112 protein-coding genes, 1 tRNA gene and 1 riboswitch (2 of these 114 running past the window's edge) are annotated in these 111,069 nt (G+C 57.6%); of the genes, 61 read left to right on the forward strand and 52 right to left on the reverse strand.

The window, feature by feature from the left end:
- Both SHIM_RS08520 and SHIM_RS08525 read right to left on the reverse strand, forming a co-directional pair.
- Positions 1-539, reverse strand: partial view of an acyl-CoA dehydrogenase C-terminal domain-containing protein gene (locus SHIM_RS08520; protein ID WP_054002232.1) — the 5' portion only. 1,237 nt of this gene lie to the left of the window's left edge; 539 of the gene's 1,776 nt are visible here — the first part of the coding sequence; it begins with the start codon at positions 537-539; its stop codon lies off the left edge, out of view.
- Positions 540-556: 17 nt separating this feature from the next.
- Entirely contained in the window at positions 557-958 is a 402-nt protein-coding gene (locus SHIM_RS08525) for a MerR family transcriptional regulator (RefSeq protein WP_054002233.1), read from the reverse strand.
- A 359-nt stretch (positions 959-1,317) separates the two neighbouring features.
- On the opposite strand from SHIM_RS08525, the gene SHIM_RS08530 reads away from it, so the two are divergent.
- Together SHIM_RS08530 and SHIM_RS08535 are read left to right on the forward strand one after the other, a co-directional pair.
- Positions 1,318-2,388: a GSCFA domain-containing protein gene (locus SHIM_RS08530; protein WP_054002234.1), complete on the forward strand. Its 1,071-nt coding sequence runs from the start codon at positions 1,318-1,320 to the stop codon at positions 2,386-2,388.
- On the forward strand, positions 2,385-3,146 hold the full coding sequence (locus tag SHIM_RS08535) for a hypothetical protein (protein WP_054002235.1): 762 nt from the start codon (positions 2,385-2,387) through the stop codon (positions 3,144-3,146). The genes SHIM_RS08530 and SHIM_RS08535 overlap by 4 nt, the downstream gene beginning before the upstream one ends.
- A gap of 24 nt (positions 3,147-3,170) precedes the next feature.
- On the opposite strand, the gene SHIM_RS08540 is transcribed toward SHIM_RS08535, so the two are convergent.
- Positions 3,171-3,545 (reverse strand): MerR family transcriptional regulator, encoded by a 375-nt coding sequence (locus SHIM_RS08540; protein ID WP_054002236.1) that lies wholly within the window; start codon positions 3,543-3,545, stop codon positions 3,171-3,173.
- Positions 3,546-3,662: 117 nt separating this feature from the next.
- Here SHIM_RS08540 and SHIM_RS08545 point away from each other — a divergent pair, with 117 nt between their 5' ends.
- Genes SHIM_RS08545 through SHIM_RS08555 form a run of 3 tightly spaced genes read left to right on the forward strand, consistent with a single transcriptional unit; the run spans position 3,663 to position 5,923 of the window.
- Positions 3,663-4,085: a PaaI family thioesterase gene (locus tag SHIM_RS08545; RefSeq protein ID WP_054002237.1), complete on the forward strand. Its 423-nt coding sequence runs from the start codon at positions 3,663-3,665 to the stop codon at positions 4,083-4,085.
- 1 nt (position 4,086) lies between these two features.
- Positions 4,087-4,596, forward strand: coding sequence for a PaaI family thioesterase (locus SHIM_RS08550; RefSeq protein ID WP_054002238.1), 510 nt, complete (start codon positions 4,087-4,089; stop codon positions 4,594-4,596).
- Positions 4,589-5,923 carry an MATE family efflux transporter gene (locus SHIM_RS08555; protein ID WP_054002239.1) on the forward strand — a complete coding sequence of 445 codons (1,335 nt, stop codon included), beginning with the start codon at positions 4,589-4,591 and terminating at the stop codon, positions 5,921-5,923. Before SHIM_RS08550 ends, SHIM_RS08555 begins: the two co-directional genes overlap by 8 nt.
- Here the strand turns inward: SHIM_RS08555 and SHIM_RS08560 are convergent.
- Positions 5,913-6,713, reverse strand: a complete 801-nt coding sequence (locus SHIM_RS08560) for an ABC transporter permease (protein ID WP_054002240.1) — start codon at positions 6,711-6,713, stop codon at positions 5,913-5,915. The genes SHIM_RS08555 and SHIM_RS08560 overlap by 11 nt on opposite strands.
- Before the next feature lie 136 nt (positions 6,714-6,849).
- Here SHIM_RS08560 and SHIM_RS08565 point away from each other — a divergent pair, with 136 nt between their 5' ends.
- Both SHIM_RS08565 and SHIM_RS08570 read left to right on the forward strand, forming a co-directional pair.
- Entirely contained in the window at positions 6,850-7,443 is a 594-nt protein-coding gene (locus tag SHIM_RS08565; RefSeq protein WP_054002241.1) for a GcrA family cell cycle regulator, read from the forward strand.
- Positions 7,444-7,485: 42 nt separating this feature from the next.
- Positions 7,486-8,268, forward strand: coding sequence for a hypothetical protein (locus SHIM_RS08570; RefSeq protein ID WP_152926496.1), 783 nt, complete (start codon positions 7,486-7,488; stop codon positions 8,266-8,268).
- A gap of 8 nt (positions 8,269-8,276) precedes the next feature.
- Here SHIM_RS08570 and SHIM_RS08575 read toward each other — a convergent pair whose 3' ends face one another.
- The 5 genes from SHIM_RS08575 to gap form a co-directional block, all read right to left on the reverse strand.
- Entirely contained in the window at positions 8,277-9,038 is a 762-nt protein-coding gene (locus tag SHIM_RS08575) for a prephenate dehydrogenase (RefSeq protein WP_054002243.1), read from the reverse strand.
- Positions 9,039-9,234: 196 nt separating this feature from the next.
- Complete coding sequence (locus SHIM_RS08580; protein WP_054002244.1) at positions 9,235-10,434, reverse strand: multidrug effflux MFS transporter; 1,200 nt, start codon at positions 10,432-10,434, stop codon at positions 9,235-9,237.
- 9 nt (positions 10,435-10,443) lie between these two features.
- Positions 10,444-12,351, reverse strand: a complete 1,908-nt coding sequence (locus SHIM_RS08585; RefSeq protein WP_054002245.1) for an AsmA family protein — start codon at positions 12,349-12,351, stop codon at positions 10,444-10,446.
- Positions 12,352-12,451: 100 nt separating this feature from the next.
- Positions 12,452-12,595, reverse strand: coding sequence for a hypothetical protein (locus tag SHIM_RS08590; RefSeq protein WP_054002246.1), 144 nt, complete (start codon positions 12,593-12,595; stop codon positions 12,452-12,454).
- 88 nt (positions 12,596-12,683) lie between these two features.
- A complete protein-coding gene (gene gap / locus SHIM_RS08595) occupies positions 12,684-13,682 on the reverse strand; it encodes a type I glyceraldehyde-3-phosphate dehydrogenase (RefSeq protein WP_054002247.1) in 999 nt (332 codons plus the stop codon).
- Between the two features lie 594 nt (positions 13,683-14,276).
- Here gap and SHIM_RS08600 point away from each other — a divergent pair.
- The 3 genes from SHIM_RS08600 (at position 14,277) to SHIM_RS08610 (ending at position 17,783) form a co-directional block, all read left to right on the forward strand.
- Positions 14,277-14,585 carry a hypothetical protein gene (locus tag SHIM_RS08600; protein ID WP_152926497.1) on the forward strand — a complete coding sequence of 103 codons (309 nt, stop codon included), beginning with the start codon at positions 14,277-14,279 and terminating at the stop codon, positions 14,583-14,585.
- A 495-nt stretch (positions 14,586-15,080) separates the two neighbouring features.
- On the forward strand, positions 15,081-15,539 hold the full coding sequence (locus SHIM_RS08605; RefSeq protein WP_054002249.1) for a (2Fe-2S)-binding protein: 459 nt from the start codon (positions 15,081-15,083) through the stop codon (positions 15,537-15,539).
- A 3-nt stretch (positions 15,540-15,542) separates the two neighbouring features.
- Positions 15,543-17,783, forward strand: a complete 2,241-nt coding sequence (locus SHIM_RS08610; protein ID WP_054002250.1) for a xanthine dehydrogenase family protein molybdopterin-binding subunit — start codon at positions 15,543-15,545, stop codon at positions 17,781-17,783.
- 59 nt (positions 17,784-17,842) lie between these two features.
- On the opposite strand, the gene SHIM_RS08615 is transcribed toward SHIM_RS08610, so the two are convergent.
- On the reverse strand, positions 17,843-18,607 hold the full coding sequence (locus SHIM_RS08615) for an enoyl-CoA hydratase/isomerase family protein (RefSeq protein ID WP_054002251.1): 765 nt from the start codon (positions 18,605-18,607) through the stop codon (positions 17,843-17,845).
- A gap of 202 nt (positions 18,608-18,809) precedes the next feature.
- Here SHIM_RS08615 and SHIM_RS08620 point away from each other — a divergent pair, with 202 nt between their 5' ends.
- Positions 18,810-19,196 carry a response regulator gene (locus SHIM_RS08620; protein WP_054002252.1) on the forward strand — a complete coding sequence of 129 codons (387 nt, stop codon included), beginning with the start codon at positions 18,810-18,812 and terminating at the stop codon, positions 19,194-19,196.
- Positions 19,197-19,201: 5 nt separating this feature from the next.
- Here the strand turns inward: SHIM_RS08620 and SHIM_RS08625 are convergent, their stop codons facing one another.
- The 3 genes from SHIM_RS08625 to SHIM_RS08635 form a co-directional block, all read right to left on the reverse strand.
- Complete coding sequence (locus SHIM_RS08625; RefSeq protein WP_054002253.1) at positions 19,202-19,540, reverse strand: Hpt domain-containing protein; 339 nt, start codon at positions 19,538-19,540, stop codon at positions 19,202-19,204.
- 18 nt (positions 19,541-19,558) lie between these two features.
- Positions 19,559-20,995 (reverse strand): sensor histidine kinase, encoded by a 1,437-nt coding sequence (locus SHIM_RS08630; protein WP_152926498.1) that lies wholly within the window; start codon positions 20,993-20,995, stop codon positions 19,559-19,561.
- A gap of 107 nt (positions 20,996-21,102) precedes the next feature.
- Positions 21,103-21,486, reverse strand: coding sequence for a hypothetical protein (locus SHIM_RS08635; RefSeq protein ID WP_054002255.1), 384 nt, complete (start codon positions 21,484-21,486; stop codon positions 21,103-21,105).
- A 616-nt stretch (positions 21,487-22,102) separates the two neighbouring features.
- On the opposite strand from SHIM_RS08635, the gene SHIM_RS08640 reads away from it, so the two are divergent.
- The gene (locus SHIM_RS08640; protein WP_342585511.1) at positions 22,103-22,639 is read left to right on the forward strand and encodes an acyl-homoserine-lactone synthase; all 537 of its coding nucleotides are present in this window, start codon (positions 22,103-22,105) and stop codon (positions 22,637-22,639) included.
- 67 nt (positions 22,640-22,706) lie between these two features.
- Here the strand turns inward: SHIM_RS08640 and SHIM_RS08645 are convergent, their stop codons facing one another.
- The 7 genes from SHIM_RS08645 to SHIM_RS08675 form a co-directional block, all read right to left on the reverse strand.
- Positions 22,707-23,786 (reverse strand): response regulator, encoded by a 1,080-nt coding sequence (locus SHIM_RS08645; protein ID WP_054002257.1) that lies wholly within the window; start codon positions 23,784-23,786, stop codon positions 22,707-22,709.
- Positions 23,787-24,119: 333 nt separating this feature from the next.
- Positions 24,120-24,878 (reverse strand): precorrin-6A synthase (deacetylating), encoded by a 759-nt coding sequence (cobF, locus tag SHIM_RS08650; protein WP_054002258.1) that lies wholly within the window; start codon positions 24,876-24,878, stop codon positions 24,120-24,122.
- Complete coding sequence (gene cobA, locus SHIM_RS08655; RefSeq protein WP_054002259.1) at positions 24,875-25,597, reverse strand: uroporphyrinogen-III C-methyltransferase; 723 nt, start codon at positions 25,595-25,597, stop codon at positions 24,875-24,877. Before cobA ends, cobF begins: the two co-directional genes overlap by 4 nt.
- Positions 25,594-26,907: a cobyrinate a,c-diamide synthase gene (locus tag SHIM_RS08660; RefSeq protein ID WP_054002260.1), complete on the reverse strand. Its 1,314-nt coding sequence runs from the start codon at positions 26,905-26,907 to the stop codon at positions 25,594-25,596. Before SHIM_RS08660 ends, cobA begins: the two co-directional genes overlap by 4 nt.
- 1 nt (position 26,908) lies before the next feature.
- The gene (gene cobM / locus SHIM_RS08665) at positions 26,909-27,703 is read right to left on the reverse strand and encodes a precorrin-4 C(11)-methyltransferase (RefSeq protein ID WP_054002261.1); all 795 of its coding nucleotides are present in this window, start codon (positions 27,701-27,703) and stop codon (positions 26,909-26,911) included.
- On the reverse strand, positions 27,700-28,065 hold the full coding sequence (locus tag SHIM_RS08670; protein ID WP_054002262.1) for a cobalamin biosynthesis protein: 366 nt from the start codon (positions 28,063-28,065) through the stop codon (positions 27,700-27,702). The genes cobM and SHIM_RS08670 overlap by 4 nt, the downstream gene beginning before the upstream one ends.
- On the reverse strand, positions 28,062-29,276 hold the full coding sequence (locus SHIM_RS08675; protein ID WP_054002263.1) for a bifunctional cobalt-precorrin-7 (C(5))-methyltransferase/cobalt-precorrin-6B (C(15))-methyltransferase: 1,215 nt from the start codon (positions 29,274-29,276) through the stop codon (positions 28,062-28,064). The genes SHIM_RS08670 and SHIM_RS08675 overlap by 4 nt, the downstream gene beginning before the upstream one ends.
- Here SHIM_RS08675 and SHIM_RS08680 point away from each other — a divergent pair.
- On the forward strand, positions 29,275-30,009 hold the full coding sequence (locus tag SHIM_RS08680) for a cobalt-precorrin-6A reductase (protein WP_342585512.1): 735 nt from the start codon (positions 29,275-29,277) through the stop codon (positions 30,007-30,009). The two genes, SHIM_RS08675 and SHIM_RS08680, sit on opposite strands and share 2 nt — an antisense overlap.
- Positions 30,010-30,032: 23 nt before the next feature.
- On the opposite strand, the gene cobJ is transcribed toward SHIM_RS08680, so the two are convergent.
- Genes cobJ through SHIM_RS08715 form a run of 7 tightly spaced genes read right to left on the reverse strand, consistent with a single transcriptional unit; the run spans position 30,033 to position 37,980 of the window.
- Positions 30,033-30,785 carry a precorrin-3B C(17)-methyltransferase gene (gene cobJ / locus SHIM_RS08685; protein ID WP_054002264.1) on the reverse strand — a complete coding sequence of 251 codons (753 nt, stop codon included), beginning with the start codon at positions 30,783-30,785 and terminating at the stop codon, positions 30,033-30,035.
- On the reverse strand, positions 30,782-31,513 hold the full coding sequence (cobI, locus tag SHIM_RS08690) for a precorrin-2 C(20)-methyltransferase (protein WP_054002265.1): 732 nt from the start codon (positions 31,511-31,513) through the stop codon (positions 30,782-30,784). Before cobI ends, cobJ begins: the two co-directional genes overlap by 4 nt.
- On the reverse strand, positions 31,510-32,139 hold the full coding sequence (locus SHIM_RS08695) for a precorrin-8X methylmutase (protein WP_054002266.1): 630 nt from the start codon (positions 32,137-32,139) through the stop codon (positions 31,510-31,512). Before SHIM_RS08695 ends, cobI begins: the two co-directional genes overlap by 4 nt.
- Positions 32,139-33,272, reverse strand: a complete 1,134-nt coding sequence (locus SHIM_RS08700) for a cobalamin biosynthesis protein CobG (protein ID WP_082358336.1) — start codon at positions 33,270-33,272, stop codon at positions 32,139-32,141. The genes SHIM_RS08695 and SHIM_RS08700 overlap by 1 nt, the downstream gene beginning before the upstream one ends.
- On the reverse strand, positions 33,269-36,556 hold the full coding sequence (gene cobN / locus SHIM_RS08705) for a cobaltochelatase subunit CobN (RefSeq protein WP_054002268.1): 3,288 nt from the start codon (positions 36,554-36,556) through the stop codon (positions 33,269-33,271). The genes SHIM_RS08700 and cobN overlap by 4 nt, the downstream gene beginning before the upstream one ends.
- A 6-nt stretch (positions 36,557-36,562) precedes the next feature.
- Complete coding sequence (gene cobW, locus SHIM_RS08710; RefSeq protein ID WP_054002269.1) at positions 36,563-37,600, reverse strand: cobalamin biosynthesis protein CobW; 1,038 nt, start codon at positions 37,598-37,600, stop codon at positions 36,563-36,565.
- Positions 37,597-37,980, reverse strand: a complete 384-nt coding sequence (locus SHIM_RS08715; protein WP_054002270.1) for a DUF1636 family protein — start codon at positions 37,978-37,980, stop codon at positions 37,597-37,599. The genes cobW and SHIM_RS08715 overlap by 4 nt, the downstream gene beginning before the upstream one ends.
- A 77-nt stretch (positions 37,981-38,057) precedes the next feature.
- A riboswitch (cobalamin riboswitch) is annotated at positions 38,058-38,273 on the reverse strand.
- 41 nt (positions 38,274-38,314) lie between these two features.
- On the opposite strand from SHIM_RS08715, the gene cobO reads away from it, so the two are divergent.
- The 5 genes from cobO to SHIM_RS08740 all read left to right on the forward strand — a co-directional run bounded on the left by cobO (position 38,315) and on the right by SHIM_RS08740 (position 41,879).
- On the forward strand, positions 38,315-38,932 hold the full coding sequence (gene cobO / locus SHIM_RS08720; RefSeq protein WP_054002271.1) for a cob(I)yrinic acid a,c-diamide adenosyltransferase: 618 nt from the start codon (positions 38,315-38,317) through the stop codon (positions 38,930-38,932).
- The gene (locus SHIM_RS08725; RefSeq protein ID WP_054002272.1) at positions 38,932-39,282 is read left to right on the forward strand and encodes a Lin0512 family protein; all 351 of its coding nucleotides are present in this window, start codon (positions 38,932-38,934) and stop codon (positions 39,280-39,282) included. The genes cobO and SHIM_RS08725 overlap by 1 nt, the downstream gene beginning before the upstream one ends.
- Entirely contained in the window at positions 39,279-39,623 is a 345-nt protein-coding gene (locus tag SHIM_RS08730) for a Lin0512 family protein (protein ID WP_054002273.1), read from the forward strand. Before SHIM_RS08725 ends, SHIM_RS08730 begins: the two co-directional genes overlap by 4 nt.
- A gap of 85 nt (positions 39,624-39,708) precedes the next feature.
- Positions 39,709-40,434, forward strand: coding sequence for a metallophosphoesterase (locus tag SHIM_RS08735; protein ID WP_206541360.1), 726 nt, complete (start codon positions 39,709-39,711; stop codon positions 40,432-40,434).
- The gene (locus SHIM_RS08740) at positions 40,431-41,879 is read left to right on the forward strand and encodes a cobyric acid synthase (RefSeq protein WP_054002275.1); all 1,449 of its coding nucleotides are present in this window, start codon (positions 40,431-40,433) and stop codon (positions 41,877-41,879) included. Before SHIM_RS08735 ends, SHIM_RS08740 begins: the two co-directional genes overlap by 4 nt.
- A 42-nt stretch (positions 41,880-41,921) precedes the next feature.
- On the opposite strand, the gene SHIM_RS08745 is transcribed toward SHIM_RS08740, so the two are convergent.
- A complete protein-coding gene (locus SHIM_RS08745) occupies positions 41,922-42,896 on the reverse strand; it encodes a GlxA family transcriptional regulator (protein ID WP_054002276.1) in 975 nt (324 codons plus the stop codon).
- 75 nt (positions 42,897-42,971) lie between these two features.
- On the opposite strand from SHIM_RS08745, the gene SHIM_RS08750 reads away from it, so the two are divergent.
- The 3 genes from SHIM_RS08750 to SHIM_RS08765 all read left to right on the forward strand — a co-directional run bounded on the left by SHIM_RS08750 (position 42,972) and on the right by SHIM_RS08765 (position 46,602).
- Positions 42,972-43,886 (forward strand): 3-keto-5-aminohexanoate cleavage protein, encoded by a 915-nt coding sequence (locus tag SHIM_RS08750; protein WP_054002277.1) that lies wholly within the window; start codon positions 42,972-42,974, stop codon positions 43,884-43,886.
- A 482-nt stretch (positions 43,887-44,368) separates the two neighbouring features.
- Positions 44,369-45,844 carry a carnitine 3-dehydrogenase gene (locus SHIM_RS08760; RefSeq protein WP_054002279.1) on the forward strand — a complete coding sequence of 492 codons (1,476 nt, stop codon included), beginning with the start codon at positions 44,369-44,371 and terminating at the stop codon, positions 45,842-45,844.
- On the forward strand, positions 45,841-46,602 hold the full coding sequence (locus SHIM_RS08765) for an SDR family oxidoreductase (RefSeq protein ID WP_054002280.1): 762 nt from the start codon (positions 45,841-45,843) through the stop codon (positions 46,600-46,602). The genes SHIM_RS08760 and SHIM_RS08765 overlap by 4 nt, the downstream gene beginning before the upstream one ends.
- A 14-nt stretch (positions 46,603-46,616) precedes the next feature.
- Here SHIM_RS08765 and SHIM_RS08770 read toward each other — a convergent pair whose 3' ends face one another.
- On the reverse strand, positions 46,617-47,474 hold the full coding sequence (locus SHIM_RS08770; RefSeq protein WP_054002281.1) for a helix-turn-helix domain-containing protein: 858 nt from the start codon (positions 47,472-47,474) through the stop codon (positions 46,617-46,619).
- Between the two features lie 113 nt (positions 47,475-47,587).
- On the opposite strand from SHIM_RS08770, the gene SHIM_RS08775 reads away from it, so the two are divergent.
- The 3 genes from SHIM_RS08775 (at position 47,588) to SHIM_RS08785 (ending at position 49,661) form a co-directional block, all read left to right on the forward strand.
- Complete coding sequence (locus tag SHIM_RS08775; RefSeq protein ID WP_054002282.1) at positions 47,588-47,794, forward strand: DUF2061 domain-containing protein; 207 nt, start codon at positions 47,588-47,590, stop codon at positions 47,792-47,794.
- On the forward strand, positions 47,787-48,692 hold the full coding sequence (locus tag SHIM_RS08780; RefSeq protein ID WP_054002283.1) for a fatty acid desaturase: 906 nt from the start codon (positions 47,787-47,789) through the stop codon (positions 48,690-48,692). Before SHIM_RS08775 ends, SHIM_RS08780 begins: the two co-directional genes overlap by 8 nt.
- A 66-nt stretch (positions 48,693-48,758) precedes the next feature.
- Entirely contained in the window at positions 48,759-49,661 is a 903-nt protein-coding gene (locus SHIM_RS08785; RefSeq protein WP_054002284.1) for a DMT family transporter, read from the forward strand.
- On the opposite strand, the gene SHIM_RS08790 is transcribed toward SHIM_RS08785, so the two are convergent.
- Positions 49,658-50,374, reverse strand: a complete 717-nt coding sequence (locus SHIM_RS08790) for an NUDIX hydrolase (protein ID WP_054002285.1) — start codon at positions 50,372-50,374, stop codon at positions 49,658-49,660. The genes SHIM_RS08785 and SHIM_RS08790 overlap by 4 nt on opposite strands.
- A 39-nt stretch (positions 50,375-50,413) precedes the next feature.
- Positions 50,414-50,812 (reverse strand): DUF983 domain-containing protein, encoded by a 399-nt coding sequence (locus SHIM_RS08795; protein WP_054002286.1) that lies wholly within the window; start codon positions 50,810-50,812, stop codon positions 50,414-50,416.
- 293 nt (positions 50,813-51,105) lie between these two features.
- Here SHIM_RS08795 and SHIM_RS08805 point away from each other — a divergent pair, with 293 nt between their 5' ends.
- The 4 genes from SHIM_RS08805 (at position 51,106) to SHIM_RS08820 (ending at position 53,313) form a co-directional block, all read left to right on the forward strand.
- Positions 51,106-51,720, forward strand: a complete 615-nt coding sequence (locus SHIM_RS08805) for an EF-hand domain-containing protein (RefSeq protein WP_054002288.1) — start codon at positions 51,106-51,108, stop codon at positions 51,718-51,720.
- An 84-nt stretch (positions 51,721-51,804) separates the two neighbouring features.
- Complete coding sequence (locus SHIM_RS08810; RefSeq protein WP_054002289.1) at positions 51,805-52,389, forward strand: RNA polymerase sigma factor; 585 nt, start codon at positions 51,805-51,807, stop codon at positions 52,387-52,389.
- Entirely contained in the window at positions 52,382-52,777 is a 396-nt protein-coding gene (locus SHIM_RS08815; RefSeq protein ID WP_054002290.1) for a hypothetical protein, read from the forward strand. The genes SHIM_RS08810 and SHIM_RS08815 overlap by 8 nt, the downstream gene beginning before the upstream one ends.
- Positions 52,778-52,812: 35 nt before the next feature.
- Positions 52,813-53,313 carry a periplasmic heavy metal sensor gene (locus tag SHIM_RS08820; RefSeq protein WP_054002291.1) on the forward strand — a complete coding sequence of 167 codons (501 nt, stop codon included), beginning with the start codon at positions 52,813-52,815 and terminating at the stop codon, positions 53,311-53,313.
- A 23-nt stretch (positions 53,314-53,336) separates the two neighbouring features.
- Here the strand turns inward: SHIM_RS08820 and SHIM_RS08825 are convergent, their stop codons facing one another.
- Positions 53,337-54,752, reverse strand: coding sequence for a diguanylate cyclase (locus SHIM_RS08825; protein ID WP_054002292.1), 1,416 nt, complete (start codon positions 54,750-54,752; stop codon positions 53,337-53,339).
- Between the two features lie 81 nt (positions 54,753-54,833).
- Between SHIM_RS08825 and SHIM_RS08830 the strand changes: the two genes are divergently transcribed.
- The 6 genes from SHIM_RS08830 (at position 54,834) to SHIM_RS08855 (ending at position 61,127) form a co-directional block, all read left to right on the forward strand.
- Positions 54,834-55,118, forward strand: a complete 285-nt coding sequence (locus SHIM_RS08830; RefSeq protein ID WP_054002293.1) for a DUF3572 domain-containing protein — start codon at positions 54,834-54,836, stop codon at positions 55,116-55,118.
- Between the two features lie 90 nt (positions 55,119-55,208).
- Positions 55,209-55,898, forward strand: coding sequence for an HAD family hydrolase (locus SHIM_RS08835; RefSeq protein ID WP_193749895.1), 690 nt, complete (start codon positions 55,209-55,211; stop codon positions 55,896-55,898).
- A gap of 192 nt (positions 55,899-56,090) precedes the next feature.
- Positions 56,091-57,677, forward strand: a complete 1,587-nt coding sequence (locus tag SHIM_RS08840) for a trimethylamine methyltransferase family protein (protein ID WP_054002295.1) — start codon at positions 56,091-56,093, stop codon at positions 57,675-57,677.
- 68 nt (positions 57,678-57,745) lie between these two features.
- Positions 57,746-59,461 carry a DUF4153 domain-containing protein gene (locus tag SHIM_RS08845; RefSeq protein WP_054002296.1) on the forward strand — a complete coding sequence of 572 codons (1,716 nt, stop codon included), beginning with the start codon at positions 57,746-57,748 and terminating at the stop codon, positions 59,459-59,461.
- 64 nt (positions 59,462-59,525) lie between these two features.
- Positions 59,526-60,113 carry a heme NO-binding domain-containing protein gene (locus tag SHIM_RS08850; RefSeq protein WP_054002297.1) on the forward strand — a complete coding sequence of 196 codons (588 nt, stop codon included), beginning with the start codon at positions 59,526-59,528 and terminating at the stop codon, positions 60,111-60,113.
- A gap of 9 nt (positions 60,114-60,122) precedes the next feature.
- The gene (locus SHIM_RS08855; protein WP_054002298.1) at positions 60,123-61,127 is read left to right on the forward strand and encodes a diguanylate cyclase; all 1,005 of its coding nucleotides are present in this window, start codon (positions 60,123-60,125) and stop codon (positions 61,125-61,127) included.
- Here SHIM_RS08855 and SHIM_RS08860 read toward each other — a convergent pair.
- Positions 61,124-62,026 (reverse strand): LysR family transcriptional regulator, encoded by a 903-nt coding sequence (locus SHIM_RS08860; protein WP_054002299.1) that lies wholly within the window; start codon positions 62,024-62,026, stop codon positions 61,124-61,126. The two genes, SHIM_RS08855 and SHIM_RS08860, sit on opposite strands and share 4 nt — an antisense overlap.
- Before the next feature lie 201 nt (positions 62,027-62,227).
- On the opposite strand from SHIM_RS08860, the gene xdhA reads away from it, so the two are divergent.
- The 3 genes from xdhA to xdhC are packed head-to-tail and all read left to right on the forward strand — an operon-like array spanning position 62,228 to position 66,824.
- A complete protein-coding gene (gene xdhA, locus SHIM_RS08865) occupies positions 62,228-63,697 on the forward strand; it encodes a xanthine dehydrogenase small subunit (protein ID WP_054002300.1) in 1,470 nt (489 codons plus the stop codon).
- The gene (gene xdhB / locus SHIM_RS08870) at positions 63,697-66,009 is read left to right on the forward strand and encodes a xanthine dehydrogenase molybdopterin binding subunit (protein WP_054002301.1); all 2,313 of its coding nucleotides are present in this window, start codon (positions 63,697-63,699) and stop codon (positions 66,007-66,009) included. Before xdhA ends, xdhB begins: the two co-directional genes overlap by 1 nt.
- Complete coding sequence (gene xdhC, locus SHIM_RS08875; protein WP_054002302.1) at positions 66,006-66,824, forward strand: xanthine dehydrogenase accessory protein XdhC; 819 nt, start codon at positions 66,006-66,008, stop codon at positions 66,822-66,824. The genes xdhB and xdhC overlap by 4 nt, the downstream gene beginning before the upstream one ends.
- 72 nt (positions 66,825-66,896) lie before the next feature.
- Here the strand turns inward: xdhC and SHIM_RS08880 are convergent, their stop codons facing one another.
- Both SHIM_RS08880 and SHIM_RS08885 read right to left on the reverse strand, forming a co-directional pair.
- On the reverse strand, positions 66,897-67,301 hold the full coding sequence (locus tag SHIM_RS08880; RefSeq protein WP_054002303.1) for a DUF1801 domain-containing protein: 405 nt from the start codon (positions 67,299-67,301) through the stop codon (positions 66,897-66,899).
- On the reverse strand, positions 67,298-68,380 hold the full coding sequence (locus SHIM_RS08885; protein ID WP_054002304.1) for an alcohol dehydrogenase family protein: 1,083 nt from the start codon (positions 68,378-68,380) through the stop codon (positions 67,298-67,300). Before SHIM_RS08885 ends, SHIM_RS08880 begins: the two co-directional genes overlap by 4 nt.
- 175 nt (positions 68,381-68,555) lie before the next feature.
- Between SHIM_RS08885 and selD the strand changes: the two genes are divergently transcribed.
- Entirely contained in the window at positions 68,556-70,736 is a 2,181-nt protein-coding gene (gene selD, locus SHIM_RS08890; protein WP_054002305.1) for a selenide, water dikinase SelD, read from the forward strand.
- Here selD and mnmH read toward each other — a convergent pair.
- The gene (gene mnmH / locus SHIM_RS08895; RefSeq protein WP_054002306.1) at positions 70,720-71,760 is read right to left on the reverse strand and encodes a tRNA 2-selenouridine(34) synthase MnmH; all 1,041 of its coding nucleotides are present in this window, start codon (positions 71,758-71,760) and stop codon (positions 70,720-70,722) included. The genes selD and mnmH overlap by 17 nt on opposite strands.
- A gap of 120 nt (positions 71,761-71,880) precedes the next feature.
- Positions 71,881-73,911, reverse strand: coding sequence for a phenylacetic acid degradation bifunctional protein PaaZ (gene paaZ, locus SHIM_RS08900; RefSeq protein WP_054002307.1), 2,031 nt, complete (start codon positions 73,909-73,911; stop codon positions 71,881-71,883).
- A 104-nt stretch (positions 73,912-74,015) separates the two neighbouring features.
- On the opposite strand from paaZ, the gene paaI reads away from it, so the two are divergent.
- The 4 genes from paaI (at position 74,016) to SHIM_RS08920 (ending at position 76,968) form a co-directional block, all read left to right on the forward strand.
- Positions 74,016-74,441: a hydroxyphenylacetyl-CoA thioesterase PaaI gene (paaI, locus tag SHIM_RS08905; protein WP_054002457.1), complete on the forward strand. Its 426-nt coding sequence runs from the start codon at positions 74,016-74,018 to the stop codon at positions 74,439-74,441.
- 27 nt (positions 74,442-74,468) lie between these two features.
- Positions 74,469-75,779 (forward strand): phenylacetate--CoA ligase PaaK, encoded by a 1,311-nt coding sequence (gene paaK, locus SHIM_RS08910; protein ID WP_054002308.1) that lies wholly within the window; start codon positions 74,469-74,471, stop codon positions 75,777-75,779.
- Between the two features lie 3 nt (positions 75,780-75,782).
- Positions 75,783-76,379, forward strand: a complete 597-nt coding sequence (locus SHIM_RS08915; RefSeq protein WP_054002309.1) for a TetR/AcrR family transcriptional regulator — start codon at positions 75,783-75,785, stop codon at positions 76,377-76,379.
- A 205-nt stretch (positions 76,380-76,584) separates the two neighbouring features.
- Positions 76,585-76,968: a hypothetical protein gene (locus tag SHIM_RS08920; protein ID WP_152926499.1), complete on the forward strand. Its 384-nt coding sequence runs from the start codon at positions 76,585-76,587 to the stop codon at positions 76,966-76,968.
- Between the two features lie 8 nt (positions 76,969-76,976).
- Here SHIM_RS08920 and SHIM_RS08925 read toward each other — a convergent pair whose 3' ends face one another.
- From SHIM_RS08925 to pcaF, 6 genes are all read right to left on the reverse strand, one after another.
- The gene (locus SHIM_RS08925) at positions 76,977-78,047 is read right to left on the reverse strand and encodes a 2Fe-2S iron-sulfur cluster-binding protein (protein WP_054002311.1); all 1,071 of its coding nucleotides are present in this window, start codon (positions 78,045-78,047) and stop codon (positions 76,977-76,979) included.
- 11 nt (positions 78,048-78,058) lie between these two features.
- A complete protein-coding gene (gene paaD / locus SHIM_RS08930; RefSeq protein ID WP_241488828.1) occupies positions 78,059-78,535 on the reverse strand; it encodes a 1,2-phenylacetyl-CoA epoxidase subunit PaaD in 477 nt (158 codons plus the stop codon).
- A gap of 71 nt (positions 78,536-78,606) precedes the next feature.
- Positions 78,607-79,374 carry a 1,2-phenylacetyl-CoA epoxidase subunit PaaC gene (gene paaC, locus SHIM_RS08935; RefSeq protein WP_082358340.1) on the reverse strand — a complete coding sequence of 256 codons (768 nt, stop codon included), beginning with the start codon at positions 79,372-79,374 and terminating at the stop codon, positions 78,607-78,609.
- The gene (gene paaB / locus SHIM_RS08940) at positions 79,374-79,658 is read right to left on the reverse strand and encodes a 1,2-phenylacetyl-CoA epoxidase subunit PaaB (RefSeq protein WP_054002312.1); all 285 of its coding nucleotides are present in this window, start codon (positions 79,656-79,658) and stop codon (positions 79,374-79,376) included. Before paaB ends, paaC begins: the two co-directional genes overlap by 1 nt.
- 11 nt (positions 79,659-79,669) lie before the next feature.
- Positions 79,670-80,647 (reverse strand): 1,2-phenylacetyl-CoA epoxidase subunit PaaA, encoded by a 978-nt coding sequence (gene paaA, locus SHIM_RS08945; protein ID WP_054002313.1) that lies wholly within the window; start codon positions 80,645-80,647, stop codon positions 79,670-79,672.
- 27 nt (positions 80,648-80,674) lie between these two features.
- Positions 80,675-81,880, reverse strand: a complete 1,206-nt coding sequence (gene pcaF / locus SHIM_RS08950) for a 3-oxoadipyl-CoA thiolase (RefSeq protein WP_054002314.1) — start codon at positions 81,878-81,880, stop codon at positions 80,675-80,677.
- A 371-nt stretch (positions 81,881-82,251) separates the two neighbouring features.
- Between pcaF and napF the strand changes: the two genes are divergently transcribed.
- The 10 genes from napF to kynU all read left to right on the forward strand — a co-directional run bounded on the left by napF (position 82,252) and on the right by kynU (position 91,330).
- On the forward strand, positions 82,252-82,932 hold the full coding sequence (gene napF / locus SHIM_RS19965) for a ferredoxin-type protein NapF (protein ID WP_082358341.1): 681 nt from the start codon (positions 82,252-82,254) through the stop codon (positions 82,930-82,932).
- Between the two features lie 13 nt (positions 82,933-82,945).
- A complete protein-coding gene (locus tag SHIM_RS08960; RefSeq protein ID WP_241488823.1) occupies positions 82,946-83,152 on the forward strand; it encodes a chaperone NapD in 207 nt (68 codons plus the stop codon).
- A 12-nt stretch (positions 83,153-83,164) separates the two neighbouring features.
- Positions 83,165-85,654: a nitrate reductase catalytic subunit NapA gene (gene napA, locus SHIM_RS08965; protein WP_054002316.1), complete on the forward strand. Its 2,490-nt coding sequence runs from the start codon at positions 83,165-83,167 to the stop codon at positions 85,652-85,654.
- 39 nt (positions 85,655-85,693) lie between these two features.
- Positions 85,694-86,533 (forward strand): ferredoxin-type protein NapG, encoded by an 840-nt coding sequence (gene napG / locus SHIM_RS08970; protein WP_054002317.1) that lies wholly within the window; start codon positions 85,694-85,696, stop codon positions 86,531-86,533.
- Entirely contained in the window at positions 86,530-87,450 is a 921-nt protein-coding gene (gene napH, locus SHIM_RS08975; RefSeq protein WP_054002318.1) for a quinol dehydrogenase ferredoxin subunit NapH, read from the forward strand. Before napG ends, napH begins: the two co-directional genes overlap by 4 nt.
- A 19-nt stretch (positions 87,451-87,469) precedes the next feature.
- Positions 87,470-87,907: a nitrate reductase cytochrome c-type subunit gene (locus SHIM_RS08980; RefSeq protein ID WP_054002319.1), complete on the forward strand. Its 438-nt coding sequence runs from the start codon at positions 87,470-87,472 to the stop codon at positions 87,905-87,907.
- A 23-nt stretch (positions 87,908-87,930) separates the two neighbouring features.
- Positions 87,931-88,644, forward strand: a complete 714-nt coding sequence (locus tag SHIM_RS08985) for a NapC/NirT family cytochrome c (protein ID WP_054002320.1) — start codon at positions 87,931-87,933, stop codon at positions 88,642-88,644.
- Between the two features lie 141 nt (positions 88,645-88,785).
- Positions 88,786-89,298: a MarR family winged helix-turn-helix transcriptional regulator gene (locus SHIM_RS08990; protein WP_054002321.1), complete on the forward strand. Its 513-nt coding sequence runs from the start codon at positions 88,786-88,788 to the stop codon at positions 89,296-89,298.
- A complete protein-coding gene (locus tag SHIM_RS08995; RefSeq protein ID WP_054002322.1) occupies positions 89,299-90,135 on the forward strand; it encodes a tryptophan 2,3-dioxygenase in 837 nt (278 codons plus the stop codon).
- A 1-nt stretch (position 90,136) separates the two neighbouring features.
- Positions 90,137-91,330: a kynureninase gene (gene kynU / locus SHIM_RS09000; RefSeq protein ID WP_054002323.1), complete on the forward strand. Its 1,194-nt coding sequence runs from the start codon at positions 90,137-90,139 to the stop codon at positions 91,328-91,330.
- 6 nt (positions 91,331-91,336) lie between these two features.
- Here kynU and SHIM_RS09005 read toward each other — a convergent pair whose 3' ends face one another.
- Positions 91,337-92,218 carry a GNAT family N-acetyltransferase gene (locus SHIM_RS09005; protein WP_054002324.1) on the reverse strand — a complete coding sequence of 294 codons (882 nt, stop codon included), beginning with the start codon at positions 92,216-92,218 and terminating at the stop codon, positions 91,337-91,339.
- Between the two features lie 291 nt (positions 92,219-92,509).
- On the opposite strand from SHIM_RS09005, the gene SHIM_RS09010 reads away from it, so the two are divergent.
- The 5 genes from SHIM_RS09010 (at position 92,510) to SHIM_RS09030 (ending at position 98,784) form a co-directional block, all read left to right on the forward strand.
- A tRNA-Gly gene (locus SHIM_RS09010) sits at positions 92,510-92,583 on the forward strand.
- 147 nt (positions 92,584-92,730) lie between these two features.
- The gene (locus SHIM_RS09015; RefSeq protein WP_054002325.1) at positions 92,731-94,524 is read left to right on the forward strand and encodes an ABC transporter transmembrane domain-containing protein; all 1,794 of its coding nucleotides are present in this window, start codon (positions 92,731-92,733) and stop codon (positions 94,522-94,524) included.
- Between the two features lie 190 nt (positions 94,525-94,714).
- A complete protein-coding gene (locus tag SHIM_RS09020) occupies positions 94,715-96,619 on the forward strand; it encodes an acyl-CoA synthetase (RefSeq protein ID WP_054002326.1) in 1,905 nt (634 codons plus the stop codon).
- Between the two features lie 131 nt (positions 96,620-96,750).
- Entirely contained in the window at positions 96,751-98,241 is a 1,491-nt protein-coding gene (gene glpK / locus SHIM_RS09025; protein WP_054002327.1) for a glycerol kinase GlpK, read from the forward strand.
- A gap of 27 nt (positions 98,242-98,268) precedes the next feature.
- Positions 98,269-98,784, forward strand: coding sequence for an alkylphosphonate utilization protein (locus SHIM_RS09030; protein ID WP_054002328.1), 516 nt, complete (start codon positions 98,269-98,271; stop codon positions 98,782-98,784).
- Between the two features lie 21 nt (positions 98,785-98,805).
- Here the strand turns inward: SHIM_RS09030 and dtd are convergent, their stop codons facing one another.
- Together dtd and cobT are read right to left on the reverse strand one after the other, a co-directional pair.
- Positions 98,806-99,243: a D-aminoacyl-tRNA deacylase gene (gene dtd, locus SHIM_RS09035; protein WP_054002329.1), complete on the reverse strand. Its 438-nt coding sequence runs from the start codon at positions 99,241-99,243 to the stop codon at positions 98,806-98,808.
- Positions 99,243-101,117, reverse strand: coding sequence for a cobaltochelatase subunit CobT (cobT, locus tag SHIM_RS09040; protein ID WP_054002330.1), 1,875 nt, complete (start codon positions 101,115-101,117; stop codon positions 99,243-99,245). Before cobT ends, dtd begins: the two co-directional genes overlap by 1 nt.
- Before the next feature lie 385 nt (positions 101,118-101,502).
- Here cobT and SHIM_RS09045 point away from each other — a divergent pair, with 385 nt between their 5' ends.
- The gene (locus SHIM_RS09045; RefSeq protein WP_054002460.1) at positions 101,503-101,781 is read left to right on the forward strand and encodes a DUF3302 domain-containing protein; all 279 of its coding nucleotides are present in this window, start codon (positions 101,503-101,505) and stop codon (positions 101,779-101,781) included.
- The gene (locus SHIM_RS09050) at positions 101,778-102,905 is read left to right on the forward strand and encodes an HlyD family secretion protein (RefSeq protein ID WP_054002331.1); all 1,128 of its coding nucleotides are present in this window, start codon (positions 101,778-101,780) and stop codon (positions 102,903-102,905) included. The genes SHIM_RS09045 and SHIM_RS09050 overlap by 4 nt, the downstream gene beginning before the upstream one ends.
- A 74-nt stretch (positions 102,906-102,979) precedes the next feature.
- Here the strand turns inward: SHIM_RS09050 and cobS are convergent, their stop codons facing one another.
- Positions 102,980-103,966 (reverse strand): cobaltochelatase subunit CobS, encoded by a 987-nt coding sequence (gene cobS / locus SHIM_RS09055; RefSeq protein ID WP_054002332.1) that lies wholly within the window; start codon positions 103,964-103,966, stop codon positions 102,980-102,982.
- Between the two features lie 254 nt (positions 103,967-104,220).
- Here cobS and SHIM_RS09060 point away from each other — a divergent pair, with 254 nt between their 5' ends.
- Positions 104,221-105,285: an MBL fold metallo-hydrolase gene (locus SHIM_RS09060; protein WP_152926500.1), complete on the forward strand. Its 1,065-nt coding sequence runs from the start codon at positions 104,221-104,223 to the stop codon at positions 105,283-105,285.
- Positions 105,286-105,394: 109 nt separating this feature from the next.
- Positions 105,395-105,862: a peptide-methionine (R)-S-oxide reductase MsrB gene (msrB, locus tag SHIM_RS09065; protein ID WP_054002334.1), complete on the forward strand. Its 468-nt coding sequence runs from the start codon at positions 105,395-105,397 to the stop codon at positions 105,860-105,862.
- 36 nt (positions 105,863-105,898) lie between these two features.
- Here msrB and SHIM_RS09070 read toward each other — a convergent pair whose 3' ends face one another.
- The 5 genes from SHIM_RS09070 to SHIM_RS09095 form a co-directional block, all read right to left on the reverse strand.
- Positions 105,899-106,606, reverse strand: a complete 708-nt coding sequence (locus tag SHIM_RS09070) for a response regulator transcription factor (RefSeq protein WP_054002335.1) — start codon at positions 106,604-106,606, stop codon at positions 105,899-105,901.
- Positions 106,607-107,011: 405 nt separating this feature from the next.
- Positions 107,012-108,025: an AraC family transcriptional regulator gene (locus SHIM_RS09080; protein WP_193749896.1), complete on the reverse strand. Its 1,014-nt coding sequence runs from the start codon at positions 108,023-108,025 to the stop codon at positions 107,012-107,014.
- 111 nt (positions 108,026-108,136) lie between these two features.
- Complete coding sequence (locus SHIM_RS09085) at positions 108,137-109,687, reverse strand: adenylate/guanylate cyclase domain-containing protein (RefSeq protein WP_054002338.1); 1,551 nt, start codon at positions 109,685-109,687, stop codon at positions 108,137-108,139.
- 68 nt (positions 109,688-109,755) lie between these two features.
- Positions 109,756-110,379, reverse strand: coding sequence for a J domain-containing protein (locus tag SHIM_RS09090; protein WP_054002339.1), 624 nt, complete (start codon positions 110,377-110,379; stop codon positions 109,756-109,758).
- Positions 110,380-110,587: 208 nt separating this feature from the next.
- Positions 110,588-111,069, reverse strand: partial view of a DUF4177 domain-containing protein gene (locus tag SHIM_RS09095; protein WP_054002340.1) — the 3' portion only. 10 nt of this gene lie beyond the right edge of the window; only the last 482 of its 492 coding nucleotides appear in the window; the start codon falls outside the window, past its right edge — the gene reads right to left on this strand; it ends in the stop codon at positions 110,588-110,590.

Genomic DNA, 111,069 nt, shown 5'->3' on the forward strand with positions numbered 1-111,069 from the left:
TCCGCCTTGGTGCGCATCAGGCCCAGATCGGTGCCGCAGTGCGGTTCGGTCAGGTTCATGGTGCCGGTCCACTCGCAAGAGACCATGTTGGGCAGCCATTTGGTTTTCTGCTCGTCCGTGCCGTGGGCAAGGATTGCGGCAGCTGCACCGTGGGTCAGGCCCTGGTACATGGTGAAAGCTTGGTTGGAGGACGAGAACATCTCGCCGACAGCGGTCGACAGCACATAAGGTAGGTTCTGACCGCCGTATTCTTCGGGCATATCCAGACCGGTCCAGCCGCCTTCTTTGACTGTTTCAAAAGCTGCTTTGAAGCCGGTCGGCGTGTAAACGATGCCGTTTTCCAGACGGCAGCCTTCTTGGTCGCCAACGGCGTTCAGCGGTGCAAGCAAGTCACCCGTCAGCTTGCCAGCTTCTTCGAGCACGGCGTTGGTGAAGTCGGCTTCCATGTCTGCGTAGCCGGGCGTGTCGGAATTGGAGACGTTCAGGACATCGTGCAGGACGAACTGAAGGTCTTTCACAGGGGCTGTATACGTTGGCATAGTCTCTTCCCTTGGACTTATTGTGCTGCTTTTAGATCGTTTTCGAAGTCGGCGATGATTTGCTCGCCCCACTTCAATTGTTCACGCAAATCGTCGATGGCTTCATTCAGCTCATCACGCTGCTCTTCCATGTCTTGCAGGCGTTGGCGGGCCACATCGTAGGTGCGCTGCAACTGTGTCGCCTGTTGATCACCCATGTCATAGAGATCGAGAAGCTGACGGATTTCTTCGAGTGAAAACCCGAACCGTTTGCCCCGCAAGATTAGCTTCAACCGGGCGCGATCCCGTTTTGTGAACAGGCGCTTCTGGCCTTCGCGGATGGGGAACAACAGTTCCTTGGATTCATAGAAACGCAGGGTGCGTGGCGTGACGTCATAGGCGTCACACATCTCGCGGATCGTCATTTGTTCTTCGCTCATCGGTCCTCCTTGGCTCTCTTCTCTTGTGAGCAGATGGGGTGACTGTCGAAGGGATACAGCACTGCTTTACGTTAACGTAAGAGAGACGTCGCGTCACAAAATTCGTGACGTGGGATCCTTTGACCTTAGGTCTTTTTCCTAAAATTGGCATGACGGACGATTTACCTAAGGAATTGTTTGGGTATTGCCGGACAGGTCGTGCATTGGAAAACGCGGGGTTTGAGGAAATGGTTGACGACCGACGCAAGTATTTGCGATTCTGGTGCAAACCGCGGCACAAAGACCGCAAAAAGGACCTTTAGGCTTGGCGATCCGCCCTAGCGGGGCGCGCGCCAAAGTGGCAAGTGAGAGTGCAGGCGATGGGCGAATTCAAAAAAACGTCACCGTATGAAGACGTTCCTTCGCGGGGTTATTGGCGTTCTGGTGTGGCTGAACAAGATCCACTGGCGATGGAAGGACTCTATCGCCGCAAGTTCAAAATTACCCGACACGATGCGATTGCAACCGCCGGAAGTTGTTTTGCACAACATATTGCACGGCACCTAAAGGCTCGAAAATTCAATGTTTCGCAATACGAGCCCGCGCCCCGCGGAATGAGCGTTGAACTGGCCAAGAAATACGGGTTCGGTATTTATACCTGCCGCTATGGCAATATCTACACGACCGCGCAAATGTTGCAGCTGGCACGAGAGGCTTTTGGGGTGGCGGAACCCGCTGACAGGGTATGGGAGCGCGAAGGGCGGTTTTTTGATGCGCAGCGCCCGAACGTTGAGCCGAATGGGTTTGAGACCCCTGAACAAGTCTTGCGTGCCCGCGCCGGGCATTTGGCTGCAGTGAAGCAAATGCTTCTGGAAATGGATGTTTTCGTTTTTACCTTTGGCCTGACGGAAACCTGGGCACATAAAGACAGTGGGACTGTGTTTCCAACAGCGCCCGGCACAATTGCTGGTAGTTTTGATGCTAAAGTCTATGAGTTTCAAAATCATCGCCACGGTCGTGTATTGGGCGATTTTGTAAAACTAAAAAGGCTGTTGCGACGCGAACGTGACAAGCCGTTGAAAACGATCGTCACAGTTTCACCTGTTCCGCTTACGGCGACGGCCTCAGGACAGCATGCGTTGGCTGCGTCAACTTACTCTAAATCTGTGCTGAGAGGAGTCGCTGGTGAGCTTTTTGAAACCTATCGAGACGTCGATTATTTCCCATCTTATGAATTGATCACTGCACCTGCGACCCGAGGGATGTTTTTTGAACCCAATTTGCGGAGCGTCACCGAAACCGGTGTGAACACGGCAATGGGAGCGTTTTTGGCGCAGCATGATCCGAAAGGTGGCAAGGCGAACGTAATCCGCAAGACCGCCAACGTGCCTCAGAGTGACAAAAACGACGTGGTATGCGAAGAGGTTTTGTTAGAGGCGTTTCAGGCATGAGCCGGAAAATTTGTGTGATGGGAAATTCCCATGTTGCTGCGCTGAAAAGCGGCTGGGAAGACGGCGATGTAGCCGGAAAAGGTTTTGTGCCGACGTTTTTCGGAGCACTTTCAGATGGCATGGCTACGTTAGATGTCGTGGACGGAGAGGTGATCCCACGCGACACCAAAGCTGCGGATTTTTTCTGCAAAATATCTGGCGAAAATACTGGTGTTAAGCCTGAAATCTACGATGCGTTTCTGCTTGCGGGTATGGGCATGTTTCCAACACCAGTTTTCAACAACTACCGAGCCTTTTCCACGCCAAGTACGCATCACGACGCGCCGCACTTTGTAAGCGACGCAGTGATAGCTGATACCCTTTGGGAAGGCATCGACGGATCAATGATGATGCATTGCGCCCGCACAGTGCGTCGTGTCACCGACAAACCAATTTTTCTCGCTTGGCAGGCTTTCTGTTCTGAAAGCCTATTTGACATCGAATGGCGCGCGACACAGATGCAACCTATTTTGGACAATAGCGATCAGCCTTTTGTGCGGCTCATGATGGACACCGTTGAGGCGCGGCTAAAGGAGGAGGGGTTTGAGGTGCTGAACCAACCCGACGAAACCCTGCGCGACGGTGTCATGACCAAAGCAGAGTTTTCCCGAGGCTCAGTGCTGTTTCGCGCGGACAATCCAAAGGCGCATCGGGAAAACGATGTGTTTCATATGAACGGTATATATGGGCGCACCTGTTGGAACAGCTGGGAAATTTGAGGCGCAACCCCAATTCGGCTGGATTCAGGCCTTGGACAGAAAACCGGCGGTTTCGTCGCGCAGTTCTTTAAGTTCGTTCATCGCCTCATCCAGTTGAGCGCGCTGTTCAAGAAGTTCCGCGTATTGACGATCTGCCATATCGACAAAGGCTTGCATCTGCGCGGACGTGCCTTCGTGTTCGTAAATCAACAACCACTGTCGGATGTCCTCGAGTTTGATGCCAAATCGACGACCACGCATAATCAAAGTCATTCGGGCGATTTCACGAGGTCCAAAGTAGCGACTACGCCCAGATCGCTCTGGGTGAAGAAGCTCGATGTACTCGTAGTAACGCAACGTCCGAGGGGTGACGTCGAATCGGGTGCACATTTCCTTGAAAGACAGGCGATTTTCAGTCATTTGGCAGATCTCCTTGGCGCGGAACTTAGTTATCTTGCCCGCCTAGGGCAACCACCCCCCCTTGCTCCTTTGCCAAAATGTCGATCTTAATTGGCGCAAACAACCCCGAGGGTGGAAATGCAGGGCGACAAGTCAAAATTTGCTGAACAGTTCATAAATCTAATCCCGCATTGTCAGGCGCTTGGCATGAAGTTGACCGGGATTGGAGAAGGCGTTGCAGAAATGGAGCTGCCTTACAGCGAACAGATCGTTGGTGATCCCGAAACAGGCGTCGTGCATGGCGGGGCTGTGTCGGCATTGATGGACACTTGTTGTGGCGCGGCAGCCATGAGCCACCCGTCCTCGCCGTCGGGCACAGCAACTATTGATCTGCGGATAGACTATATGCGGGCCGCCACACCGGGGCAGGCGATCCGGACGCGGGCCGAGTGTTATCACATCACACGCTCTGTAGCCTTTGTTCGCGCGACGGCGTTGGACGATGATCCAAATCAACCAGTTGCCACTGCGACCGGTGCCTTTACTGTGGAGAGAAGATAAAATGCCGCGCTCACGACCCGACCCCGTTCAAGTCGTCAAGCAACGGCGCGATGCGGCTTTGTCAGCGCTAGTGCATGGTGTGCCGTATATTCAGTTTTTGGGGATAGAGTTCGATCGTCGTGGTGACGAGCTGACCGCGATACTGCCTTACGACGACAAACTGATCGGGAACCCGATGATACCGGCGATCCACGGAGGAGTAACCGCGGGTTTCCTTGAGACCACCGCGGTGATCGGTTTGGCTTGGGCGAGCCTTTGGGATGATATCGAAGCGGGTCGATTTGATATGGAAGAGCTGACTCGCGGTCATTTGCCACGCTTACCGAAAACCATTGATTTTACGGTGGACTACCTTCGGTCTGGCTTACCGCGTGATGCCTACGCGCGAGCTAGAGTAACGCGGTCTGGGAGGCGATATGCATCTGTGCAAGTCGAGGCTTGGCAAGATCAGCGCGACCAGCCCTTTGCGCAAGCCACTGGGCACTTCGTGATGCCGGCTCGCGATGAGTGAGGCCGCAGGCGGCGTTGGAGAAATCACCCATCGCCGGATTTTGCGAACTGCGCTGCCAATTGTTTTGGCCAATGCCACTGTGCCCATTCTGGGAGCTGTGGACACAGGTGTTGTCGGTCAGTTGGGGCAGGCAACTCCGATCGGGGCTGTCGGCATAGGCGCGATTATTCTGAGCGCGATCTATTGGGTTTTTGGCTTTCTTAGGATGGGCACGACGGGGCTGACTGCCAAAGCGCAGGGCGCCGGGAGGCAGGGCGAGGTCGCGGCAATGCTCACGCGGGCTGTGATGCTCGGTCTGTGCGGCGGAGTGCTAGTGATCGCTTTGCAGGTCTGGCTATTTCGAGGCGCGTTCCTATTGTCGCCAGCTTCGCCCGAGGTTGAAACGCTGGCACGCGACTATCTTTCAATCCGCATATGGTCTGCACCAGCCGCAATAACGATCTACGGGTTGACGGGCTGGTTGATTGCGCTCGAGCGCGGAAAAGCTGTTCTGATTATCCAAGTTTGGATGAACGGGCTGAACATCCTATTGGATATTTGGTTCGTGTTGGGATTGGGCTGGGGCGTTGGCGGGGTCGCCGCCGCCACCGTAATCGCGGAAGTCACCGGGTGCGCCCTGGCTTTGTGGATGTGCCGCGACGCCTTCTTAAGGCCGGCGTCGCGCAATTGGTCTCGCGTTTTTGATCGATCGGCTTTGTTGGAAATGGCGGCGGTCAATCGTGACATTCTGCTGCGCTCGCTGATGCTGCAGTCGATCTTCGTCAGCTTTCTGTTCCTGGGTGCTGATTTCGGGGATGTGACACTCGCCGCAAATCAAGTGCTTTTGCAGTTTCTGTCGATCACCGCCTATGCGTTGGACGGATTTGCGTTTTCAGTGGAAGCCCTTGTCGGGCAAGCTTTCGGCGCGCGTGACAGGGCTGGGGTGCGGCGCGCGTCGATCCTTACGAGTCTTTGGGGCGTGATCTGTGTGGTTGGTTTAGCGTTCGTGTTCGCTGTGTTCGGTGGGTCGGTCATCGATTTGATGACGACAGCCAGTGATGTGCGTATGGAAGCGCGCGCCTATCTGGTTTGGATGGTTCTGGCGCCGCTTCTTGGTGTGGGGGCTTGGATGTTGGACGGAATTTTTGTTGGTGCCACATTGGGTCGTGAAATGCGCAACATGATGTTTGTTTCGGCGCTGATTTATTTGGGTGCCGTGCTTGTTTTGGTGCCACAATTTGGCAATCACGGACTTTGGGGCGCGCTGTTGATTAGTTTTGTAGCCCGCGGTGTGACGTTGGGGCTACGGTATCCCCGGTTAGAGCGGTTGACCGAGGTCAGTTCTTGAGCCGGTAGCCTGTTTTGATCATCGCCCAAGCGACTGAAACTACCAAAATTGTACTGATCGTTACAACAGCGAGGCCAAGCTCAGGGGCGCTATCAGAGGTGCCGATCACGCCGTAGCGCGCACCGTCGATTAGATAAAATACCGGATTAAAGTGCGTGAATGTGCGCAAGCCTGAGGGTAAGGCCTCGACGGAATAGAACGTTCCGGAAAGGAATGCCAAGGGCGTCACGACAAAATTGGTGATCGCCGCCATCTGGTCGAATTTGTTAGCAAAAATACCAGCCACCATGCCGATTGCGCCCAAAAACGTGCCGCCCATTGCGACGAAGGTGAGCGTCCAGAGCGGATGCGCTGGCACGATGCCGAGAAAAAGTGCCAAAGCCGCAAGAATTGCCAAGGCCACAACCATCCCCCTTGCCACACCGCCCGCTAGGAACCCAAAAACCATTTCCAGAGGCGAGAGCGGGGGCATGAGGGTATCAACGATATTGCCCTGCACCTTGGAGATCACAAGTGAAGAGCTCGTGTTGGCAAATGCGTTCTGGATAACCGTCATCATCATAATGCCCGGCGCCAGAAAGGTGATAAACGAAACACCCATGACGTTGCCGCGGCTCGGACCGATGGCAATGGAGAAAATCAGAAGAAACAGGCCCGCTGTGACCAATGGCGCCAAAAGAGTCTGAGTCCACACCGTGGTAAAACGTAGAATTTCCCTCATCGCGAGGGTTTTGAGGCCCAGCCAATTCACTAAACCAAAGCGGCGCACACCCATTTCCAGCTTATCCATGCATGTCTCCGTGTCTGATTGGTCTGAAACTGATTCTCTGCCTTGTAACTCGGGCTGGGGTGATTAGAATAGGCCTCTGACCAAGAAATGCGGGGCGGTCCTTTTGGGGGCCGCTTTTTAGCTGAGGAAATATGGTATGTCGTGGACCGACGATCGCGTTGAGCTGTTGAAAAAAATGTGGGGCGAGGGCCAGTCGGCCAGCCAGATCGCCAAGGAACTGGGCGGGGTAACCCGCAATGCCGTGATCGGCAAGGTACACCGTTTGGGTTTGTCCAACCGATCCACTGGCGGAGGCGCGAAAGCCGAAGCCAAACCCAAGGCAGCGCCTAAGCCAAAAGCGGCGGCCAAGCCCAAGGCCATGCCCAAACCAAAAACTGCGCCTAAGCCTGAGGCCAAACCGGAACCCAAGACAGAACCGGCAGTTGCCGCAAAACCGGCACAGTCGTTGCGCAAGGCAATCATTCCGGCCGGTCAGCCGCTGCCACCTCAACCTTCGGCCAACGAAATCAGCCCTGAAGCGCTGGCTAAAGTGAACGAAGTTGAAAAATCGGCCAAGAAGCTGTCTCTGATGGAACTTACGGAACGCACTTGCAAGTGGCCCGTCGGTGATCCTGCGACAGACGAGTTTTGGTTCTGCGGCCTGCCGGTACAAGCAGGCAAGCCGTATTGCGAAGCGCATGTCGGCGTGGCGTTCCAGCCGATGAGCGCGCGGCGAGATCGCAAACGCTAAGTCGCAAAAACCTACGAAAAATGAGCCCCAAGGAGTTGAACCTTGGGGCTTTTTTGTGCGCAATACTCAAGAGTACCCGGATTTGAGGAGGCGTCGTTGCTTGGCATTCTGACCGTCAACGAAATCTTGACCCTAACGATCATCAGTACGGCCCACATTGGCGCTGTTCGGGTGTTTCGAGCCTATCCCGGAACGTCCAGATGGCTCTTGGACTTCTCGTCAGGGCTGGGACTCGGCTATGCATTTCTGTACTTGTTGCCAAAGATTGGCATCATGACGACAAGCATTCGGTCGCGTGCGCCCGATGTGCACGTGTTGATAGAGCATCAGCTTTACTTTTTTATGCTGTTTGGTTTTTTGATGTACTATCTTGTTGAATTCAAAAGGCATTCTTCCAAACCGTCTCGGTTTGGTTTGATGCTGAATTTGCTGTCGTTTACGGTCTATAGCGCGCTTCTCGGAGCTACAGTCGTGCACTTAAATCAAGATGTGCAAGGCGTGTATATTACTTCGGCCGTCGTGTTCACATTGCACCTATTCGGTGTGAATAAATTCCTGTTTCGCATGTATTCGGACCGGTTTGAAACATGGATGCGTTGGGTCTTTGTGCTGGCATTGTTTGCTGGCGGATATGCCGGCACCCGGATCGAAGTCTATAGCCCGTCGCATTCGGTGGCTACTGCGCTGGTTGGCGGCATTATAATAATCCTGTCGGTGCGTTTGAAATTACCGGCGCGTTCTAAGGTCAACACGCAGGCGTTCTTGTTCGGTGTGGCGACGGCAATTGGTGCGGTGATCGTTTTCACGCAGAAAGGGTCTTTCTGAGTTTGGCGTCACCTGACCTCAAATTGGGACCGCAAGACATCTGCTTTTTTGAAAAAGGCATCACGTACGTCGGCCGAGAAAGGGTTTGCAGTCTCTATGGCGTGTAGCACCGTCGGCGGGTCGTCCTTGACCATGCCGATGGCCTCGCGAAGCAGGTCGAAGCTCACAGTGGTCATCTGGTCAGGAAGAGGCCCGAAGTCGTTTAAAACTTTGGCGATCAGATGGGTGAGACCCTGCACCATGGCGGCATCTCTGTCGTGAGCCTCTGGGGTCGTGAGGATGACCTCCAAGCCAAGTAAACGAAGAAACTTGGTAACAACGCCTGTTCGCGATCCACGCAAAGGGCAAAGGGCAATTTTGCAGTTTCGGATACCAGTTTGAGCAGATTGCGGCCCAAACAGAGGGTGGGTGCCGAGAATGTGTACGGTTTCTGGCAGATGATCAGCCATAATCTGCATCGGGCTGATCTTGACGCTACCGACATCCAGGACCAATGCACCGCTACGCAGATGTGGGGCGATGCGTTCGCAGAGTTGGGCAAGACGTGCAACCGGCACCGCAAGCACAACAACATCGCACCGGGCCGTTTCATCGAGTTCGCGCATCGGCAACGCGCGCCCGTCATCCAGCACCGCACCAACGTAAGCCGGATCACATACGGTGATCTCAAAATGGGCCGCCAATTCACGGGCGACAAGTTTGCCAAACGCGCCAAACCCAAAAAGGCCAAGCGTCTGTGTGCGGCGGGTGGAAGAGGGGATCTGGTCCACGGGCGTATCCTTTCAAAGACCGCGCCAGCGGGAACCGAATATTTAAGATGCCTCTGATGCAACCCCCGCGACGCGGCGAGTGTGCATGTTTAATGCCCCGCCACCTATGTGGACGAGGAGTAATAGTCGAAAGCGGTGAGGCGTGTCGGTTTCATGCAGGTTTGGTGCCACGGGCGGTGCGCGCGGTCAAGTGGCATCACTCAGGTAGCGGATCTTGGATGTCGACCCAGCGCACATAGAGCCCAGCGAATAAGGATAGTAGCACGCATGCCAGTATCAGCAGCAAAAGAACGACGGCACCTGTTTCCGGTGAAAGAATCGCACCTGTGAAGGACGTTAGGATCGCGCCTCCGGCCACGGCCATCGCTCCGGAAAGGCCAGCAGCGCTACCTGAAAGTTGTGGGCGTACCGACATGACACCGCTATTGGCCGACGGAATGGTCAGGCCATTGCCCAAACCAACCAGAGTGATCGCGCCAAAATAGCTGATCGGGTACATAAGCCCGGTTGCCAAAAACGCCAGGCCAAGCATTGGTCCACAAGCAGCCACGAGGCGACCGGCGATAACCATTTTGACCAGGGGTACTCGGCTGGAAAATCTACCTGACAAAAAGCTTCCTACAGCAAAACCACAAGTGATGATGCCTACACTTGCACCGACTTCCGCGGGGGTCAGATCGAAGATTGCGCCGCCCACTAATGCAGCGCCGGTGATATAGATGTAGAATGCGCCCAATGAGAACGTGAGGCAAAACGCATAGCCCCAAAACCGACGAGATCGCAGCAGTTCAGGATACGTTCGGAATTGATCTCTGATAGTGGCGCTGCGGTTCCGGTTGGTTTCCCCCATATCGGCCCAAGCCAACCACCACAGAAGGAAGCCGCCAACAACAAAAAAGATGAATGTCGCACGCCAACCATAAAGTTGATCGAGGATGCCGCCCAGAACCGGTCCGGTCATGGGGGCGATAGCCATGGCCATTGAAATATAGCCCAGAAGGCTGGCGGCTTTTTGAGGGGAGTGTTGGTCTCGCACTGCAGCGCGAGACAGCGCCATGCCGGATATGAGCGCACCCTGAAGCAGGCGAAAGCCGAGAAAAACCCAGATGTCTGTAGCCAGCAAGCAGCCAATGGAGGCGAAACTAAAGATGCCCAGACCAGATAGCATTACCGGGCGTCGTCCGAAACGATCGGAAAGTGGTCCCATTATGATTTGCAGAACGGCAGTGATGGCGAGGTAGCCGGCAATCGACAAATTCGCCATCGCATAGTCGACCTGAAAGTCAGCGGCTATATGCGTCAGCGATGGCAGAAACATATTGAGCGACAACACAGAAAACGCGGTGAGCAGGATCAGAGTTGTCAGGCTGGGAGGTGTGGTGGCAGCGCGGAACATGGCCCGTGGTTAATCTCCGCCAAGCAGTTTTAACAGCCCCTTCTTTGCATCCTCTTCAAGTTTCTTTTTGACGGCGTCCTCTGTCGATTGGTTCTCTTCTGCAGTAACGCCTAGTTCTTTGGCCAATTTGTCTTGGGCCTTTTGCTCTAGAGCTTTGCGTTCCTCATCCAAGTTTTGTTTGATGACCTGATCCATGTCGGGCGCAATGCTGGGATCGTCCCAACTTCCTTCAATTTTGACCGGAACAATCAAAAGCGGCGCGTCATCACCACGGATTTGTGGGGAAACTATGTAGTTGATTGTGCGCAGGCCAAGGCCAATGGTGCCAGATCCGGTGGCGGCAAGACGGGGCAGTTCCATGAGCAAGTCCTCGTTGCGCATCACCCCCTTCAATATGGTCCACGTGGCCGTCATGTTGTCAAAAACTGTGGTACCCCCGGTGATGTCACCCCGCAAAAGCTTGTCCAAATCGATGCCTTCGATTGTGCCGCGGCCAACAGTCACCGATCCTTCCCCTTTGAGTGAATTCATGATGGCAAACAGTGATTGACCTGAGCCAAGCACGGAGGTTTTCAGGTCTGCCTTGCCGGTAAAACCGCCGAGGCCGGCGGTGGCAGAGAGAAAAGGTTGAAGCGCAATTTGAGCGACGTCCAAGTCGGCGCGCACCGACAATCCGTTGCGGTTGTTTGCAACAAATCGTCCCGTAATCGTGCCTTCAAAGGCGTGCAGTTCGCTCAGCTTCGCGACGGCTCGGGAGTTGTCGATGGTAACCGTAGCCCTTGTGCGACCTAGGTTATAATCGCCTAGGTCAACGGCCTCGGCGGCGAGGCTGATGGTGCCGTCGATCAAGCCTAGCGCGCTGGCATCAATTGCGGCTTTGGACCAGCTGGACCCTTTCGACGATACACCACCGCCCTCAGCGCTTTTGTCTGCAACCGACGGCGTAAGATCCAGCTTTTGCGCGGCAATTTGCGCCTTCACAACCGGCCTTGCGCCGCCCAAATCAACATCGGCCTGTGTTGTGATGACATTGCCAAATGCGGTTAAAGACCCTTTCCGCAGGCTAAGTTGCATGTCGCGGGTCAAGGTCACGTCACCGGTGAGGCTTGCTGGACCTTGCAGGGCGCCGGCAAGGCCGAGCGCCGCTAGGAAAGCATCTGCGTCTGGCAAATCAGCGGTTACTGTGCCTGCAGCTTCCGGAGCGAGACCGGCTCGACCCTGAAAGTGCACTGTGCCCTTGGCGGCAGTGAGCACGGCGGTCAACTCGCTGAGCGACCCCGACAACAGCGAATCCAAGTCAACCACGGTCGCGTCTATGTTTACCGCTGATTTGGCTGGCTGCGCCGAAATGGTGATTTGGGCCGGGGCGGATCGGTCCGCCCATGCCAAGATGACACCCAGCCGGGTGATTTCAGTCGGGGTTTCACCCTCGACAAGTAGCCGCAGACGGGCGTCGCGTACAACCATGTTTTCAGGAGCAAACCCGTCCAGTGTTGAGACAGCGGTTGGATCGCTTTCGACGGCGCCGGAGGATGGTGTAATATCCCAGTTCGCATGGCCGTCAGCGGTTTTCTCGAGCAAGATATCCGGTCCGATCAATTCAATTTTTTTGACACGAATATTGCCGGTGAGCGCCGCAAGGACATCTACGCCAATGGCGGCTTTTTGTGCCGAAAACATCGGCCCATTCTCAGACCAAGGGGCGTTTCCAAAGGTTACCTTACCGGTGGAGACCCCCAAAGTTGGATACCAGCTAATGCCGACGTCGCCTTCGAAGGTGAGGTCACGACCGGTTGCGGCCTTGACCTGATCCGCGGCAATGGCTGCGATCTTCTCACCCGGCAGGATCGCGATCAAAGCAATCAGCCCGAGGACTACGGCGACGGTTACGGTAAGAAGAATTCGGATGATGCGCATTTTGCACCTCTTTGCTGCTCGACCTCAGCCTAGCGGCTTGGAGTGGCGCGGCGCAATGGGGCAGGATGGGGAAAACGCCCATGTGCGGCTCAGAAAGAGATTAACGCCAGAACGCGACCCATTCGATCAATTCAAAGAACTTGCGCACTATGACTAGAGTGGCGTCGCCGCCGTTGAAAACGACATCCACGCCCAGCCCGGTGAGGATCAGTAAAACCAAAAACACGGCGATGGGATTTGTCATGACGTGAAAACGCCCCTGCATTGGATAGTCAGCTATGTATGCCTGACCACCTGCAGAGGCGCAAGAATTTGCGTACTAATTTGAGGGATTAGATACGCCCCATCTTGGAGGCGACATCCGCCATTCGAGCCGAAAACCCCCACTCGTTGTCATACCATGCCAACACACGCACCAAACGGCCACCGATCACTTTGGTCTGGTCGGCTGCAAAAGTAGAGCTTTCGGTGGTGTGATTGAAATCAACCGATACAAGCGGCAGGTCATTATAACCCAACACGCCTTTCATCTCGCCGGCCGCCGCCTCGGCCATGACAGCGTTAACGTCGTCCAGTGTTACGTCCTTGGAGGCAGTGAAGGTCAGGTCGACAGCGGAGACGTTCGGGGTCGGAACTCGGATGGCGGAGCCGTCGAGCTTGCCTTTCAGTTCCGGCAGCACTTCACCCAAAGCTTTGGCGGCACCGGTCGAGGTCGGGATCATCGACATTGCGGCTGCGCGGGCGCGATACAGGTCGCTGTGGCGGCGATCCAATGTCGGCTGGTCGCCGGTATAGGCGTGAATCGTGGTCATGATGCCTTGCTCGATACCAAAGGCGTTGTTCAGCACCTTTGCCACGGGGGCGAGGCAGTTGGTGGTGCAGGACCCATTGGAGATCATATTGTCATTAGCTTCGAGCGTGTCGTCGTTCACACCAAAGACGATCGTTTTTTGAACGTTCTTGGCCGGGGCCGAGATTAGCACCTTTTTGGCGCCGCGCTCTAGGTGCTTGCGCGCTTTCTCACCGTCGTTGAAATTTCCGGTGCATTCCAAAACGACATCAACACCGTCCCAGTCGAGTTCGTCCATGTCATAAGTCGAATACATGCGCATCGGCCCTTGGCCGACGTCCATTGTTCCGTTGCCAGCAATAACTTCGTTACGGAACCGGCCGTGTACGCTGTCGTATCGGATCAGATGCGCCGCCGTTTCCAGAGGGCCCGTTGCATTTACCTTGATGACGCGGACGTCCTGCCGTGCCTCTTCTGCGATGTGCATGAGGGTCGAACGGCCAATACGGCCAAATCCGTTGATACCTACAGTGACGGTCATCCTGCTCTCCTGACGCTCGGGATCTTCGGTTGGGTTGTGTTTCCTATAGGGAACTAGGGTGCGTGCCGAAAGGTAAGATAGTGTGAAAAATCCATATGTTAGCGATAAATCCGACCGTTGCCGCCAACGGTAACGCTAACAGTTCGCGGTCCGCCGGTGGAATTCATGTCGTCAGCGTGCGATTGCGCGGCTCTGTTGCCATTGGACGCAAATTTGATTCGCAAATTTGGCCGTGGGTTTAAGCAGTTTTGAAGAGCCAGCGAGTTTGTTGACCTTAAAGAGAGTTTACTTTGTGAAATCGGCGTTAAGTTGATCGCGACTGCGGGCGATGTCGCTGGCGTATGGTCAGAGCAGTCATTGGATTAGTTATATGAGCTTTCAAAAGATGGGTTGTTGGATTTTTGGGGCAGCTTTGACGATCGCTGCGATGGGTCCAGGTTCCGAGCTCAACGCGCAGCAGGGCGGATCGGCCTCCTATTTTGGACAAGATGCACGTCCAAACAGATATCTGCCTGACGCGCGGCAGTTAAAACGCGGAGAGCTCGTCTATAGTTTGGATCAGGCGTGGTTGCCAATGCGGGCATCACAACGCAAATGTACGCTACATTGACCGCTCACTGGGGCGTGTCTGACAAGTGGCAGATCAGCGCCAACGTGGTGTCTCTTTATGGACTAAGTAGCACCGCGCGCGGTTTGTTGTCTACGAACGGTGTGGGAACAGTCGGGGTCAATGCGCGATATCAAATTGGTGAATACGGTGATTGGGGTGTATCCCTTCTCGGTGCAATTGAATACGTCGACTGGCAAGTTCGCGTGCCTGTAGGCGGGCGCACATTGACTGGCGCTCCGGCAGGGTCTCTGCACTTGCCGGTCACCTACAAGGCCTCAAAACGGTCGCCTTGACTGGGTCGCTGTCCTATTCGGTTTTAGGACAATTTGGCAACGGTGGTGCTGATATCGAAAAAATACTGGGGGCTGGATTGGGGATCGAAGTGACCCCAGCTGGGCCGCTGAGCTTGTTTGTGTCTGTAAATCACCCGATCGAGGGGGAAAACCGCCTGCTCTCAAGCGGGCGATTGGCCAAAGGAACAGTTTGGGCGGTGGGCGCGCGCGTCCATTTTGCAAAGGTTAGGCAGCTGATCTTTCTGTTTCCAATGGCAACCATGGCTCGCCGAGTACAGGCATCATATGATCCATGTCGGGTGACGTCGTGTTGGTGTCGCTTGGGGTGTCCAAAAAGTTTTCAAAATAGGAATACTTCCCGCGAGGCGGTACCTCAGAATGGTGGACGTGTCACAAACTGCATGAGGTTTGGCACAATCTGCGAGTGGAAATTCGGATCGACTGGACTACCTTGGAACTAACGCAACAGGATCTAGGTTTTCGGGAGGCAGAAATATGCAACTGATCGTGGACGGGAAACGCCACGAGGTGGATGTCGAAGACGACATGCCACTTCTGTGGGTTTTGAGAGATGAATTAAACATCAAAGCTGTAAAATACGGTTGCGGTGTCGCGGCTTGCGGTGCGTGCACGGTGCATATTGACGGGGTCGCCGTACGCTCTTGTCAAACCTCTGTCTCCGATGTGGACGGCGAAGTGACAACTATCAACGGTCTTGGTACGCCTGAAGCGATGCACGCTGTTCAAGAAGCCTGGGTCGAGCATCAAGTAGCTCAATGCGGATACTGTCAGTCTGGCCAAATTATGCAGGCCGCGTCTTTGTTGTCGGACAAGCCGAGCCCATCAGACGAAGACATTGATGATGCGATGTCCGGCAATTTGTGCCGGTGTGGGACCTATCCTCGCATCCGAGCTGCAGTGAAAACTGCGGCCGTAAAGCTGCAGGAGGGCTAGGGTATGAGTAAAGTCGGAAAAATCGCACGTCGCACGTTTTTGATTGGCGCAGCAGCCGTGGCCGGTGGCGTCGCTTTTGGCGTCTACAAAGTCCGCACTCCGTTTAACAATCCATTGGAAAACGACCTTGCGGATGGATCTGCAACTTTTAATCCATGGGTGATAATCGATAGTGAAAAAGTCACGTTGATAGGACCACACGGCGACAAAGGGCAGGGGATTGCCCATGCGCAAGCCGCGCTTATTGCCGAAGAACTCGACATTGAATTCGGGCAGTTTGAAACCAGTTTTGGCAAGCCCGACAAAGCCTATTGGAACCGCGCAATGGCTGATGATGGCGTGCCATTCATGTTCACTGACAAGAGCTTTTCTGCTGAGAGCATGCGCACAGTCATGGGCGGACTGCTAAAGCTCTTAGGCATGCAGGGCACGGGCGGATCAAGTTCGATCCCAGACAGTTTTGTCAAATTGCGGGAGGCCGGTGCGATGGCCCGCGAAACACTGAAATTGGCTGCGTCCAATGTCAGTGGTGTTCCTGTCAGGGACTTAAAGACCGCAAATGGCGCTGTTCTTTTGCCTGATGGTACCGAGATTGCATACACCGCATTGGCAGGTGAAGCCGCCAAGTTAGACCCCGTTCGCGAAATCAAACTGCGTGAGCCGAGCGAATGGCGCCTTATCGGGAAGCCGATGCAACGACTTGATATTGTTTCGAAATCAACTGGCACAATGGATTATGGCATCGATATCGATATCGAGGGCGCAGTCCATGCGGCGGTTGTCTGCAATCCACGTCAGGGCGGTGCATTGAACAGCTATGATGCCGATACTGCCTCGAAAATGCGTGGCGTTCAAAAAATCGTCGACGTGACAGGCGGCGTAGCCGTAGTCGCTGATAACACATGGCGCGCTATTCAAGCGGCTCAGGCCATCGACTTTGACTGGGGCCCTGCGCCTTATCCTGCCGAGCAGGATGACCATTGGGCGGAGGTGGCGGCGTCATTTGTCGAGGATCGGTTGGACAAGGAGTGGCGTAACGAAGGCGATGTGGACCAAGCTTTGGCAGGCGGAAAGGCTGTCGACGTAGAGTACCGAGTTCCTTACGTAGCGCATGCACCGCTTGAGCCGCTGAACGCGACCGTTTTGGTGGAAGACAACAAAGTGACGGTGTGGACCGGTCATCAAGTGCCGCGCATGTTGCAGCAGCAAGTGGCAGCGGTCACCGGGCACGCTCCGGAACAAGTTGATTTTTACAACCAGTTCATGGGCGGCAGCTTTGGTCATCGACTTGAATTCGAGCATGTGAAACTGGCGGCTGAAGTTGCCAATCAGATGCGCGGCACTCCGGTCAAATTGACTTATTCTCGTGAAGAAGATTTTGCACACGACTTCCCGCGCCACATCGGCATGGCCAGAGGCAGCGGTGCGGTGCAGGACGGCAAAGTGGTTGCGGTGGACTTGGCGGTCGCCATGCCATCAGTGATCAACTCGCAAATGGGTCGTGCTGGCTTGTCAGTTCCTGGACCGGACACTCAGATTTCCGCAGGTGCATGGAACAACCCATACTCCATACCCAACAACCGCATGCGTGCCTATCGCGTGCCTGAGTTGGCGCCAACGTCAAGTTGGCGGTCCGTTGGAGCTTCGGCTGGCGGGTTCTTCTTTGACAGCTTGCTCGATGAATTGATCTATGAGGCCGGCGCAGATCCTTTGGCGGAACGCATCCGTCTAATGCAACACGACGTAAGCCGTAAGGTTCTTGAAGCAGTTGGAGAAATGTCCAATTGGGGCAGCACATTGCCTGCAAACACTGGCCGTGGTGTGGCCTTCGTCGAAAGCTTCGGTGTGCCGACTGCGGAGGTGATTGAAGTCTCCAATACAGATAACGGTATTCGGATCAACAAGGTTTGGGTCGCGGCGGATGTTGGAACAGTGGTGGATCCCGTCAACTTTGAGAACCTTGTCCAAGGTGGCGTCATCTTTGGTCTTGGTCACGCAATGAACAGCGAGATCACCTATTCCGACGGAATGGCGGAACAGGCGAACTACTGGGATGCTGAGGGCATGCGAATGAGCCAATGCCCTGAGATTTTTGTCAAAGGTCTGGAAAATAATCCAAGCGTGCGCGGGATTGGTGAACCCCCGGTACCGCCAGCGGCCCCTGCGTTGGCCAATGCGATCTTCGCGGCCACGGGTCAGCGGATCCGCGAACTGCCGCTCTATAACCACATTGATTTTGTGTGAGTTTGAAGCACTAGAAGACCCCCGCCGCCAGAAGGTTGCGGGGGCTTTTTTTGTCCAGTTTAGACAGCCTTGAAATTCGGTGGGCGTTTTTCAAAAAACGCTGCTCGGCCTTCTTTGGCGTTTTCACTGTCCAGCAGACCGGGTTGAACATCACGTTCATAGTCAATCGCGCGATCTAGACGACCGGAATCAAAAGCTTTTATGGCTTGTAGTGCTCCCGGGGCAAGGGTTTCGATGTGGTCCGCCAATTTCAGCGCCTCTGTCACCGACTGACCGTCCTCGCAAAGCGTGTCTACCATCCCATAGTCGTTTCCGTCTTCGGCACTGACTGGTTTGGCGTAGAGCATGATTTGACGCGCGCGGGCTTGGCCAACACGGGCGGGAAGGGAACCCAGTAGGCCGTAATCGGGCATCAAACCAATTTTCGGAAAAGCCGACATGAAACGCGCGGATTTACCCGCAATCACAGTGTCGCACAGCATCGCCAATGCAAAGCCTGCACCTGCGGCCCACCCCTCCACTGCAGCGATGACTGGGACGGAGGCGCCGGTAACCTGATTGGCCAGATGTTTGACATGCTCAAAGTTAATCCGCTTCAAACGCTGAGGGGCGTCCATGGTCGATATGTCTCCACCGGACGAAAAATTTCCTCCGGCGCCCGTGAGAACGATTGCGCGTAGGTTAGGGTCGGCTTCCGCATTTTCCAGAGCTTCGCTCAGGGCCTTGCGTGTTCCGGCACCAATTGGGTTTAGTCGCGCTGGGTCGTTAAGGGTAAGCACAAGGGCATTGCCCTGTCGCTTTTGCAGGATCGGATTCTCGGTCATGGGGGCTCCTCTCAGTTGCGAAGAGGTTATGCGGTGAAAACGCCAAGGCAAAGGTGCGTAAAAGGCGTGAACGTCACGTTACAAAGGTTAAGTGCGCAGGGCAGAATGGTCACAGAGGTTTCGGGAACTTGCGCGTTGACCTTTAATAATAGGGGGGCTGAGGGTATGGTTGCTCTGGGATGGAGCAATAGGGCGTAAGCCAATGGGTGATCTTCGTAAGATTTTGCACGTCGAGGACGATCCCGATATTCGGGAAATTGCCTATTTGGCATTGGCTGAACTTGGTGGGTTCGAAGTTTTGCAATGTGCCAGCGGAATGGAAGCAATTGAAAAGGCAGAGGCATTCTTGCCTGACGTCTTTTTGTTGGACATGATGATGCCTGGTATGACCGGTGTCGAAACTATTGTAGCTATCCGAGCGCAGACGTCCTTAGTCGAGGTGCCTGCAATTTTTATGACGTCCAAAAACATCGCAACTGAACATCAAGATGAAATCAGGACGCTGGCGGTTGGCGCCATTCAAAAGCCTTTCGATCCGGTTGCATTACCTGATCAGATTAGGTCGATGGTGGCAAAAAGCGCGACTTAGCCGCGTCAATCAAGTGATGAGACACGCCTAAGTTCTTCCGCGAGTAGATCCGCTGCAACAAGAATTTCGTAGAAAGACTCTTCATCCGGACGACGCTTGCGAGCCTGATCAACCATAGCCTCAGCAGCCTCGGCTCGACTACCAAGCGCGGCCATTCCATATGTCGCCGATATCCCAGCCAATTTGTGTGTCGCGACAAAAAGGTCTTCGTAAACTTTCTGGTTGGGGCCAGACTCCATCAACGCTGTGACCATGTCCTCGATCTCGGCTTCGCGTTGGGGAAGCGTAGCCAGAAAATTCTGGCGCAGTTTTGCGAATTTTTCTTGATGCTCTTGAGGAAACACTGTGAAAGCCCTTGGTCGTTAATCGGTGTTTTCGCCGTGTGAAGGCGGGAATGTCACGTAAAAGCAGGTACCTTCACCTGGTGCACTTTCGAAATCAATTTCTGCGTCATGGTCATCGACAATTTGGCGCACGATAGACAATCCCAAACCAGTGCCGTCAAAGTCCCGGCGATCCGAGTTATCGACTTGCGAAAACTTCTCAAACACCAGATCACGCGCGTCGTCGGGGATGCCAATGCCGAAGTCGCGCACCGTCAGAACTGGATGGTCGTCATCAAGGCTGGCGCTTAGTTCGATGTAGGATCCGCGGTGAGAAAACTTCACGGCGTTGGATAAAAGGTTGTCCAGAACCTGCATCATACGTTCATGATCTGCTCGGATGGTGATGGGACGCTTGGGGCTGGCGACACGGATCACAGTTTCAAACTGATCTGCATACGGCGCAACGGACTGCGCAGCTTCCTCAATCAGTTCGCCAAGATCAATCGCCGAGAAGAAGTAGGTCATTTTGTGCGCCTCCATCTTCTGAATGTCGAGAAGGTCGTTAATCAACTTGCTGAGGCGTTGGCTGTTTTTGTGGGCTATATCAAGCATTCGTGCCGCGCTGTCAGGGTTTTTCACCAAATCGGTTTCGCGTAAAAGAGTAAGCGAGCCGTTGATCGACGTCAGAGGAGTGCGCAATTCATGGCTCACTACCGAAACGAACTGGGATTTGACCTCATAGCTTTCTTGTGCCCGGTCCCGCTCTGCACGCAACTCGTCCAATTGATCCAGGCCTTTTTGATAGAGCCTTAAGAAAATGACCGAGCATTCCAACACAAAGTACAAGACAAACAACGCGGTAGCGAAGTGCAACCACGCTGTGGATTGATACGAAGTGTGCTCGTTCCAAATATCTGCACCTGGAATGAAGATGAACAGGCCGCCATAGATCACCAATCGCACCGCCAGAACTTGCGGCAATTGGTGGTTGTTAACGGCTGCAAACAAACCGGCAGCAAATAGGAAGAATAGTGAGGAAAAATGTTCTGTTGGCCCTTCGAGCTTGGCAATCAATAAGGTGAAAACCGCCACCGCCAGCGAACTCAGAGTGTTAGAGAAGAACAGCCATTTCAACAGTGCAATGCTGTGCCGGAACGAGTGATCTTTGCGGTTGATGACGCGCAAGGAAATGAAGCTATCAAATAGATCTGTGGCCTGACAAAGTAGATAACACAGCACTGCAATCGGTATCGAATAGTAGAAACCGCAGAGGATTGCCGCGCCAGCGTAAATCCCTTGTCGTTGCCAGAAAAGAGCCAGGCCGCCGCTGGAAAAATCATGCATTTGCTTCTTGAGGCGACGTGCTTCTTCAACCGAGATACGGGCGGAAGGAAACATCGTCCGGAACCGACGGGACCAACGAAAAGCCCAGACTCTCATCCAGTTGTAAGTTCCTTTTTTGCCGTCAATCATCAGCGTTCCCACAGTTTTCCATAACGGGTGTCATGGCTAATTTTAGCTTAAAGGGCAAATGTGGCTGGACGATGGATGGCTTGTGCCAAGATTTGGCCGCTTTGGCGTCAGTGAGTAGGCGTTTGAGATGCGACGTGGTAAACGCGTCCCGCGTACGACAAATCTGGTTGTTTTCCGGCGCGTTGCAAAAAACTGCGCATCTCAAATGTCGTATCAACGTGGATGTTGCCATGCGGCAGGTATCCAGATTGCTCAAAGGCACCGTGCGCCTCGATCACGTCCCCAACTGAGATTTCTCTTTGAAACCGTTGGATTAAACGATCATCTCGAATGGTGAAGCACACCCTATCGGGATAGCGAAACCCTGGTGCCTGTGCATCGGCGGCCGTTTGACGAGAAAGGTCCACCAAGAGTTTTGGCTTCGTCGACTTCAATAGCAATGTGCCTGCGACTTCACCTTTGACGTGGAAATTCATGAAATAGGGATGCATTGCGCGCTTTCTCTTAGCCTGAATTTCTGGGGCGAATTACTGCCACGCTTTCAACCTGACTGAATAAATGGGCAATTTCGTGGTCAGCCTGAGATATTTGTGCGAACACCAAAAAAAAATGTGACCAACGTTTTGGGTGATTTTTTTTTCATTTCCAATCAACACTCTAAGTTGCCCAGTAAAACAAAGGCGATAGCGTTGATCTGTGTATGGTAGGCCATTTTTTTGGTTGAGGGGGACGCTACGGAAGTTCCGGAAAAGTTGAAAAAAAATATTGGAAAGAACAGGAAAGTGTGCGTCAAATGCAATGAGAGGCCGAGCAGTTGCCCCATTTCAAACGCAGAACGCGTTTTTGAGTTTTTGTGGATTACGGTGCCATTCAAGATGGACAGCGTTTCACAAGCGAGAGCACCGTTGGGGATGGGTGTGGCAAGGGTGCGGTCTCTTTGTGCAGTATGTGGTATGTTGGTTTTGTAACGTGTTCCGGGTCCCCAAGTTTCTTTTACGCGGTCCGGTTTTGTGAGTGTTCACTTTCCTGTCGACTAAATACCGGAGACTAGGCGCAATGCTTGCGACCACCCTATCGTTTGAAAATATGCATCAACATGGCGAACTGATGGTCAATCTTTTGAAAGCGCGTAAGCAGTCTTTCATTGTCCAGAACAACTGGGACCTGCCCGAAGCTGAGGGCATGGAGTATGATCAATATGACACGCCAGCCAGCCGCTGGATCGCCGTCCATGACGGCGACAAAATTTTGGCTGGCATCCGTTTAACTCCCACGACGGCAAAATGTGGGATGTACACCTATATGATCCGGGATGCCCAGAAAGGTATGTTGGACTCCATCCCTTCCGACTTGCTGGACTTCGAAGCCCCGGTAGATCCGGATGTTTGGGAATCCAGCCGGGTTTTTGTGTCCCACCTTGTTCCTGCTGAGCAACGTACAGAGGTCCAGACACAACTGATGCTGCAGCTGATCGAAACATCTCGCGCGCTGAACGCGCGTCAGGTTTTGGGATTGGTGCCGGCAGTTTGGTCGCGTTGGATCGGACGATTGGGGCTGGTTGCCGAGCGCGCGGGGCCTGTGATGGTCATCGACGGCGCGCGCGTTCAAGTTGCTCGGATGGACCTGAATGCCGTTCCACACTGAAGGCGTCAGAATTCAGACCGGCAAAAAAAAGAGGACCGGCTCTCAGCCGGTCCATTCAGCCTCGATATCACCCGAAGGCCGTCGCGCGGGGATCTCCGGCGGTGTCTTCTTTCAACGCATCTTGCAATAGGACTTCGTACGCTCGACGCTCCATTTCGGTCTGAAATCCAGAGCGCGGCGCTAGCCGAACAGATTTGCGCAACAAGGCGAGTACTTCCTGTTGGCTTTTGGCACGCACTTCCGCGCTTGCCGAAGCTTTTTGCAAAGAGAAGAGGGCCCCGGCGCGGGTTAACGACCGCAAACTGAACGCCTCGCCAACACAAATTTTGGCCGGGGTTTCAATGTCGCGCAGTGCAGGGCAGTATTCCAGCCGCGTGTTGAGATCGAGCTCGTATTTCGCATGCGAAAACCCACCGTTGCGTGGCAGTAAGCACAGAAAGACGCCGTTGCCGCGATATGCGGCCATGGCACCGTTGTCTGCCAACACAGAAACAATCTCGCTGGAGATGTCAGTCAGCATCTGCCTGAAGATGATTGGGTCTGACTTGTTGAATATTTTTTCCACGCCGGAAATCTTTACCGCAAAAACAGAACTGCGCAGCAATTTGGAGCGCGATAATTGCATGATGTAGTTTTCAAAAGCGACATAGCCCACCACCTGTGTCACGCCTATAACTTCGACGGGCTCGTTAAGGCTGTGGGTCGTGCTCTGTATTAGATCACGCTTAAGAGCAGTCATCTCAGAGGTTGATGCGGCAACCCGCTGTTGCTCCCCTACAAGCTTGTCCGCCACGCCTATGCGGCTGAACAATTCGAGGAAATCGAATGGCTTGGTGATGTAATCAGTCGCTCCGGCCGCAAAGGCACCGTCGATATACCGTTTTTGCGACATTGCCGTCAGCATTATGATCGGCGTTCGGGCATACCCCTTAGTCTTGCGAATTTTCTCAGCCAACGTGATGCCGTCCATGATCGGCATCTGGATGTCCAAAAGAAAGCAATCAAACGGTATCGTCTGACGCGCTATTACGCGAATTGCTTCTGGTCCGGATGGCACCGTAACCAATTCGTGATTTGTTTTGGCGGCCACAGCTTCTGTAAGCAGCGCGCAAATGTTCTCGTCGTCGTCGACGGCCAAAATCTTCATTCTCAGCCCCTTCTTGGGTGCAAAAATTCCAAGTTCTACCCAAACCGTTTCATACGCATGTGCTGACGTGAGTGTGTCAGCCGTTGCCTAGAAGGTGCCGTTGGAATGCGTCGAGAAAGGGGCGAAAGCTGGACCAATTGGACTTTTTGACCAATTATCAAGAAATCGTTAAAGTCTGACGCTGGTTGGCGTCAAAAAGGGTGTCGAGCGCAGTTAAGCACCCAAAAGATGCGTGATTTATGGAACACAACGGCGCAATTACGGATCTCTTGAGAGGCTTTTGCGCTTCAATGATCTCCTGGTTTCGTCGTGGTGACTACGCAAAATGGCAGCTTATTGATCAATTTTGCGCAGGATGTAGATGTCCATGATCCAACCAGATTCGGTGCGGGCTTGCGTGCGGGTCTGTATTATTTTGTCTCCGACCTCCCCCAATGGACCCGAGATCAGCGTTTGTTGTGGCATGCCAACGTAAGCTCCCCACCAAATGTGAATATCCGTCGGATCAAGGGAAGAGAAGGAGCACTCCCCATCCAGCATGACGGCGACGCTGTCGGTCTGCTCGGGCCAACCGAATTCGCGCAGATTGCGGCCTGTTGTGATCAAAATAGGAGAGCCTAGTGTGTTGAGCGGAATGCCGTGAGCAGCGGTCAGCAGCTGAAGTGAAGTGATGCCAGGTACGACTTTTACCAGCAGCTGCATTCCGCGCGCGATCAACCGGCCCGCAATGCGCAAAGTACTGTCATACAGGGACGGATCCCCCCATACCATTAAAGCGGCGCGACCCTCTGCCTCGACATGGTCCATGAGCAGAGTTTGCCAAATGCCGGCAAGGGCATCGTGCCACGTATTGACGCCGTCGAGGTATTTAGGTGTGTTGGCATCGCGCACTGGGTAGTCAAATTCGATGATTTTTGGTGCGGTGCTTAGGATTTCGGCGGCAATCATGCGGCGCAGGTCGGCGAGGTCGGATTTTTCCGCGCCTTTACGCGGCAACAGGATCACGTCGGCACTTTCCAGCGTCTTTATCGCCTCGCGTGTTAGGTGGTCGGGGTTGCCCGAGCCTATTCCGACAAGCGATAGAGTGATCATGGGCTCTCTGCCAGTTCACCAAACAAGATGATGCCGGGCGCTGAAGAAATGTCTTTGGCCAGCATTGTGGCGAGATCCTGCATGGTGGTTCGGGTCAATGTCTGGTCCGGATGGCTGACGTTTTCGGCTAAAAGTGCCGGGCAGTCGCGACGCAGGCCGGCTTCAAAGAGCTTTTCCGCCAATTCGGGAAAGGTGCGTTTAGGCATAAACAGCACAGTGGTCGCACCGGGGTCAATCAGTGATTGAAGGTGCAGATCGCCAGGGAGGGCACCTGCAACATCGTGGCCGGTCACAAACTGCACGCGCCGCGCGACAAGCCGGCGGGTCAGCGGGATGCGGGCTGCGGCTGCCGCAGCACTGGCTGAGGTCACACCGGGGACAATCTCAAAGTCGATGCCGGCCTCTTGCAGTGCTGCAATCTCTTCTTCGAGGCGGCCAAAAATTCCACTGTCACCCGATTTTAGCCGCACCACCTTCGCCCCGCTTTTGGCGTAGTCCACCAACAGTTGACTTACGTGGTGCTGTTTAGGCGAGGGGCGGCCGGCGCGTTTGCCTACACCCACGAGGTCGGCTTCTGCGTTGGCATGCTCAAGGATCGGACCCGCGGATAGGTCGTCAAACAGCACAGCCTCGGCCTTCTTGAGGCGGTCCACAGCCTTAAGGGTCAGTAGGGACGGGTCGCCGGGACCAGAACCTACGAAGCTGACAAAACCCGTCATAGGTTGGCCTCTGCAATAAGATGGAAGAAAGTGCCTGTGACGTTGCCTTTGATTGAGCCCGTCTCGGGCACGGGGTTGCCGTCGGCATCGCCAACAATGGCTAGCGGTGCGTCAGGTTCATCCACTATAGTGGTGTAGTGGAACTCATGGCCGCGCAATCGCGCGCCGGAGTCAAAACCGGGCATGGGCGCCTGCAACGTGGCTTGTCGGTAGCCGAGGTGAAACTTGCGTTTCTCATATGAGGTCACAAGCCCCAAAAGGCCTGCCATTTCATGAGCGACGCCGTCCTTGTCGATCAGCTTTGAGCCTAGCGCCATGTAACCGCCGCACTCTCCGTGCACCGGTTTGGTTTCGGCGTGTTTGCGCAGTCCGCTTAGGTAGGTCTTGTTTGCAGCCAAACGACCCGCGTGCAATTCCGGGTAGCCGCCGGGCAACCACACGAGGTCGGCATCGCCAACAGGGGCTTCGTCTGCGAGCGGTGAAAAAGGCAGAATTTCTGCGCCTGCGTTACGCCATCCGGTCAAAAGATGCGGATAGGTGAAGCTGAAGGCCGCATCGCGGGCCAATGCGATGCGTTGCGCGGGCGGTTTTGGCAATGTGCCGGTTTTGGCGTCTCCGGCGCGCGCGGCGGATTTGATGGCGCCAAGGTCCACGTGGTCTCGCAAGAACTTGGCATAGCCGGTAATGGCTTCTTCGAGATCAGGATGTTCGACCGCCTGAATGAGGCCAAGGTGGCGTTCGGGCAGGGTGAGATCTCCACGACGGGGCAGCACGCCAAGCACGTTGATGCCAGCTTGATCCATACCAAGGCGTGCCAGCCGCTCGTGCCGGGGCGACGCGCAGCGGTTCAGAATCACACCAGCGAAGGGCAGGCTCGGGTTATATGCCTTGAACCCCAAAGCAGTCGCCGCCGCGGATTGGGCTTGACCGCTTACGTCAATTACCAGAACCACCGGCCATCCCATCATCAATGCGGTTTCTGCCGAGCTGCCAAAGCCATTTTCGCCGCGTGTGGCGACGCCATCAAACAGCCCCATAGAGCCTTCGGCAACAACGATGTCGGCGCCCACGGCTCGTTCGGCGATGCCGCCCGCAAGCTCGGGGGGCATGGCCCAAGTATCAAGGTTAAAAGCAGGGCGACGAGCTGCTGCATGGTGAAACGCCGGGTCGATGTAGTCAGGCCCAGACTTGAAGGGCTGCACTTTGAGACCATCTTCGGCCAATGCACGCAGCAGACCCAACATGACAGTCGTCTTGCCGGTGCCAGAAGATGGCGCAGAGATCAGAATGCCTGGGGGCGGGGGTGTCATATCAGTCATCTCCGTGTTGCCAACTTGACCACGGGCTATTGGCCGTTTGTGGTCGATATCGGCGATCGTATTCGCTGGCGTATAAGCAACTTTCGTCAAATCCTTCACCAGCCAGCGCTGGCCCAACAAGGATCAATGCTGTGCGGGTGATATTTTCGGTCACATCCTGCGCTAGTGTTTTTAGAGTGCTGCGGATGATCTGTTGATCAGGCCAACTGGCGCGATAAACGACGGCAACTGGGCAATCCGCGCCATAGGCCGGTGTCAGGTCAGCGATCACCTGGTCGAGGTTGCCTATAGACAGGTGGATCGCCAGTGTCGCGCCGGTGGCCGCAAAATTGGTCAAAGTTTCGCCTTCTGGCATCGTAGACGCGCGGCCCGGCGTGCGGGTTAAAACCACAGATTGTGCAAGGCCCGGCAAGGTGAGCTCGGTTTGCAGTGCTGCGGCAGCTGCGGCGAAGCTGGGCACGCCCGGCGTGACAGAAACGGGGATACTTTCGGCGCGCAAGCGGCGGATTTGTTCACCCATAGCGGACCAGACCGACAGATCGCCGGAATGCAGGCGGGCGACGTCTTGGCCGGCGTCATGCGCTGTTTTGCATTCGGCCACGATAGCGTCGAGATCCAGTGGCGCCGTGTTGATGACCCGTGCGCCTTGAGGGCAGTGCGAAAGAATGGCATCCGGCACCAACGAACCCGCATAGAGGCAGACCGGGCAAGCGGCGATTAGGTCGCGACCTCGTAACGTTAGAAGATCGGCGGCACCCGGACCTGCTCCAATGAAATGAACGGTCATCGATGTACTCCACGTGCGATTGCGCAGGTGGCGAGCCGATCTTGGGAAACCACGCGCGGTCCTGTTAGCGTCGCTCCGTCCCCTGCCGCGACAAGCGCGCAAGCTTCCGCAACGGATCCGGTACCGCGTTTCTCACGCACTTTGCTGGAGTCGGTTATGGTCTGCGCTGACCGCATCAACTCGGTCGCTATTTCGATTACTGGCATGCCCAAAGCGCTCGCAAGTTCCTGCAGAGCGTCATTCTGCGCCTTGTCCGACGGTGCGGCGATCGCGGTGATTTTACGCACGCCAGTGGCCGCTAACGCGTTTTCTAGGCTTTCAACTGTGGCGGTGGCCCGAAAGCCGAACCCTGCAACGATCATTTGGACACACTCCATTGCACGATAGGATAGGCGGATTTCCAACCGCGTTTGCGGCCCAAGGAATTTGCATGCGCCAGTTCGATACGCAAGAGGCCGCCGCCTTTTTCTGCGTGCCAAACGGCAAGCAATGCCTCTGCTTCTAGGGTGACAGCGTTGGCAACAAGGCGAGCGCCGTCCGGCAAGTGCGCCCAAACGTTTTCCAACATTTGCGCGCTGATACCGCCGCCAATGAAAATGGCATCCGGTATAGGCAGGTCAACAAGTGCAGCCGGGGCGGTGCCAGTGACCACTTTCAGTCGGTCGACGCCCAATTTGGCGGCATTAACGGTTATACGCGCTGCGCGGGCGGCGTCCGCTTCAATTGCGGTGGCTTGCGTCGTTGAGTGCGAGAGAAGCCATTCAATGGCGACTGAGCCCGAACCCCCGCCGATATCCCAGAGAAGTTCGCCGGGCCGTGGCGCAAGGGATGAAAGCGTTATTGCCCGCACGGGGCGTTTGGTGATCTGGCCGTCGTGATCAAAGAAGGCGTCGTCGATACCGGAACTCGTGGGTAGAGTTGACCCCGTGCCGCGAAACACCAAACCGACACACACTGGGTGCGCCACATCGGTAAAGTCATAGGTTGCCGCGGTTGCTTGCCGCACTCGTTCGCGAGGCCCGCCAAGGGCTTCCATGATGTGCATTTCGGACGCACCAAAGCCGTGATCCGTCAGCCATTCAGCCAACTCGCCTGCAGCAGCGCCGTCGCGCAGGGTCGCGATTGTGCATTGGCCCGCAGCCATTTGGCGGCGCAGGCTTGAAAACGGAGCGGCGTGAAGCCCAAGTGTTGTGGTTTTTTCTAGCGGCCAACCGAGTTTCGCAGCGGCCAAAGACATTGTGGACGGTGCGGGCAGGACCCGGCATTCCGCAGGGTTCAAATGGGCCATCAATGCGCCGCCAGCACCATGCCAAAAGGGATCGCCGGATGCGAGCACAACCGTCTTGCGCCATCGTCGCGCGAGCAATACGGGAATGCCGTCGGCAAAAGGCACGGGCCATGTGACGGTTTCGCATGTCAGATCCGGCAGCAATGCCAGGTGCCGCTCGGCGCCCATTACGGTCTCTGCTTGCTCAAGTGCTTTCTGGCTTGCGAGCGACAGCCCATCTGGGCCATCTTCGCCCAGACCAACAATGGTCAGCCAGCATTCTGTGAGCAGGGGATCACCTGTCATGATGACCAAACTCCTTATACTCGGCGGTACCACCGAGGCGAGCCTTTTGGCTCGCGCTGTGGCAGGGCAGGGCGTCGGCGCGGTATTTTCCTATGCCGGGCGCGTGGACGCGCCCAAGGCGCAGCCCATCACGACGCGGGTGGGCGGCTTTGGTGGCGTTGACGGTTTTGCGAATTACATCCGGCAGCATAACATCACTCATGTTGTGGACGCCACACATCCATTTGCCGCTCAAATGAGTTGGAATGCCTTTTTGGCAAGCGAGTCTGTTGGCGTTCCACTTGTTGCTTTGACGCGTCCGGCGTGGGTTGCGCAAAAGGGCGATGACTGGGAGCATGTTGCCGATATTGACGGCGCGGTTACCGCCTTGAACGGCTCGGCTCGGCGGGTGTTGCTGGCACTTGGCAAGCAGAATGTGCCTGCTTTTAGCGCACAGCCCCAGCATCACTATGTCCTTCGGCTCGTGGATGAACCTAAGGTAGCCCCTGATTTGCCTCATCACACCGTAGTTGTGTCGCGCGGGCCATTTGATTTGGCTGGCGACCAAGCGCTGATGCGAAAACACAGAGTGGATTTGGTGGTTTGTAAAAATAGCGGTGGCGTTGGGGCCGAGGCCAAACTTGTCGCCGCACGAGAGTTGCGTGTGCCGGTCGTGATGATTAACAGGCCCAAGGTGCCGCCGCGCCGGGAGATGGCGACGATCAAAGCCGTTTTGGATTGGGCAGCTATCTGACCCGCAAAGTCGATGTTCGCCTGTCATATTTCCACCGATCGCGGCGTATACACTACAGGAGCGCCATCGCGCGCGATGATCCGCGTTTGGCTGGATCCCAGCAACACCACGGTTCTCATGTCAGCCATGTCGGGAGTGGTGTCCTGCAACGGCACAATCTTGATTGTCTGATCTGGGCGGGACACATTGCGGGCAAAGATCATCGGGCGGTTGTCGCCACACGCGGCCTTGAGCGTTCGTAGCGCCTTTTCAAATCCTTCGGGGCGGGACTTGGAGCGCGGGTTGTAAAACGCCATCGCGAAATCCGCTTCTGCCGCCAGCCGCAGGCGTTTGTCGATCAATGCCCAAGGCTTCATGTTGTCGCTGAGGTTGATGGCGCAGAAATCATGGCCCAGCGGCGCGCCGCAGGCCGCCGAGGCTGCCAACATGGCCGTGATGCCGGGCAACACACGGATGTCCAGATCGCGCCACGCCGGATCGCCATGTTCAACCGCTTCATAGACCGCCGCCGCCATAGCAAACACGCCAGGATCGCCTGAAGATACCACAACAACCCGCTTGCCCGCTGCCGCCATTTCCAGCGCATGCCGCGAGCGGTCGAGTTCGACGCGATTGTCAGAGGGATGCAACGTGAGGTTCGGATTTTCAGATACGCGGTCCACATACGGAATATAGCCGACTGCATCGGTGGCCTGCGCCAGCGCTTCTTGAACTTGCGGCGTAACAAGGCGCGCGTCTCCGGGACCGATGCCGACGATCTGCACCCAGCCAATCATGGGCGGCGTCCTTGGCCATGCACAACAATGATCGAGAAATAAGGCGTGACGTCGTCGGTCATTTCGCTGAGTTTTGTGACGGTCTGATTGGCCATCGTGGCATATTGCACGATCCATGCGTCATCAAAGCGGCCACCGGATTTCAAGGCGGCAATCACCTTGTCAAAGTTAGTGCCAATTTTCATGATCACCAGCGCATCGGTACGCGAAATGTAATCCGACAGCGTGTCTTGGGGCAGAGTGCCCATCAACACGGTCAACACATCGTCGCCCCAAGTGATCGGCGTCTCGGTGGCCGTCCAAGCGCCAGACATGCCGGTGATGGCGGGTACAACTTTCACAGGAACCACGTCGCGCAAGCGGGCATAAAGATGCATGAAAGAGCCGTAAAAGAACGGATCGCCCTCACACAGCACGACCACGTCTTCGCCATTTTGCGCCAATGTGATCAGGTGTTGGGTGACGTCTTCATAAAACGCGGAGAGCACCTCATTGTAGCGCGGATCTGAAAGGGGGATTTCCGTGGTGACAGGGTATTCCATCGGAAATTCAATGACGCTGTCGGGCAGGAGGTCTTCGACGATTTGACGCGCTTGGCCTTTTCGGCCAGCCTTGCGGAAAAAGGCCACGTGTTTCGCGCCGGTCAAAAGCCGATGCGCGCGCACGCTCATCAAGTCAGGATCGCCCGGGCCAAGGCCCACGCCGTGGATGGTTCCAGTTTGGGTCATTCTTTGCGGCTCGCAATGGCGTTGATAGCGGCGACAGTCATGGCGGAGCCGCCAAGGCGGCCTTGGACAATCATGCACGGCACGGGTTGATCAGCCCAAAGCGCATCTTTGCTTTCCATCGCGCCAATAAAGCCGACGGGGCAGCCGATGATGGCGGCAGGGCGGGGGCAGTTGGGGTCTTCCAACATGTTGAGCAGGTGAAAAAGCGCAGTTGGTGCGTTACCGATGGCAACAATCGCGCCGCCAAGTTTGTCGCGCCAATGCTCTAGTGCGGCTGCCGAGCGCGTGTTGCCAATCTCTTTGGCCAACTCATAGATGCCGTCAGCGTGCAATGTGCAGATCACTTCGTTGTCGGCGGGCAGACGAGGGCGGGTGACGCCTTCGCTGACCATACGCGCGTCGCAAAAGATCGGCGCGCCGGCCTCCATCGCGGAGCGGGCTGCGGCGACCATTCCGGGCGAGAATTTCACATGCTTTTCCAGACCGATCATTCCGGCGGCGTGGATCATGCGCACGGCAACCTGTTCTTCGTCCCGGTCAAATGCGCTTAAGTCGGACTCGCGCCGGATCGTGGCAAAGCTGTCATCATAGATGGCCTGGCCGTTCTTTTCGTATTCATAGGGCATCAAAGCTCTCCCAACGATTCAATTAGGGTGTCAGGCGCGAGGCCGGAATGAGTTGGCTGATCCCACGGGGTGCCATTTTGGACAAGGTCAAACGCACCGTTGTGCCCCACCAAAGTTGTCGTACAGGGTCTTGGGCGGGCACAGCCTTTGGAGCAACCCGAGATATGCAGAGGTCCCTTTATTTTTCCGGCCAAGGCGCGGGCCACTTCACGGGTTTTGACACTGGACGATGTGCAAAGCGGCGCGCCTGGGCAGGCGTCGATTGTCAAAAGCGGATCGGCAGAGGCGGTTATAAAGGTCGAAGTGTCAGTCATCTCTGCATCTTCAAAAAGGAACAGTCGCCAAGGGGTGACGCGCAGGGCAGTTGCATCGGTGGCAGTCACCAAATGGGCGAGTTCGGTGGCCTCGATTTGACCAAAGGCCACGCCGAATACAGCGCCTATTGGCGATTGGCCGGGCGTAAGGTTTGCAGCGGGAGCGGCAGGCAGGGCTGATTGCCATTCCGCTGGCAGCGCGGTCAGCGAGGTGTGACGCGCCATGCGGCGGTTTTGTGCTCCGCCTGTTGTTACAAACCAGTCGGCCATTTCTAAGACCGCATCCACGGCTGTGTTTGCTGTAACCAGTCGCCCGCGCGATGCACCGTCGGCCCGCAGCACCAAGCCTCCATCGGAGGCGAGTTCAAACCGAAAATCCGCTGAGCATTCAGACAATTGAGGTGCGCCATTGATGTCGACGGCGTACCCCATTTTTGCCGGCAATTCTGGCAGATCTCCAAGCCGCCTCAGGAGTTCGGTCACGATTTGGTATGTTTCGTCCCCGTCCTGCCACATCGGCGGGACCAGAATATTGCGGCGGCTTTCCAAGGCAGGATCGTCGGGCAATAATGCGAGGTCTTCGAGTTGAACCAAGACCGCTTCATGATTGGCCTCTGACACCCCGCGAATTTGTAGATTTGACCGGCTTGTCAGATCTATTATCCCCGAACCGAATTGGCAGGCTGTCGCGCAGAGGCCCAGGATTTGATCTCTGGTTAAACGCGACATTATAGGGCGAACACGCACCACCAATCCGTCGCCGGACATCATGGGTTGATATGCGCCGGGACACCACCCTTTCGGAGAAGGTCGGGTCATGACAGTTCCCTCAAATCGGCCAGGATCGAATTCTTGCGCGTAACCCACAGCCCGGCATCAAAAAGCGCGGCAAACCGGTCGCGCATCGCCGCAAGCGCTTGAGGGTTCTCGCGTTTCAGAAAGTCGATGATGTCCCGATCACCGAGGGTTGCGTCATAATAAGCATCAAACAGTTGCGGCGGGACGGCACCCGCGAGATTGGCAAAGGCCGCCATGTGATCCAGCGTTGCGGCGATTTCGGCACCACCTCGGAAACTGTGCCGCATCATGCCAGCCAGCCAGTCAGGATTGGTTGCGCGGGCATGAACCACGCGGGCGATTTCTTCGGTCAAGCTGCGCGCGCGCGGGTTTTCTGGGTTGGTATTGTCCACGTGATACAAGTTGGCAGAGCCGCCGGTTACCGCCTGCGCGGCGGCAAATCCGGCCTCGTGTGCCGCGTAATCGGAGGCGACAAGCACGTCAGTTTCCGGCAGGTCTTGTAGGTGTACGAAGCTGTCAGCCGCTCCGACACGGGCGCGGATGCCTTCGGCGTCTTTTGCGATCTTGTCGCCATCTAGCGCATAGGATGACGCGCTGAGCCACGCCTCGCCCGCGGCTTTGCGACCTTCGTCAGAGTAGTTTTCGATCACGTGCCCCATGCCAAGACCATAGCTTCCGGGTGCCGGTCCATAGACGCGCGGCGCGATGATACGGCCAGAAAAAGGGTTCCAATCTGGCGCTTCGTCCCGTTCCGACAAGGCCTTGACGGCTTGGCCAAACAGTGTGGATAGCGTTGGGAATACATCGCGGAACAGGCCGGAAACGCGCAGAGTAACGTCTATGCGAGGCCTTTCCAAAAGCGTTATCGGCAGAATTTCGACCCCGGAGACCCGCTCGCTGCCTTCGTCCCAGACGGGTTTTGAACCCAACAAATGTAGCGCCATGGCGAACTCCTCGCCCGCCGTGCGCATGGTCGCGCTGCCCCAAAGGTCGACGATCAGGTTTTTGGGATAATCGCCGTTTTCCTGCAAATGGCGGCGGACCAGTTCTTCGGCCAGTTTAACCCCTTGGGCGTAGGCGGAACGGGACGGCACAGATCGTGGGTCCGTCGTGTAAAGATTACGACCTGTGGGCAGAACATCGTAACGCCCGCGATACGGAGAACCCGACGGGCCAGCCTCAATTCGTTTGCCGTTGAGCGCGCGCAACAACGCGTCGCGCTCGGCGTTGGCAGATGGCGCTGCGTCAAAGCTACCTGCGGCTTGCGGAGCGCGGCCAAAAACATGGAGCCCGTCGCCAAATTGGCTTTCTTTGATGTCACACACAAAGGTGTCGATGCGGGTGATCGCTTCAGCCAGGGATGTCGCGGATGTCAGGCCAAGCTCGGTTTGCAGGTCAAGCGCTTCAGCTTCGTCTTTGATGTCGCTTTGCAGGCGGTCGCGACGTTTGGGGTCAAGACCGTCGGCGTTAGAAAACTCGTCCAGAAGGGTTTCCAAACGCGCGAACCGTTGCGGTGTGGCAGAGGTTTTTAGTGGCGGCGGCACATGGCCCAACGTCAACGCGTTGATGCGGCGTTTGGCCTGTGCAGCCTCGCCAGGGTCGTTGACGATGAAGGGATAGATCACTGGCAGATCGCCAATCAAAGCCTCGGGCCAACAGGTGTGAGACAATGCAACAGATTTGCCCGGGAGCCACTCCAGCGTGCCGTGCGCGCCGACATGGATCATCGCGTCAGACCCAAGCGAGTGGCGCAGCCAAAGGTAAAAGGCGACATAGCTGTGGCGCGGCACGCGGGTCAGGTCGTGGTATTCATCCTCTCGTTGTTGATCGCTGCCACGTTCGGGCTGCAACGCGACAAGCGCATTGCCGCGGTGCGTTGCTTTGAAATGGAACGCGCCGTCCGCAAATATCGGGTCGTCTTTTGGGGTGCCCCATGCCGCCGCCAGATCGTCTTGCAACATTCGAGGCAGATCCGCCAAGGCCAACAGATAGTCGGCAAGCGGATATGTCAGCGTTTGGGACAATAGGGCTTCGTCCAAGCGTGTTTGAGGCTGGCCGGTCGTAAAACCTGCCTTTGCCAGATCATCCATCAACGCATCAACGCTCGCCAGCGGGTCCAGACCAACTGCATGTGCCATGTTCCAATCCTTGCCGGGATAGGTGGACAACACACACGCAACGCGTTTGTCGGCATTGGGCTTGGCCGCTAGGCGCACCCAACCTTCGACTTTGTCGGCGATGGCCGTGATACGGTCGGACAAGGGACGGTGCGCAAAGCGGGAATATTCCAGCGCGGTGTCTTGTTTGCCGGGTTCCTTGAAGGAACTGACGCCTGCAAACAGCCGCCCGTCGACTTCGGGCAGAACCACATGCATGGCCAGATCTGCAGGAGCGAGGCCGCGTTCGGCCTCTGCCCATGCCTTTTTGCGCGACGTGGCCAGCGCAACCTGAAACACCGGCGCGTCGGTGGCATCAAGTGGCGAGGTGCCGTCGTCGCCTTTGCCGGAGAACGAGGTGGCATTTACGATGGCGGCGGGGCGCAGGGTTGTGAGCGTTTCCGCCAACCAAGTCGCAGAGGCAAGAACTTTGAGCGAGGGCGCAAAAAGGCCAATCACATCAAAGCCGCGGCTGCGGAATTCCGTGAACATGGCCTCGATCGGTGCGGTGTCAGCGGCACTTACGTATGCGCGGTAAAACGTCAGCGCGACCAAAGGTTTGTCGGTGCCGCGCGCCGCAACGGGATCACAGAGTCCGTTTTGGGGGGTCCAGCCGCCGTGATCAGGCAGAGCTTTGGAACCAACAACCGGACGCGCGTAAAGACCCGCAGCTAAAGCCAGTTGCGCCAGTGCGGCTTGCGCGGCAATCGCACCGCCTGTGTCGCATAGATGGGTCAGGCGATGCAGAGTTGACACCGGCAGGGTCGAGACCTCGTCCAAACGCGCGTCTGGTCTGCCATCTGCGGGCAACACCGCCAGAGCGATGCCTTTTTCAGCCGCCAAAGCCTGCACCTGTTGGATGCCGTATTGCCAGTAAGAAATGCCCCCAATCAAGCGGATCAGGATGGCTTTGGCGCCCTCCAAAGTTTGCTCGATATAGGTGTCCACCGACAGCGGATGTTTGAGCGCGGTGAGATTGGCAAGTCGCAACGTTGGCAATTCTCCTTCGCTGCGATGCCAGCCCGCCGCGAAAGCCCCTAGATCGCTGTCAGAAAACGACAGCACCACAAGATCGGCCGGGGACTGGCCCAGATCGATCGGGGTGTCGGCCTCGTCAAGGCCATGGCTTTCGCGAAAGACTACGTGCATATTGGCTTAGTCTAGCAGAGCTGCGCGGATCGCTTCGACGTTTACGTCGTCATGTTCCGCAATCACGACCATCCGGCCCTGACGGGCTTCTTCGGCTTTCCAAGGGCGGTCAAACTGATGACGCACGCGGGCACCGACGGCTTGCACCAGCAAACGCATCGGCTTGCCTGCGACAGCCGCATAGCCTTTGACGCGCAAGATGTTCTGGTCTTTCGCCATTTTCTCAATCTTCGCTGCAAAAGCCGCGGGGTCCGATTGCTCGGGCACATCCACAACGATGCTTTCGAAATCGTCGTGTTCATGGTCGTGGTGGCCGTCGTGGTGGCTTGGGCGCGCGTCCATGTCGTCTTCGGCTGCGGCTTCAAGGCCAAGGATCACGCGCGGATCCACTTCGCCTTCGGCGACTTCGACCACTGGTAGAGGGCGTGGCGCTTCGGCCAGCACGATTTCTTTGGCTTTGGCCACACCCTCGGGGCCGGCAAGGTCGGGTTTTGTCAACAAGACGATGTCGGCGCAGCTGATCTGGTCCTCAAACACTTCAGACAGGGGTGTTTCGTGGTCCAGACCTTCGTCGGCTTCGCGCTGGGCATCCACAGCGGCCACGTTGGGCGCAAAGCGACCATCTGCCACGGCCTCGGCATCGGCCAAAGCGATCACACCATCCACGGTGATTTTGGAGCGGATATCAGGCCAGTCAAAGGCCTTGAGCAAGGGTTTGGGCAGGGCCAATCCAGAGGTCTCGATCAGGATATGTTCGGGGCGCGGATCAAGCGCCATCAGCGCCTCGATGGTGGGGATAAAATCATCCGCCACGGTACAGCAGATGCAGCCGTTTGCCAGTTCGAGAATGTTCTCGGCGGGGCAATCGGGGATCGCACAGGATTTCAGGATTTCGCCATCCACACCTACATCGCCAAATTCGTTCACAATCACCGCGAGGCGCTTGCCTTGCGGGTTCTGAATGAGACTGCGCACCAGCGTGGTTTTGCCAGAGCCCAGAAAGCCAGTGATGACAGTGACGGGCAGTTTCTCAAGGTTGCTCATTCGGGGATCTCCAGTGGGGGAATGCGGGCGATGCAGTTTTTACGGAAATGGGTCGAGCGTTCGCGCCACGGCACAAGACCATCCGCGGTTGCGGCATATTTGGTGATGCCATCAGCGACCAGTTCGGCGTCATCCGCGCCAGTGAAATTGCCATAGACATAGGTCCAGCGCTCGTCACCACCGCGCACGGTGATGGAACAGCCAAAGTCGCAATTGGAGAAACACTCAACGCCTTTGATGGTCACGTTATCGGGCAGGTCAGACGCGCCAAGCGCATCAAAAAGCTGCGTGCCGGGGCGGGGGCCTTCGGCGTCGGTTGGCTGTCCGGCACGGCAGGTCGTGCAGACAAGCAATTCGACTGGAGCAGAAGCGTCAGCCATCAAATTCGGTCCCTCTTTGGGGACGGGGAAAGCGCGGGAAGCCGTTGGACAGCCCGACACCGAAACACCCCGTCCGGTTCATGTCACTCGCGCTGGCAGGTCTCCCGGCTTGCGGATCTCGACGCTTTTGGCGTCTGCGGCCCACCTGCCTTCCCGGATGTCTCCAGTGGCTGTGGCGGACCTCTCCGGTCACGGTCGCGGGGGCGGCTGCGTTTTCGGGGTTGTCATCCAACCCCTTTCGCATTCCCTTTTCACCTGCTCTAAGAACAGGAACCAGCGTCATCCCGAATGGGCAATGATGACACCAGAGTCAAGCGCGAACGGAGAGGCATCTATGTCGGAGACCACAGACCAAAACGACCGCCACAAGGCAAAAATGGCAAAAATCAAAGCCGCGCGCGACCGGATGATGGCCACCAAGACCGAGGAAAAAGGTCTGATCATGGTGCACACGGGGCCGGGCAAAGGGAAATCGTCATCGGGATTCGGCATGATCATGCGCTGCATCGCCCATGAGATGCCCGTGGCGGTGGTGCAGTTCATCAAAGGTAACTGGGCCACCGGAGAGCGGGATTTCTTGCGTTCTCATTTTGCGGATGAGGTGAAGTTTTATGTTTCGGGTGAAGGTTTTACCTGGGAAACACAGGATCGAGAGCGCGATATTGCCAAGGCAGAAGCGGGCTGGGAGTTGGCCAAAGACTTGATCCGAGATCCTGCCAACCGGTTTGTGATGCTGGACGAAATCAACATTGCGCTGCGCAACGATTATCTGGATATCGACGATGTGGTGGATTTTTTGCTTAGCGAAAAGCCCGAGATGACACATGTGCTTTTGACGGGGCGCAATGCCAAGGAAGAATTGATCGAGGCTGCGGATCTGGTCACCGAGATGACGTTGCTGAAACACCCGTTTCGCGATGGGATCAAGGCGCAGGCTGGGGTGGAATTCTGATGACAGTCAAACGCCTTTTGACCGAATTTGGTATGGGGTCATCGCTGCGCCGTCAGGATTATACCGAGGCCGCGAGCCGTGCTGTGCGCGACGCGCTGTGGCACAATTCGATCAACCTTGCCGAGCTGTTTGGCAAAGACAAATCCGAGATGATCATCATTGTCGATGTGGCCGTACAGCAGCCGGATCAGATTGACGTAGGTACCCTCACTGCAATCTTCCCTTATGGGCAAGTCACTGTAGATCCAGTGAAAGGCGGGTTGGATGTGCCGCGAGATGATGGCGGCAATCCGACGGTGATCGCCAACATCGCGATCTCTGTGGCGTTGGATGTGGAGGATGCAGCATGAGCGATCAGCGCTTCATCATCGAAATGGGTATGGGCAACAGCCAATACGGGCAGGATTACACCAAGGCTTGCGCCCGTGCGATCGAAGACGCAATCCGCCATTCATCTATCCCGATGTTCGCGGCCTTAGGCAAAGACCCTAAAGAGATGCGCGTGCAGGTCACAGTGGGCGTTCAAGAACCTGACAAGGTCGACTGCGCGGCCTTGGTGGCGCATCTGCCGCGTGGCAAAGCGTCTGTCAAAGCTGTGTTTGGCGGCATGAATGTGACCAATCCGGACGACGGCAACGTGTTGGTGATCGCCTCCGCTGCGGTCGAGGCGTTCTTGCCGAAAATGGAGTAATTTCTTGGCAAGCTTTGATATTAACGTTCAAAAATGGTCGATACGCCCGCAAAGGTGGCCTCTGGGGCAGAAACTCCAGATCGGCTTGCTAGCAGATCCTCACGTTTGCCATCCATGGAGTCCCTTGGAGTTTCTTCAGGGGGCGGTGGAGGTTTTGCAGGCACGGCAGCCAGACTTAATTCTGCTGTTGGGTGACTATGAGGCTCATCTCCCGTTTTCCCAAAATCCCGCCGAGGCGGAGGTTGCGAATGTTCTTGCCAAGCTTTCAGCGCCCTTAGGGGTGTATAACGTCTTTGGAAATCACGATTGGCGCCGGGTGCGGAACGACCCTGACCGGTACACGAAACAGACAGTCTGGCACAACGTTTTTGAAAGTGCCGATTTACGCACGCTTGAAAACTCTTCGATAGACGTTGTGCATGGGCAAACGCCAATCACATTGGCCGGTTTGGGATCTCAGATGGCCTTTTGTCGTAGGTTCCGACGTCCTGTTGCCGGAAGGGACGATTTAGGCCAGACATTGCGCCAAACCGATCCGGATCGTTTTACGATTTTGATGGCGCATGAGCCGGACGTTTTCGCCACACTTCCAAAGCATGTTGATTTGACTGTGTCGGGGCATACACACGGTGGCCAAGTTTTGCCGTTTGGCAGACCTATGTATGTGCCGTCCAAGTTCGGTACACGCTTCGCCTATGGCGCGCACAAGCTGGACGACCGATGGTTGGTTGTATCCCGAGGATTGGGGTACTCTGGCCTGCCGTGGCGTTGGGGAGCGCCGCCTGAAATAACTATGGTAGAATTGACATGACCAAAGCTGTGATGATCCAAGGCACTGGGTCCAATGTCGGTAAGTCGATGTTGGTCGCGGGCCTGTGTCGCGCAGCGGCGCGGCGGGGGCTGTCCGTGGCACCGTTTAAGCCGCAAAATATGTCCAACAATGCGGCCGTGACTTCAGACGGTGGCGAGATCGGTCGCGCGCAAGCGTTGCAGGCTTTGGCCTGTGGCAAGCCGTTGGTCGTAGACATGAACCCTGTGTTGCTAAAGCCGGAAACAGATGTCGGCTCGCAAGTGGTGGTGCAGGGCAAGCGGCTTTGCACCGTAAAGGCGCGGGAATATGCGTCGTTGAAGCCGCAATTGATGCAGGCTGTGCTTGAGAGCTTTAACCGACTGAAGTCACGAGTTGATCTGGTGATTGTCGAGGGCGCAGGGAGCCCGGCCGAGGTGAATTTGCGTCCAGGTGACATTGCCAACATGGGTTTTGCACAGGCGGCAGATGTCCCTGTAATCTTGGCTGGTGACATCGATCGAGGCGGTGTGATTGCGCAGATCGTCGGCACACAGGCCGTGATCGACGACAGCGACGCGGGTTTGATTGCAGGCTTTCTGGTGAATAAGTTTCGGGGCGATCCCAGCCTGTTTGACGATGGCTATGCAATGATCGAAAAGGCCACAGGTTGGCCCGGATTTGGCGTGCTACCGTATTTTTCTGAGGCCTGGAGATTGCCCGCCGAAGATGCGTTGGACATTAAAAATGCAGAGCGTGAGGGCGAGCTGAAGATTGTGTGCCTTGGACTCTCAAGAATTGCAAATTTCGACGATCTTGATCCGTTGGCCCAAGAGCCGGCGGTGTCGCTGATCATGTTACGCGCCGGAGAGGCCATTCCCGGTGACGCGGATGTGGTGATAATTCCCGGCAGCAAATCCACGCGCGGCGATCTGGTTTTCCTTAAGGAACAAGGCTGGGACATTGATTTAAAGGCCCACGTTCGACGTGGCGGTCAAGTGCTCGGGATTTGCGGTGGATATCAAATGCTTGGCCGGGTTGTGTGTGATCCAGAAGGAATTGAGGGGCCGGTTGGCGACACCCATGGGCTTGGTCTTTTGGATGTGGAAACCGTGATGACTCCGGATAAGCGGCTCACAGAAACACACGCGGTGCACTGTGCGTCCGGCCAGAGCTTTCGAGGATACGAAATCCACATCGGCCGCACGGACGGCAGGGATTGCACGCGCTCCTTTGCCCGAGTGGAAGGTCGCAATGAAGGGGCGGTTTCGGCAGATGGGCGCGTGAGTGGCAGTTATTTGCATGGCATGTTTCGAGATGACGGTTTCAGGCGAGCTTGGCTTGCCGCTCTTGGTGTGACGGCTGGCAAACAGGGTTATGACGCGACCGTCGAAGCAGTGCTTGACCGGCTGGCCGACCACGTGGAGCGGAACTTGGATGTCGACTCCATTTTGTCTGTCGCGCGTTAAGGAATATACGCCCTCGGAACAAAACTATGAAAAAACAAGAAGTTAAATTGATCCAGCCCGCAGGTCACGGACAGATTTGCCATGCGCTGCCTTGAATGCTCGCGCGAAGCTCGCAGGGGTGCCGAAACCAGTGGCTAGAGCGATGTCGCGCACCGGTAGAGAGGTGTCGGTCGCGAGGCGCAGCGCTTCTTCGAGCCGCATTTGCAGGTAGGTGGATTTGGGCGATTGACCGAGGTGCGTCTGAAACCGCATTTCCAAAGCTCGGGGAGATAATCCGGCGTGGGCGGCGATTTCCGGAATAGGCAGCGGGTCTGCAAAAGTCGCTTCCATCCGTTCAAGCGCGCGGGCAAGGCGAGGGTTGCGGCGTATAGGACGCGGGGCGGACGTGAGGCCCTGTCGCCCTGCGGGTTGTGGATCATAGAGAAACGCGCTGCCGACGCGACGTGCAAGATCGGATCCGAAACGGGTGCTGATCAAGTGCAGCATCATGTCTATACAAGGCGCTGCGCCTCCGGAAGTCGCGAACTGACCAGAGACGCAAAAACGGTCGCGACGTGTGTTAACCTGCGGGAACCGCGTGGCAAAATCCTCCAGATCTTCCCAATGTGTGGTGGCGGTTTCTCCGTCCAGGAGACCGGCGCGGGCGAGGAACCAGGGTCCACCATCGATGGCGGCGATGGTACTGTTTTGCGATGCGATGCGGCGCAGGGACGCTAGCAGGGCGGGCGTGGTCTGCTCTTCGAGGCGGAAGCCAGCGACAACCAAAAGGAGATCGCATTTGGCGAGCTTGGAAATTGCGGATCCGTTGATTTCAAGGCCGCTGGTGAGAGCCGCGGGTTGGCCGTTTGACGTGAAGAATTTCCAATTGAACAGCGGCTTTCCTGCGCGTCGGTTGGCCGCACGCATCGGGTCCACGGCGGCTGCGAAGCTGAGGGTGTTGCAATCGTCCAGCACCAAAATTGCGGTAGAAAGCGGCCGCGGATCTGGCTTGAATATTGAGAGAACTTCGTTTTTCATCAAGTATACTTCGTATATTGCAATAAGAAGCGCCGCAACCCCGGTAAACTAGGGCAAAGCAAAAGGGGAATCACCATGCCGTTAACAATGAACCGCGAGGTTTTCATCACTTGTGCTGTGACCGGATCGGGCGGCACGCAGGATCGCAGTCCGCACGTACCACGTTCGCCTGAGCAGATTGCCGACAGCGCGATCGCTGCGGCCAAAGCGGGGGCCGCGGTGGTGCATTGCCACGTGAGGGATCCTGAAACCGGTGCGCCGAGCCGCGATTTGGGGCTTTACCGCGAGGTGACCGACCGCGTGCGCGACAGTGACACAGACATGGTGTTGAACCTGACCGCCGGCATGGGCGGTGACATTGTGTTTGGCGGCGTAGAGAGCCCGCTGCCGCCTGTGGCGGGGACCGATATGGTCGGGGCAACCGAGCGCGTCGCGCATGTGGCGGAGTGTCTGCCGGAGATTTGCACGCTGGACTGCGGCACGATGAATTTTGCCGAGGCCGATTACGTCATGACCAACACTCCCGGTATGCTGCGCGCGATGGGAAAAATGATGACTGATCTGGGGGTTAAACCCGAGATTGAAGCTTTTGACACTGGTCACCTTTGGTTTGCCAAGCAATTGGTAACAGAGGGAATTCTTGCGCCCGACGCGCTTGTGCAACTGTGCATGGGGGTGCCTTGGGGCGCGCCAGATGACCTCAATACCTTCATGGCGATGGTCAATAACGTGCCGGATGACTGGACGTTCAGCGCCTTTGGACTGGGCCGCAACCAGATGGCTTATGTGGCGGCGTCGGTGCTGGCGGGTGGCAATGTGCGGGTTGGTTTGGAAGACAACCTGTGGCTTGGCAAAGGCGAGTTGGCGCAGAACTGGCAGTTGGTCGAGCGGGCAGGCACCATCATCGAAAATATGGGCGCGCGGGTGATTGGACCGGCGGAGGTGCGTGAAAAACTGGGGTTGGTGAAGCGGGCGCCAACAGTAGCGTAACGGGGCCCAAAAAGGGTGTCTGTATCACGTCGGTATTGCGTCGGTATCACGACGGTGCAGTTTGGGTGCGGTCCAGCAGGGGAAAAGGTTTGGAAATGACGCTTGGAAAATCTGCGGTGGGCATTTTGGCCGCTTTGGTTTTTGTGACCGGATGTCAGGACGCGGGTCCCCGAAGCGCGGCAGAGCGCGAAAAGGCGGCGGCGTGCCAAGCACAAGGCGGCACCTTCGGACGGTTGGGAAAGAAAGCGCAAATTCCGAATTGCACCTTGCCCGAGAAACCCGCCAGCGATGCCGGCAAAAGCTGCTCTGACGGAAGCCAGTGTGAGGCGAACTTATGTTTGGCTGAGACCTCAAGCTGCGCCCCGGTCGTGCATGGATACTATTGTGGTCAGGTCATCCTATTCGAAGGTCAGAAGTCTGGCTTGGAATGCGGATATTTTGAGTAGACGAAGCGGCTCGGCAGGGCTTTGGAAAGGGAAGACATGACAAAAACGGCAGCAATCATCGGGGGTGGGGTTATCGGCGGCGGATGGGCCGCGCGGTTCCTTTTGAATGGCTGGGATGTGCGGGTGTTTGATCCCGATCCCGAAGCGCAGCGCAAAATCGGCGAGGTGATCGACAATGCGCGCGTGTCGTTGCCGGGATTGAGTGACACGGCGCTGCCCCCCGAGGGCGCGTTGACGTTTCATGACACGATGTCTGGGGCTGTCGATGGTGCGTCGTGGGTGCAGGAAAGTGTGCCGGAGCGGTTGGAGTTGAAGCAGAAGGTCTATCAGACCCTTCAGGAGCATTGTGCGGCTAATGCGATCCTTGGCAGTTCGACCAGCGGGTTTAAGCCAAGTGAATTGCAGGGTTGCGCAAGCCGTCCCGAGCAAATCGTGGTGACGCATCCGTTCAACCCTGTGTATCTGATGCCTTTGGTGGAACTTGTGCCGACCGAAATGAACCCGCCAGAGATGGTGGAGCGTGCCAAGGCGATCCTGAAAGATGTGGGCATGTTCCCGCTCCATGTGCGCAAAGAGATTGATGCGCATATTGCGGATCGCTTCCTTGAGGCGGTGTGGCGTGAGGCTTTGTGGCTGGTCAAAGACGGCGTGGCCACCACCGAAGAGATTGATGAAAGCATCCGCATGGGCTTTGGCATTCGCTGGGCGCAGATGGGGTTGTTTGATACCTATCGGGTTGCCGGTGGCGAAGCGGGCATGAAGCATTTCATGGCGCAATTTGGTCCCGCGCTTGAATGGCCTTGGACCAAGTTGATGGACGTGCCGGAGTTCACCGATGAGTTGGTGGACCTGATCGCGGGTCAATCAGACGCGCAATCCGGCCATATGAGCATCCGCGAGATGGAGCGCATTCGCGACAACAATCTTGTGTCGATGATGCGGGCGCTGAAGGCGCAGGATTTTGCGTCCGGTGCTGTGTTGAATGCGCATGACGTCAAATTGTCGGCAGAGGCGGGCATGGTGCGGCGCGCAAGTGACATTGCGGATCCCAGTTTGCCAATCGTGACCCAGCGGCGCGCGGTGCCGGTGGATTGGTTGGACTACAACGGTCACATGACCGAGAGTCGGTATTTGCACGCCTTCGCCGACGCAAGTGATCGCCTGATGGAGATCGTCGGTTGTGATCAGGCCTATATCGCGACGGGTGGCTCGTTCTTTACCGCCGAGACGCATATCCGACATATTGATGAAACCAAGTTGGGCTCGGTGATCGAAGTGCGCACACGGGTTTTGATGGCTGAGGGCAAGAAAATGCACCTATGGCATGAGATGTACGCAGGTGACACGCTGCTGGCGACCGGCGAACATATCCTTATTCACGTGAGCCTTGAGACGCGCCGCCCCGCGCCGTTTAGCCCCGAGATTGCGACCAACCTGAAGATGATCTCCGAGGCGCAAGCCGGTCTTGAAGCGCCGGAAGGTGCCGGGCGCTATGTGGGACAGCCACGATGAGTGGTCGCGTCCTGATCACAGCGGGGGCGTCCGGCGTCGGGCGTGCCATGGCAGACGCGTTTGATCGCGACGGCTGGCAGGTTTGGATTGCTGACATGGACGGCGCGGCGTTGCAGGCTGCGCCAGCGTCATGGCAACGCACGCAGGTGGATGTGAGCGATGAGACTGCCGTTTCGGCCTTGTTTGACGAGGTATCCACAGTTTGGGGCGGTTTGGACGCCCTTTGCGCGAATGCTGGTATTGCTGGACCAACCGCGCCGATTGAAGATGTATCCTTGCAGGACTGGCAGGCGTGTTTGGCGGTCAATCTGGAGGGCGCGTTTCTGGCAGCTAAATATGCGGCACCCATGATGAAAACCGCAGGAGAAGGCGCGATTGTGGTGACGTCGTCAACCGCCGGTCAGTATGGCTATCCGTTTCGCGCGCCTTATGCGGCAGCCAAATGGGCGGTGATCGGCCTGACAAAAACACTGGCGATGGAATTGGGACCCCATGGCGTTCGGGCCAATGTGATTTGCCCCGGCGCCGTTGAAGGCCCGCGCATGGAAGGCGTTTTGGAACGCGAGGCCGCCGCGAAAGGCATGACGCGGGACGCAGTTTATGAGGGCTATGCCTCGGGCACGGCAATGGGGTCATTTGTGGAGGGGCGGGACGTGGCCGAGATGGCGGTGTTCCTGTGCTCGGACAAGGCGCGATTGGTGAGCGGGCAAGTCATCGCGGTGGACGGGTTCACGGTAAATCCCGATCCCAAAGTCTAGGCGCGTTCGACGTCTCAGAGCAGCTTTTTGAGGTCACGCACGTGGTCTGGAATTTGTCGCGCGGTGACGTCGGCTTGTCGAACCAAGGCGTCAAAGTGCTCGGTAAAGCCCGAGACACGTTCGGTATCGCGAAACGCGAGGTAGTTGCGGCCGAGATAGAGCACGGCCAGCAAGGGGCCGAACACGGTGATCGGGCTGGAAAATAGCCGGTGCGCGTCAAACAAATAGAGCCGCATACGGGGGTAGAGTTGCTCGGTGAGGTCCGCGAATTGGTCAAGCTGGCGCTGGCGGATGTGAGTTGGCAGGCCGGCGTAGTAGCCAACCCCCTGTGCAAAGGAGTCCATCTCGTGGCGTGGCAGGGCAATTTCGTAATCTGATTGCGAGGAGCGCATCCAATGCAGACGGTCGCGTGAGGCGTTGATCGCCTGTTCAGAGGTGCGACCCAGATGGGCGGAGTATTCCCAGACCAGCATTTCGTCAGTTTTGAGCATGTCCGGCAGGCCCGCGGGCACGTGGCGGATTTTGAAGCCTGCGGCTTCTTGGTGCCAGTTGAAAATCTGCTCATCCACCAGCGCGCGCGGCGCCTCGGTGACTGTCAGCGCATTGGCAAGTATGGCCGCAGTGTTCTCCGGCAGATCCGTCAGTGACAAAAGCCAGTCGGCAGAGACACCAAGTGCTGTGGCGCATTCCCCCACCACTTGCGCGTTGGGCAAGCGGGCGCCCTTGTCCTTGAGCAGTTGCGAAATTGTGGAGCGGTCCACGCCAATGCGCCGGGAGAGTTCCGACTGGGTGATGGATGTGTCTTTCATTGCGGTCCCAAGCCGCTGGCGAAAGCGGTCGGCGCGCAGACGTTTGTCGATAATATCGCTCATGTGATGATAAATATCACAGATGCTGAATTTTGTTAATCACATTCATAATTCCGCACATGGCGGCGAGCAGGTACCACATTTGTAAGGGGCAAGTTTCACAGAAAGAGGACGTAATGGACACACGGCAACGTTCGGTGCTGAAGGCAGTGATTTGGAATGTGATTGGCTTGGCAACAATGGCGGTTGTGGGGCTGGTTGCGACTGGGTCTCTGGCGTTGGGCGGCAAGATGGCGGTGATCAACGCCGCGCTCGGCCTGAGCATGTATGTTGTTTATGAGCGTATCTGGGCCGGCATAGGCTGGGGGCGTGCGCATGGCTGATCCGCGCAAGTCCATACAGGTGGAGTGGCCGACGTTGGGATTGTTTGCGGTTTGTTATGTGGCGTACGGTGTTGGCACGGTCTGGGCGGCGGCTTGGTTTTTGCCGCTGGGCATGGGCCTGACGATTTTGGCGCTGGCGTTGCATTCGTCGTTGAGCCACGAGGTTTTGCACGGGCATCCCTTTGCATCACGACTTGCCAATGAGGCGTTGGTGTTTCCGGCCATCGGGCTGTTCATCCCGTTTGTGCGGTTTCGCGACACCCATCTGGCCCACCATAAGGACAGTGTGCTGACCGATCCCTATGACGATCCCGAAACCAATTTTCTGGACCCGGCGCGCTGGGCGCGGATGCCGAGATGGCTGCGGTTGGTGCATGATTTTAACAACACGCTTTTGGGGCGCCTGTTGGTGGGACCTTTGTTGGGGCAGTTGGCATTTATGCGCTCTGACATGCGTGAAATCGCGCGGGGCAATACGGCGGTTCTGCTGGGCTGGTTACTGCACATTCCGGCTGTGGCAGTGGTGGTCTGGTGGATGACAGCTGTTGGGCAGATGCCGGTCTGGGCGTATGTGCTTAGTGCCTACGCGGCCCTGTCGGTGCTAAAAATCCGCACATTTCTGGAGCATCAGGCCCACACCAAGGCACGGGGGCGAACGGTGATTATCGACGATCAGGGGCCACTGGCGTGGATTTTTCTCAACAACAATCTTCACGTCGTGCACCACATGCACCCGAGGGTCCCGTGGTATCGCCTGCCGGTGTTGTTTCGCGAGAACCGCGAGCGGTATCTATCGCGCAACGACGGGTATTATTTCAAAAGCTACGGCGAGGTGTTCCGACGCTATTTCTGGCGCAGGAAAGATCCGGTGCCCCATCCAATGTGGGGTGAGAAATAGCGCGCCGCGCAGGCCAACCTCCAAGGGTGCGTGACTTTCCGAGAGTTCCGCGCCATCAATGCGATCATGGAACTTTGGATCATCGCCTCTGTGGCTGCTGCCGCATTTCAGACCGTGCGTTTTATGTTGCAAAAACATCTGGCGGCGGTGTCATTGTCGGCGGCTGGCGCGACGTTTGCGCGGTTTCTGTACTCCGCGCCGATTGCCTGTCTGATCCTTTTTACATGCGTTACCAACGGCTGGATTAAGCTGCCGCCGCTGGGTGCGGCCTTTTGGGCTTTCGGCGCGTTGGGCGGCGCAGCACAGATCACGGCGACGGTGTGTACGGTCATGTTGTTTGGGCGGCGTAACCTCGCGGTGGGCATGGCTTTTATCAAGAGCGAAGTGTTTTTCACCGTGTTGATCGGTTTCGTTTTGTTGGCCGAGGGCGTTTCGGGCGTCGGGTTTGCGGCAATTGCGGTGGGCGTGGCCGGAGTGCTGGTTCTGTCAGGCCCGATCGAGGCCACTGGCCGCGGGTGGCGGGGTATTCTTAGCCCATCGGCTGCTTTGGGGCTGACGGCGGGCGCGTTGTTCGGCGTATCGGCGGTGGCGTATCGCGGCGCATCGCTCGCAGTTGAGCTGGACGCCCCGTTGGGGCGGGCTTTGGTCACGCTGGCGGCGGTGACGGCGATGCAAATGGTGGCGATGTGGCTGTGGTTGCGGTTTCGTGAACCCGGCGAGGTGGGACGCGTACTTTCGGCATGGAAGAGCGCGGGTTTCATCGGATTGACCAGCATGGCCGGAACGTTTTGCTGGTTCACGGCGTTTACGCTGCAGACCGCCGCCTACGTCAAAGCCGTCGGTCAGATCGAGTTGGTATTTGGCATACTCGGCACGGTTCTGGTGTTTCGTGAAAAGATCAGCCGCCGGGAATTTGCGGGCATGGCGCTGTTGGCGGGCTCAATTCTGGGGCTGATACTATTTGCTTAGTCGCGGTTCCAATCCGGTACGTGGCCGCGTAGGCGCAGGAAGTGGCTGGCCTCGTCGTTGTTGTTGAAGAACGGCACGTTTTGCGGCGGTTCGGGAGTGTCCAGACGGCCTTCCACTTCGGCCAGGACGACTTCGGTGATGAACGGCAGATCAAATTCCCGCGCTTTGGCGAGAGGGATCCATTGCAGGTGTGATAGCTCATCACAGGCGGCGGAGAAATCATCCAGATCGGTGGCGATGGCGGCGGCGTCGAGCAAGAAGAACCGCGCGTCAAAACGGCGGGGACGCCCCGGAGGGGTGATGGCGCGGAACACAAATTGTAACGCATCAGCCGTGGGCAGGTGGCCGGTTGCGGCGTAGGTTTGCCAATCTGCGGGCGGGGTAGCCTGCCAAGCGCCTTGTTGGCCAAGGATCAATCCGGTTTCTTCCCAGAGTTCACGCACAGCGGCCACGGCGAGGGGGTGTGCCAGATCGGGATCTGACTGTTCTCCGAGACGGGCCTGACAAATGTGGGGCAAGGGCGTTGCCAGCGCGATATCGGCGTCTGCTGTGTCTACGGCACCACCGGGAAAGACAAATTTGTTGGGCATGAACGCCGCTTTTGCGCCACGCTGTCCCATAAGGATGTGCGGATCGGAAATGCGATCACGCAGCACGATCACGGTGGCGGCATTGCGGATTGCAGTTTTGTCGATGATCGGCGAGTCGGTCATAAGATCCCCTTTTGTCTTGGGGTCAGTATATGACGGATATTAAAATCCGTGCATTCTTCGTGCCCATTGAAACGCAACGACACACCCCTTTAGTCGCGGCAGAAGGTAGAGCGAGAGCGCGACACAGCCAACCGCAAAAACCGTGAACAAAATAAGGGGTTCAGGGCGCCACTTAACAAACGCGATATGCAAAAGCGGTGCCATCAAGTGACCCACAATCAGAATCGTCAGATATGCCGGACCGTCATCGGCGCGGTGGTGATGCAATTCCTGTTTGCAGACCGAACAGTGGTCACGCACCTTAAGGTAGTCCTTGAGCATGGGGCCTGTCCCGCAGTTCGGACATTTGCGTCGCCAGCCACGTTTAAGCGCGGGTTTTAGAGGGCGATCTTCGTCAACGGAGATGTGGTTCAAGGTTTGGCTGGACTGGTCGGTCACGGAAATACACTCAATAAGATTAGGTCTGTTCGCACATCCAAGATGACTGTGAGGTGCAAAAGTTAAAAGGGCGCAAATGCGCTTGCGGCGCCATGTCGCAAAGAGTGTGCCGTGTGGCGATCCGAGGTGTGTTTGGCAAAAATATTTTGGCGTCGGTAAAAAAACTTTGGTCTTTGGCGACGGAAACACCGCAACCGCGCGTTCTATCATCACCAAACAGGCACAGAAACAGGCCCACGACAGACACCGGGCCGGTGCGCTCCCCTCGCGCATTCCCAAAGGAGACCGAAGACATGAAGAATAAATATTTTATTGGTGGCGTGATTGTTGCAGCCCTGAGCGTGACCGCAGTTGCAGCAGCGGCCAAAGAAGGCGGCATGCACCGCCATCAGCGCGGCATGCAGATCACGTTTGAACAACTGGACGCCAATGGTGACGGCTTTGTCACGCTGGAAGAAATGCAGGCCCACGCGCAGGCGCGGTTCATGGAGCTGGACACTGACGGTGACGGCGCAATCTCGCTTGACGAGTTGAAATCCAAGTTCAGCGAACGCGGTGGCGAAAGAGCTGGTAAGCGCGCTGAGCGGATGTTCTCCAAGATGGATGCCAATGGCGACGGCAAGCTGACAGCGGAAGAGATGGCGCCCAAAGGCGATCGTGCGGCCAAGATGATTGAGCGTATGGACACAGATGGCGACGGTAAAATCAGCGCTGCAGAGTTTGAAGCGGCCAAAGCGGAGCGCGAAGGCAAGCGCGGTGAGCGCCGTGCAAAAACCTTTGAAATGCTGGACACCGATGGCGACGGCATGATCTCCAAAGAAGAGTTTGAGGCCGCCAAGGACAAGATGCGCGATGCGCACAAAGGCAAAAAACGCCCCGGTTCCGGTCAAGCTGTGCAAGACAATTGAGCAGAGGTGCCTCCGGGTGGTAATTTCGTCCGGAGGCACTGACAGGATTGCAACACGCAGCAACACAGGCTAGCCGTCGGGATCATGCCTATGCCCTTTGATCAGCAAACTGACATCCCTGATGAGGCGCTTTTGGTGCTTTATGCAAATGGGGATGCCGGTGCCGCACAAACGCTGACATTGCGGTTTACGCCGCGGGTCTTTGCCCAAGCGTTTCGTATGTTGGGCAATCGGGCTGACGCAGAAGATGTGGCGCAAGAAGCGCTGATCCGGTTGTGCAAGATCGCACCGGTGTGGCGTCAGGGCGAGGCCAAGGTGACTACATGGTTGTATCGTGTGGTGGCCAATTTGGCGACGGATCGATTGCGCAAGGCACGCGGTGTGGCGCTGGACGCCATAGCCGAGCCGGAAGACAGCGCGAAATCGGTCTCTGAAACGATGCAGGATCGGGCACGGCAGACCGCGCTGAACGCGGCGCTGAACACGTTGCCGGATCGGCAGAAAGAAGCGGTGGTTCTGCGTCACATCGAAGGTCTGGGCAATCCCGAGATTGCCGAGGTTATGGACATTAGCGTCGAGGCTGTGGAAAGTCTGACGGCGCGGGGAAAACGGGCGTTGGCTCAGGCTTTGGCCGGACAACGCGATGCATTGGGGTACACCGATGGCTGATAAGAAAACGGATATTGCACCACTGGCGGCGAAAGACGACGCCATGCTGGAGTCGCTCTTTGCAGTGGCCAAGGACGCCCCTGAGGCGCAACCATCGCCGGATTTCATGGCGCGGGTTTTGGCAGAAGCGGAAGCCCTTCAGCCAGTAGCGGCGGAATTGGCAGCAGCATCTGCGCCGCGCAGCGGGCCGCTGACGCGTTTGGTGGCGATGTTGGGTGGCTGGCCGTCGGTGTCCGGGCTGGCGGTGGCGACGATGGCGGGCGTCTGGGTTGGTGTGGCCGCGGGACCGGCCATGATGCAGAGCGATCTGGGAGCCAGCTTGCTGGTTACAACTGATGAAACATATCTCACCGCGTTGGACGCAAGTTTTGCCTTTCTTGGCAACTGACGGGACCGCGGGATGAGACACGGAAAGGCGCAACGATGACGCAAACCCAAGAGAAAAAGCAGCGCAAACCCCTGCGCGGATTGCTGGTGGCCTCATTGGCCGTAAACCTGGCAGTGGCTGGCGTTGTGGGTGGAGCGTTCTTGTCACACAAGCGCTTTGACGGCGATGGTCCTAAGGCAAGCGAGCGGTTCGGAACGCCTTATGTGCAAGCCCTGTCACGCGAGGATCGCCGAAAAGTTGGACGCGCAATCCGCAATAGTTACCGCGAAGAAGGCATCGGAGTGATTGGCAACAAAGCACTGTATGCGCAGACGCTGGAGATGTTGCGTGCGCCAACTTTTGATCCTCAGGCGCTCAGCGCAGTGTTGGCTGAGATTGACACCGCAGCCGAAGGGCGCCGGACCTTGGCGCGCGATCAGTTGGTGGCGCGGATCGAAAGCATGTCGCCGCAAGAACGCGCGATTTATGCCGACCGGCTTGACGAAATGCTGCGACGCGGTCCGCAAAAGCGTCCGAGCAAACCTAAAAAACCTTAAGAAACTCTGGAAGGCCGCGCAGTTTAGGCTGCGGGGCGCGCCATTGTGACATTGTTGCGACCACAGGCTTTGGCGCCATAGAGCGCTTGGTCTGCAAGGTCGATCAATGTCGTGGCGGTGGCGTCGTTTGAAGGCATCGCTTCGGCCTGAAAGTGGTCGGACTCGCTCTCGCTGCCCATGGTTACCCCGATGCTGATGGTGACCGGAATGCGCAGGTCGCGATCGCGTAAGTAGACTGGTGTTTTTCGGACGACATCACGCAAATGATGCGCCAGTTCTGAGGCGCTCTCAGGTGTGGCTCTTTGCATCACAATCAGGAACTCTTCGCCGCCGATCCGCGCGATCAGGTCGCCGGCCTCAACAGTTGCACGCAGGCGGCGGGCCACCTCTGCGAGCACGATGTCACCTGCGGCATGGCCGAACTTGTCATTCACCAACTTGAAGTGATCCAGATCCGCAACCATCACCGCGAAATCTTGACCCTGAAGGCGCGCTTTGTGTGCTGTTCGAGCCAGCTGCGGCAAGGCATAGCGGCGGTTGTGGAGCCCCGTGAGCGGATCGGTCACAGCTGCGTTTAATCCGGCTTCAAGCGAGCGCGACATGCGGTCCATGAGCTTTTTGCGTTTGAGGATGACCGCAAGGCGCAGCGCCGCTTCTTCCGGATCAAAACTGCCAACCATCACGTCGTTGGCCCCTAAGTCCAATGCATTCACCCGCGCGCTGTCATCTTCGCGGTCTAGCACCATCAACACGGCCGCTTGGCGTGTTGCGGCTCTGGCGCGGATCTCCGCGAGAAATCGCAGGCCTTCTTCGAGAGTGTCGGCGGACACACCAATGACGAAGCCGTCGGGCACCGCAAAATGTGACATGGTTCGGACCGCATCGCATATGGAGTCGGCGCGCATACGATAGGGCACGAGAGGTTTCAAACGGCGACACCATTTCAGCGCGTCCGCGCCGTCACGGGCGGCAAACACCAGCGCAGCGGGAGCGTCAAAGGCGCTGCTGTCTTCGGCAAGACCGGGAATGCGCTTCGCCGTTTCCTGCAGGCGCAAACCATGTACCGTGTCATGGGCGCGTTGCAAACAGCGGATACGCGCAAGAAACGGGCCCTCGCTGATAGGGGAGGTGATGATATCATCCGCACCAGCGCGCAGAGCAGCGAGCCTGTCGATGCGGGAAAAGTCGCTGCCGGTTACGATGATCGGCAGAGCCGCGCCGTCGGCGGACGTTTTAACAGTACGGCAGAAATCATCACGCACCATGTCCGTCAGGTCGCCGCCCAAAATCACCAGATCCGGCGGTTCTGACCGGATCATTTCGAGGGCTTCTTGTCCTGTTTCGGCTTGGCGCGTATCCATAAAGCTGCCCGACAGCCGCGCTTTGAGCACACAGCGGTTTGAAGCAATACTATCGACGATCAAAAGATGACCTGTCATAACAACACCTTAAAATGGCAAACTGGTTTGCATCAGAGTGCCAAGTCAAAGGTTAAGAAAAGATTTCGAAAGTACGAAAAAATGTCGCTTTCCCATGATGCAGCGGAAACCCTTGCTTTGGATGCGCTGGGCTGGTTGGTAACCAACGACGAGGTGTTGCCGGTATTCCTTGGGGCTACGGGGGCGTCTGTCGAAGACTTGCGTGTCCGAGCCGGTGAGGCGGATTTCCTTGGCTCAGTCCTCGAGTTCCTGACAATGGACGACACCTGGGTGGTCGCGTTTTGCGATCAGAAAGGTTGTGGGTACGATCAGCCTCTGATGGCAGCGCATGTGCTTTTGGGCACGGCGCGCATGCATTGGACATGACACCGTATTCGCGCCGGTGAAAGCGCTTGTGCGACATAGAGCGGTGGGGCAAGGTCCGGCCAACAAGACTGGCCACGACAGGATTATGTGATGCGCGCGGATGGGGTTCTCTTTGACAAGGATGGCACGCTTTTTGATTTCGGGGCGACTTGGAATGCATGGGCGTATACGGCAATTCACGAATTCGCGTCGGGTGAGGCCGGACTTGCCGCGCAGATTGCCGAGGCACTTGCCTTCGATTTGGACGCGCGCAGTTTTCGGGCCGACAGCTTTGTGATTGCGGGCACCAACCGCGAGGCGGCAGAGGCCGTCGCTGCGGTTGTTGAAGGCAGCGATGTGGATGCGATTGAGCGTAAGTTGGCGGTTGATGCCGCCCATGCGCCGCTTGCGCCAGCTGTGCCGCTTGCGCCCTATCTACAGGATTTGCGCGCCAAGGGTCTAAAGCTTGGCGTAATGACCAATGACAGCGCCTATTCGGCCCAAGCCCAATTGCAAAGTGCAGGCGTGACTGATCTGTTTGATTTCATTGCGGGATTTGACAGCGGCTATGGCGCCAAGCCTGATCCCGATCCCTTGTTGGCTTTTGCTGACCAGCAGGCGTTGGCGCCGGAACGGGTCGTCATGGTTGGCGACAGCACCCATGATTTGATTGCGGGTCGGCGCGCCGGCATGCAAACAGTCGGCGTTCTGACCGGCATGGCGGCAACAGACGAACTTGCGCCTTATGCCGATGTGGTTTTGCCCGACATTGGCCATATCCCCGGATGGCTCGTGACCTGATCTTCCCCTGTCTTCCCGCGCGCAAGCGCGGGGCCACGCCCAACTTCTGGCAGGGGCCGTTGGCCCCCGAAGAGGGCGAGAGCCCGCGGCTCGCGGCTAAGAGGGCGAAAAAACGACAGCTTCTGTCGCAATCGCGCAGACTTCATCTGCCAGCCGCGCTTTGCTTGGGGCAGGTGACGACGGGAGGCTTTCATGGCGGACACAGATGGGCGCGCGCAGCGCAAAGGCGGACGAACCGGTGGCAGAGCCGGCGGGCGGGCCGGCAAGGCGGCGCGGCGCGGTAAGGCAGGTGTCATCGAGCAGATGCCATGGCGGTTGCCGGTCAATATGGATCGGCCCACGGAGCCTCTGAGCCCTGAGGGAGTGCAGGCCATCCACGAGGGATCGATGCGCATTCTTGAAGAGATTGGCATCGAGTTTTTCAACACAGAGGCCCGCGACATCCTCAAAGAGGCCGGATGTGCTGTGGACGGGGATACCGTACGCATGGGGCGTGATTTTGTGATGGAAATGGTGGCCAAAGCGCCGTCAAGCTGGACGCTGACCCCGCGCAATCCGGACCGTCAGATCACAATGGGCGAAAACCACATCCTGTTTGGCAATGTGTCCAGCCCGCCCAACTATTGGGACATGGAACTGGGTCGCAAGGTGCCTGGAACCCGCGAAATGTGCGCGAACCTCTTTAAGCTCAGCCAGTATTTCAACTGCATCCACTTTGTTGGCGGCTATCCGGTGGAACCGCAGGACATCCACGCATCGGTGCGCCATCTGGACGTGCTTTATGACAAGCTTACGCTGACCGACAAAGTCGCCCACACCTATAGTCTCGGCAAAGAGCGGGTTGAGGACGCGATGGAGATGGTGCGCATCTCCGGTGGCTGGACAGATGAGGAATTTGAGGCCAGCCCAAAGCTTTACACCAACATCAACTCCACTTCGCCGCTGAAACACGATGAGCCGATGATGGACGGTTGGATGCGTATGGCGCGGCGCAATCAGGGGCTTGTGGTCACGCCATTCACGCTTGCGGGGGCGATGGCGCCTGTGACCATGTCGGGTGCGGTGGCGCAATCGCTGGCGGAGGCGCTTTGTGCGGTGGCTTTGGCGCAATACATCCGCCCGGGCGCGGCTTGTGCGATTGGCACGTTTACTTCGAATGTGGATATGAAATCGGGCGCGCCGGCCTTTGGCACGCCGGAATACATGCGCGCCACGCAGATGACCGGCCAGATGGCGCGGTTTTACGATCTGTCAATGCGGGCCAGCGGCGTTTGTGCAGCCAATGTGCCGGACGGGCAAGCCATGTGGGAGACCTCAAACAGCCTCTGGAGCGCGGTACAGTCGGGCGCCAATATGGTCTATCATGCGGCCGGTTGGCTTGAAGGCGGTCTGATCGCCAGTCCCGAGAAATTTGTGATGGATTGCGAAGTCTTGCAGATGATCCAGCGTTATATGGAGCCGGAACTCTGGGCGACGGGGCCGGATGAGATCGCGATCGATGCGATCAAAGACGTCGGCAGTGACGGACATTTCTTTGGCGTCCAGCACACTCAGGATCGCTATACCACCGCGTTTTACCAGCCGTTTGCCTCCGATTGGCGCAACTATGAGGCGTGGGAGGCTGCGGGCGGCGTGTGGACGCCGGAACGCGCGCATCACATCTACAAAGACATCATCAATGACTTTGAGGCCCCGCCAATGGATGAGGCAATCCGCGAAGAGTTGGCGGCATTCGTTGCGCGGCGCAAAGAAGAAGGCGGCGCACCAACCGATTTCTGAGCCAATTTACCACGTTGTTTTTCCACATAGTTTTGCGGTACTATCCCGCCAAATCTGTGGAGACTGGCATGTATAGCGAAGACGGGCGAACCATGGCGGGACGCGTTGAGATGGCCATCGTTGGTGCGGCGGCGGGATTGGCGATGTGGGCGCTGGTGGACAAAGGCCGTGACATCGTCACGAACCCGCACGCGTATCTGGCAACGGTGTCCTTTGCCGCCGGTTTTTTTGCGATTCTTCTTGGGCTGAGCGGCCCGCATCGGGTGGCACGTGCAGCTTTGCCTGCGTTGCTGCTTGGTGGCATCGGCGCTCTCCTCATCACGTTGTCGGGGTTGCGGTTTGGCACACTGGACGAGATTGGACAGGCGGGGCATCCCATCGCGGGATGGGCTTTGTTTCTGTGTATCGCCACGCCGTTTGCAGCCGTCAGATTGGTGCAACACGAAAGCCTGACGGACTACGGCCGGCTGTTTGACACAAGCTGGAGCATTTTGGTGCGCTATTCAGCCGGTTGGTTGTTTTCAGGCATTTTCTTTGGCGTGGCGTTTTTGTCCCATGCCTTGTTGGACATTGTCGGCATCACGATCATCGAAGATCTTTTGGAACACGAGCCAGTCCTGTGGGCATTTGTTGGTTTTTCACTGGGGCTTGGCTTGTCAGTCGTGCACGAGCTGCGGCAATATTTGTCGCCTTACCTGTTGTTGCGGATGCTGCGCATGCTGGTGCCGGTGGTGCTGGTGGTGGTGGCGGTATTTGCTGCTGCGGCGCTGTTTCAGGGGCCGGATCAGCTGTTTGGCAGCCTCAGCCGCGCGGCAACCCTTTTGGCGGTCGCGCTGGTGATGATTTCTCTGATCACCATCGCGCTGGACCGCAGTGATGCGGATGCGTTTGAGCCGCGATGGATGCAACTGTCAACGGCAGCTTTGGCGATGCTCTTGCCGGTGATCGCGGCGCTTGCAACCTATGCGATCTGGCTGCGGGTGGCGCAATATGGCTGGACGCCGACGCGTCTGCTATCGGCGGCGGTGGCGTTTGTCATTGTGCTGCACGCGGTGGCGTATCTGGTGTGCGTTGTGATGGGCGCCGGCTGGATGGCGCGGGTGCGTCGGGCCAATGTCTGGATTGCGGGCGCGACCCTAGTTTCAATCGCGGCGTGGATGTCGCCGGTTTTGAATGCCGAGCGAATTTCCACATCAAATCAGATGGCACGGGCCGAAAGCGGCGCGGTGCGCCCTGATCAGGCGCCGCTTTGGGAAATGCAGCATGAGTGGGGTAAGGCAGGACGGGACGGGCTTGAAGCGCTAAAAGTCTCAGAAAATGTCGCGCTGGCTAAAGCCGCGGAAGAGGTATCCAAAGGACGGCGACCGGGCCGCGAAGATCAGCGGGCAGAAATGGTCCAGCAACTTTTGGAGGTTTTGGTTGTTTTGCCAGCAGGTGAACAGATCACTGCAGATCAGATTGGCAACATGAGCTCTTGGGAATTGGCCGAGTTTGAAGACTGCGGAGAAGACCCCGAGAACCGGTGTGTTCTGGTGTTTGGAGACTTTGGCGCGACCGTTGAAGGTCGGCAAGCGATTTTGCTGCAATCTGAACCGGGTCGGTCGTCCTGGCGGCGCTGGATGGTGACTTTCGATTCAAATTCAGTCGATTTCCAACGGCTCGCCAGCCGTTATTCCTTGACCAAGGCGCATATCCAAAGGCTTGTTGACGGGGACTATCGCGTGGCGCCTTCAAGCCTTAACTCTCTTTGGATTGGTGACTTTGAAATCTTACCGACCGAGTGACGGTGTTGTGACTTTGTTAACCTCAATATGGCTTTATCGATGCGAGAACGATTGAGGTGAGCAGATGCATGGTCTGATTAACAGAGCCATACAGTGTTTTGTGCGCGACAGTTATGGGCAGCGGCGTTGGGTGGATGTGACCCGTTTAGCCGGACTCGAAATTATTGATTTCGAAGCGATGCTGCAATACGAGGACAGCACAACAAAAGCGTTGGTCGCGGCCATTGCCAAAACTCTGCGTGTGCCCGAAGAAACCGTGCTCGAGGACTTAGGCACCTACCTCGTGTCCCACCCGAATGTCGAGGCGCTCAGGCGTCTTTTGCGGTTTGGCGGCGTGAATTTCGTTGAATTCCTCCATTCCCTGGATGATTTGCCCGAGCGCGCCAGGTTGGCCGTGGATGACCTGATAATACCGGGGTTGGAGCTTGAAGAACTCAGTCCTGACAGGTTTAGCCTGCGATGTTCATATGACTATGTCGGGTTTGGCCATGTTATCATCGGGGTTCTCAGAACGATGGCGGATGATTATGGTGCGCTTGTGTTCCTTGAACACAATGGCGTTAAAGACGGGGTTGAGGTCATCGATATAACGTTGATTGAAACTGCCTTTGCCAGTGGCCGTGAGTTCGATTTGGGCGCGCGTGCGGAATAGGGTGCGAGTATGACGGATACGCAAGACATGCTTCGGATGTTGGACGTTTTATGTCCAATGCACGTCCAATTGGACGCGAACGGACTGATTTCCCACGCTGGCCCGACGTTGCAAAAACTGTATCCGGACCTCGCGTTGCCGGGGCAAGGCTTTCTGGATGTCTTCGAGTTGAGCCGCCCCAAACGCATCACAAATATGGAAGGGTTGCTGGCAACCGCGGGGCAAAAATTGCACCTGCGCAAACGCTTGAAACCGCTCACGGGGCTCAAAGGGGTTTTGGTGCCAATGCCCATGACGGGGGGCGCGATGGTGAACCTTGGGTTTGGCATTTCGATTTTGGACGCCGTGAGCGACTATGATCTGAATGCTGCTGATTTTGCGGCAACAGATCTGACGATTGAAATGCTGTATCTGGTGGAAGCAAAATCCGCCGCGATGGAGGCGTCTCGCAAGCTAAACCTACGTTTGCAGGGGGCGATGATCGCCGCCGAAGAACAAGCGTTTACTGACACGCTGACCGGTTTGAAAAACCGTCGTGCGCTGGAACATATCCTTCCGCGTCTGGTCAAGGATTGCACGCCTTTCGGTCTGATGCAGGTCGATTTGGATTTCTTCAAGCAGGTGAATGATGCTCTTGGCCACGCGGCAGGCGATGCGGTTTTGCAACATGTAGCGCGCGTTTTGGTGGAGTCCAGCCGCGACGAGGATTGCGTTGCACGGGTTGGCGGGGATGAGTTTGTGTTGGTGTTTCGTGGCGCCACTGATCTCGAGATTATGGGACGTATTGCGGATCGTATTATTTCCGAAGTCGAAAACCCTGTGCCGTTCCGCGACACGATCTGCAAAGTATCCGCCAGCGTGGGCATCGCTATGTATTCAGGCTGCGGTGAGACCGATATGGATCAACTGCTGAGCGACGCCGACACGGCGCTTTATGCGTCCAAGCACGCGGGACGTTCGACGTATCGGGTGTTTGAACCGCAGATGCGCGACTCCGGTCCGTTGGCGGGTTAACGGGCAATGCGCTTGCGGCATTCACTCGACATGTAATCTACAAACAACCGGATTTTCGGGTCCTGAAATTTTCGATGCGGGTAGAGGCAGCCAAATGCGGCAGGCAGGGGAGGCGTTTCGGGCAGCACTTCGACCAAATCGCCAGCGTTCAGATGCTTCGCAACCTCAAACCGCACTTTGTTGGCGATTCCCGCCCCTTCCAGCGCCCATTGGGTCAGGACGTCGCCGTCATCCGCGTCAAACCGGCCCGTGGCCTCGATCTTGCGCGGTCCCTTGTCAGTTTGAAGGGTCCAAAAATACTCGGGCGATCGGGGAAAACGCAGCAGCAGGCAGTTGTGGGCTTTCAAAAGGTCATCAGGTGTTTTCGGGAGTCCGGCACGGGATAGATAATCCGGAGCGGCGACCAGAACGCGGTCGCAATCAGCAATTTTGCGCAGCTTGAAATTGCTGTCCTTCAGCTCCCCGAGCACAAAGGCCACATCGAGCCCGTCTTCTAGCAGGTCGACATTGCGATCAGAAAGCCGCAAGCGCACATCCACATCGGGGTAGGCCTCTGAAAACGCGGGGATTAACGGCGCGATGATGCGGCGACCAACCCCGAGCGGCGCGGTCACGCGGATGGTGCCTCGCGGGTGGTCAGAGAAGTCGGCAACCACGGCCTCGGCCTCCTCCAGCGCGAGGATCACCTTGCGGGCGTGGTCATAAAATACCTTACCAACTTCGGTGGGCGACAGGTTGCGGGTTGTCCGGTTGAAGAGGCGCGCGCCAAGGCGACCTTCCAATTCTTTGATGCGGTTTGAGGCCACCGCGGGTGTCAGGCGCAGATCGCGCCCACCCGACGTAATAGAGCCGAGTTCCACAACACGCACAAACACGCGCAAGCTTTCCAGATAAGGCATGATCTCTCTCCGCAGCGGTTTTCAGGGGCATCTTGCCCGATTTCACGCATTCTAGCAGTGAAAGAGGGGGCTATTTTCAATCAAATATTGAAATAGATTTGCAAAAACCCGCGTATCATCCCCCTATCAAGTGGATTTACACTGCCTGCAAGGGCGCCGTGGGTGCCGTCGGAATGCCAGCCTAAGAACAGGGAACAGCCAATGACGCAGGGCGCAAAGGTCCGCACCGAGATCCGTTTTGTCCTCAACGACCGAGAGATGCGGTTGCCGGATGTGGGTGCTGATGACACATTGCTGGATTTTCTGCGCATCGATCAGCGCCTGACCGGCACCAAGGAGGGCTGCGCCGAAGGGGACTGCGGCGCTTGCACGGTGTTGGTGGGTCGGCTGACGCCTGAGGGGCTGCGATATGAGGTGGTAAATGCCTGCATCCGGTTTCTAGCGTCGCTGGACGGCTGTCATGTCGTGACAATTGAATATCTAGGCGGGCCGAATGGAAGGCTTAGCCCGGTGCAGCAAGCCATGGTGGCCCATCACGGCAGCCAATGCGGGTTTTGCACGCCGGGCATTGTGATGTCGCTATATGCGCTGTGGATGGAACATGAGCGGCCCACAGTGCCGCAGGTCGAAGTCGCTTTGCAGGGCAATTTGTGTCGCTGTACAGGCTATGCCCCTATCATTCGGGCAGCGCAGGCAGTGACGGACTACGGAAGCGCCACTGCCGAACATTTGACGACAGAACGGGATGCGGTGACGGCCAAGTTACAAGGTATGCGCGACGGTGCGCGGGTCGAAGTTGCCAAGGACGAAAGTCGTGCGATCCTGCCTGCGGATGTGGATGATCTGGCCGCTGTTCTGGAGACTGAGCCGAACGCGACGATCATTGCAGGCAGCACGGATGTGGGGCTTTGGGTAACCAAATTTCTCAAGCGGATTTCTCCGGCGGTCTTTGTTGGTCACCTTGAGGGGCTGAAGTCCATCGAGGTCAACGAGGATGCGGTAACGTTTGGCGCAGGTGTGACCTATACCGAAGCGCAGGACGTGATTGCGCAGTATTATCCGCACCTTAGCGATTATTGGGACCGCATTGCGGGCTGGCAGGTGCGCAACATGGGCACGATTGGCGGCAATATCGCGAATGGGTCTCCTATTGGGGACACGCCACCGGTTTTGATCGCTTTGGGTGCGTCGATCACACTGCGTAAGGGCGAAGTGCGGCGGGTTCTGCGGCTGGAAGATTTCTTTGTGGCTTATGGAAAACAGGACCGCGCCGACGGTGAATTTGTCGAGAGTATCTCGGTGCCGCGTCTCATCTGTGGGTATCATGCGGCCTATAAGATTTCCAAGCGGCGCGAGGAGGATATCTCTTCTGTGGCTGTGGGCATGACCGTGCAAGTCGATGCGGGCGTGATCACCAAGGCAGTGCTGGCATTTGGTGGTATGGCAGCGACGCCCAAGCGCGCGGCATTGGCGGAGGCGGCGATGATCGGGCAGCCGTGGTCTGAGGCGGCGCTGTTGGCTGCTGCCGCGAAGCTGCCTGAAGATTTTCAGCCGCTGGATGACATGCGAGCATCGGCGGCTTATCGGATGAAAGTGGCGCAAAACTTGTTTCAGCGGTTCTGGCTGGAGCAATCCGGTGCAGAGGCGCAATTGATTGCGGAGGGCCTGTGATGACTGAGACAGTTTCCATCAAAGGCGGCGTTCACCGCGATCTGGCCCACGACAGCGCGGCCAAGCACGTGACAGGTGCTGCGGATTACACCGATGACATCGCTGAGCCCATCGGCACGTTGCACGCCTATTTCGGAACCTCGGGCGTGGCGCATGCGCGGATCACATCGGTTGATCTTGACGCGGTGCGCGCGGCCCCCGGTGTGGTGGGCGTGCTGACGGCACAGGACGTTCCCGGGGTTAACGATGTCAGCCCGACAGGGCGACACGACGAGCCACTTTTTGCCAAAGATACCATCGAGTTCTGGGGACAAGTTGTGTTCGCAGTTGTGGCCGAAAGCCGGGATGAAGCGCGTCGTGCGGCGGCTTTGGCGCAGATCAGCTATGAGACTTTAGCGCATGTCATCGAAGCGGATGAGGCCATAGCCAAGGGGTATCCGGATGTAACCGACCCCATGACCCTGCAACGTGGTGACATTGCCAAGGGGCAGGCCGAAGCGGCGCATCGTATCAAGGGGCATATGCGGATTGGCGGGCAGGACCACATGTATTTGGAAGGGCACATCGCCTTTGCCATGCCCGGAGAAGACGATGATGTGGTGGTGCATTGCTCCACCCAGCATCCCAGCGAAGCGCAGCATATGGTGGCGCATGTTCTGGGCGTGCCAAACAACGCTGTGGTGGTGAACGTGCGGCGCATGGGCGGCGGTTTTGGCGGCAAGGAAAGCCAGATGAACCAGTTCGCGGCTACTGCAGCTTTGGCGGCCAAGCGATGGAAAAGGCCGGTGAAAATCCGGCCAGACCGCGATCAGGACATGGAAAGCACCGGCAAGCGGCATGATTTTGTGGTCGACTATGATGTCGGGTTCGGGGACGATGGCCGCATCACAGCAGTGGACGCGCAATTTGCGGCGCGCTGTGGGTGGTCGTCGGACCTTTCGGGTCCTGTCACGGATCGGGCGCTGTTTCATGCCGACAACGCCTATTTCTACCCGCATGTGCGGCTGAAAAGTCGTCCGATGAAAACCAACACCGTGTCCAACACCGCCTTTCGCGGGTTTGGCGGGCCGCAGGGCGTCGTCGGCGCGGAGCGCATGATCGAAGAGATCGCCTATGCCTTGGGCAAAGACCCGTTGGAGGTGCGCAAGGCGAACTTCTATGGTGACACGGACCGCAATATTACGCCCTACCATCAAGAGGTTGAGGACAACGTAGTTGGGCGACTGGTGGATGAGCTTGAGCAGAGTTCCGACTATCAGGCGCGGCGCCAAGCGGTGTTGGATCACAACGCCAAGGGTGGCATTATCCGCAAAGGCATCTCACTTACGCCGGTGAAATTCGGGATCAGCTTTACCGCGACCTGGTTCAATCAGGCGGGCGCGTTGGTGCATGTCTATAACGATGGCTCGATTATGCTCAACCACGGCGGCACAGAGATGGGGCAGGGGCTAAACACCAAGATAGCCCAAGTGGTGGCCGAGGCGTTTCAGGTTGATATTGACCGGATCAAGATCACCAAGACGACAACCGAGAAGGTGCCGAACACCTCTGCAACGGCGGCCTCATCCGGCACCGATCTGAACGGAATGGCGGCGCTGGATGCGTGTGCGCAGATCAAGGCGCGGCTGGTGTCGTGGGCGGCTGAGGCGTGGGATGTGGCAGAGGACGCCGTGATTTTTGTCGCCAATGCGGTGCGCGTTGGAAAACAGGAAATCGCGTTTAACGAATTTATCTCAAAGGCTTACATGGCGCGTGTGCAGCTATCGGCGGCCGGGTTTTACAAGACCCCGAAAATCCATTGGGATCGTGAAAAGGGTCAGGGGCGGCCGTTTTACTATTTTGCCTATGGCGCGGCTGTGGCGGAAGTGTCGGTGGACACGTTGACCGGCGAATACCGCGTGGATCGGGCTGATGTGCTGCACGACGTGGGCAAGTCGCTGAACCCTGTATTGGACAAAGGTCAGGTTGAAGGCGCCTTTGTGCAAGGTTTGGGCTGGCTGACATCGGAAGAACTGGTCTGGGACGACAAGGGGCGGCTCAGAACCCATGCGCCAAGCACCTACAAAATTCCGTTGGCGGGCGATATCCCTCTGGAATTTAACGTGAAATTGGCGGATTGGTCCGAAAACCGCGAGTTGACGATCAAGCGATCCAAAGCGGTGGGCGAGCCGCCGTTCATGTTGCCGATCTGCGTGTTCGAAGCGCTCGGCATGGCGGTGGCGTCGGTGGCAGACTATCGCGAATGCCCGCGGCTGGATGCGCCAGCAACGCCGGAACGGGTGTTGATGGCTGTGGAGCGGTTGAAGGCATGAAACCCGCGGATATCATAGCGTTTTTGCAAAGCGATCTCCCTGTTGTAGAAGTGTCGCTTGCGCGTGTGCGGGGATCATCGCCACGTGAGCAAGGCGCTGTGATGTATGTGTCGAACGCGGGTATGGCGGGCACAATTGGTGGCGGTCAGTTGGAGTATATGGCGCTGGATGAGGCGCGTAAGTTGCTGAAATCAAATGGCAATGCTGCGATTATGGATGTGCCGCTGGGACCGGAGATTGGTCAGTGCTGCGGTGGTCGGGTCGAGATTTCCCTGAGCGTGATGGACGCGCATGCGCGGGCCGCGGCAACGGCGCGGGCCGCGGCAGACGCCGCCGCTTTGCCGCATGTTTATGTGCTGGGAGCAGGGCATGTGGGGCGGGCTTTGGTCAATGTGTTTCAACACATGCCGGTGGCGTGCCATCTGGTGGACAGCCGCCCGGAAGAGCTGGGCATGAGCCAGGCTGATGTGGCCAAATCCCTGACAGCGTTGCCAGAATCTTTGGTGCGCTTAGCCCCAAAAGGCAGCGTTTTCATTGTGTTGACCCATGACCACGCGCTTGATTTTCTATTGGCGGCTGAGGCTTTGGCGCGCGGGGATGCGGCCTATGTCGGCATGATCGGATCGGCCACGAAACGCAGCAAATTTACCAGTTTTGCCAAAGCACAGGAGTGTGTGGACGCGCAGGCATTGGTCTGCCCTATCGGCGCCATGGGCAGCGGTGACAAGCGCCCCGAAGTGATCGCAGCTGCGGTGGTGGCAGAGGTGATGGCGGTTTTGACGGCCACATCTGTTGTGGCGCCCGTAACGAGCTGAAACTTCGAAAAAACAGGTTCGGTATCGCGTCGGTATTGCGACTGTAACGCGTCGGTGCCGTTTTCGTCCCGCTTAGCGGCGATAGGTCAAGGCCAGGGCAATGGCGTGACGCAGTGCGTCTGTATCGAGCGGCGCATCCAGTGGCACAAAAAGCGCGCGACTGCCGTCGTAGGTGAATGCATCGCCAAAACGCTCGCGCCACGCCTCGACCACGGTTGTCTGGCAATGCACCAGCATGGCGATGCGGTCTGGCGCATCAGCGGACCAGCCAAGACGGATCGGAGTGCCGTCGCGTTTGGGCGGCGCAAAACTGGGTTGGCCCCATTTCAGGCTTTCCTCAATCGGCAAGGCACCGGTTTCGGCGGCCGTGTCACAGATCAAATCCCGCAAAGCCCGCATGCCATCCTGCGGCGCCTTTGGAAGCGCCGCAATCGCCGGAGCAATCTGGGCCGGCAAGGGGGTTGCGGTTTTGGTCATGGCAGCACAACGATGTTGCCGGTGTGCTTTTTGTCGATGAAAGCCGACTGCGCGTCTTTGAGATCCGCCAACGGATAAGACGCGGCAAGTGCGGGGCGAATGTCGCCTGCCTCGATATAGCGGATCAGATTGGGCATGACCGACAGGTCGATCACAGTGGATCCGGTGAACGTCAGGTCGCGCAGATAAAGCGTGCGCAAATCGAGTTCGACCATCGGGCCTGCAATCGCGCCCGATGTGGTCAAGCGACCACCGCGTTCCAGCATGTCCACCAGAGATGGCCAAAAGTCGCCGCCAACTACGTCGGCCAGCACGGTGATCTTTTCGTCGCCAAGGGCTGCGCGCAGGTTGTTGGGGGCACGTGGCAGGACGACGTCCGCGCCAAGGGCGGCGACGTCGGCGTGTTTTGCCTCTGATGCCAGCGCGATCACCCGCGCGCCGCGCCGCTTGGCCAACTGGATCACCGCGCCGCCAACCCCGCCCGAGGCGCCGGGCACCAGCACCGTGTCCGCTGCTGTGACGTGCGCGCGTTCCAGCATGCCTTCGGCGGTAGAGTAAGAGCAGGAGAATGTCGCCAGTTCCGCGTCCGACAGGGAGCAGTTTACAGCCAGCGCGTTGCGGGCAGGCATGACGGTGAACTGGGCGAAGCCGCCATCCATTTCAGACCCGAAATAGCCGGTTTTGTTTTTGTCCTGAAGGTCATCGGGATCGCGGATCCAGCAATCGGTGATGATGCGCTCGCCGATGCGGGCCATATCGACGCCTTCGCCCACGGCAACAATTGTGCCGCAGACATCCGCGCCCTGGATGCGAGGGAAGGTGATCGGCGCCCCGCCCCAGCTGGGATCATCACCATCGGGCGATTCATCGGTGGCGGTTTCGGTGGCGCCGGTGACGGCCTTGGAATACCAACCCGCACGTGTGTTCACGTCGGTGTTGTTCATCCCGCATGCGCCGACGCGCACCAGCACCTGACCAGCGGCGGGCGTCGGCACGGGCCAATCGGTGCGCCATTCATACGCGTCCAGATCGCCGTGGCCGGTGAGAATCATCGCGTTCATGGTGGCGGGCAGGGTCATGGCTGTGTCCTTTGCGTTCTGTTGGGCGTGAGAAAACCACGGTGAGGGCAAAACTGATATACCGAAAACGACACGGTCGCATAAAGCCTGCGTTATGGCCCGAGCAGCTCTCCCGTTTCCATTGCACGCGGATTACGATATCGCAAAGCAACCCCAGTTTAGCCGGACATCGATCATGCACAATACGCTTCCCCTGACCCGCGACCTTGTCCTTGTGGGCGGTGGCCACACCCATGCGCTAATGCTGCGGATGTGGGGGATGAAACCGTTGGCCGGTGCGCGTCTGACGTTGATCAATCCGGGGGCAACTGCGCCATATTCTGGCATGTTGCCGGGCCATATTGCGGGGCATTACACGCGCGACGCGTTGGAGATTGACCTGGTTCAGTTGGCCCGGTTTTCTGGCGCGCGTCTGATTATGGCGCCGGCCACAGATATTGATCCGGAGGCCAAAACCATAAGCGTCGCGGGGCGCGGCAAGATTGCCTACGATGTGGCCTCGCTGGATGTGGGCATTCACGGGAAAATGCCTTGGGTTTCGGGGTTTCCACAGTATGGCGTCGGGGCCAAACCGCTGGATGTCTATGCCGCGAAATGGGCGGCGTTTCTTGAGCGGGCATCTGGAGAGATCACGCCTGATGTCGCCGTGATTGGCGGCGGCGTGGCGGGCGTGGAATTGGCATTGGCGATGGCACATGCGCTCAAGGCCAAAGGCGCTGTGCCCAAGGTGCATGTGATCGAGGCGTCCGATCAGATCACGCGCCAGACAGCAGGCGCGGAGGCACCGTTGCGCAAAGCCATGGCGCGGTTGGGCGTCAAGGTTCTGACGCAAGCGGCGGTGGCGGAGGTCACAGCCGATGCGGTGATCTTGGCGGACGGACGCCGCGTGGCCAGCCATTTCATCGTGGCGGCAGCAGGCGGGTTTGCCCATCCGTGGGTGGCGAACGCGCCTTTGCCGTTGACCGAGGACGGGTTTGTGCGCGTGGATCACCGCCTGTTGGCCGAAGGGTTTGACGATCTGTTTGCTGCGGGCGATTGCGCCGAATTGGTGGACACGCCGCGCCCCAAAGCAGGGGTGTTTGCGGTGCGCGCCGCGCCGGTACTGGCACACAATTTGCGGGCCGCGTTGACGGGCGCAAAGATGCAAAAGTTCAAGCCGCAGGAAGATTACCTCAAGCTGATTTCGTTGGGCGGCAAGAAGGCGTTGGCGGCCAAATGGGGGCGGACGTTTGCAGCAACCGGGCTAAAGGCGCCATTGTGGCGTTGGAAAAATCACATAGACCGTAAATTCATGCACCAGTTCGTCAATCTGCCGCAGATGGCGGGACCCAAACCGCCGCGCGACGTGGCGCTGGGGCAGGCGGCAACGCAGCCGCTGTGTGGCGGCTGTGGCTCCAAGGTGGGCGCCGCCACCTTGTCAGAGGCTTTGTTAGGTTTGCCGCGCGCAGGCCGCTCAGATGTGCTGGCGGGCCCCGGAGATGACGCGGCAGTTTTGCGCGTGGGCGGGGCAGAGCAGGTGGTGACAACCGATCATCTGCGCGGATTTATCGAAGATCCGGGTCTGATGGCGCGGATTGCGGCGGTGCATGCGCTGGGCGATATCTGGTCGATGGGGGCGGTTCCGCAGGCGGCGTTGATGTCGATCACTCTGCCGCGCATGGCAGAGCCATTGCAGGCCCGCACGATGGCGGAGATTTTGCGTGAAGCTGGCGAGGTGTTGAGCGCTACAGGTGCCGAGATCGTCGGGGGGCATTCCGCGATGGGCGCAGAGTTGAGCATTGGGCTGACGCTCACCGGATTGTTGGACGGGCCGGCCATCACCAACGCAGGTGGGCGGGCCGGAGATGCATTGATTTTGACGCGACCGATCGGGTCCGGCACGGTCTTGGCAGCGGAGATGCAGGGCAAGGCACGCGGACGCGATGTGGCGGCGATGTTGGCGGTTATGGCGACACCACAAGGCGACGCAGCGGATGTCTTGCAAGGCGCAACTGCGATGACCGATGTGACCGGCTTTGGTCTGGCGGGGCATTTGATGGCGATTTGCCGCGCGTCAGGGGTGGCGGCGGACATCAATCTGGGCGCGGTGCAGACCTATGCGGGGGCAGAGGCGCTCGCGGCGGCGGGGCATCGCAGCACGATCTATCAAAACAACGTGGATGCCGCGCCGGTTGTTGGCGAGGATAGCGCCAAAGCCGCGTTGTTGCACGATCCGCAGACGGCGGGTGGCTTGTTGGCGGCTGTCGCAGCGGATCAGGCGGCGGCGCTGGTGGCGCAGCTGCGCAGTCTGGGGCATGACGCGGCGGTGATCGGGCGGCTCAAAGAGGGGGCGGCGTCGATCACTCTGACGCAATGATTTTAGCGGCGGTGGCAGCGAGGGTGTCCTCAGACAGATCCGGCAAATCAAGCGGCTGCGCATTCGGCGCATGCGCGCGCGAGATGCGGGTGTAGCGCGGATCATAGTGGGTTTCGATCAGCTGTTGCGCCAAGGTTTTATAGTCGCCCGCGAGTGCCAACGCGTTCCAAGCCTCGACCTGTTCATGGCCATGATATCGCGTGAGTTGGCCAAGGATATCGGTCAACCGGTCACTGTCGGCAATCATGTCAGGATAAGCGGTCAACAGATGGCTGGTGCGGGCCGCAAGAGGCGCGCTCACGCGCAGATTGGGCGCGGCGATCATGGCTTGCCACAGCACCGGCGAGATGATCAGGCGCCCGATTTTGGAGCTTTCGGCCTCGACGTACACCGGACGATCAGGTGTCAGTTTGGCCATGCCCATCGCCAGACGGCTTTCGAAGGCTTTCTGGCTGGGTTGCGTGTCGCTCATCGGGCCAAACAGAGAGCCGCGATGCTCGGCCATGGCCTCAAGATCCAGCATCTGCGCGCCTTGCTCTGCCAGGTGGTGGAGCAGGCGGGTCTTGGCGGTCCCTGTGCCGCCGTCGATGACCACAACGGGGCAGGGCATCTCGGCGTCATAGAGCGCTTTGGAGACCATGCGGCGGTAAGATTGATATCCGCCCTCGACCGTGTCCGCGCGCCAGCCGATCTGTTTGAGAATAATCGCAACCGAGCCTGAGCGTTGCCCGCCGCGCCAGCAATAGACCAGAGGTTTCCAGCCGCCGGGGCGGTCTGACAGCGGGCCCTCGAGGTGGTCTGCGACATTGCGGGACACCAAAGCCGCGCCTACTTTTCGGGCTTTAAAAGGGTCTTCCTGAACGTAGATCGTGCCCACGTGGGCGCGTTCTTCGTTGGTGAGCGCAGGCAGCGAGATGGAACCGGGAATGTGGTCTTCGGCATATTCTGCGGGGGAGCGGACGTCGATGATCTCGTCAAACGGCAGAGAGGCGAGGTCGGAAAGCTGTGTCAGGGCGAGAGGCATGCGAGCATCCGGTCATCAGGGTTGGTTCTGAGTAGCGGGAATGCCGTGCAAGTGGAAGAGCGGAGGTGTCATGCATTAGGCCTGAGGCGCGGCCCGCGGCTTGCGCCGCGGGCCAACGGATCAGAAAGCCACCATTGTCAGCAACTCATATTCGGCAACTTGCTCGTCGTCCTGATTGGTCAGGGTCACGTGCCAGCGGACTTCGCCGTATTCGTCATTGCGTTTGGTCTTTTTCTTGACTGTCAGGCGCACTTTGATGGCGTCACCGGCGGACACCGGTTTCATGAACCGCAGAGCGTCAAGGCCGGTGTTTGCCAGCACGGGGCCCTCGTTGGGTTCGACAAACAGACCAGCGGCGAAGCTGAGCAACAGGTAGCCATGCGCCACACGACCCGGGAAGAACGGGTTTCGCTTGGCGGCGGCGTCGTCCATGTGGGCATAGAAGGTATCGCCGGTGAAGGTGGCGAAGTGTTCGATGTCGTCCAGCGTCACCGTGCGAGGCGCGCTGTTGAGGGTTTCCCCAACCGCCAGTTCGCCAAATTTGCGGGTGAAGGGATGCGCGCCTGCGGATGTTTCTGCGGCGCCTGCCACCCATTGGCCCGTCACGCCGGTAAGAATGTCGGGGCTGCCCTGAATGGCGGTGCGTTGCATGAAGTGTTTCACGGCGCGGATGCCGCCCAACTCTTCGCCGCCGCCTGCGCGACCGGGACCGCCGTGTACCATGTGCGGCAACGGAGACCCGTGGCCGGTGCTTTCGCCCATGCTGTCGCGGTTGTTGAAATAAAGACGACCATGAAAGGCGCCTGCGCCAAGCGCGACGTCGCGGGCGACCTCGGTGTTATGGGTGATGACGGAGGCCACAAGCGAGCCTTGGCCGCGATTTGCCAGCGCGATGGCGTGATCCAGATCGCGGTAGCCCATGATGGTTGAGACAGGACCGAAGGCTTCGGTGTCATGCACGGCTGTGGCGGTGTCGGGCTGGTCGCAGAAAAACAGCATCGGCGGGACGAAGGCGCCTTTGTCGGGGTCGGCCCCCTGCACGGCAAAATCGTCGGGATCGCCATAAACGCGGGTGGCCTCGGTCGCGAGATGCGCGGCCTTTTCCAGCACGTCGCGTTTCTGGCCCGAAGACACAAGCGCACCCATGCGGGTGGTTTCAAGGCGGGGATCACCGATCACGGTTTTGTCGAGTTGGGCTGAAAGAGCGTCAATCACCGCCTCGGTGACGCCTTCGGGCGTGATGATGCGGCGGATCGCGGTGCATTTCTGGCCCGCTTTGGTGGTCATTTCGCGGCTGACTTCTTTGATGAAAAGATCAAATTCCGGCGTGCCAGATAGAGCGTCGGGCCCAAGGATCGAGCAATTCAAGCTGTCAGCTTCGGCTGTGAAACGCACGGAATTTCCAAGGATCAGCGGGTTTGAGCGCAGTTTTAACGCAGTGTCGGCGGAGCCTGTGAAGGCCACGGCATCCTGACAAGTGAGATGGTCGAGCATGTCGCCCAAACCGCCGGAGACAAGCTGTAGCGCACCGTCGGGCAGGATATTGCTTTCCGCCATGATACGTACGGCGAGTTCGGTGACATAGCAGGAAGACGTGGCGGGTTTTACAATGGCCGGAACCCCCGCGAGCAAGGTGGGGGCGAGCTTTTCCAGCATGCCCCAAACCGGAAAGTTGAAGGCGTTGATGTGCACTGCGACGCCTTGCAACGGGGTGCAGATGTGTTGACCCAGAAAGGTGCCGTTGCGCGACAGCTGCTCGATCTCGCCATCTACATAGATCTGCGCGTCCGGCATTTCTTTGCGACCTTTGGAGGCAAAGACCATCATGGTGCCGATGCCGCCGTCGATGTCGATCAGGTGATCGGCCTGCGTGGCGCCGGTGTCAAAGGAGAGCTGATACATAGCGTCGCGGTGTTCGCGCAGATGCAGCGCCAACGCTTTGAGCATGCGCGCGCGGTCATGAAAGGTCATTTTGCGCAAAGCAGGGCCGCCCACGTCACGCGCATAGGCCAGCATGCCTTGCACATCCAGCGCGTCGTTGCCTGCAGTTGCAATCACGTCGCCGGTGATCGCAGAGGCAATATTTCGCGCACCAGACCCGGGCGCGACCCACGCACCCTTGGCAAAACTGGAAACATTTTGAATGGTCATAACGTGCTCTCCCCTTGACGACTCAGCCGTGTTGCGCATTTATTGACCAACCGGTCGGTCAATGCAAGTGATCAGCTGGCGCAACGGAGGATAACATGACGAATTTGACAGGTCAGGAGCGGGCGGGAGCGTCAGCCCAAGCGATGTGGGAATCTGACCGTGCGAGCCAGTTTCTGGGCATGCAGATTTCTGAAGTTCGCGAGGGGCAGGCGACGCTGACGATGACGGTGCGGCCGGAGTTCTGCAACGGGCATGGTATCTGTCATGGCGGGCTGACGTTCACGCTGGCAGACAGCGCCTTTGCCTTTGCCTGCAACAGCCGCAATCAGGCGACTGTCGCCCAGCACAACCAGATCAGTTTTCTCGCACCAGGGCGGGAGGGGGACGTGCTGACAGCGCATGCCCGCGAGGTGTCGCTGACCGGACGCAGCGGGCTTTATGATGTGACGGTGACCAACCAAGACGCAGTGGTCATTGCTGAATTCCGTGGCGCATCCCGCGCGATCCGTGGACAGTTGTTTGAAGAATAAGACGCATTCGTGCGGAGGAGAACGATCATGAAAGACCTGTCACCACGGCCCGAGGAGCTGGACCCGATTGAGATTGCATCGGCGGATGAAATTCGTGGGCTGCAACTGGACCGGTTGAAGTGGTCGCTGCGCCATGCCTATGACAACGTGCCGATGTACAAGGCGCGCTTTGACGAGGCAGGTGTGCATCCGGATGACCTCAAGTCATTGAGTGACTTGTCGAAATTTCCTTTCTCCAACAAGGATGACTTGCGGGCGAATTATCCCTTTGGCCTGCTGGCGGTGCCCCGCAACAAGATTATGCGGCTGCATGCCTCCTCTGGCACCACGGGCAAACCCACGGTGGTGGGCTATACCGCGAAAGACATCGACATCTGGGCCGACCTGATGGCGCGCAGCTTGCGAGCGTCCGGTCTTCGGGCGGGTGACATGGTGCACAACGCTTATGGCTACGGCCTGTTTACCGGCGGGTTGGGCGCGCATTATGGCATTGAACGGCTGGGCGCGACGGTTGTGCCGATGTCGGGCGGGCAGACGGACAAGCAGGTCGGGCTGATCACTGATTTCCAACCTGACGGAATAATGGTGACGCCGTCTTATATGCTCAACATCCTTGAGGCGTTCCACAAAGCGGGACTGGACCCGCGTGAGAGTTCGCTGAAGGTGGGTGTTTTTGGAGCGGAGCCGTGGACGGACAGCATGCGAAAAGAGGTCGAGGCCGCCTTTGATATGCATGCGGTGGATATTTACGGGCTGAGCGAGATCATGGGGCCGGGGGTTGCCAACGAATGTGTGGAAACCAAAGACGGGCCGGTGATCTGGGAGGACCATTTTTATCCTGAGATTATTGATCCGGCGACAGGTGAGGTGTTAGAAGACGGCCAAGAGGGTGAGCTGGTGTTTACGACGCTGACCAAAGAGGGGCTGCCGATGATCCGCTATCGCACCCGAGACCTGACCCGGCTGATGCCTGGCACGGCGCGGTCGATGCGGCGCATGGCGAAAATCACCGGGCGCAGCGACGACATGATTATCCTGCGCGGCGTGAACGTGTTTCCCAGTCAGATTGAGGAGCAGGTCCTCGCGACGGGGGGGCTCGCGCCGTACTATCAGATCGAACTCTTTAAGTCGGGTCACATGGACGCAATGCGCGTCATGGTTGAAGCCACGCCGGATGCCGCCGATAATTTGTCAAAAACGGCCTCTGCGCGCATGTTGTCCAAGAGAATTAAAGATATCGTAGGAGTTTCCACCGAAATCATCGTAGGAGACTCAGGCGATGTCGAACGCAGCCAAGGCAAGGCGCGTCGGGTCGTCGACAACCGAGACAAGGAGTGAGTTGTGGCGCGAACTATTGCAAAAGACCACGATCAGAAACGTAGCCATATTCTGGACACGGCGGCAAAGAAGTTTGCCACCGAAGGTTATGATCGTGTGTCGATGACCAAACTGGCCGAGGCCTGTGGAGTGTCCAAAGCCACGATCTATCATTACTACACCAGCAAAGAAGCGATCCTGTTTGACGCGCTGGACACCTATCTGTGCGATCTGCGCGATCGTATTTGTGGTCTGGATGTGACGTTTGAGGCGCCGGAAGAGGCGCTGTATCACGTCGTTCGCGAAATCCTCACCGCTTATGAAGGGTCTGACGAAATCCATCGGGTGCAGGCCACAAACCTTGCCAACCTGAGCCCGAAGCAGCAGGCGATCCTCAAGGCGTATCAGCAAGACCTCGTGCAGTTCATGAGCGATGTGGTTGAACGCAACGCCAAAGAAATGTTTGCGCAAGACCAAGTCAAATTGCGTGGCATCACCATGTCGATTTTTGGCATGCTCAACAGCTATTATATATGGGAACATGCCGCGACACGCGAAGAGCGCGAAGCCTATGCGCTTTTGGTCACCGACATTTTGTTGCGCGGTGTGCGCGGGCTTTAACTCCCGGTAAGTCTGATGTGAATTTCTTAGGCCGGAGGGGTTCCTTCGGCCTTTTTTGCGCGCGCGTGGGGGGGAATGGCAGGTTGGATATCAGGGCCCGCCAGCGAGTGATCCGATCGACATGCCATGCTGGTAGAAAAATAAGCTTTGTGAGGACATAGTTCGCGGGTATTTTGTTTGGATTGAAAAAAGCAATTGGTGAAAAATGTTTCATAGACCTGTTTTAGGAATGGCGGCAGCTGCTGCTTTGAGTCTGATGCCTGTGGCGGCAAAAGCTGACCCGTCTTTTGGCTTTGGGATAAGCTTTATTATTGGCGGAGACGTTTCCGTCGGCGTTCGGGTGTTTTCTGATGACGAGGCAGAACGCGGCGCGTTGGCGCTGGGTTTGGATTACAAGCTGCGCAGCAAGGCATGGCGGCCCAACATCGGCGCGGCATATCTGGACGAGGATTTCTACGTCGATCTCAACCTTGGTCTTGATCTGTCCACCAACGAGCTGGATTACGGGATCGGGCTGGGGCTGACCAGCGGCGTTAACGCGCCTGTTGCGGTCACACCGCCGTCGCCGCGGCCGTCTCCGGGTGCCTGAACAAGTGTTTACTGATCGTAATCAACCACAACCTTGTCTGTCAGCGGGTAAGATTGGCACGACAGGATAAAGCCTTTTTCGACCTCATAGTCCTCCAACGCATGGTTGGCGGCCATTTCGACCTCGCCTTCGATCAGGCGGCATTTGCAGGTGGAGCAGACCCCCGCCTTGCAGGCATAAGGCGCGTCCAATGTGTTGGCGCGGGCGGCGTCCAGCACCGAGGTGTCACGGTCCATCTCGATGGTCTGCGTGGCGCCTTCCAGAGTGATCTGGGCAGTGACGGGCTTGGTGGAGGCATTGGCGCTGTTGGCTTTGCGTTTGGCGCGCCCTGGTTGGCCGGAGGCAAAGAGTTCGAACTTGATCTGCTCTTCCGACAGGCCGTGGTCCTTGAGTGCCTTGGCGATGCCCAGCATCATCGGTTCGGGACCGCAAATAAAGGCGGTGTCGACCGAGGCGATATCGATCCAGCCGGTCTGAAACAGCTGGGCGCATTTTTCTTCGGTCACCATGCCGGTAAACAGGTCGATTTCCTGCGCATCGGTTTCCAGCACGTGGATCACGTTGAAGCGACCCATGTAGGTGTTTTTCAGGTCGTCGAGTTCCTCGCGGAACATGATCGTGGAAACGCCCTTGTTGGCGTAGATCAGGGTGAAGCTCGACTGCGGCTCACGCGCGAGCGTGGTTTTGATCAGCGACAGAACCGGCGTGATGCCGGAGCCGCCGGCAAAGCCGAGGTAAGTCTTGTCCGCATCGGCATTTAGGGCCGTGAAGAAGCCGCCCATCGGGGGCATGGCTTGCACGGTGTCGCCCACCGCAAGCTCGGTGTTGGCCCAGGTCGAAAACGCACCGCCGTCAACGCGTTTGATGCCGACCTGAAGGACGCCGTCGTCTTTGCCTGCGCAGATCGAATATGAGCGGCGCAGTTCCTCGCCGTCGAAATCGCGCTTGAACGTCAGGTATTGGCCTTGGGTGAAATCAAATTCCTTGGCCGCGCCGTTAACAGGGGCCAGCGTGACCACAACGGCGTCGCGGATGGTCTTGTGGATGTTGGTCACTTCGAGGTCGTGAAAGCGCGCCATGTGGGGTCTCCTCAGATGCACTTGAAATAATCAAAGGGTTCAAGGCAGGCGGTGCAGCGCCATTGCGCCTTGCAGGGGGTAGAGCCGAATTGGCTCATTTTCTCAACGGCTTGGCTGCCGCAGTGTGGGCATTTTTCCGGCCCGCCGGCAGGCTGGGGTGGGGCGATGCCGTAGGCTTCCAGCTTGTCGCGCCCGCTTTGGGTCATCCAGTCGGTGGTCCATGCGGGGCTGAGTTGGCGACGCAACTCCAGCTGCTCAATACCGTGGCCGCGCAGGGCGGTTTCGATGTCCAGATTGATGATGCTTGTGGCCGGGCAGCCGGAATAGGTCGGGGTGACGGTGACGATGAGCGTGTCGCCTTCGTAAGCCACGTCGCGGATGATGCCGAGGTCAGTCAGCGAAATGACGGGGATTTCGGGGTCAGGCACAGCGTCGAGCCACGTCCAGATGGTGTCTGTTGAGGGGCGAAGCGTTTCGCCTGGCGGCACGCCGGGCAGCCCCCGACCTCCCCTACGGGAGGGGGCTTCACCCCCGCCCTCGGTCGGGCGCTGCCCATCGGTTACCACGACGCCCCCGGATAGGCGCGTTGCAGCCATTGCATTTGAGTCAGAAGGTGACCGAGGTGTTCGGTGTGGGTTTTGCCGGAGCGTCCGCCTTTGTGGGCGAAATCGCTTTGGGGGATGGTCAATGTGGCCTCTGCCATGACCTTGCCCACAAGCGCGTCATATTCGGACCGCAAGGAGGCGGGATCGGGGGCGATGCCCGCGGCGGCCATGGCTGCGTCTATGTCATCGCTGGCAAACATCTCGCCCACATAAGGCCAGAGCCGGTCAAGCGCGGCTTGCATACGGGCGTGGCTTTCCTCTGTGCCGTCGCCAAGGCCAACCACAGTGTCCGCAGAGCGTTCCACATGATAGGCGCATTCTTTGCTGGCTTTCTCGGCTATCTCGGCCACCCGTGGGTCGCTGGATTTCGACAGGCGCGGTAGCAGGATGGATTGATAGGCGTCAAACAGGAACTGGCGCATCAGGGTTTGGCCAAAATCGCCGTTGGGCAGTTCCACCAGCAGGATGTTGCGGAAATTCCAGACGTCGCGCAGGAACGCCACGTCGTCAGCCGTTTTGTCGCCGTCCATGACCTCGGCCGCGTAGCCCAGCCAGAATTGCGTTTGACCAATCAAATCCAGCGCGGTGTTGGCCAGTGCGATGTCTTCTTCCAGCACCGGCGCGTGGCCGCACCATTCGGAAACGCGGTGGCCCAGAATGAGGCTGTTGTCGCCCATGCGCAGAAGGAACTGCACGAGCATGTCCTTGTCTGAGGTGGCCATCACATGTGTCCTATTTCATCGGGGATGTCGAAGAAGGTCGGGTGGCGGTAAATCTTGCTTTCAGACGGCTCATAGAGCGGGCCTTTGTCCGAAGGGGAAGAGGCTGAGATGTTGTTGGCCTCGACCACCCAGATCGACACGCCTTCGTTGCGACGGGTGTAAACATCGCGGGCGTTCTTGATCGCCATTTCGGCGTCCGGCGCGTGCAGGGAGCCGACGTGACGGTGGCTCAGGCCGTGTTGGCCGCGAATGAAGATTTCCCAGAGGGGCCATTCTTTGCTCATGATCGTAATCCTTATTCCGCAGCCGTCTTGGCGGCGCGTTTCTTCTCAGCGTGGGCCAGCAGTCCGTCGCGCACCCATGCGCCGTCGTCCCAAGCCTTGTTGCGGGCCTCAAGACGTTCGGTGTTGCAGGGGCCGTTGCCCTTGAGCACGTCAAAGAACTCGGTCCAGTCGGGGTCGGTATAGTCCCAGCCGCCCTTGTCCTCGTTCCATGTCAGGTTGTCGTCGGGGACCGTCAGACCAAGGTATTTCGCCTGTGGCACGGTCTGGTCGACAAATTTCTGGCGCAACTCGTCGTTGGAGTTGATCTTGATTTTCCAGCCCATCGATTGCTCGGAATGCACTGAGGCCGCATCGGAGGGACCAAACATCATCAGGGACGGATACCAGAGGCGGTTGAGCGCATCTTGGGCCATTTGTTTCTGCGCTTCAGTGCCTTGGGCCATCTTCATCATGATGTCGTAGCCCTGACGCTGGTGGAAGCTTTCCTCTTTGCAGATGCGGATCATTGCGCGCGAATAAGGCCCATAAGAGGTACGTTGCAGCGGCACCTGATTCATGATCGCCGCGCCATCCACCAGCCAGCCAACAGCGCCGATGTCGGCCCAGTTCAAGGTCGGGTAGTTGAAGATGGAGGAGTATTTCATCCGGCCATCCAGCAGCATTTCCGTCAGTTCATCGCGGCTGACACCCAGCGTTTCGGCTGCGGCGTAAAGATAGAGACCATGACCGGCCTCATCCTGCACCTTGGCGAGCAGGATCATTTTGCGCTCAAGCGTCGGCGCGCGGGTGATCCAGTTGCCTTCGGGCAGTTGGCCAACGATTTCAGAATGCGCGTGCTGGCCGATCTGGCGGATCAGGGTTTTGCGATAGCCCTCGGGCATCCAGTCACGCGGCTCAACCTTGATATTGGCGTCGATTTTCTGCTGAAAGGCGGCGAGCTTTTCAGGGTCGTCTTGTGTCGCTTCGGACTTAACCATCTGTGCGTACATGACTGGGTTCCTCCTCAGGCTGCGGGGTCAGACCCGCTCCAAAATCAGGGCGGCGCCTTGGCCGACGCCCACACACATCGTGCAAAGCGCATAGCGCCCGCCGGTGCGTTTGAGTTGATAGGCGGCCGACATCACCAGACGTGCGCCGGACATGCCAAGCGGGTGGCCAAGCGCAATTGCGCCGCCGTTGGGATTTACGTGCGCGGCATCATCCGCAACGCCGAGCTCGCGCAGCGAGGCCAGACCTTGTGCGGCAAAGGCCTCGTTCAATTCTATCACATCCATCTGCTCGATGCTCAGACCCGCGCGGGCCAGCGCTTTGCGGGTGGCAGGCACAGGGCCGATGCCCATCACGCGGGGATCCACACCGGCGGCGGCCATGCCGACAATGCGCGCCATTGGCGTGAGGCCGTTTTTGGCAGCGGCAGCTTCGTTAGCGATCAAAAGCGCCGCAGCGCCGTCGTTTACGCCCGACGCGTTGCCCGCCGTTACGGTCAAATCAGGCCCGTTCACGCCGCGCAGTTTTGCCAGCTTGTCCGCGCCTGTACCGGGGCGGGGGTGTTCGTCGGTGTCGACAACCAGATCGTCACCTTTGCGCTGTGGGATCGTCACAGAGGTAATTTCGTCGGCAAACACACCTGCCGCATGGGCGGCGGCCCAGCGGGCTTGGCTGCGGGCGGCAAAGGCGTCTTGGTCGGCGCGATTGATGTTCCAATCAGCGGCGACGTTGTCAGCGGTCTGCGGCATGCTGTCGACGCCATACATCGCCTTCATCTTTTTGTTGATGAAGCGCCAGCCAATGGTGGTGTCAAAAACCTCGGCCGCACGGGAAAATGCGGTGGTGGCTTTGCCCATCACAAACGGCGCGCGGCTCATGCTTTCGACGCCGCCAGCAATCAACATGTCCTGATCGCCCGCGCGAATGGCGCGCGACGCCATGCCCACCGCATCAAGGCCGGAGGCGCACAGGCGGTTGATGGTGGCGCCGGGCACATCGGTCGGCAGACCAGCCAAAAGTGCGGCCATGCGGGCCACGTTGCGGTTGTCTTCGCCTGCTTGGTTGGCGGAGCCATAGATTACGTCATCGAGGCTGGCCCAGTCCACATCCGGGTTGCGCGCCATCAGGGCGGCAATCGGCAGGGCTGCGAGATCATCTGTGCGCACAGATGAAAGCGAACCGCCGTAGCGTCCGATGGGTGTACGCGTCGCGTCACAGATGAAAGCTTGGGTCATGTTTCCTCCTCAGGGGCAGTGCTGCGGTCCCGTTCGCATTGGTGACCTTGATTCGGAGGTAGCTGGCTGGACGATTCGTTGCAACAATTAAGTTACCTTGTTTTCGCCGTGTAAGATTTTTTGTAACGCATTGTTGCCGCAAGTTGCTCAGAAATTCAGCCCAACCGATTGGAGATGTCTGGCCGAAGGGAAGGGCAGAGCCGCCGTTCGGCCGGCCAACAAATAAAGAGTAATCTGCGCCATAGGTTCAAAGGATAAGGCGTAAGTCGGTGTGCAAACATTTGTTTATAATCGGTTTATTGAATGTGTTTAAGGCCGGGAAATGCGCGGGCCGGATATAAAACCCCTTCGTGAAACAAAGAATTTCGGGCATGATCCATATCAAGAAAAATGTTTTCAATTTGACTATTTATGCAGCAGGGAATTTGGGAGCTGCGGGTTTGCCGAAAACTGACGCATCATTAGGATCAACTCATTCACCTGCACGCAGGGCGCTGCTTCGCGGCAAGTTTGATGCCGTCCAGCCGATGCGTCCGCCGGGTGCCGTGGCTGAAAGTGTTTTTGGGGACAGCTGCACCCGTTGTGGCGATTGTGCCGCGTCCTGTCCGCAAGCCATTATCACCGGTGACGACGAAGGCTTTCCCATTGTTGATCTGACGAAGCGGGCTTGTACTTTTTGTGGGGCGTGTGCCGAGGCCTGTAGCGCAAACGCTATTCTGCCCACCGAAGGCTGGGACTGGCGTGCGACGGTGGATGACACTTGCCTGTCCTTACAGGGTGTCACCTGCCGCGCCTGTGAAGACCACTGCGATGACCGTGCAATCCGGTTTAAATTGCAAACCGGCGGGCGGTCCGAGCCCGTAATCGATATCGAAAGCTGCACCGGCTGTGGGGCCTGTGCAGCGGCCTGCCCATCCGGGGCAATCAGCTTTGAAAAGCCATTGGCGGCCACGCAAAGCGACAACATTTCACCCGCCGCCAGCACGCAACAGCCAGCGAGAACTGACCATGACGAATATATGCGGATGCCTGGTTCACGCGTCGCCCAGTAAGGTCGACGCCGTGATGACCGTCATTAATGCCACCGAGGGTGGCGAAGTCCATGCCCAGGAAAACGGGCGCATCGTGGTGACCATTGAAGACACCGAGGACAAAATGGCCTCAGAACAGATCATGGACATGCACAACATTCCCGGCGTGCTTTCGGTCACGCTCACCTATCATCATTTCGAACCCAGCGGCGCGGATGCGACCGCATCGCAACCGCTTTAAGGAGAATAGCTTATGACCTTGCCAACTTCTCGTCGTACCTTTTTGAAAGCCTCAGCCGCCGCGGCGACCGCGTCGGCTGCGGGCATCGCGATGCCCGAGCAAGCCAAGGCGCAAGCCGGAACACCAGATATCCGCTGGGACAAGGCGCCGTGTCGTTTCTGCGGCACCGGCTGTTCGGTGCTTGTGGGTACCAAAGACGGCCGTGTCGTCGCCACGCAGGGCGATCCCAAAGCGCCGGTGAACCGCGGTTTGAACTGTATCAAGGGCTATTTCCTGTCCAAGATCATGTACGGCAAAGACCGTCTGACCACGCCGCTGTTGCGCAAGTCCAATGGCGAATACGACAAAGAGGGCGAATTCGAACCGGTGAGCTGGGATGAAGCCTTTGACGTGATGGCCGACAAATTCAAAGCCGCGCTCAAGGACAAAGGTCCGACAGGCATTGGCATGTTCGGGTCTGGTCAGTGGACCGTCTGGGAAGGCTATGCGGCCTCCAAGCTGATGAAGGCGGGTTTTCTGTCCAACAACATCGACCCCAACGCGCGCCACTGTATGGCGTCGGCGGTTGTGGGTTTTATGCGCGCATTTGGCATTGATGAGCCAATGGGCTGTTATGACGATCTGGAGCACGCAGACACGTTTGTGCTGTGGGGGTCGAACATGGCCGAAATGCACCCGATCCTGTGGTCGCGCCTGACGGACACGCGGCTGACTAAACCCGGCGCCGAAGTGCACGTATTGTCGACGTTTGAGCACCGTTCGTTCGAGCTTGCTGACAACGGCATGATCTTCACGCCGCAGACCGATCTGGCGATCCTGAACTACATCTGTAACTACATCATCGAAAACGATGCGGTGAACTGGGATTTTGTCGACAAGCACGTGAACTTTACCAAGGCCGCCACCGACATTGGCTATGGTCTGCGTGACGAGCATCCGGCGCAACAGGCTGCGGCCAATCCCAACAGTGGCGCGCTTGAATCAATCGACTTTGAAGCCTTCAAAGAACACGTCAGCGAATACACGCTGGAGAAAACCAGCGAGTTGTCCGGTGTTCCTGAAAGCAAGCTGTTGCGTCTGGCCAAGCAATATGCCGATCCGAACCGCAAGATCATGTCTCTCTGGACCATGGGCTTTAACCAGCACACCCGCGGCAGCTGGGTGAACGGTCTGATGTACAACGTGCACCTGCTGACCGGCAAAATCTCTGAGCCCGGTAACTCGCCGTTCTCGCTGACAGGGCAGCCCTCGGCCTGTGGCACCGCACGTGAGGTGGGCACATTCGCACACCGCCTGCCGGCTGACATGGTGGTTGGCAACGACGAGCACCGCGCGATTTCCGAGAAGAAATGGAAACTGCCAGCCGGCATCCTGAACGCCAAGGTTGGCTCGCACGCTGTGCAACAGAACCGCGACCTGAAAGACGGCAAAATCAACGCATATTGGGTGCAGTGCAACAACAACATGCAAGCCGCGCCCAACATGAACGAAGAAGGCTATCCGGGGTATCGCAATCCGGACAACTTCATCGTTGTGTCCGATCCCTATCCAACCGTGACCACGCTGGCTGCGGATTGTATTTTGCCGACCGCCATGTGGGTGGAAAAAGAGGGCGCCTATGGCAACGCCGAACGCCGCACGCAGTTCTGGCGTCAGCAAGTGGATGCGCCGGGTGACGCCAAATCGGACGTTTGGCAGCTGATGGAATTCTCCAAACGCTTCACCACTGACGAGGTCTGGCCTGCTGACATTCTGGATGCCAATCCCGAGTACAAAGGCAAAACGTTGTTTGATGTACTTTATGCCAATGGTCAGGTGGACAAGTTCCCGCTGAGCGACACCGCTGAGGGCTTTGGCAACGATGAGTCCGAGCACTTCGGGTTTTACGTACAGAAAGGTCTGTTTGAGGAATACGCATCCTTTGGCCGTGGTAAGGCGCACGATCTGGCGGACTTTGACGTTTATCACAATGCGCGCGGTCTGCGTTGGCCTGTGGTGGATGGCAAAGAGACGCTGTATCGCTTCCGCGAAGGCTATGACACCTATGTGCCTGAAGGCGAAGGCGTGCGGTTCTATGGCCACAAAGACGGCAAGGCCAAGATCATCTTTGCGCCATACGAAGCGCCTCCGGAAATGCCTGATGATGAATACCCCCTGTGGATGGTCACCGGTCGTGTGCTTGAGCATTGGCACTCGGGCTCGATGACCCGTCGCGTGCCTGAATTGCACCGGTCTTATCCGTTTGCACAGGTGTTCATGCATCCCGACGACGCCAAAGCCAAAGGTCTGCGCCGGGGTCAGGAAATCGTGATCTCGACCCGTCGTGGTGAGATGCACAGCCGGGTGGAAACCCGCGGTCGCAACAAGATGCCAAAGGGTGTTGTGTTTGTGCCGTGGTTTGACGAAGGCCAGCTGATCAACAAGCTGACTTTGGACGCCACTTGCCCGCTCTCTAAAGAGACGGACTTCAAGAAGTGTGCCTGTAAGGTTGAGCGCGCGTAAGCGCGCCAATCTGCAAGTTCAGACACGAAAGCCAAGCCAATGTCCGCCAATAAGACATCAGCCATGGACCCGGCCCGCCGACGCTTCCTTCAGGATGCGGCGCGCGGGACGGCGGGCTGTGCGGTGGCGGGTATGGGCCTTATGTGGATGGTTCAGGATGCGCGCGCTCTGCCAGAGCGCGCCATCCGTCCGCCCGGCGCGTTGCCTGAGGCGGATTTCCTCGCGTCCTGTATCCGGTGCGGATTGTGCGTGCGCGACTGTCCCTATGACACATTGGTTCTTGCCGAATTGGGCGTAGACGGTGCCGCCACCGGCACGCCGTTTTTTGACGCCCGCGACATCCCTTGTGAGATGTGTGACGACATTCCTTGCGTGGTGGCTTGTCCGACCGGTGCGTTGGACAAAGGGCTGACCGATATCGACGACGCCCGCATGGGATTGGCGGTTTTGATCGATCAGGAGACTTGCCTGAACGCGCTGGGCCTGCGGTGCGACGTTTGTTATCGGGTGTGCCCGCTGATTGATGAGGCAATCACGCTGGAACGGCGGCACAACGAGAATTCGGGCCATCATGCGATATTTATGCCCACAGTGCATTCCGACAAATGCACAGGCTGTGGCAAATGCGAAAAATCCTGCGTGTTGCCCGGCGAGGCCGCGATCAAGGTGCTGCCAATTCGTACAGCGCGCGCACAAAGTGCCGAGCATTACCGGTTGGGCTGGGAAGAGAATACCCCGTTGGTGGATGAAATCATCGATTTGCCGGACCGTTTGCCCGGACCGGGAACTGACAATCTGGCCGCACCGGGTGGATTTGAACCGGCGGGAGCATTTGAGCCGACATTTAAGCTTCCGACAGCCGGGGGGGCGGGCCAATGAGCGTGAAAACCGCACTGCCGGTTGGTCATGAAGCGATCCGCGATAAAGGGCTGTTTCTGGCCCACAAATATCTGATCCTGCGGCGGCTGAGCCAAGCCTTTTTCCTGTGTCTGTTCCTGTTGGGGCCATGGTTTGGCATCTGGTGGGTCAAAGGCAACCTTAGTGGGTCGCTTACCTTTGATGTGCTGCCGCTGACTGATCCGTTTATCCTGCTTCAGGGCATTGTGGCCGGACATCGACCCGAGATGACCGCCATCCTTGGCGCGACGATTGTGGCGACTGTTTATGCGCTGATTGGTGGGCGGGTTTATTGCAGCTGGGTTTGCCCGATCAATGCGGTGACCGACGCGGCTGCGTGGGCGCACCGCCGGCTGGACCTGCCCAAAGGCTGGCAGCCCAAGCGCGAGACACGGTTTTACGTGCTGGGTATGGTGCTGGTGGTCTCGACGCTAACGGGTGCGATTGCCTGGGAAGTGGTCAATCCGATTTCGATGCTGCATCGCGGCCTGATCTTTGGGGTGGGCTTTGCCTGGACCTTTGTCGTCGCGGTGTTCCTGTTTGATTTGTTTGTGTCGCGCCGGGGCTGGTGCAGCCATATCTGCCCGGTCGGCGCCTTTTATGGTCTGTTGGGCCGCAAAAGCCTGCTGCGGGTCAGCGCCGAAAAACGCGCGGCCTGTGATGATTGCATGGATTGCTTTGCAGTTTGTCCGGAATTGCAGGTGATCACCCCCGCGCTGCGCGGCAATGACGGGGACATACCTTTGATCCTGTCGCCCGATTGCACAAATTGTGGCCGCTGCATCGACGTGTGCTCGGTTGACGTTTTCCATTTCACCCATCGTTTTGATAACACACCCGCGCCCGGGCGTGCGCGAGCGAAACCCAAAGCCAATAAGAAGATCGGCAAAGCCGCCTGAGCCAGAATCGGAGAGAGACATGAAAAAACAAAATATTATCAGCCTATTGGCTGCGATTGTCGTTGTGATTAGCGGCAGCTTTGTCGTGGCACAGCAAAACAGCGGGTCGCAGCCTCTGCGGGACGTACCGATAGATGAAATCAACATCATTGATGAGGTCCAGAAACAGGACACCACAAGCCGGTTTGGTCGCAACTACCGCCAGCAGCCGCCGTTGGTTCCGCATTCGATTGCGCAATATCAGATCGATCTGAACGCCAACCAATGTCTGGCGTGCCACGACTGGACAAACGCGGGTGATCGCAACGCGCCAACTCTGTCGATGACCCACTATCTGGGCCGCGAGGGCGAGCAGCTGGACCAAGTGGCTGGCACACGCTGGTTCTGCAATCAGTGCCACGTGCCGCAGGCCAATGCACCGGTGCTGGTCGACAACGATTTCACCCCGTCCAACTGACGGTCCCAAGGAGGGTTTGAATTATGTCTGATCAAGACAACAACACCGGCAAGAAGCCGGGCTTCCTGCGCAGGCTCTGGGCCGTCGTGCGCTCACCTACGTCTGCGTGGTCACTGGGCACGCTGCTGATTGGTGGCTTTGTGGCTGGCATTCTGTTCTGGGGGAGCTTTCACTGGGCGCTGGAGCTGACCAACACCGAGAAATTCTGTATTTCCTGCCACTCGATGGAGCGCAACTTCGTCGAGTATCAAGATACAGTGCATTACAACAACCACTCCGGTGTGCGCGCGACCTGTCCGGATTGCCACGTGCCCAAAGAATGGCAGCACAAGATCAAGGCCAAGATTATGGCGTCCAAAGACGTCTATCACCACCTTGTCGGCACCATTAACACCGAAGAGAAATATCAGGAATATCGACTGCATATGGCGTCTCTGAGCTGGAAGAAAATGAAGCAAAGTGACAGCCGCGAATGCCGCAACTGTCACAAGTTTGAATACATGGACTTCACCATTCAGGAAAACCGCGCAGCGGCGCAGCACCAGGCGGCGATCGACGAAGGTAAGACCTGTATCGATTGTCACCAGGGCATCGCGCACCGTTTGCCTGAAGGCTATTTGGATGAGTACCGCAAGGTTGTGGACGACCTGGCCGCCAACGGAGATATTCCGCTGGGCAACGGCAGCAGTGTCGCCTCGGCGAAATCCGAACTGCAGGAGCACCTTAGCTCCAACTAAGTCACACTCTCTTTCTGGCAAAGGGCGCTCCGAGCAGATCGGGGCGCCTTTTTTCTGTCCACACACTAATTGCTTCAAGTTTGAAATTTCATGCTTGAAGCAAAGGGATCGCGTGGCTACGCATAGGACAGGGAGAAGGACATGGATTCGTCAGACGAGACGGCTTTGCACCAAGACGCTGCGCTGTCGCGCACACGCCTTGCGCTTTGGCAAAAATTGCAAAAATCGGCGTCAGTCATTGAAGACGAGCTTCGGCGGCGTCTGCGGCGGGATTGCGACAGCACGTTGCCACGGTTTGATGTGATGGCGGAATTGGCAGCCGCGCCTGACGGGTTGAAGATGAGTGAGATTTCGGACCGGCTGCGGGTGTCGGCGGGCAATGTCACCGGTATCGTGGACAAGTTGGCCGAGGAAGGCTTGGCGCGGCGGGTGGCGGTGCCGGGGGATCGTCGCGCGTCACGGGTGGAGCTGACCGAGAAAGGGCAGGGCGCCTTTGCCGTGCTTGCGCGGATCTACGAAAGCTGGATCAACGAGATGCTGGGCAACCTAAATCTGGACGATGTAGAGGGCATGATCCTGCGTCTGGACCGGCTGGTTGATGCGCTGGATACGGATGAATTCGGGGCGCTGTCCCGCAAGAGTGAGGAACGTTAGATGAGCGACGCGTATAATCCTGAGGGCGATGGCGCCAAGATGTCTTATGCGGATGCCATGTCTTATGGCGACTATCTGCATCTGGACGGCATCCTTGGCCAGCAGCATCCGCAATCCACGGCGCATGACGAAATGCTGTTTATTATTCAGCACCAGACCAGTGAGCTGTGGATGAAACTGGCGCTGCATGAGTTGAGCGCGGCGCGGGATGCCCTGATTGCTGGGGATCTGACCCATATGTTCAAAATGATGGCCCGCGTGAGCCGCATCTTTGAGCAACTCAATTCTGCTTGGGACGTGCTACGGACCATGACGCCAGCGGATTACACCACGTTTCGTGAGGCACTGGGCCCGTCGTCAGGGTTTCAGAGCCACCAATACCGGTTGATCGAATACGTGCTGGGAAACCGCAATCCAAACATGCTTAAACCGCACGCGCATCGCCCCGATATGGTCGCCGCGCTGCAAGCCGAATTGGCGCGCCCAAGCTTTTATGACGAGGTGATCCGCTTCCTGTTTGTCACGCTGGATGGCGACGCGCGCAATCTGCCTGCGCCGCAAATGACGAGCCCCCATAGCGCCGTGCCGGAGGTGCAAGCACGTTGGAAAGTGGTCTATGAGGATGTGGACACCCATTGGCGTTTGTATGAACTTGGCGAGAAATTGGTCGATCTTGAAGATTACTTTCGCCGGTGGCGGTTCAATCATGTCACCACGGTGGAACGGGTGATCGGCTTTAAGAGGGGCACCGGCGGCACGTCGGGCGTTCAGTATCTGCGCAGGATGCTGGATGTGGAACTTTTCCCCGAACTTTGGCACCTGCGCGGAGACTTGTGACATGGGCGTAGCACTTCCTCGAAAAGAGCTTTTCGATGTGCCTGAGGGCGTAATTTATCTGGACGGCAACTCGTTGGGGGTGTTGCCCAAAGGCGCAGCCGAACGGGCGCACCGCACCATCACCGAAGAATGGGGCGGGCAGTTGATCAAGGCGTGGAACACCGCCGGATGGATGGCGTTGCCGCAAGTTGTGGGCGACACTTTGGCGGGATTGATCGGCGCCCCAGCAGGATCGGTGGCCACCGGCGACACCCTGTCGATCAAGGTCTATCAGGCGTTGGCAGCGGCGTTGAAAATGCGACCCGACCGGCGTGTGATCCTGTCGGACAGTGGCAATTTCCCCTCGGATCTGTACATGGCCGAGGGGCTGATCAAAACGCTAGATCAGGGATATGAGTTGCGCACGCCAGCCCCCGAGGACGTGGCGAAGGCCATCACCGAAGACGTCGCGGTGGTGATGCTGACACAGGTGGATTATCGCTCGGGCCGGATGCACGACATGGCAGCGATCACCAAGCGTGCGCATGAGGTCGGTGCGGTGATGGTCTGGGATCTGGCCCATTCCGCAGGGGCGGTGCCGGTTGAATTGACCGCGTGCAATGCGGAATTCGCCGTGGGGTGTTCTTATAAATACCTGAATGGCGGGCCGGGTGCGCCTGCGTTCATCTATGTGCGGCCTGACATTGTTAATGACATCGAACCGGCGCTGTCCGGCTGGCTTGGACATGACGCGCCTTTTGCGATGGAGCTGAACTATCGCCCTGCCAATGCGACCGAAAGGATGCGCGTTGGCACGCCGCCGATCCTGCAGTTGGCGGTTCTGCAAGAGGCGCTCAAGGCGTGGGAAGGCGTCGACATGGCGGATTTGCGGGCAGCGTCCCAGCGTCTGTCAAACCTGTTCATCACGGAGGTCGAAGCCCGCTGTCCGCAAGTGACATTGGCAAGTCCGCGGGATGCGGATGCACGTGGCTCGCAGGTGAGCTTTGCATTTGAACATGGCTATGCCGCGATGCAGGCAGTGATTGATAACGGCGTGATTGGCGATTTTCGCGCGCCCGACATCATGCGCTTTGGCTTTACGCCGCTGTATCTGGATGACGCGGATATCGTTGCCGCGGCTGAGATCATCGAAGAGGTGATGAACAAGGAGCTGTGGCGCGATCCGAAGTACCAGGTCAAAAGCCGCGTGACCTAGGGCCTGTTAGCGGGCGGACATTGCGCGACGGTCCAGATATTTGAGCGGCGTCAATGCCTTGCCCAGCGGCGGCCACCAAAGCCAGGTGCCGCCCAGGGGGCGCACACGCGCCCCTACGCCCAGTTTGAAACGCGCAAGACCGGGTGATGTTTCAGTGTCGACCTGACCCAATTCCAAGTGGGTCACACCTTTGCTTGCGAGCCAGGTCATGGCCTCCCAAAGCAACAGATTGTGGGCGTTTGTGGCGCGCCCCTGATCTGTCGTGTGGCCAATGTGATAGGTGGCGCAATCGCCGTGGCGCAGAAACAACATCGCCGCCACTTCGGTTTTGCCGTCAAACGCGGTGAACAGTTTTGCGTTCCCGCGATTGGCCTTGGCATAAGCCAGAGTCAGTGCGTCCGTCCAAGTTTTGTAACGGCGGGCCTTTTGCTGGTCGCCGTCGTGCCGCAAGATCCAGTTGTCGGGTTTGACGGGCAAGTTCTGTCGCGTGATGCGCAGGTTCTGGCGCTCGGCCGCTCGCAAGCGGTTGCGCCATTTTTGGTGCATTTGCGCCTCAAGGTCGCCGCTCAGGTCAACATGTGCAACATGCGATGGGCTCATCACCGCCACAGCGCCCAAATTCGCCAACCAAGGCGCGGGGTCATCGGGGGTCACGACCAAAAGGTTTTTGTGCATGCCTGAGTCTCGGATCAAACCGAGCATGCTGTTTTGGGAAATGTTTGCGCGGGGCAGCATTGCCGTTTCAAAGCCGCGTATCCTGCGTTGCAGTACCAGTGTGCCATCCGCAAGGCGCGTGGTTTTGGCATCAACCTGTGCCAGCGTGCGTGCGTATTCATCGCTTTGATGAAGCGGTGACCAAGGCAAAAAAGAGGAAGAGGCATCAAACATGGCGTCATTAACGCATCTGAAACCTAAATCATGGTTAATGAAGTCATGAAAAAATCTGGACAATCCCAAGTATATGGCCAAACCGCGCCAGCATCGAAAATGACATGGGCCGTGCCCGCACTTGTGGCGACGGTTGTGGCAGTGCCGGTGTTTGTGCTGCTTTCGGTGATTGACTGGTTGTGGCTCTGACAAAGTGGCGGCCCGAGAGGCAAAATCGGACTGCATGGCGGAGAAAGCCAATTGTGCCACTTGACCTCTCCGGCGGGCTGAAATACATCAACTGAACCTCGGGCGGGTATGGTGAAATGGTATCATAAGAGCCTTCCAAGCTTAAGGTGAGGGTTCGATTCCCTCTACCCGCTCCAAGGTAAAATCCCCTGACACTTTCCAAAGCCACTCTGTGTGGTCTGGGCGTTTTTTTTCGCCAACAAGGCCGTGCCTGCGACAACTGTCTGCTTGACCCAGTCCGCGTGCGTTGCCACTAACGTGGGAACACCGAACGGGGGAAGTTCATGGCCAAGCAGCCAACGCCGACGCACAGCGAACAGGAACGGGAAAAAAGCAAGAACATGAGCGCCCTGCGTGGGTTGGCTCCGTTCATGCGGCCGTATCGGGTGCAGGTTCTTCTTGCGTTGATGGCGCTGACGCTGACGGCAACTGTGTCGTTGATGCTGCCGGTGGCGGTGCGCCGGGTGGTCGACAACTTCGGCACCAAAAGCGACGCGCTTTTGGACAAGTATTTCCTCGCCGCTTTGGGGTTTGCCGCGATGCTCGCCGTTGGCACCGCGCTGCGCTATTTGCTGGTCACACGGTTGGGAGAGCTGGTTGTCGCAGACATCCGCAAGGCGGTGTTCAACCGCATGATCGGCATGAGCCCGACGTTTTTCGAAGGCGTGATGACGGGCGAGGTTCTCAGCCGCATCACCACGGACACCACAGTTATCCAGTCGGTGATCGGCTCCTCCGTGTCGATTGCGCTGCGCAATCTGTTGTTGTTCGTCGGCGGGCTTGCCTTGATGCTGCTGACCTCGACCAAACTGACGCTGATGGTGTTGCTGGTTGTGCCGCTGGTGATCGTGCCAATCGCGGTTTTGGGCCGCCGTTTGCGGGTTTTAAGCCGCGAAAACCAAGACTGGATCGCCGAAAGTTCGGGCAATGCCTCTGAGGCTCTGCTGAGCGTGCAGACTGTACAAGCGTTTACGCATGAGGCGCCCTCGCGTGCCGCGTTTGGCAAGGTTACTGACCTCAGCCTGCGGGCTGCCATGCGTCGGGTCAACACCCGTGCATTGCTGACAATGATCGTTATCTTCTTGATTTTCACTGGCGTTGTTGTGGTGCTTTGGATGGGCGCGCGTGATGTGCGGGCCGGCGGTATGAGCGTCGGGGCACTGGTGCAATTCGTAATCTATTCGGTGATGGTGGCCGGTGCGGTGGGTGCGCTGAGCGAAATCTGGAGCGAACTTCAGCGCGCTGCGGGCGCGACCGAGCGTCTGGTCGAGTTGCTGAACACGCAAGACACCGTGCACGATCCGGTAAAACCAGAAACCGTGACGACACCCGTGCGCGGCGAAATCCGGTTTGACAATGTATCCTTCCATTATCCGACGCGGCCCAACCAGTCGGCGCTTGATGCTGTTGATCTGACGATCCAACCCGGTGAGACCGTGGCATTGGTGGGCCCGTCGGGGGCCGGCAAGACCACAGTGATCCAGATGATTCAGCGGTTCTATGATCCGGTCGGCGGCGTTGTTAAACTGGACGGTGTCGCATTGGATACAATGACGCGCGAAAGCTTTCGCAAGCACCTTGCGTTGGTGCCGCAAGATCCGGTGATATTTGCCAAAAGCGCCCGCGAGAACATCCGCTTTGGTCGGCCTGATGCCACCGACGCAGAGGTCGAAGCCGCCGCCAAAGCCGCCGCTGCGCATGATTTCATTTCCAAACTGCCGGAAGGCTATGACAGCCCGATGGGCGAGCGTGGCGTGATGGTGTCTGGTGGCCAAAAGCAACGCATCGCCATTGCGCGCGCGATCTTGCGTGACGCGCCTGTGTTGTTGCTGGATGAGGCTACATCCGCATTGGACGCTGAAAGCGAACGGTTGGTGCAGGCTGCCGTTGATGAGTTGGCGCAAGATCGCACCACCATTATCGTGGCGCACCGTTTGGCGACCGTAAAAAAGGCCGACCGCATCATCGTGATGGACGAAGGCCGCATTGTGGCGCAAGGCAAGCACGACGACTTGGTCGCGGCTGGCGGGCTATATGCAAAACTGGCGAAATTGCAGTTCACCGACGGGACCGTTTGATCGCAAAGGAAAAATGCGAAAAACTTGACCCTTCGGTGTGTTCTTGCGGCATTTTTTGACGTAACGTTTGGGTCAAGTTGACCTTAGGTTTTGTCTGGTCAAGGGCATCGACCATCGTGATGTGTGCGCCGACCGCGCCCTCACCTTGGGATGCGAGACATCGAAATGAGAGATGGGGGGAGACACATCCATGACTTTTGAAACGGCTGCAGACCTGCGGACGCTGGAAGCGCAAATGCCATACGCGGACCGCGATCTGCCGGTAACGATCTATGAAATGCTGTCGCAGACAGCCGCCAAGTTCCCGGACCGCCCCGCGTCGAGCTATCAGCTTTTGTCGGGTGCCACTGACAAGGCAGAAACGCTGACATGGAAAGAGCTTCTTGAGCAGTCCATTCGGGTCGCGAACCTGTTGCGTGATCTAGGTGTGGGTGAAACCGACACGGTTGCCTATGTGCTGCCCAACGCCTCTGAAACCCTGACGACGTTGCTGGGCGGCATGATCGCGGGCATCGCCAATCCGATCAATCCGCTGCTGGAGCCGGAACAGATTGGTGCGATCTTGCGCGAAACCGACGCCAAGGTTGTGGTGACGCTCAAGGCGTTCCCCAAGACGGACATTGCGCAAAAAGTATCTGAGGCCGTGCGCCACGCGCCGCATGTGCACACCGTGCTTGAGGTCGACCTGAACCGTTACCTGACCGCGCCGAAGTCCTGGATTGTGCCTCTGATACGACCCAAAGTCCAAGGCCCGGCACACGCGGACTACAAGAGTTTCACCAAAGAAGTTTCCAAACAGAACAAGACGCTGGATTTCGCGGATGGCGGCAAAGACCGCGTTGCCGCATATTTCCATACCGGCGGCACCACGGGCATGCCCAAAGTGGCGCAGCACCTTTATTCCGGCATGATCTATAACGGCTGGCTTGGTCATGAGTTGCTGTTCTCGGAAGAAGACAACATCATGTGTCCGCTGCCGCTGTTTCACGTGTTCGCCGTTCACGTCATCATGCAGGCTGCAATCAAATCCGGCGCGCATGTGGTTTTCCCGACGCCGCAGGGTTATCGCGGCGACGGCGTGTTCGACAACTTCTGGAAGCTGATCGAGCGTTGGAAAATCTCGTTCATCATTACCGTGCCGACTGCTGTTTCCGCGTTGATGCAGCGTCCTGTGGACGCGGATATTTCAACCGTGAAAACCGCGTTTTCAGGTTCTGCCCCAATGCCGATGGAGCTGTTCAAGCGGTTTGAAAGCACCTGTGGCGTGGCCATTGTCGAAGGGTATGGCCTGACCGAGGCGACCTGCCTTGTGTCGTGCAACCCACCCACCGGCGCCAAGAAAGTTGGCTCGGTTGGCATTCCGTTCCCCTACACCGACGTGCGGATTTTCACCGACACGGCAGACGGGCCAGTGGAATGTGCTGCGGACGAAGTGGGCGAAATCTGTATTTCCAACCCCGGTGTCTTTGCGGGCAACACCTATACCGAAGCCGACAAGAACGTGGATCTCTATCACCACGACAAATATCTGCGCACTGGCGACTTGGGCCGCATCGATGCCGACGGGTATCTGTGGATCACGGGCCGTGCCAAAGACCTGATCATCCGGGGCGGTCACAACATTGATCCTGCCGAGATCGAAGAGGCACTGCTGGCGCACCACGACGTCGCTTTTGCTGGCGCGATTGGTCAGCCAGACGCCCACGCGGGCGAAGTGCCTTGCGCCTATGTCGAGCTGGTCGAAGGCGCCAGCGTCACACAAGAAGAGCTGATGAACCACGCCAAGGTGCACGTGCACGAGCGCGCGGCGCATCCAAAGTTCGTTGAGATCATGCCGGAGCTGCCGAAAACCGCGGTGGGCAAGATTTTCAAGCCGGACCTGCGTAAATCGGCGATCACCCGCATCTACAACGCGGCGTTGGAAAAAGAGGGTGTGCCAGCGCGCGTGACCTCGGTTCTGGATGACAAGAAACGCGGTCTTGTGGCCCAGCTGACTGCTTCTGGCGATGCGACTGACGAAGAGGTTGGCAAAGTTCTGGGGGCCTTCGTGCGTCCGTGGGAATGGGCGGACGCCAAGGCAACTGTCGACGCCTGAGGCGCGACGCGCACATAAGCGAAAAAAAACGAAGGGCGTGGCGGCAAGCTGCGCCCTTCTTTATTGTTCTAACAAAACGGCGGGCCTAATGTGCGTCTCAAGTTTGCGACACGCATTACAGGGGGGATTCTGTGACCTATATTCTCGCGATTGACCAAGGCACCACATCAAGCCGGGCCATTGTATTTGATGGCGATATCCGCCCCAAAGCCAGTGCGCAGTTGGAGTTTGAACAGCATTTCCCGCAAAGCGGTTGGGTTGAACATGACCCCGCCGACATCTGGGTCACCACGATTGAAACCTGCTCGGGTGCTTTGGCGCGGGCCAATCTGACGGCGCGCGACATTTCGGCGATTGGCATAACGAACCAACGCGAAACCACGCTTGTGTGGGACAAAGTCACCGGTGAGCCGGTCCACAACGCGATTGTCTGGCAGGATCGGCGCACGGCGAACATTTGTGAAGACCTCAGGGCCGCAGGTCATGCCGACCTGGTGCAGACCCGTACGGGGCTTTTGTTGGATCCGTATTTTTCCGGCACCAAGATCAAATGGATTTTGGACAATGTCGAAGGCGCACGCGCGCGGGCCGAGGCGGGCGAGCTGCTGTTTGGAACAGTCGACAGCTATCTGATCTGGAAGCTCACCGGCGGCAAGGTGCACGCCACGGACGCCACCAACGCGGCGCGTACGCTGATCTATGACATTCACGCGGGCGCATGGTGTGCCGACATCTGTGCGCTGTTGGGCATCCCCATGTCGATGCTGCCAGAGGTCAAAGATTGCGCAGCAGACTTTGGTGAAACCGATGCCGGAATTTTTGGCGTCGCGATTCCGATCCGTGGCGTTGCCGGTGATCAGCAGGCGGCGACGATTGGTCAGGCCTGCTTTACGCCGGGCATGTTGAAATCGACCTATGGAACTGGCTGTTTTGCGCTTTTGAACACGGGCGAAATCCCTGTGACCTCCCAAAACCGTTTGTTGACCACCATTGCCTATCAGCTGGACGGCAAGCCGATTTATGCGCTGGAAGGCGCCATCTTTATCGCGGGGGCTGTGGTGCAATGGCTGCGCGACGGGCTGGGCATAATCCGCGATGCGGCGGAAACAGAACCGCTGGCAAAGACAGCTGACGAGGGGCAAGAATTGATCCTCGTGCCAGCCTTCACCGGCCTTGGCGCACCCTATTGGAATCCCAATGCGCGGGGCGCGGTCTTTGGTTTGTCGCGCAACTCCGGTCCGGCGGAGATGTCCAAGGCGGCGCTGGAAAGCGTGGGCTTTCAAACCCGCGATCTGCTTGAAGCGATGCACGCGGATTTTGAGTTTGGTGGCGACACAGTGTTGCGCGTGGATGGCGGCATGACGGCCTCTAGCTGGGCGATGCAGTTTCTCGCGGATGTGCTTGGGGCCGAGGTTGATCGGCCGGTGGTGGCCGAAAGCACCGCCAAGGGCGCGGCTTGGCTGGCGGGCATGCAGATTGGTGTGTATCCGGGCATGGAAGAGTTCGCCGCGAGCTGGGAAAAAGATTGCCAGTTTGCGCCGCAACGGGATGAAGCCTGGCGTGAGCGGCGATATGCGGGCTGGAAAAAAGCGATCAACGCAACGTTGTCGATGACAGAATAGGGCGGTTGCGCCCGGAAAGAGGGCCACATGAGCACATGCGCAATCTGCGGAGCGGCAGCGACGGATACGGTGGCTGTGGCTCCACGCGACGACGAGGTGGCAGTTTGTGCTACCTGTTTGGGCGGCACCAGCGACAAGCCAACCGATGCGCCGCACTGGCAATGCCTTCATGATGCGATCTGGTCGCCCGAGCCTGCGGTTCAAGTGCTGGCGTGGCGTCTGTTGCAAGGACTGACGGAAGCGCCTTGGGCGCGGGATCTGCTCGACATCGCCTATCTGGAGCCTGAGGTTCTTGCATGGGCCGAGGCTGGCATGGCGGAAGAAAGCGACGTCGTGCACCGTGACAGCAACGGTGCAATCTTGGCCGCCGGCGACACTGTGGTGTTGATCAAGGATTTGCCGGTCAAAGGCGCGGGGTTTACTGCGAAACGGGGCACATCCGTGCGGGGCATTTCACTGGTGGCTGACAACGCCGAACACATCGAAGGCCGCGTCGAAAGCCAGCGGATTGTGATCCTGACCAAGTTTGTGAAAAAGAGCTAAGCTGGCGGCGTCGCTATCGGATCAGATGTCCATCCAGATCGTAATCGGCCCGTCGTTCACCAGCGCGACTTTCATGTCCGCGCCAAACTGACCAGTTTCCACCGGCACGCTTTGCGCGGCCAGTTGCGCGGCAAAATACTCGTATAACCGCTCACCCTCTGCCGGAGCCGCCGCTGAGGAAAAGCCGGGCCGATTGCCTGAGCGTGTGTCCGCGGCAAGCGTGAACTGCGACACCACCAACGCGCTGCCGCCTATGTCGAGCACAGAGCGGTTCATCTTGCCCGCGTCATCTTCAAAGATCCGGCATTTGGCAACTTTGGCCGCCAGCTTGTCGGCCTGCGCCTCGGTGTCGCCCTGCATTGCGCAGATTAGCACCAAAAGCCCCGGACCGGAGCGGCCGATGACGTCGCCATCTACCGTTACAGAGGCCTCAGACACGCGTTGCAGCAATGCGCGCATCAGCTCGCCCTTTTGATGCCCATGACCCGCGCCCGCGCGCGTGGATCGCTGTCAAATAGCGCCGCCAATTGTTCGGTCATGGCGCCAGCCAGCTGTTCCACATCGGTGATGGTCACGGCGCGGTCGTAATACCGCGTCACGTCGTGGCCGATCCCAATCGCCAGCAATTCAACCTGTTTGCGCTTCTCCACCATCGCAATCACATCACGCAGGTGTTTTTCCAGATAATTTGCGGGGTTCACCGACAGGGTGCTGTCATCCACCGGCGCGCCATCTGAGATCACCATCAGGATTTTGCGTTGCTCAGGCCGTGCGGCCATACGGCGGTGCGCCCATTCCAGCGCCTCACCGTCGATGTTTTCCTTGAGCAGACCTTCTTTCATCATCAGGCCGAGATTTGGTCGCACACGACGCCAAGGTGCGTCCGCTTTCTTGTAGATAATATGGCGCAGATCGTTCAGGCGTCCGGGTTGCTGGGGGCGACCTTCGTTCAGCCATTTTTCCCGCGCCAGACCGCCTTTCCATGCCTTGGTGGTAAAGCCCAGAATTTCGACCTTCACGTTGCAACGCTCAAGTGTGCGCGCCAGCACGTCGGCACAAATCGCGGCGATCGAGATCGGACGTCCGCGCATTGATCCCGAGTTGTCCAACAGCAGCGTCACAACGGTGTCGCGGAATTCGGTGTCTTTCTCGATCTTGAAGCTCAGCGGCGTGGTCGGGTTGGCCACAACACGAGCCAGTCGGCCCGCGTCCAGAATGCCTTCTTCTAGGTCAAACTCCCAACTGCGGTTTTGCTGCGCCTGAAGGCGGCGTTGCAGTTTGTTGGCCAAACGGCTCACCGCGCCTTTGAGGGGTTCGAGTTGCTGATCAAGATAGGCGCGCAGGCGTTCCAATTCGGCGGGTTCGGCCAGATCTTCGGCCGCAATTTCTTCGTCGTTTTCGCCGTCATACACCAGATAGTCGGGATCAGCGTCCGACACCGGCGGCGGGGGCGGGGGATCGAGTGGGGCCTCGCCATCAGGCATTTCGGTCTCGTCCGACATTTCCTCATCGGCCATGTCATCCATCGTGACTTGCGCCTCGGACATGTCCTGCTGTTCTTCCTGTGCCTGCTCGGGGCTGGCTTCGGCGTCTTCTTCTTCGCTGTCGTCCTGGCCCTGGCTATCGGGATCTTCCTGCTCTTCGGCCTGATCGTCAGCGTCGTCTTGCTCGTCGTCGATCTCGTCCGGATCATCGCCAAGCTGGTCGCCATAGCCGAGATCATCGATGATCTGGCGGGCGAATTTGGCAAAGCTCTGTTGATCGTTCAGCAGGTCATGGATGTCGTCCAGATGGTCTCCGGCGCTTTGTTCGATATAGCCGCGCCACAGGTTCATAACGTTGGCGGCAGAGCGGGGCAGGTCGCGGCCCGTCGCCAGATGGCGCACCAGATATCCGGCGGCCACAGCCAATGGCGCCTCTTCGGTTGAGGTCATTTCGCCATAACCGCGCCCGTTGGCTTCGTGGCTGATTTTCACGTCGATGTTTGAGGCTGTGCCAGGCATGTCGCGCGCGCCCATGGCTTCGCAGCGCGCGGTTTCCATCGCCTCATATAGATCCCGGGCAATACCCTGTCCGGGGGCATAGCGCATGTGGGTGTTGATGTCGTGATACTTGCGTTGCATCGCCAGAGCGTCGGCAGTGCCACGGGCCAACAGAACCTCGTCGCGGCTCATGCGGCGGGTGACCTGCGGCAAGCGCATGGCGTCGCCCGACACGCCCGAAGGGTCCACCGTGTAGGTGATGGACAGTTCAGGGTCGTTCGCCATGACTTTGGTGGCCTCAGCCAGCGCCTTTTTGAACGGATCTGCGGGGTTGTCGGACTTGGTGCTCATGGGATTTGTAAATCATGGGACAGGCCCTGTGCGCAAGACGAGAATCCGCCACGTCAAAGAGGAAATTGAGAGACTGGAGCATCGCGCAGCGACAGCGCTTGATTGGATCAGGAGTATAGTCAAGCCGGTCTCGATTTATAGGAGGCCGACCTGCGTGTCAGGCCCTCGGCGCGCGTGGCGCAGCGAACATCGTTGCGGTTTCCATGTGAAGGCGGCTGTGTCGCCTTCCGCCGCCCTCCAAAAAAAGCGTGCCGTGGTCTGGTATATCTTGACTGTCCCCTTCTGCCCCCGCTTCAATGCCAATGCTGCTGAGAGAGAATTTCGCTCTTTGGCTTTGACCAAAGCGGTTCAAAGTTTGACGCAGGCGAATTTGAAAGGAAAAGGCATGAGTGGATTGGATATCTTCGCGTGGATCGTTTTGATCGTTCTGATAGTGACGGCGCTGGTTGTCTTTATCACGCTCGCTATGCTGCCCGGAAAAATCGCGGGAGAACGGGATCATCCGTATCAGGAAGCGATCAATGTGGCGGGTTGGCTGGGTGCCATCCTGGGCGGGGTGTTCTGGCCGTTGGCTTTGATCTGGGCCTTTGCCCACCGCCCGCCGGAAACAGCGGAAATACCGGAGACGGATGCGGCAGACGCTGAGGAGGTCCCTGCACAATGATTGTTTTTCTCACCCTTGCCTACGTTGCGGTTCTGTTTGTTCTGATCAAGATGAAGGTTCTGCCCAATACCAAAGCGACGTGGATGTCCACGATCGTATGGTTTGTCGCGCTGTTCATTTTTCTGTTTATTCCGATGCAGTGGGGCGCGCCCTCGGGGCCAGTGCGCGTAATGACGCGCGTTGTGCAAGTCATTCCAAATGTGAGCGGGCAGGTGACGGCAGTGCACGCTCAGGCAAATGTCCCTCTCAAAGAAGGCGATTTGTTGTTTGAGTTGGACCCCGAACCCTTCCAGATCGCGGTTGACTTGGCCGAGGCCAGCAAGGCGCGTGTTCTTGCACAAGCCGAGCAGGACATTGACAACCTGAAGGCGGCCGAGGCGCAATTGGATCAGGCTCAAGCACGTCAAGTTTTTGCCGCAAGACGGTACGAAGATGACGCAAAGCTTGTTGAGACCGATACGATTTCGGAAAGCAGGCTGGAGCAACGACAGGCAGATCTGGACACTGCCAATGGAGCCGTTGCAGCCGCAGCGGCCGCAGTTTCGCAGGCTGAAACCGAATTGGGTGCCGTAACAAAAGACGGTGTGATTGCTAAGGTCGCCGAGGCTGACGCGCAACTTGAACAGGCTCTCTGGAACCTTGAACAGACCAAAGTACTTGCGCCTTCTGATGGATTTGTGACCAATCTCGCCCTCGCGGCGGGACAGCGGGTTACCAGCTTGCCGCTTGCGCCAGCTATGGCGTTTGTTGACACCAGCGAAAAGGCTTTGGTCGCCCAGGTTCACCAGATCTACAAGCGGCACATCAAGCCGGGTCAAAAGGTGGAAATCGCAATGAAAACCAAACCTGGACAGCTCTTAACTGGCGAAGTTGAGTTGCTGCTGGACGTGTCGTCACAGGGACAGGCAATCGTATCTGGCACAGTTCTTTCTTCACAGCAAATCGTCGCTGAACCCTTTTTGCTTCGTATCAAGCTGGATAGTCCAGAAGTGCTAAGCTCCATGGCGCCAGGAGCTGCGGGCATGGTGGCGATCTATACAGAGAGTGTCGGGGCGACACACGTGATCCGAAAGGTCATGCTGCGCATGACTTCAATAATGAACTATGTGAAAATCGGGTTATGATCGACAAATCTGTTCGCCAACAAAAAAGGGCCGCTTCCATCGGAAGCGGCCCTTTTGAATTCAATAATCAGGTGTCACCCCAACGCGGCGTTCGCGGCACTTTCAGGAAGCTCTTCGTCAAAACAGCGCTGATAGAACTCCGCCACCGTCTGACGCTCCAACTCGTCACATTTGTTAAGGAACGAAAGGCGGAAGGCATAGCCTACATCGCGGAAGATTTCCGAATTGGCCGCCCAGTTGATCACGGTGCGCGGGCTCATGACGGTCGACAAGTCGCCGTTCATAAACGCGGTGCGGGTCAAGTCGGCCACTGTCACCATCTGCGCGACGATCTTGCGACCCTCGGCAGAGTTATAGTGCGGCGCCTTGGACAGTACGATCGCGGCTTCTGCATCATGGCTGAGATAGTTCAGCGTCGACACTAGCGACCAACGGTCCATCTGGGCTTGGTTGATTTGTTGCGTGCCGTGATACAGGCCTGTTGTGTCGCCCAAGCCAACAGTGTTGGCGGTGGCAAACAGGCGGAAATACGGGTTCGGCGTGATAACTTCGTTCTGATCAAGCAGGGTCAGCTTGCCGTCATGTTCCAGAACGCGCTGGATCACAAACATCACGTCGGCGCGGCCGGCGTCATATTCGTCAAACACAATCGCAGTTGGATTGCGCAGCGCCCAAGGCAGGATGCCTTCGTGGAATTCGGTGACCTGCATGCCGTCGCGCAGTTTGATGGCGTCTTTGCCGATCAGGTCGATCCGGCTGATGTGGCTGTCGAGGTTTACACGCACAGTGGGCCAGTTCAGGCGGGCAGCAACCTGTTCGATGTGGGTCGATTTACCAGTGCCGTGGTAGCCCTGGATCATCACGCGGCGGTTATAGCCAAAGCCCGCAAGGATCGCCATCGTCGTCTCGGGATCAAACTTGTAGGTTGGATCAACCTCAGGCACGCGCTCGGTGCGCTCGGCAAAACCTTTGATTTTCATGTTGCTGTCGATGCCAAAGACTTCGCGCACGTCGATGTCTTCGGTGGGTTTTGCGTTTGCTTCGATCATACCATCGGCCATGTGTGTCGTCCTTCTACTGGCCGCGCGCAAGCTTGGCCGAAATCCACGGGGCATTGGTGCCTCAAACCTGTGTGGATCGCAAGAGGGATTGGAAGCGAGACGTGGGGTCTTTTTGCCGCTGTGGGAGACGCTTTGAAACCGGCCGGCAGGTTGATGGGAAATGTTGCTATAATGACTGGATTTCCCAAAAAACCGTCAAAAATTGCATTATTGTTAAAAAATCGATAAAAGAGGAGGGTCTAAGGGAGGACATCATGGGAAATCTAAAGCTACGTGGGATCAGCATTTTGCTGGGTCTCGGACTCGCAGGGATGGCGGGGACGGCACAGGCCGCGCCTTGCATGGAAGTCGTTTTGACAGGTGTGCAAGGCGGACCGCCGGTATTTCAAGGGCAAGCTGGCGCCGGCACTTTGGTGCGCTACGGAACCGAAGAAAACAAATGCTCGGACGTTTTGTTGCAGTTTGATGCGGGGCGGGGAACCACGCAGCAATTGTCAAAAATCGGCGTGCCCGTTGGCAAGTTGAACGCGGTCTTTTTCACGCATGTGCATTCCGACCACAGCGAAGGCCTAATGGACATGATGCAACTGCGGTGGCATTTCAATTCGGGTGGTCCAAAGATCGATATGGTCTGTTCGGATGATATCACGGCACCCAAAGGCCACATCATGAGTTGTCGCTCATATGGCGCCAATCTGGGTGCTGCCCTAATAGCGTCCGGTGAAATGGCACAACGGTTGGCTGAAAACCCGAAACGTTTGCCGGGTGGGCCTTCTGAGTTGCTGAACATCATGACCTTTATGGGCAGCGACGACGCGCAGACGGTTTGGGAAAAAGGCGACGTCAAAGTCACAGCAGTAAAGTCGCGCCACGTTCCCGGCCACGCATCTTATCGCGTCGATACACCTGCGGGCAGCGTTGTGATTGGTGGAGACGCCGGAAATGATACGCCCGCTCCGCCACGCAACGCCTCCACTTCGGCGCAGGTAGAAGCCTTGGCGCAAGGCGCTGATGTCGTCGTTCATTCCGTCATTCACCCGATCATGGGACCTGATGGCGAGTCAGGCTTTCCGCCTCCGATTTATTTCCGTCAATCCACGGCCACTGATCTTGGTGGCCTGTCTCAGAGGGCAGGGGTGAAACATTTGATGCTCACCCATCACATCCCCCCACTTGGCGCATCCAAGCAAGGGCCATACCCGGTCAAAAAGGGTGGACTGTCTGCGGATGACTATATTCAGGCGGTGCGGGAAAGCGGATACGACGGCAACATTGTGATTGGTCCCGACCTGACCAAATTGCGCCTCGTCGCGGAGTAAGTCACAAGATCGCCGCGCGGGGATTGCAATAATTCTCGCGCGGCTGTGCAGGGCAGTGATTTGAGTGTTGTGACGTCTTGAGGCAGGCTTGTTCAAAAGGAGACCTGCTATGGACCGTCGTATTTTTCTGGCCAGTATTGCCGCAGTGCCGTTTTTCTCGCCTGAACAGGCCTTTGCCGCGGCGTTCGAAGTCACGCGAACCGATGCGGAATGGAAAGCGATGTTGACGCCCTTGCAATACAAGGTCATGCGCAAAGAAAGTACGGAGCGGGCAGGGTCCTCGCCTTTGGACAAGACCTATGAAAAAGGTGCGTACCACTGCCGCGGCTGTGATCTGAAACTCTACAGTTCGCGCCACAAATACGACAGCGGCACTGGTTGGCCGAGTTTTTACAAGTCGCTCAACAATGCAATTGGCACCAAGAACGATCGCAAACTGCTGCGCGTGCGCACCGAATGCCATTGCCGTCGCTGTGGCAGCCATCTGGGGCATATTTTTAGCGATGGTCCCAAGCCGACGGGCAAGCGGCATTGTCTGAACGGCGTGTCGCTGGTGTTCAAACCGGCCGAAAGCTGAGTCTGATCCGGCCTTTGTATGAATTCCAACAACCTATTAGGCAACCGCCTGAACTTGCTGCTGAATGAACCGGTAGCCAAGCGCATAAAGCGTCTCGATGTTGTCGAAATCGGGGTCCACTTTGCGAAACTTCATGCGCAATCGTTTGATCTGGCTATCAATGCAGCGGTCCGTGACGCCCAGATCCGTGCCATAGGCCGCATCAAGAATGCGTGCGCGTTCAAGAACGGTTCCAGGGCGGTCCGCCAGCGTCCAGAGCACGTTGAATTCAGTTGCGGTGAGCCCGACGGCGCAACCGTTCCAACGCACTTCATGGCTATCGCGGTCCATCATCAGAGGGCCCCGCATCATGCGAGACGTGAGCACCGGCCCGGTTGCCGTTTGCCGCGTCCGGCGCAGGACTGCACGTATCCTTTCCAACAACACACGCGGTGCGGCGGGTTTGCGGATGTAGTCATCAGCACCCAGATGCAGCCCAAAAGCTTCTTCGGTGTCAGAGCGGGCGTCGCTAAGCAGGATCACCGGCAAGGTGTTGGACAGGCGCAACCGGCGCAGCAGATCCAAACCGCTGGTGGCGGGCAAGGCCGTACTCATCACCAAAAGCGCGTTCAAAGGATTGGAGATGTCGCGCAATGCCACATCGCCGTCGACAAAGCTCAAAACACGATGCCCGTCGCTTTCCAAAAGCCGACTAAAGGTCACAAGAGTGGAACGGTCACTATCGACCAGAACAATTTGCGCCATTATGCCCCCCTCGATGAACGCTGTGGGGTGCCTCCGGTGGCGGCGGTCAAATAGATGCCGGCTTTGGCGCTGTTGAAACGCGTTTCGCGTTGCGAGAAAGCACGGCGCGCAAAAATCTCACGTAGCCCGTTCCAGAGACCGAGGAGGGTCCCGAATTTGACTGTGGCGGCGAGTGGACGTGGGGCCGTAAGCGACAATGTGGACATGCTAAATCCTCCGAAAGCAGCGCAAGATGACGTTTTGACGTAGGACCAAAAGCTGCTTGGCAGATCACCCTCTTGGTCACACTTCATCTATGTGCGTTAACCATTGTGGCATTGCGTGAAACGGACAGGGTTTTGAGAGTTTCCGCCAGACTGCGGTCGGGCCGCTTGGCGGCGGCGATCAAATGCGATCAATGCTATTTCAGTGTGACGTTCTCTGGTCGCCCGGCGCGTGGCCGGTCCACCGCTTGAAGGCCGAAGAAAAGCTGCTGACGTCCGAGTAGCCCAGCAAAAAGGCGATCTCTGTTTGGCTCCTGGCGACATCGTCCAGATACCGTACCGCAAGAGCCTTGCGCAGATTGGACAGGACTTTCTGATAGGTGGTTCCCACATCCGCTAAACGCCGGGCGAGGGTGCGGCTGCTCATCCCAAGATCACGCGAGACGGTTTCAATATTCGCGCGCCCGGAGGAAAGGCGATCAACAATGGATTTCTCAACACGCAGACGAATGTCATCGCGGTTTTTCGGGGTTTGCTCCAAGACCATATCGCAATGTTTGCGCAAAATTGCATTAAGCTCATTGTCAGCCGTTTGCAATTCGAGGTCGAGGTCGTCCTTGGAAAACCGTATTGCCGTGTGAGAAGCATCAAAGCTGACGGGGCAGTTCATGTATGAGGTGAAGGCGTCTTTATTGGTGTTCCTGTGGTGGCGAAATGTGACCTCCAAAAGGCGTGGCGGGCGCGACATAAGGTTACTCAAACCGCTTACGAATTGGGCTGCTTGGGCTTCCATGATATTGCCAGCGTCCACGCTCGCCGGTAGAAATGCTTCCCAACGAACAAGGCCTTGGCGCTCCAGTTCGCTAATGTCGAAATGAATAGAATCGGTAAACGTGCGTTCATAGCGGACGACGTTTTCAAACAAATCTCGCAATGTGGGCGAACTGTGTCCCAAGTAGCCTATCAGGCCGAGACGCTTAAATTGGCGCTCTTGGGCCCATTTGAAGTGCACCAAGTCATCGCCGGTCAGAGCCACTGCTCGCCGCATCACTTCGGCGATGACTGTCAAGGGCGCCATGGCTTCCGGCGGCGTGATCTCCGCAAGGGTCACACCAGTTCCGCCCAAAAGCTGTTGCTCGCTATAGCCGAGGTCCTGCAAATGTAAAACAAAGTCGCGGGTCAGCGCTGCGAGGTGCAAGTAATTTGCATCATCCATGTTGCTATAAAACCGCAGATTGCAGAGTTTTTCAAGGAATTCGGCAAAGAGAAGGCGCCCAAATGCGTGCATTGACAGATGTAGGCCACACTAGGATGCATCGCCTCTGTTCTAGTCGCCGGACTTTCGGGACAGTTCAGCATTGACGGCGCGGGCAATGGCTTCACGCGTGCTGACATCAATCCCCTGCAAGTCCACAACCAGCATGTCGCCGTCTTTGTGCGTGCTAATGGCAACATTGGATTTGGGCTCGCGAATGACGCGATACGGGGTGATCTCGCGCGAGATGCCCTTGAACCGTTGCGGCGCAAGCGGTTCGGCCTCGATCAAATCATGTGCGTGGGCGAAGGTCTCATAACTCATTACAATGCCTCCGGGTTCCGCAATACTTTCCAGACGGGCCGCAAGGTTCGCCTCCGCCCCGATGATTGTGTAATCCATACGCATGTCAGAGCCGAAGTTGCCGACATTGCAATATCCGGTATTGAGCCCCATCCGCGCCCGAAACGGATGCTCCAACCCGTTTTGGCGCCAAACGGTTTCCAGCTCTTCCAACCGATCCTGCATCGCCAAAGCCATTCGCACACAGGCGCGCGCGTCCTCGGCTGGCCCTTCGGTGCTTGGATCGCCAAAAAACGCCACGATGGCATCGCCGATGAATTTGTCGATGGTGGCGCCGTGATCCTGCGCGATGCGGCTCATCTCGGTGAAATATTCATTGAGCAGCGCCGTCAGCTCTTCGGGTTGCATACGTTCGGTCGTGGCGGTGAAATCTTTGATGTCGGAGAAAAACACCGTGAGCTTTTTGCGTTCCGTGGTCAGCGACACGTCACGTTCGCCGGCAAAGATGGATTTATAGACCTGCGGCTCCAGATATTTGGACACTTTGGCTGACACATCGGCCAGAAAATTGTTGTTGGCGCTTAGCTCGTCATTGATGGTCGCAAAATTGCGGGCCAGCCTGAACTGCATCACCGCAAACAAGAGGCCACCGCCACCGGCCAGCGCCAGATACGTCAGCAACCAGCGGAAAGCCCAGATGTTTTGCGCAATCGGTTGGTGGACAGTCACGACCTGTACGCCACGCACATCGCCCTCGGCCCAGTCGATCTTGGTGCTTTCGGGGTGGCTGTTGTGACAGGCCACACAGGCCTCTGTCATGCGGATCGGGGTGGCAACGGTGACTGAATGGTCCAGAAAACTGCCCCCTTCTTCGTTCATGATTTCGCCCATGTCGGGGGTGGTGCGAAACGTCTCGATTGCGCGGGTCTCAAACGCGGTCAGTTCGTGGGGCGCGCGGTTGGTGAAAGGGAAGTCTGACACAAACCGATAGGTGACAGACGTGTCCGCATCGGCCAATTTCGCACCAAGTTCCAGTGACAGCGTCGCCGGAATCGGCACAGCACCCGGGGTTTGCGCGTAATTGTGCAAGGCTTGGGTGTCGCCGTCGTGCTGCAGAATGCGATCTACGACATTTTCGGCGTAGTAGCCGCGGACTGCGGTCAGCACCGCGTTCATGCTGCGGCTTTGGCGTTCCATCGCGCGATGGCTCAGCGCGTCCATGTCTTGCCACAACGCCAGCGGCAACCCCAGCAACGCCAAACACACCAATGCAAACACCCACGAGGGATGCGTCATCAAAATTTTACCGATGCGTTCCATCCCACAGGTCCCGCCCTATTTCTCAAATGGAAAAGGGCACATCTTCAGAGGCTTGGCAAGCGTCGCTGTTATTTGAAGTTGCGGCTTTCCTTGATCTGGTCCCAAGCCCAGACCACTTCTTGCAGCTGCTCTTCTTGACTGCGGTCACCACCGTTCATGTCGGGGTGCAGCACTTTGATGAGCTTTTTGTAAGACTTGCGCACTTCGGCTTTGGTCCAGCTGTCCTTGGCTTCAAGGATGTCGACAGCACGGCGTTCCGTGGGCGGCAGTCGTTTGGACACGCCGCCGTTTTTGCCGGGATTTTGCGTGGCGTTGCCGCCCAGAACCTGATGCGGGTCCTCGATGCCAAGCCGTGCCCAGGCGCGGGCCTCGGGATCGGTGAATTTTGTCGTTTCACGTTCCCAGACTTTGTCCTTGGAGTTTTGTGCGTTGACCTCGGCCTCGGTCTGGCCGTCAAAGAAATTCCATTTCAGGTTATATTCGCGCACGTGGTCTTTGCAGAACCACTTGAATTCATCCAGAACATCCGGTGCGCGCGGCGCACGGTACTTTCCGTCTTCTTCGCAGCCCTCATGTTCGCATTGCCGAACCGAGGTCTCTGATGCACCTGACATGGTGCGGCGACCGCGCGGGTTTTTCTTCTTTGCCGACTTAATCGACATATCGAAACCGAAGGGATCTGATTTGGTCATGCACGCACCTATTCAACTCGGAGAGCAGATAATAGCGAAACCGACGGGAGATTGAAGGGGCAGAACGCAGAAAAAGTTGCGGAATTTGACAACGACACAAAAATTCTGTCCGCCGGGTTTGCCCCGTCGCACGCGAAAGCGTCTTTTGGCCAACATCGCAGGCGTGTCGGGCAAAAAAACAGAGTGCGCACATCGCGGAGAAAATTTGTCAGGTGGGATCCGCAGGCTCGGAACGTTTCTTGAGCGCTTCGGCAATGTCGGTGACATCGGCGCTTGTTTCGGAAACCTCATTTGCATTGAGAGATTCCACCGCTCGGTCTGGCGACACTTCGGTGCCAGGCGTCTGCGACGGTTCCATCAATGGCGGCTCGGTGGTGCTTGCTGCAGCCACTGTGCTGGCTGCTGGGGCAGGCAATTCCGCAGCTTTTGGGTGCTCCAACTCTTTGGGTTGAAAGGCGCTGGCGTCATCTGCGCGCGGACGGCGAAAAACCATCACGCTGCGGTATTTGGTGGCTGTCGATGCCAATCCGCTGCGCTCTTCACTGGGCAGGGTCTCGGTGCGCAAAAACTCCCAGCCGTCTGCGGCGAGGGTGTTCATCGACGCTTGGAGTGCGTTGGCAAAACGGCCTTCTGTGCTGCGCACGCCGCGTGCTTTTTGCCCTTTGGTCGGGGCTGGAACCACTTTGTACT

The organism is Shimia sp. SK013, from assembly GCF_001292625.1.
Classification (GTDB): domain Bacteria; phylum Pseudomonadota; class Alphaproteobacteria; order Rhodobacterales; family Rhodobacteraceae; genus Shimia.

Excerpts from the sequence above, each read along its gene's own strand:
- xdhB (WP_054002301.1), top strand. The coding sequence starts at position 63,697 with ATGACTGAGACAGTTTCCATCAAAGGCGGCGTTCACCGCGATCTGGCC.
- SHIM_RS08660 (WP_054002260.1), bottom strand. The coding sequence starts at position 26,907 with ATGACACCCCCGCCCCCAGGCATTCTGATCTCTGCGCCATCTTCTGGC.
- SHIM_RS08880 (WP_054002303.1), bottom strand. The coding sequence starts at position 67,301 with ATGACCAAAACCGCAACCCCCTTGCCGGCCCAGATTGCTCCGGCGATT.
- SHIM_RS08615 (WP_054002251.1), bottom strand. The coding sequence starts at position 18,607 with ATGACCGAGAATCCGATCCTGCAAAAGCGACAGGGCAATGCCCTTGTG.
- SHIM_RS08960 (WP_241488823.1), top strand. The coding sequence starts at position 82,946 with ATGACCGTCATTAATGCCACCGAGGGTGGCGAAGTCCATGCCCAGGAA.
- SHIM_RS08775 (WP_054002282.1), top strand. The coding sequence starts at position 47,588 with ATGGACACACGGCAACGTTCGGTGCTGAAGGCAGTGATTTGGAATGTG.
- SHIM_RS08635 (WP_054002255.1), bottom strand. The coding sequence starts at position 21,486 with ATGCATCCCTATTTCATGAATTTCCACGTCAAAGGTGAAGTCGCAGGC.
- gap (WP_054002247.1), bottom strand. The coding sequence starts at position 13,682 with ATGACCGTCACTGTAGGTATCAACGGATTTGGCCGTATTGGCCGTTCG.
- SHIM_RS08745 (WP_054002276.1), bottom strand. The coding sequence starts at position 42,896 with ATGAAAAACGAAGTTCTCTCAATATTCAAGCCAGATCCGCGGCCGCTT.
- SHIM_RS08780 (WP_054002283.1), top strand. The coding sequence starts at position 47,787 with ATGGCTGATCCGCGCAAGTCCATACAGGTGGAGTGGCCGACGTTGGGA.
- cobM (WP_054002261.1), bottom strand. The coding sequence starts at position 27,703 with ATGACCGTTCATTTCATTGGAGCAGGTCCGGGTGCCGCCGATCTTCTA.
- SHIM_RS08855 (WP_054002298.1), top strand. The coding sequence starts at position 60,123 with ATGACGGATACGCAAGACATGCTTCGGATGTTGGACGTTTTATGTCCA.
- SHIM_RS08525 (WP_054002233.1), bottom strand. The coding sequence starts at position 958 with ATGAGCGAAGAACAAATGACGATCCGCGAGATGTGTGACGCCTATGAC.
- napF (WP_082358341.1), top strand. The coding sequence starts at position 82,252 with ATGATCCATATCAAGAAAAATGTTTTCAATTTGACTATTTATGCAGCA.
- SHIM_RS08585 (WP_054002245.1), bottom strand. The coding sequence starts at position 12,351 with ATGCGCATCATCCGAATTCTTCTTACCGTAACCGTCGCCGTAGTCCTC.
- SHIM_RS08760 (WP_054002279.1), top strand. The coding sequence starts at position 44,369 with ATGACAAAAACGGCAGCAATCATCGGGGGTGGGGTTATCGGCGGCGGA.
- SHIM_RS08715 (WP_054002270.1), bottom strand. The coding sequence starts at position 37,980 with ATGGCTGACGCTTCTGCTCCAGTCGAATTGCTTGTCTGCACGACCTGC.
- SHIM_RS08600 (WP_152926497.1), top strand. The coding sequence starts at position 14,277 with ATGTACGCTACATTGACCGCTCACTGGGGCGTGTCTGACAAGTGGCAG.
- SHIM_RS08590 (WP_054002246.1), bottom strand. The coding sequence starts at position 12,595 with ATGACAAATCCCATCGCCGTGTTTTTGGTTTTACTGATCCTCACCGGG.
- SHIM_RS09070 (WP_054002335.1), bottom strand. The coding sequence starts at position 106,606 with ATGGCGCAAATTGTTCTGGTCGATAGTGACCGTTCCACTCTTGTGACC.
- SHIM_RS09060 (WP_152926500.1), top strand. The coding sequence starts at position 104,221 with ATGGGAAATCTAAAGCTACGTGGGATCAGCATTTTGCTGGGTCTCGGA.
- SHIM_RS09045 (WP_054002460.1), top strand. The coding sequence starts at position 101,503 with ATGAGTGGATTGGATATCTTCGCGTGGATCGTTTTGATCGTTCTGATA.
- SHIM_RS08530 (WP_054002234.1), top strand. The coding sequence starts at position 1,318 with ATGGGCGAATTCAAAAAAACGTCACCGTATGAAGACGTTCCTTCGCGG.
- SHIM_RS08830 (WP_054002293.1), top strand. The coding sequence starts at position 54,834 with ATGTCGCTTTCCCATGATGCAGCGGAAACCCTTGCTTTGGATGCGCTG.
- SHIM_RS08535 (WP_054002235.1), top strand. The coding sequence starts at position 2,385 with ATGAGCCGGAAAATTTGTGTGATGGGAAATTCCCATGTTGCTGCGCTG.
- SHIM_RS08680 (WP_342585512.1), top strand. The coding sequence starts at position 29,275 with ATGATGACCAAACTCCTTATACTCGGCGGTACCACCGAGGCGAGCCTT.
- SHIM_RS08550 (WP_054002238.1), top strand. The coding sequence starts at position 4,087 with ATGCCGCGCTCACGACCCGACCCCGTTCAAGTCGTCAAGCAACGGCGC.
- SHIM_RS08805 (WP_054002288.1), top strand. The coding sequence starts at position 51,106 with ATGAAGAATAAATATTTTATTGGTGGCGTGATTGTTGCAGCCCTGAGC.
- SHIM_RS08630 (WP_152926498.1), bottom strand. The coding sequence starts at position 20,995 with ATGATTGACGGCAAAAAAGGAACTTACAACTGGATGAGAGTCTGGGCT.
- paaZ (WP_054002307.1), bottom strand. The coding sequence starts at position 73,911 with ATGACCATTCAAAATGTTTCCAGTTTTGCCAAGGGTGCGTGGGTCGCG.
- cobF (WP_054002258.1), bottom strand. The coding sequence starts at position 24,878 with ATGATCACTCTATCGCTTGTCGGAATAGGCTCGGGCAACCCCGACCAC.
- SHIM_RS08565 (WP_054002241.1), top strand. The coding sequence starts at position 6,850 with ATGTCGTGGACCGACGATCGCGTTGAGCTGTTGAAAAAAATGTGGGGC.
- paaK (WP_054002308.1), top strand. The coding sequence starts at position 74,469 with ATGAAAGACCTGTCACCACGGCCCGAGGAGCTGGACCCGATTGAGATT.
- SHIM_RS08545 (WP_054002237.1), top strand. The coding sequence starts at position 3,663 with ATGCAGGGCGACAAGTCAAAATTTGCTGAACAGTTCATAAATCTAATC.
- mnmH (WP_054002306.1), bottom strand. The coding sequence starts at position 71,760 with ATGCCTCTCGCCCTGACACAGCTTTCCGACCTCGCCTCTCTGCCGTTT.
- SHIM_RS08620 (WP_054002252.1), top strand. The coding sequence starts at position 18,810 with ATGGGTGATCTTCGTAAGATTTTGCACGTCGAGGACGATCCCGATATT.
- SHIM_RS08640 (WP_342585511.1), top strand. The coding sequence starts at position 22,103 with ATGGTCAATCTTTTGAAAGCGCGTAAGCAGTCTTTCATTGTCCAGAAC.
- SHIM_RS08555 (WP_054002239.1), top strand. The coding sequence starts at position 4,589 with ATGAGTGAGGCCGCAGGCGGCGTTGGAGAAATCACCCATCGCCGGATT.
- SHIM_RS09085 (WP_054002338.1), bottom strand. The coding sequence starts at position 109,687 with ATGGAACGCATCGGTAAAATTTTGATGACGCATCCCTCGTGGGTGTTT.
- SHIM_RS08770 (WP_054002281.1), bottom strand. The coding sequence starts at position 47,474 with ATGAGCGATATTATCGACAAACGTCTGCGCGCCGACCGCTTTCGCCAG.
- xdhA (WP_054002300.1), top strand. The coding sequence starts at position 62,228 with ATGACGCAGGGCGCAAAGGTCCGCACCGAGATCCGTTTTGTCCTCAAC.
- SHIM_RS09090 (WP_054002339.1), bottom strand. The coding sequence starts at position 110,379 with ATGACCAAATCAGATCCCTTCGGTTTCGATATGTCGATTAAGTCGGCA.
- paaB (WP_054002312.1), bottom strand. The coding sequence starts at position 79,658 with ATGAGCAAAGAATGGCCCCTCTGGGAAATCTTCATTCGCGGCCAACAC.
- SHIM_RS08840 (WP_054002295.1), top strand. The coding sequence starts at position 56,091 with ATGGCGGACACAGATGGGCGCGCGCAGCGCAAAGGCGGACGAACCGGT.
- SHIM_RS09015 (WP_054002325.1), top strand. The coding sequence starts at position 92,731 with ATGGCCAAGCAGCCAACGCCGACGCACAGCGAACAGGAACGGGAAAAA.
- SHIM_RS08860 (WP_054002299.1), bottom strand. The coding sequence starts at position 62,026 with ATGCCTTATCTGGAAAGCTTGCGCGTGTTTGTGCGTGTTGTGGAACTC.
- cobO (WP_054002271.1), top strand. The coding sequence starts at position 38,315 with ATGTCGGAGACCACAGACCAAAACGACCGCCACAAGGCAAAAATGGCA.
- SHIM_RS08765 (WP_054002280.1), top strand. The coding sequence starts at position 45,841 with ATGAGTGGTCGCGTCCTGATCACAGCGGGGGCGTCCGGCGTCGGGCGT.
- SHIM_RS08580 (WP_054002244.1), bottom strand. The coding sequence starts at position 10,434 with ATGTTCCGCGCTGCCACCACACCTCCCAGCCTGACAACTCTGATCCTG.
- SHIM_RS08700 (WP_082358336.1), bottom strand. The coding sequence starts at position 33,272 with ATGACCCGACCTTCTCCGAAAGGGTGGTGTCCCGGCGCATATCAACCC.
- SHIM_RS08670 (WP_054002262.1), bottom strand. The coding sequence starts at position 28,065 with ATGATCGTTGCAGGGTTCGGCTTTCGGGCCACCGCCACAGTTGAAAGC.
- SHIM_RS08785 (WP_054002284.1), top strand. The coding sequence starts at position 48,759 with ATGGAACTTTGGATCATCGCCTCTGTGGCTGCTGCCGCATTTCAGACC.
- SHIM_RS09020 (WP_054002326.1), top strand. The coding sequence starts at position 94,715 with ATGACTTTTGAAACGGCTGCAGACCTGCGGACGCTGGAAGCGCAAATG.
- cobA (WP_054002259.1), bottom strand. The coding sequence starts at position 25,597 with ATGACGGGTTTTGTCAGCTTCGTAGGTTCTGGTCCCGGCGACCCGTCC.
- cobT (WP_054002330.1), bottom strand. The coding sequence starts at position 101,117 with ATGAGCACCAAGTCCGACAACCCCGCAGATCCGTTCAAAAAGGCGCTG.
- selD (WP_054002305.1), top strand. The coding sequence starts at position 68,556 with ATGCACAATACGCTTCCCCTGACCCGCGACCTTGTCCTTGTGGGCGGT.
- napG (WP_054002317.1), top strand. The coding sequence starts at position 85,694 with ATGTCCGCCAATAAGACATCAGCCATGGACCCGGCCCGCCGACGCTTC.
- SHIM_RS08815 (WP_054002290.1), top strand. The coding sequence starts at position 52,382 with ATGGCTGATAAGAAAACGGATATTGCACCACTGGCGGCGAAAGACGAC.
- SHIM_RS09030 (WP_054002328.1), top strand. The coding sequence starts at position 98,269 with ATGAGCACATGCGCAATCTGCGGAGCGGCAGCGACGGATACGGTGGCT.
- SHIM_RS08925 (WP_054002311.1), bottom strand. The coding sequence starts at position 78,047 with ATGGCGCGCTTTCACGACCTCGAAGTGACCAACATCCACAAGACCATC.
- SHIM_RS09080 (WP_193749896.1), bottom strand. The coding sequence starts at position 108,025 with ATGGATGATGCAAATTACTTGCACCTCGCAGCGCTGACCCGCGACTTT.
- SHIM_RS09050 (WP_054002331.1), top strand. The coding sequence starts at position 101,778 with ATGATTGTTTTTCTCACCCTTGCCTACGTTGCGGTTCTGTTTGTTCTG.
- cobJ (WP_054002264.1), bottom strand. The coding sequence starts at position 30,785 with ATGATTGGCTGGGTGCAGATCGTCGGCATCGGTCCCGGAGACGCGCGC.
- xdhC (WP_054002302.1), top strand. The coding sequence starts at position 66,006 with ATGAAACCCGCGGATATCATAGCGTTTTTGCAAAGCGATCTCCCTGTT.
- kynU (WP_054002323.1), top strand. The coding sequence starts at position 90,137 with ATGGGCGTAGCACTTCCTCGAAAAGAGCTTTTCGATGTGCCTGAGGGC.
- SHIM_RS08750 (WP_054002277.1), top strand. The coding sequence starts at position 42,972 with ATGCCGTTAACAATGAACCGCGAGGTTTTCATCACTTGTGCTGTGACC.
- cobI (WP_054002265.1), bottom strand. The coding sequence starts at position 31,513 with ATGACCCAAACTGGAACCATCCACGGCGTGGGCCTTGGCCCGGGCGAT.
- SHIM_RS08980 (WP_054002319.1), top strand. The coding sequence starts at position 87,470 with ATGAAAAAACAAAATATTATCAGCCTATTGGCTGCGATTGTCGTTGTG.
- napH (WP_054002318.1), top strand. The coding sequence starts at position 86,530 with ATGAGCGTGAAAACCGCACTGCCGGTTGGTCATGAAGCGATCCGCGAT.
- cobS (WP_054002332.1), bottom strand. The coding sequence starts at position 103,966 with ATGGCCGATGGTATGATCGAAGCAAACGCAAAACCCACCGAAGACATC.
- SHIM_RS08540 (WP_054002236.1), bottom strand. The coding sequence starts at position 3,545 with ATGACTGAAAATCGCCTGTCTTTCAAGGAAATGTGCACCCGATTCGAC.
- SHIM_RS08610 (WP_054002250.1), top strand. The coding sequence starts at position 15,543 with ATGAGTAAAGTCGGAAAAATCGCACGTCGCACGTTTTTGATTGGCGCA.
- SHIM_RS08730 (WP_054002273.1), top strand. The coding sequence starts at position 39,279 with ATGAGCGATCAGCGCTTCATCATCGAAATGGGTATGGGCAACAGCCAA.
- SHIM_RS08845 (WP_054002296.1), top strand. The coding sequence starts at position 57,746 with ATGTATAGCGAAGACGGGCGAACCATGGCGGGACGCGTTGAGATGGCC.
- SHIM_RS08850 (WP_054002297.1), top strand. The coding sequence starts at position 59,526 with ATGCATGGTCTGATTAACAGAGCCATACAGTGTTTTGTGCGCGACAGT.
- SHIM_RS08675 (WP_054002263.1), bottom strand. The coding sequence starts at position 29,276 with ATGACAGGTGATCCCCTGCTCACAGAATGCTGGCTGACCATTGTTGGT.
- SHIM_RS08995 (WP_054002322.1), top strand. The coding sequence starts at position 89,299 with ATGAGCGACGCGTATAATCCTGAGGGCGATGGCGCCAAGATGTCTTAT.
- SHIM_RS09005 (WP_054002324.1), bottom strand. The coding sequence starts at position 92,218 with ATGTTTGATGCCTCTTCCTCTTTTTTGCCTTGGTCACCGCTTCATCAA.
- SHIM_RS08810 (WP_054002289.1), top strand. The coding sequence starts at position 51,805 with ATGCCTATGCCCTTTGATCAGCAAACTGACATCCCTGATGAGGCGCTT.
- dtd (WP_054002329.1), bottom strand. The coding sequence starts at position 99,243 with ATGCGCGCATTGCTGCAACGCGTGTCTGAGGCCTCTGTAACGGTAGAT.
- msrB (WP_054002334.1), top strand. The coding sequence starts at position 105,395 with ATGGACCGTCGTATTTTTCTGGCCAGTATTGCCGCAGTGCCGTTTTTC.
- SHIM_RS08740 (WP_054002275.1), top strand. The coding sequence starts at position 40,431 with ATGACCAAAGCTGTGATGATCCAAGGCACTGGGTCCAATGTCGGTAAG.
- SHIM_RS08985 (WP_054002320.1), top strand. The coding sequence starts at position 87,931 with ATGTCTGATCAAGACAACAACACCGGCAAGAAGCCGGGCTTCCTGCGC.
- SHIM_RS08825 (WP_054002292.1), bottom strand. The coding sequence starts at position 54,752 with ATGACAGGTCATCTTTTGATCGTCGATAGTATTGCTTCAAACCGCTGT.
- SHIM_RS08990 (WP_054002321.1), top strand. The coding sequence starts at position 88,786 with ATGGATTCGTCAGACGAGACGGCTTTGCACCAAGACGCTGCGCTGTCG.
- SHIM_RS08645 (WP_054002257.1), bottom strand. The coding sequence starts at position 23,786 with ATGAAGATTTTGGCCGTCGACGACGACGAGAACATTTGCGCGCTGCTT.
- SHIM_RS08885 (WP_054002304.1), bottom strand. The coding sequence starts at position 68,380 with ATGACCCTGCCCGCCACCATGAACGCGATGATTCTCACCGGCCACGGC.
- SHIM_RS08725 (WP_054002272.1), top strand. The coding sequence starts at position 38,932 with ATGACAGTCAAACGCCTTTTGACCGAATTTGGTATGGGGTCATCGCTG.
- SHIM_RS08605 (WP_054002249.1), top strand. The coding sequence starts at position 15,081 with ATGCAACTGATCGTGGACGGGAAACGCCACGAGGTGGATGTCGAAGAC.
- cobW (WP_054002269.1), bottom strand. The coding sequence starts at position 37,600 with ATGAGCAACCTTGAGAAACTGCCCGTCACTGTCATCACTGGCTTTCTG.
- SHIM_RS08820 (WP_054002291.1), top strand. The coding sequence starts at position 52,813 with ATGACGCAAACCCAAGAGAAAAAGCAGCGCAAACCCCTGCGCGGATTG.
- SHIM_RS08695 (WP_054002266.1), bottom strand. The coding sequence starts at position 32,139 with ATGCCCTATGAATACGAAAAGAACGGCCAGGCCATCTATGATGACAGC.
- napA (WP_054002316.1), top strand. The coding sequence starts at position 83,165 with ATGACCTTGCCAACTTCTCGTCGTACCTTTTTGAAAGCCTCAGCCGCC.
- paaC (WP_082358340.1), bottom strand. The coding sequence starts at position 79,374 with ATGGCCACCTCAGACAAGGACATGCTCGTGCAGTTCCTTCTGCGCATG.
- SHIM_RS08560 (WP_054002240.1), bottom strand. The coding sequence starts at position 6,713 with ATGGATAAGCTGGAAATGGGTGTGCGCCGCTTTGGTTTAGTGAATTGG.
- SHIM_RS08835 (WP_193749895.1), top strand. The coding sequence starts at position 55,209 with ATGCGCGCGGATGGGGTTCTCTTTGACAAGGATGGCACGCTTTTTGAT.
- cobN (WP_054002268.1), bottom strand. The coding sequence starts at position 36,556 with ATGCACGTAGTCTTTCGCGAAAGCCATGGCCTTGACGAGGCCGACACC.
- paaA (WP_054002313.1), bottom strand. The coding sequence starts at position 80,647 with ATGTACGCACAGATGGTTAAGTCCGAAGCGACACAAGACGACCCTGAA.
- SHIM_RS08920 (WP_152926499.1), top strand. The coding sequence starts at position 76,585 with ATGTTTCATAGACCTGTTTTAGGAATGGCGGCAGCTGCTGCTTTGAGT.
- SHIM_RS08790 (WP_054002285.1), bottom strand. The coding sequence starts at position 50,374 with ATGACCGACTCGCCGATCATCGACAAAACTGCAATCCGCAATGCCGCC.
- pcaF (WP_054002314.1), bottom strand. The coding sequence starts at position 81,880 with ATGACCCAAGCTTTCATCTGTGACGCGACGCGTACACCCATCGGACGC.